The organism is Macrococcus epidermidis, assembly GCF_024205965.1.
GTDB lineage: Bacteria > Bacillota > Bacilli > Staphylococcales > Staphylococcaceae > Macrococcoides > Macrococcoides epidermidis.
Map to the genome: position 1 here is coordinate 922,744 of NZ_CP073819.1, position 115,343 is coordinate 1,038,086.

The following is a 115,343-nucleotide window of genomic DNA, read 5'->3' on the forward strand; positions in this document are numbered from 1 at the left end:
CCTTATCGTCTTTATTGGTGCTACTCGTATTTTCTTTAGAGTATTTAAAAAGAATAATGAGAATACTGAAGAATTTGAACGTGTATTAATATTTGGTGCTGGTCGAGGCGGTACAACACTCGCACGCCAAATGGAAAATGTACCTTCTATGAAAATGAAGCCGGTAGTATTTTTAGATGATGATGTTAACAAATATAAGCAAGTCATTAACGGTGTTAAAGTGATGGGTTCTAGAAATGATTTACGTGCTTCGATCGATAAATATAATATTGATAAAGTAATTCTAGCGATTCCATCGTTGACTCAATATAAATTAAAAGAACTTTATGATATATGTATTGAGTCAGGCGTTAAAGTTCAAATAATGCCTAATATTGATGATGTATTAACAGGAAAAAAAGAAGTTGCCCATCTTAAAAATATTGATTTAGAAGATTTACTCGGTCGAGATCCTGTTAGATTAGATTCAGATGGTATTCGAGATGAAATTAATAATAAAACAATATTAATTACTGGCGCTGGAGGCTCTATTGGTTCTGAAATCGTTAGACAAGCTTCTAGCTTTGGTCCGAAACGTGTGTTATTAGTAGGTCATGGTGAGAATAGTATATATAACATCACAATGGAAATGAAGAATCGTTTTAAGGATGGACACATTAATTTTGTACCTGTTATTGCCGATATTCAGGATCGTGACAGAATGTTTAAAATTGTTGAGAAATATCGTCCAGACATTGTTTTCCATGCTGCAGCACATAAACATGTACCATTAATGGAAGCTAATCCTAAAGAAGCGATTAAAAATAATATTTTTGGCACAAAAAATATTGCTGAAGCGAGTGATGCATTTGGCGTTAAAACATTTGTAATGGTGTCAACTGATAAAGCAGTTAATCCGCCAAATATCATGGGTGCAACGAAACGTTGGGCAGAAATGGTTGTACAAAATTTAGACAAACGATCTGAAACTAAATTTGTTGCTGTTCGTTTTGGTAATGTTTTAGGTAGTCGTGGATCAGTAATTCCATTATTTAAAAAGCAAATTGAAAATGGTGGTCCTGTAACAGTCACACATCCTGATATCACAAGATATTTCATGACGATTCCAGAAGCAAGTAGACTCGTTATACAGGCAGGAGTACTAGCTGATGGTGGGGAAGTGTTTGTACTTGATATGGGAGAACCAGTTAAAATCGTCGATTTAGCAAAAAATGTAATTGAACTTGCAGGCTATTCAATAGAAGACATTGGGATTGAATTTACTGGTTTAAGACCTGGTGAAAAAATGTATGAAGAATTATTGAATGAAAATGAGGTTTCTGAAGATCAAGTTCATGAAAAAATTTATGTTGGTCGTGCAGTACCTAAAGACTATGATGCGTTAATGGCAGATATTGATCGATTAATGTCAATGTCTGATGATGATGTTAAGGCACTTGTGATCGGTGAAGCAAATAAGAAGTTTTAATTATAACCGAACAAAATAAGTGAGTAGGAGTACAAGCAATGGAAAAAAGTCAAATACGAACTGCTGTAATTTTTACAGCGTTTATTACAATAATGTTTTTAATAACCATCGCCTTGTATTATGTGAGCTTAGCTACTGGATACCATGGTCTCGCTATCCCCATTTTAGGTGGTAGTGATGATGGAGTATTCTATTTAGAAAATGCACTTGAAATTAAGAATGGTGGTAATGCCATTCTTACTTCAGTGCATGTTCTTGTATTAGGCTATGTTTTAAAGCTCTTTAATACAGAATATGTATTTTACTTAAAGATGTTTAACTTTTTAGGTGTTATACTGTTTGCGATTGTTTCGTATTTATTAATACGTACATTAGTTGGTAGTCGACATGCAATGAATCTTTATAGTTTGTTTTTAGGGATGATGTTACTATTTATTAGTTTCGTCTATGTTTCAACCATTTCCATTATCCGTGATATTTGGATATTTGATTTCTTCTTGTTAACGGTTTGGTTATTTGCTATTTTTCTAAAATCAAATAGTATTGCAAAAGTTTTATTAATAATACCTATATTGTTATCTATGTTTCTATTATTTAGTTATAGAGATTATGCAGCAGCCTCATTTTTAGGTGCGGCAGGATTATTTATCTTCTTTAATCGCAAAAATAAATCTACAAATACTGGAATTGTAGTGATTACTGTTCTTGTATTACTTGGAATTTACTATACTGTGTTAAAAGACTTTGAAATTCCTTTTGTAGGTTTAAGCTTAGCTGATGCCTTAAATTATCGTAAAAACGGACAAGAACTGTATGCTGGTGCAAGTCAGTTGAATATTTCACTGGATCAACCGAATTACATTTTCTTTTTATTCAGTTATGTTTATAGTCTTATCAGTAATGCATTAGGACCATTACCATTCCAAGTACGTGGTTTTAGTACACTTGTATTATTCTTAACAGAATCAATTCCTATGACAATTATTTTCTTTTATATATATATAAATAGAAAATCATTAGAATATATCGATAAAATGTTATTAACACAAAGTTTAATCTGGTTTTTATTTATTGGAATAACAAATGATAATCTAGGTACAGGTTCACGTCTTAGAATTTCAGGCTACTTATTTATCTTGCTCGTATTTGCAAAAATTTTCTATATGAAAAATTGGGGCAAAAAAATAGATGAAAAACATGAAATTTGGAAAAATAAAAGTCAGTTTGTAAACAGAAGATGAGGTGACCTATGGATTTCTTAAAATTAAGAGAAGAGTTTAAAACGCAAAGTTATGATTCAATTGTTCTAGCGACAACTTCTAATCATCGTTCCGATTTTCTTAGATTACCTGATAAATATATTAATGGTCAGAAATGTATGAGTTTCTCAATCGCTAATCCAGCGATAGCGACAGAAGTAATTCAAATCTTTGATGGTACTGCAAAATATATTTATGTAGATGTTGAAAGAAAACAAGATATAGATTTTATTACGATTGCACAAGAGAATATACAAATAAGTCGTTTACGTGAAATGAAGCCTAACGATTTAGCTATGGAAGCGGCAGATATTTTAATCTACAAAACAATTAAAGATAAGAATTCAAATGTATTAATTGTTGGTACAGGAAATATAGGTATTAAACTTGCTATACGTTTAACAGAACGTAACTATAATGTCTTCTTACACGGACGTAATAAAGAAAAGGTCGATAACTTTGTAACGATGATAAATCAAATGTTACCAAAATATAGTAAAAAAATTAAAGCATGGAACGAAGAATCTATAGATGTATTATGCTCGATGGTTTCTGCAGTTGAAGTAATTGATGATTCATATATTCCATACCTTAAAAATGGTGCGCTTGCAATCGACGGAGGCATCGGCAATTTCTCTAAAGGATTTATTAAAAATGCACATTTAAAAGATATCAATGTATTACGTTTAGACGTACGAATTTCAAATGACCTACTAAATGGCATAGATCAATCTTATAATTCTAATTTCTTTACTGATATTAAAGGTGAAAAGGATTTTAATGGTATCCATATCGTATCTGGTGGTATTATTGGAAAAGAGGGAGATGTAATCGTTGATCGAATCCATATTCCTAAACGCGTTATAGGCATTGCTAATGGCATCGGTGGTGTAAAACCAGTTGATACAATCAGTGATAAAGAAAAAGAACAAATCAATATCATTAATGAAGAAATTCGAAAAGAGGCAGATAGAAAATGAAAAGACTATTTGATATCGCAGTAAGTGGGACAGCACTTGTATTACTTAGCCCTGTTATCGTAACTTCTGCAGTGCTGATTAAGAAAAAGCTTGGTTCACCCGTATTATTTAAGCAAACTCGTCCTGGTAAAAACGGTGAACCATTTGAGATTTATAAATTTCGTACAATGACTGACGAGAGAGATACACAAGGTGAATTATTACCTGATGCAGAGCGTTTAACTGATTTCGGTAAAACATTACGTAAACTCAGTATCGATGAATTACCTCAATTGTTAAATGTGTTAAAAGGTGATATTAGCTTAGTCGGACCTCGTCCATTACTGATGCAATATTTACCATTATATAATGAACATCAAAAACGACGTATGGAAGTTCGACCTGGGATTACTGGGTGGGCACAAGTAAATGGTCGTAATAACATCAGTTGGGAAGAAAAATTTGATTTAGATGTATGGTATGTTGACCATCAAAGTTTTATACTAGATTTATACATCATATACTTAACAGTTGTAAAAGTATTTAAGCAGTCAGATATTAGTCAGGATGGGCATGCTACAGTACCGGCATTTACTGGTACAAAATAAAATCGTAATAAATGAAAGAGGGCATTATAATGAATAAACGTTTACATTTATCAATTGCACATATCGGTGAAAATGAACAAAAATATGTTAAAGAAGCATTTGATCAAAATTGGGTTGCTCCTCTCGGACCTAACGTAGATAAATTTGAAGAAGTAGTATCTAATTATGTAGGAAGACATTCAGGTGCGGCTTTAAATTCTGGAACTTCAGCGATTCACTTAGCAATTAAATTGTTAGATATTAAAGAAGGAGACACAGTCTTCTGTTCTTCACTGACATTTATTGCAAGTGCAAATCCAATTTGCTACGAAAAAGCAACGCCTGTATTTATCGATAGTGAACGCGAAACATGGAATATGTCTCCTGTTGCATTAGAAAAAGCATTAAAAGAAGCGAAAGCTAATGGTAAATTACCGAAAGCAGTTGTGATTGTAAACCTTTATGGTCAACCTGCGAAGTTCGATGAATTACTTGCATTATGTGATGAATACGGTGTACCAGTGATTGAAGATTCAGCTGAAAGTTTAGGTGCTGAATACAAAGGAAAGAAATCAGGATCTTTTGGTAAGTTCTCAATCTTTTCATTCAATGGCAACAAAATCATCACAACAAGTGGTGGTGGTATGTTGATGACAGATGATGATGAATTAACGAAAAAAGCGCGTTTCTTATCTACACAAGCTCGTGATCAGGCTATTCATTATCAACATAGCGTGGTTGGATATAATTACCGTTTAAGTAACGTATGTGCAGGTATTGGTCGTGGACAAATGGAAGTTTTGGATGATCGTGTAAATCGTCGTCGTGAAATCTTTGATATTTATGCGCGTGAAATTGGCGATATCGATGGTATTGAATTAATGCCTGAATTAGCAGAAACGAAATCAAATCGTTGGTTAACAGCTTTAACGATTGATCCAGTTAAATTAGGTATTCAACCTAATGATTTAATTGCTAAATTAGCTGAAGAAAATATTGAATCTCGTCCTGTATGGAAACCATTGCATATGCAACCTGTATTTGAAGGTACAAAGTATTATACACATGATGAAGATGTTGCCAAAGATTTATTCGAAAGAGGATTATGTTTACCATCAGCTTCATTAATGACTGACGAAGATGTTGTATTTGTTTGCGATTCAATTAAGAAAATTATTCAAAAATAAATCCAATTAAAAACTGAAATGAAAGTTTCAGTTTTTTTTGAATAAAGTGAAAAATGAGCTGTTGAAAGTGGGATTTATATGAAAAACTTTTGGCGACTATTATTAATATTTACCATTCTTTTATATATTGGAAGTACATTAGTATTTACATTCTTTCATCATCAATTCAAACATCTAGCGATAAATGATCATATAAAATCAAGTAATTGTGTATTGGTTTATAACCCTGAGCAAGATAAAGAGATATTAAGCACTGCAAAACAATTATTAGTTAAAAATCCAGAAAGTAAACTTATATATACGCCTTTTATTGTCAATGATGATGTTAATAGTTTACAATTACTGAAAGAAGTAGGCATTAATAAGTTGAGCGTTATTCCAGAATATTATAGTGTTTCTATGAAAGATTCAGCGATAAGTGCTGCTGAAATTATGCATAATGAAAATATGGATGATTGTATTCTTGTTGGGCGTGACTATGAAATGAAACGTTTAGTTTCAACATTTGAGAAAACTAATCCATTATTTAACTTTTATCATCAGTCTGTGAAATTAAAAGGTAAAAATTATTTAGAAACAGCTGAAGGTAGAAAATCAGCAGAACATGAGTTATGGCAATATCCAAAACTATGGTTAAATCGATAACAGGAGGAACAAATCAATGAAGAAGAAATTGCTTGGTATTATCGGTGTGTTATTATTATTAGCAATCATTGCAGTGGGAATTGGAATATGGAGTTATAACAATGTTGATCATGGTGATAAACCGAAGAAAAGCGATGTAATCATAATGATTGATGGTGGAGATAGTGGTCGATATACTGAAACAGGTCGTTTCTATGAAGAAAACTATGCACCTAAAGTCATGATTTCACCTGCAATTGAAGATAAAAATGGTTTAAATAATGTTAAAGCAGTAGAAGAAGCGGGTGTACCAAGTAAGGCTATAATAAAAGAGATGAAGGCAACATCAACCTGGACAAATGCTACGGAAACTTTAAAATTAATGAAAGAACATAATTTAAAGTCAGCGTTAGTAGTTACAAGTGATTATCATGCAACGCGTACGAAACTTGCATACGATCGTGCAAATAAAGATTATGGCTATGATATTTCAGTAGTCGGTGTTAAAAGTAAAGATGGACTTAAATGGAATGAATATCAGGCAGGTAAAGATCAAGCATTCCGTGAAGCGTATATTCTTCCGGCATATTGGTTAGGTTTGTATAAATTTATTGACCTATAAACATATTGAAAGCACTAGGAGAAATCCTAGTGCTTTTTATAGTGTAAATGTTTTTTTCGCAAGTATATCTTTTAAAGTATATTGATCAAGCACTTTTAAATATGCAGACAAAGCTTCTCCTAACACACTCATCAAACCGCAATGATCAATAATTGGGCAAGTATTCGTCTCTCTATCAAAGCATTCAACAATATTGAAATGTTCTTCTGTTTTTCTGATAAGTTTGCCAATATTGATTTCATCAGGAGCCATCTTAAGCGTAATACCACCACCACGACCACGGGTAGTTTCGATATAACCTAAAGTACCTAAATTATTTACAACTTTAGTTAAATGATTTTTAGAGATATTATAAAATTTTGCAATTTCATCTATTTGTGTACGTTGCTCAGATCTCGCTAGAAACATGAGTACTCGTAAAGAATAGTCTGAGTATAAAGTAAGCTTCATGTTAATCCTCTCCTCATACCATTATTATAGTCTTTTTTTTATCAAATAAAAAATTAATATTTTACTAATTTATGAATATTATTAAAGGATTATGGTTGAGTTTTTCTCTTTATAGATGTAACATTATAGATGTGTTTTAAAGATATATTTTAAATACTACTTTTAGGGGGAAGAAAAATGTTAACAGAAGAAACAAAAAGTATTATCAAGGCAACGATTCCGGTTTTAGAAGAGCATGGTGACGCAATTACTACAGCATTTTATAAACATATGTTTGAAGAACATCCGGAATTACTGAATATTTTCAATAAAACAAATCAAAAATTAGGCCGACAACAGACTGCATTAGCTCAAACAGTAATTGCAGCAGCAAAACATATTGATCATTTAGAAGCCATTATTCCAAATGTTAATCAAATAGCACATAAACATAGAGCTTTACAAATTAAAGAAGAACATTATCCAATCGTTGGAGAGAATTTAATTTGGGCGATTGGTCATGTATTAGGAGATGCAGCGACACCAGAAATTATTGATGCATGGACGAAAACATATGGCGTTATCGCTGATGTCTTTATTCAAATGGAAAATGCGTTATATGAAGAAGAAGAATGGCATGATTTTAAACCGTTTAAAGTTATTGATATTAAAGAAGAAAGTGCAGAAATTAAATCATATACTGTTATTTCTGATGATATTAAAGTTCAACCGATTAAAGCTGGACAATATATTACAGTTAAAGTACATCCTGAAAATGAAGAAAATGATGCATTACGCCATTATTCAATTTGTTCAGTAGATTCTACTAAAGGGATTAAATTTGCAGTGAAACGTGATGTAGCAGGCAGTGAAAAAGGAATGGTTTCTAATTACTTACATGATAATGTAAAAGTTGGAGATGAATTATTATTATCAGCACCGGCAGGAGAGTTTACTGTAGATGCACCGCAAGAGAAAGATATCGTATTAATCAGTGGTGGTGTAGGTATGACACCAATTATGGCAATGCTAGAAGATGAAGATAAAAAAGGGCGTAATATTAAATTCATACATTCTGCTTATAATAGAGACGCTGTGCCATTTAAAGCAGAAATAAAGAAATTTCATAATAAAGAAAATGTTCAATTTTTCTTCAATTATTCAGAATCTGTTGGTCGTTTAAATAAAGCAAAATTAACGGATATTATAAATGGTAATGAGGAAATTTATATGTGTGGATCTGTTGCTTTCATGGAAGCGATGTTAGAAGTATTCAATGAAATGAATATTGATCGTAGCCAAGTTCACTTTGAACCATTTGGTCCAAAAATGAGTATAACAATATAAAAAACTGGTACATTTGTACCAGTTTTTTTGTCTATATTTACTTCATACTGCGTTTTGCTGCTAATAATGTATTGTTTAATACCATTGTAATTGTTAATGGACCAACACCACCTGGTACTGGTGTAATTGCACTGGCTACTTCACTTACTTCATCATATTTCACGTCGCCTGTTAATTTACCATCTACTACAGTGTTACCAACATCTACTACAACAGCTCCTGGCTTAACATCTTCTTTAGTAACCAATCCAGGCTTACCAACCGCTGAAACAATAACGTCAGAACGTTTTAATACATCTTTCATATTCTTACTACGAGAGTGTAATAATGTTACCGTTGCGTTTGCATCAGTTAATAATTTAGAAACAGGTTGTCCTACAATATGGCTACGTCCAATTACTGCAACGTCTTTGCCTTCTAAATCCATATCAGCATTTTTTAAGATCTCCATGATGCCAAGTGGCGTACATGGAATATATGTTTCAACACCTGCATACAAGCGACCTATATTGATTGGATTAAATCCATCAACGTCTTTTTCTGGTGCAATTTTTTCTAATACTTTTGTTTCATCAATTTGCTTAGGTAGTGGCACTTGTACTAAAATACCATGAACATTTGCATCATTATTCAATTTTTCAATTTCGTTTAATAAAGTTTCTTCTGTTGTCGTTTCATCTAAGTGAATAATTTCAGATGACATTCCAATTTTTTCTGCTGATTTTTTCTTGTTATTTACATAACTTTGACTTGCACCATCATTTCCTACAAGGATTACTGTTAAATTTGGTGTAACGCCTTGTGCTTTTAACGCTTCTACTTCTTTTGCTAATCCTGCGCGATAATCTACCGCAATTTGTTTACCATCTAACACTTTTGCTGTCATGAAAAAATCCCTCCATCTTTTTTTCGAACGATTAAGTTTATTATAGCAAAAAAACAATCAAAAATACGAACAAATATTAATATTTTTATAAAAAAGTTTGTAATTGTTCGTAATTTACATTGAAAAATCAAACCCTAATTGTTATGCTATATAAGTAATATACACTTAATTTAAAGCGTTTATCAAATAATTCATAAAGGGTGATAAAAGGTGAAGGTAGCAGTAATTATGGGATCCTCTTCTGACTGGTCTACAATGAAGGAAGCTTGCGAAATGTTAGAATATTTTGATGTTTCTTATATTAAACAAGTTGTTTCGGCGCATAGAACCCCATTAGAAATGGTTGAATTTGCAAAGAATGCACGTAATAATGAAGTCGATATTATTATCGCTGGTGCTGGAGGTGCTGCTCACTTGCCAGGTATGGTAGCTTCTATGACTACTGTTCCGGTGATTGGTGTGCCAATCGAAACGAAGGCGTTAAAAGGAATGGATTCATTACTTTCTATCGTACAAATGCCGGGTGGAATTCCTGTAGCAACAACAGCTATCGGTAAAGCGGGTGCTAAAAATGCTGGTATACTAGCTGCGCGAATATTGAGCTTAAAAGATGCAAAGCTAATTGAGCAGTTAGATCGATATGAAGCTTCATTAGTAGAGAAAGTTGAGGCGATGCAGCATGACCTTAAATAAGTTTAAAATTGGTCAGTCGATTGGAATCATTGGCGGTGGACAGCTTGGAAAGATGATGGCACAGTCCGCTCAGAGAATGGGATTTAAAGTGAATATTTTAGATCCAGATCCAACATGTCCAGCAAGATTTGTTGCACATAAATTTATTGAATCACCTTACAATGATTTAAAAGGTTTGAAAGCGTTAAGCAACGTTAGTGATGTAATCACATATGAATTTGAAAATATCAATGCAGAAACATTAAAAGAAATCTGTAGTGAAAACAATGTTCCCCAAGGATATGAAACTGTTGGCATTTTGCAAAATCGTCTTTCTGAAAAAGAAGCAATCGCATCAAGCGGTGCTAAAGTTGTACCATACTATAAAGTTGATTCTAAAGCTTCTCTTGATATTGCGATAGCCGATCTTGACTATCCGATTGTATTGAAAACTGTATTTGGTGGATATGATGGTAAAGGTCAGCTTGTATTAAAGAGTGATGCTGAGCTGGATGAAGCATATAAAATGGTAGAAGATGCAGTACTTGTTGCTGAAAAAATGATCGAACTTGATAGAGAGATTTCTATAACGGCATCACGAAACATACAAGGGGAAATTGTTTATTTTCCTGTACAGGAAAATATTCATCGTAATCAAATTCTTTTTAAGACAACAGTTGAAAAGGAACATGCTTATAAAGATGCAGCAGTTGCAGAAGTTGAAAAAATTATCTCTAAAATTCACTTTGTTGGTACATTTACTGTTGAATTCTTTATTGATAAGACTGGTGAATTATACGTTAACGAAATTGCGCCAAGACCTCATAATTCAGGTCATTATTCTATAGAAGCATGTGATTATTCACAGTTTGATACACATATCCTATCAGTAATTGGCTATACATTACCTAAACAAATCAGACTACACGAAAAAGCTGTGATGTATAACTTATTAGGACAAGATTTAGATGCTATGGAGCATTATTTCAATAATCATCCGGAATGGCATGTTCATGTGTATGGCAAAGAAGTGAGAAAAGAAAATCGTAAAATGGGACATATTACCCTTTTGTTAGACGATAAAGAGGATACGTATTATCCTATATATGAGGAGATGATGTCATGACATTAGTTTATGAAGGTAAAGCTAAACGCGTATTCAATACTGATGATAGTAATATTTATCGTATTAAATATAAAGATGAAGTAACAGCTGGTAATGGTGCAAAGAAAGATAAGATGGAAGGAAAAGGGCGCTTAAATAACTTAATTACGAGTTATTTCTTTGAAAGATTAGCAAAAGAAGGCGTTGATAGTCATTTTATTGAACGTACGAGTGACACTGAGCAACTCGTGAAGAAAGTAACGATTATTCCGTTAGAAGTTGTTGTAAGAAATTTTGCTGCAGGATCAATTGTAAAAAGACTGGGCTTTGAAAATGGTCAGGCATTTGAAAAACCGCTCGTTGAATTCTACTACAAAGAAGATGCATTGAATGATCCTTTTATCTCCGATGACCATGTTAAGTTATTAGGTCTAGCAAATGACGCAGATATCGCTGAATTAAAACGTCAGGCATTAATCGTAAATGAAACATTAATTAAGATAATGGATGAAATGAATTTAAAACTTATTGATTTTAAAATTGAATTTGGTAAAGATAGCGATGGCAATATATTGTTAGCTGATGAAATTTCACCGGATACTTGTCGTATTTGGGATAAAGAAACAAATGAGAACTTCGATAAAGATGTTTACCGCAATGATACAGGATCACTAATTGAAACATATACTAAATTTTATAATAAACTGGAGGCATTATAATCATGACTAAAATTGAATTACACATCACTTTACAACCACAGGTATTAGATACTCAAGGCCAAGCTTTAACACGTGCAGTACACGATTTAGGATATAAACAGGTTGATGACATTCGCGTTGGAAAAGTATTATATATGACGGTTGACGAAGCAAGTGAGCAGGCAGTAGCGAATGTTGTAAATACATTAAGTGAAAAATTGTTTGCAAACACAGTTATCGAGGAGTACAGCTACAAAATTATTGAAGATGAGGAGACAAAATAATGAAATTTGCTGTTATTGAATTTCCTGGTTCTAACTGTGATAGAGATATGTTCAATGCAGCTCTTAACACAGGCTTTGAAGCGGAATATGTTGATTATAGAAAAACTTCATTAGAAGGATTTGACGGTGTATTAATTCCTGGTGGATTTTCATTTGGTGATTATTTACGTTGTGGCGCGATGGCTCGCGTTGCTCCGATTGTTCCTGAAGTTAAGCGTTTAGCAGAAGAAGGTCGTCCTGTATTAGGTGTTTGTAATGGATTTCAAATTTTAACGGAGATTGGATTATTACCTGGTGCTTTAATGCATAATACAAGTCATAAGTTTATTTGTCAAAATGAATCATTAACAATTGTTAATAATGAGACGAAATTTACGCATCAATATGATAAAGACGAAACAGTCATCTATCCTATCGCACACGGTGAAGGTAATTATTATTGCTCACCTGAAACGTTAAAAGAATTACAGGACAACAATCAGATTATCTTAACTTATAAAAACAATCCAAATGGTTCTATTGAAGATATTGCTGGCATTGTGAATAAAGAAGGTAACGTATGCGGCATGATGCCTCACCCAGAGCGTGCAATGGAATCATTATTAGGTACAGATGATGGCGTGAAGTTATTCCAATCAATTTTAGAAAGTTGGGGGAAATAAGAATGGTTAAATTTTTAGAGCCAAATGAACAAGAGATTAAAGATAATAAGTTATATGCAGAAATGGGCCTAACAGATACAGAATACGATAAAGTAGTAGAAATATTAGGGCGTAAGCCAAACTACACTGAAATCGGAATTTTTTCTGTAATGTGGAGTGAACATTGTTCATATAAACATTCTAAACCTTTCTTGAAGCAATTCCCTGTAACTGGTGAACGCGTATTAATGGGTCCTGGTGAAGGTGCTGGGGTCGTTGATATCGGTGATAACCAAGCTGTAGTATTTAAAGTAGAATCTCATAACCATCCTTCTGCAATCGAGCCTTACCAAGGTGCAGCAACAGGTGTTGGTGGGATCGTTCGTGATATCGTATCAATCGGAGCACGTCCAATCCAATTATTAAACGCATTACGTTTCGGTGAATTAACCGAAAAACAAAATAAACGATTGTTCTCAGGTGTCGTTGCTGGTATCGGTGGATACGGTAACTGTATCGGAATTCCAACGGTAGCTGGTGAAATTGAATTTGATTCTCGCTATGATGGTAACCCACTTGTTAATGCAATGTGTGTTGGTATTATTGATCACGACAAAATTCAAAAAGGAACTGCTAAAGGTACTGGCAACCCTGTAATTTATGTTGGTTTAAAAACTGGTCGTGACGGTATTCACGGCGCGACATTCGCATCTGAAGAGTTAAGTGAAGAAAGTGAAGCGAAACGTCCATCAGTACAAATTGGTGATCCATTCGTAGGTAAAAAGTTAATGGAAGCAACACTTGAAGCGATTACTTATCCAGAATTAGTCGGTATTCAAGATATGGGTGCTGCAGGTCTTACTTCTTCAAGTTCAGAAATGGCTGCAAAAGGTGAGTCCGGTATTCACTTACATTTAGAGAAAGTACCTACACGTGAAGCGGGTATTTCACCATACGAAATGATGTTATCAGAAACACAAGAACGTATGTTACTAGTAGTAGAAAAAGGTACGGAACAAAAATTCTTAGACTTATTTGAACACCACGAATTAGACGCAGCAGTAATCGGAGAAGTTACAGATACAGATCGCTTCGTTTTAACATATGAAGGTGAAGTCTTTGCAGACATTCCTGTTCAACCGTTAAGCGATGAAGCACCTGTTTACGTATTAGAAGGTAAAGCAGCTGAATTTGCTGATGTTGATTATAACTATGACAACATTGATGCAAAAGATGTATTTACTCGCCTGTTAAATCATCCAACAATTGCATCTAAAACATGGGCATATTCACAGTATGATCAACAAGTTGGTGCAAATACGATTATTAAACCAGGTTTATCAGCTGGTGTAACGCGTGTGGAAGGCACAAATAAAGCAATTGCTTCAACAATTGATGGTGAAGCACGATATGTCTTTAATAATCCATATGAAGGCGGAAAAATGGTAGTAGCGGAAAGCTACCGCAACTTAATTGCAGTTGGTAGTTTACCACTTGCGATGACAGATTGCTTAAACTATGGTAATCCAGAAAAGCCTGAAATTTATCAGCAATTAGCTGATTCTACTAAAGGTATGGCCGAAGCGTGTGCTGCACTTAATACGCCAGTAGTATCAGGTAACGTATCTTTATATAATGAAACAAAAGGTGATGCAATCTTCCCAACACCAGTTGTAGGTATGGTTGGATTAATTGAAGATGTAAATTATTTAAATGATTTCAAACCACAAGCTGGTGAGAAAATTTACTTAGTTGGAGATATTAAACCAGATTTCGGTGGATCACAGATTGAAAAATTATTATTCAATGAAGTATCTCACGTAACGTCAAATATAAATTTAACAGAAGAAGTAGAACGTGGAGAAACAATTCGTAAAGCGATTACTGAAAGTAAATTATCACACGTACAAGCAGTAGGTAAAGGTGGATTAGCGATTAAATTAGCGCAAATCACTGCTTACTTTAATACAGGAATTGATGCTCGAGTGGATGCATCAAACGCAGAAGTATTTGCAGAAACACAAGGCAATTATATTTTAATCGCAAAAGAAGGTTATGTTCCTGAAAATGCAGTTGAAATTGGAACATTTGGTGGAGATACATTTACATTAAAAACAAACCAAGGCGAAATTACTGAAAGTGTTGAAACAATCAGTCAGTCTTGGAAAGGGGCAATCGAAACATGTATGACATCAGAGGCCTAAATGAAGAATGTGGCGTTTTCGGTATTTGGGGTCACCCAAATGCCGCTGACCTCACGTATATGGCACTACATTCATTACAGCACCGTGGGCAGGAAGGTGCTGGTATTGTATGTTCTGACGAGTCGAATATTTACGGTGCACGTGGTATGGGTTTATTACCAGAGGCGATCAGTCAAGTTAAACTAAGTTCATTAAGTGATTTTAATCATGCGATTGGACATGTTCGATATGCAACAACAGGTGCATCTGAACTGTCAAATGTGCAGCCGTTTATTTTTAAACATTCTAAAGGTGATATCGGTTTAGCACACAACGGTAACTTAACAAACGCAGAACAAATTAAATTAGCACTAGAATCTGAAGGTGCAATCTTCCAGACATCTAGCGATTCTGAAGTATTAGGGCATCTACTTTTAAAGGCGAAATCAAATAATAAATTAGCTAATTTTAAAGCTGCACTAAACCAAATTAAAGGTGCATTTGCATTTTTAGTTTTACATCCGGAGCAAATGTTTGTGGCACGTGATAGTAATGGTGTACGTCCGTTAATGTTAGGAAAAGTAGACGGCGCTTATTGTGTTGCAAGTGAAACATGTGCATTTACAGCAATAGGTGCTGATTACATTCGTGATATAGAACCAGGTGAAGTACTTGTATTTTCTCATGACGGTTTAGTAGAAGATACTTATACAACGAACACTGAATCACATATGTGTTCAATGGAATATGTATATTTTGCTCGACCTGATTCTGAATTCAGAAAACACTCGATTTATGAAGTTCGTAAAGCTTTAGGGAAACAACTTGCAAAAGAGATGAATATAGAGGCTGATATCGTTATCGGAGTTCCTGATTCCTCTTTACAAGCAGCAAAAGGATTCTCTATTGAATCTGGTATTCCGAATGAACAAGGATTAATTAAGAATCGTTATGTGGGTCGTACATTTATCGCACCTAACCAAACTCTACGTGAACGTGCGGTACGTATGAAGCACTCACCAGTTAGAGACGTCATTGAGGGGAAGCGTGTCGTTGTCATCGATGATTCTATCGTACGTGGGACAACAAGTAAGTTTATTGTGAAGACTTTAAAAAATGCGGGTGCAAAAGAAGTACATATGGCTATTTCTTCTCCGCCACTTATTCATCCTTGCTATTACGGTATCGATGTTTCAACACATGCCGAACTCATCGCATCCGATAAAAGTGTAGAAGAAATTAAAGACATTTTAGAAGTAGACTCATTAACATATTTATCTGTTGAAGGTATGCACGAAGTGTTTAGTCAATTCGATTCAAAAGGTGAATGTAACGCTTGTTTCACTGGAAATTATCCGATTGAAATTATTGATCACTTATTACCTGAAGACAAAGAGAAAAAGAAGAAGGGAGTCTAACCATGGCTGAGAGTTATAAAGAATCTGGAGTAGATATTCACGCTGGGTATGAAGCGGTAGAAAGAATGAAGAAACACGTTGATAGGACGATGCGTAAAGAGGTACTTGGTGGATTAGGTAGCTTTGGTGCTGCATTTGATCTTTCACAGTTAAACATGAAGCAACCTGTACTTGTTTCAGGTACTGATGGTGTCGGAACGAAATTACGATTAGCAATTGATGCTGACAAACACGATACAATCGGTATTGACGCTGTGGCAATGTGTGTTAATGATATTTTAACGACAGGTGCAATGCCGCTATATTTCTTAGATTATTTAGCATTAAATAAAGTAGACCCAGTCATCGTTGAACAAATTGTTAAAGGTGTAGCTGAAGGGTGTGTACAAAGTGAATGTGCATTAATCGGTGGAGAAACCGCTGAAATGGGCGATATGTATCACACTGGAGATTATGATATTGCTGGATTTGCAGTTGGTGCTGTTGAGAAACCTGAATACATCGATGGTTCAAAAATTGCTGAAGGTGATGTTATTTTAGGATTAGCATCAAGCGGTATTCATTCTAATGGCTATAGTTTAGTTAGAAAAATTATTAAAGATAATCATTTAGATTTAAATGCTGAGTTTGCTGATGGTAAAACCCTACTAGACACAGTATTAGAACCTACGCGAATTTATGTCAAAGCAGCTAAAGCAGTATTAGAAAATGCAAAAGTAAATGGCATGTGTCATGTTACTGGTGGAGGTTTTATCGAAAATATTCCACGTGTATTTCCTGCTGGTGTTTATCCGGAAATCGATGTTACTTCAATACCTAAATTACCGATCTTTGATTTATTACAGGAAAAAGGTCAAATCGATGCTTTAGAAATGTATAATATTTTTAATATGGGTATTGGTTTCATCTTTATCGTGAATGAAAGTGAAGTTGAAAAAATTCAATCAATTATTCAATCTCAATTCAATGAAGAAATTTATACGATTGGTAAAGTTGTTTCAGGTGATAAAGAGATAGAAATCACGGGGGTATAACATGAAGAAAGTTGCAATTTTTGCATCTGGTAATGGTTCTAACTATGAAAAGATTATGGAAAATATTCAGGCAGACTATTTAACAGATATTGAAGTAGTTGGACTATATACTGACAAAAGAGAAGCTTTTGCTATAGAACGCGCAAGAAGATTTAGAACCCCTATTCAAATCTTTGAGCTTGCACAATATGACAATAAAATTGCTTACGAAAAAGCTATATTAGAACAACTTCAAAAAGATAAAGTAGAATGGATAATTCTTGCTGGATATATGAAACTTGTTGGGGAAACTTTGCTGGATGTTTATGAAGGAAAAATACTCAATATTCATCCTTCACTTTTGCCGAGTTTTCCGGGCAAGAATGCAGTTGGACAAGCTTTGCAATACGGTGTTAAAGTGACAGGTGCAACAGTGCATTATGTCGATATGGGAATGGATACTGGAAAGATTATAGATCAGATGAGTTGTCCAATTTACGAAGACGATACCGAAGCTACTTTACAATTGCGTGTACAAAATCTTGAATATGAATTGTACCCTAGAGTAATAAAAAAATTGATTCAATAAGGAGTCGACAATGAAAAAAGCATTATTAAGTGTATCTGACAAAACTGGCATTATTGAATTTGCACAAAATTTAGTAGCAAATGACTATGAAGTATATTCTACTGGTGGAACTAAAAAAACTTTAGAAGAAAATAATATACCCGTAAAATCAGTGAGCGAATTAACTAACTTTCCTGAAATTATGGATGGAAGAGTAAAAACATTACATCCTAAAATTCATGGTGGTATTTTAGCGGATCGTGATAATAGCGAACATGTTGCAGCATTAAAAGCCCATAACATTGCCCCAATAGACCTTGTTGCAGTAAACCTTTATCCGTTCGAAGCCACGGTAGCTAAACCAGATGTTACTGAAGCAGATGCAATTGAAAATATCGATATTGGTGGACCAACAATGTTACGTTCTTCTGCTAAAAACTTTAAACATGTTATTACAGTAGTTGATCCGTCAGATTACAATACAATAATTGAAAAAATTAAAGCAGATGCGGTTGATTACGAATTCCGTAAATCATTAATGGTAAAAGTATTTTCTCACACAAATAAATATGACGAAGCGATAGTAAACTTCTTTAGCAATAATAAAGAATCATTACGTTATGGTGAGAACCCTCATCAAGCGGCTGAATTCATAAAAACGAGTGACGCAAATAATACATTAGCAGGTGCGAAACAATTGCATGGTAAGCCGCTAAGCTTTAACAATATTAAAGATGCAGATGCTACCCTTTTCTTAGCGAAACAGTTTGATATGCCTGCAGCAGTGGCTGTAAAACATATGAATCCTTGTGGTGTTGGAACGGGCAGTACAATTCAGGAGGCTTTCCAAAATGCTTATGATGCGGATGCACAAAGTATCTTTGGGGGTATTGTTGCAGTGAACCGTGAAGTTGATAAAGCAACTGCTGAAATTATGCATTCAATATTCTTAGAAGTTATTATTGCACCAAGCTTTAGCAACGAAGCTTTAGCAGTGCTTACGCAAAAGAAAAATTTACGTTTACTTGAAATTGATATGACGATTGAAGATAAAGAAAAAGAATTTGTTTCTGTTTCTGGCGGATATTTAGTACAAGATAAAGATTTATTAAACGTTAAAAAAGAAGACATGCGTGTTGTAACAAATACACAACCTACAGAAGCACAATGGAAAGCGATCGAATTAGGCTGGAAAGTAGTAAAAAGTGTGAAATCGAATGCCATTGTTTTAGCGAATGAAAAACAAACTGTCGGTATCGGTGCTGGTCAAATGAACCGCGTTGGTTCAGCTAAAATTGCCATTGAACGTGCAATTGAAATAAATGATAATGTAGTCATGGCAAGTGACGGATTCTTCCCGATGAGTGATACTGTTGAAACAGCACATGCTGCCGGTATTAAATGTATCGTTCAGCCAGGAGGATCAATTAAAGATCAGGATTCAATCGATAAAGCAAATGAATTCGGTATCACAATGGTTATGACAGACGTTCGTCATTTTAAACACTAGGAGGCAGTTATGAAAGTATTAGTTATTGGTTCTGGTGGTAGAGAACATGCTTTAGCGCGTAAGGTTGGTCAATCTGAACGCGTAGATGAGGTATATGTAATTCGAGGCAATGAAGCGATGGCAAAAGAAGCTAAAGTCATTGATATCGCAGAAAATGACCATGATGCAATTGTGAAGTTTGCAAAAGACAATCAAATTGATTTAGTCGTTGTAGGTCCGGAACAACCATTAATTGATGGATTAAGTGATCGTTTAACAGAAGCAGGTATCAAGACGTTTGGTCCGAATGCAAATGCAGCCCAAATGGAAGGATCAAAAGATTTTGCAAAAGTATTAATGGAAAAATATAATATTCCGACAGCAAAATATAAAACAATCAACGATAAAACAGAAGCAATCGCCTATGTGAAAGCACAAGGAACACCAATCGTCATTAAATATGACGGATTAGCAGCTGGTAAAGGTGTAGTAGTTGCAATGGATGATGAAACTGCCTTTGACGCTATTAATGATTTTTATACAGAAAAGGATGCTAAAGTTGTCTTTGAAGAGTACCTTGAAGGTGAGGAATTTTCACTGATGGTATTTGTAAACGATGATTTCTGTATTCCGTTTGATACGATAGCTCAGGATCATAAACGTGCATATGATGGTGATAACGGACCAAATACAGGAGGCATGGGTGCATACTGCCCTGTAAGTCATATTAGTGATGAAATAATCGAACGCACAAATAATGAAATTGTTTATCCTATCGTTGAAGCGATGCATAAAGAAGGACTCAATTATTTCGGAATACTTTATGTTGGTGCTATTGTAACTGCAGAAGGTCCGAAAGTCATTGAATTTAATGCAAGGTTTGGTGACCCTGAAGCACAAGTTTTATTACGCCGATTAGAAACAGATTTCATTGATTTGATTGAAGCGGTTGATCAAAAACAACCTCTTGATTTAGTATGGAGAAATAAGACGATATGTGGTGTAGTTCTTGCGTCAAAGGGATACCCGGGTAATTATGATAAGGGAACGGTTGTTAAAGGATATGATTATCAGCAAGATTATATTGTATCGGCTTTAAAACAAGTAGACGGTGAATGGGTCACTACAGGAGGCAGAGTAATGATTGCTCTAGGAGAAGGTCATGATTTAGCAGAGGCTCAGTCAAATAGCTATAAACTTGTTGAAAATATTAAAAGCGATGGATTGTTTTATCGAACAGATATTGGTAATAAAGGTATTTAAAAAAGTCGCCAATTTGGCGACTTTATTTATTATTCAAATGTTTTTTGGATATCTTCTTTTGTTTGCTCGTTGCCACCATTTTCATTCTCTTGCTCTTGCTTATCATTATTTTCTTTTGCTTCTTCAGCAGCTTCTTTAATTTCTTCGTATTTGTCAGTCATACTAACTACCTCCTATACTTGTTATGTTTTATTTATTCCCTGAATTAAATAGGTTAAACATTCTCATACTTAAGGATGATTTTTTATGATTTAAAAGACATTTAATAAGTATTTTCATATAATGGTAGAGAGGTGGAATTATGAACTGGATTAAAACACATTTTGAAATACTAATTGGCTACTTTATAGCTGCCATAAGTATATTTTTGGGTATTTTTATTATTTATCATGGCAATCAGATTGCGCATTTTAAAGATATAGATATCAATAAATTACATATGTATAACTTTTTTGATTTTATTAATATTTATATTTTTGAATTAATTAAACTATTAAGCCATTATATCAAAAATTATCCTGCTATTTACGGCGTTCTATTAATTATTATAGGTTTATCATTTATCTATATTTCAAGAAAGCTTAAAGAAACGACCATTTTTGATAAAACGATCGCATACTATTATCTTTTAGCAGCAAGTATCATTTTGCTTGTAATCATCATCTTTTTATTTGAAGTATATGGTATATTTTCATTGTTTTATTTATTATTTTTTATCTTTCTTGTTTATTATACGATTAATCGTCGTAAACTCAATGAGCATTACCGTAAATTTCATTTTGTGGTATTGATTGGAGTATACGGGATAGCTTATTTTATGTCACAACTTGCTGTCTATGATAATTTAAATAAAGAAAAAGTATCACCGTTAGATGTTATGAGTATTAACTTTTATTTTATAGTACTACTTTTAATTGCAGCATTATGTTTGTTTAATTATGTTTTCCTGAAAAGAACATTACCAACAAAAAATGATGATCATGAAAAATTAAGTCGCCGCAATAAAAAGAAAAGAGATTTACAAATCAATCAGAAGTTACAGGAAGGAACAAATTCAACGATTGAAAAACTATCAACAACGTCGTTAAAGGTTGATGAAAAAATAATATTATGCTTTAAAAGAGCGATTAATTCTATTAAAGATAAAATTAATCTTGAAGAAGAAGACATACCTTCGTGGTTTAAACGTCCAAGATGGATAAGGTCATTTCATATTGAAATTTTACTTAGTGCATTAATGTTCGTCATTACAGTTATTGAACTGAATAATCGTAATATCTTATTTGATGCAAGTAAATTTAATGTCGTAAAAATGCAATATTTCTATGAATGGATTAATCTAGTTGGACTACTGATGATTATCATAGCATATATTTATTTCTCTATTAGAATTCATTTCAAAAGAAAAGGATACTTTGGTCAACTTTTTACAATTTCTTTTTTGACGCTAAAAATTGTGACGAGTATTTATTTAATGGTATTTAAAGGTATAAACTTAGCACTGTTTATCCCACCTATTTTATTGCTGATGTTTATGTTTGTTGTACCGCTATATATTATTCACATACGTAAACGATATTAATACGCGTGATATAACACACCGCTTAATTAATTTGTGAAATTATTGTTGTGTACTACAACAATACGGTATATAATCAAAGAGTAAACATTAACCCATGGGGATGGGAGTTAATTTTTCCGAATATATATCACGGCAGTTGCCTCTGATGGCAACTGCCGTTTTTGTGTTATAGTAAAATTATCAAACTAAAGGAGTACAAACATGAAAAGCGTATTACTCAAAAAAAATAAACAGGAAAAATTTAAACAAGGTTATCTTTTAATAGAAAATGATGATATTTATCAAAAAGATGATATCCATGAGGGAGAATTATTTATTGTTCAAAGTGATACCGGCCAGCATTTAGGTACATTTTATTGTGGATTACAAAATAGAGGATTTGGCTGGAAAGTTAGTGAAGGCTATGTATCAGCTTTAGAGACATCATACTTTATTAATTTATTTGAAACTGCTAAAGAATTTAGAGCGTCTTTATTCAATGCGACTGATACAAATGCATTTCGACTATACAACGGTGAGGGCGATGGATTAGGTGGCTTCACGATAGATAGTTATGATGGACATTTATTAATTCAGTGGTATTCAAAAGGAATCTATCAGTTTAAAACTGTGATTGTAGAAGCAATTCAACAAATCTTTGAATATAAAAGTATATTTGAAAAACTTAGATATGATAAAAATGTGACGACTCACCAAATAACTGATGAAACTATTGAATTTCCAATAATGATCTTAGAGAATAATCTCAGTTACATGATTGATTTAAATGACGGTGCTATGACCGGTCTATTTCTGGATCAACGAGATGTACGTAAGAAATTATTGAAGCTTGAGACGAAAGGAAATGACTTCCTGAATCTATTTGCTTATTCGGGTGGCTTTTCTATTGCTGCAGCAACGAATAGCTATAAAACTACAAATGTGGACATTGCAAAGCGATCTATTGAACTGATGGAACAGAATTTCGCTATTAACGAATTAACTTTAGAATCTCAGAAGTTTTATACTTTAGATGCGTTCGATGCATTGAAATATTTTGCGCGTCATCTTAATACATTTGATGCGATCATCATAGATCCACCTAGTTTTTCACGTAATAAGAAAAAAGTATTCTCTGTAAAAGATAATTATCATGAACTCATAGAGGCTGCTGTTCCGCTCGTGAACTATAATGGTTATTTAATTTTATCGACGAATGCTTCTAATGTACCGTTAAAACAATTTAAAAAAATGATAACAGATACGCTAACGCCATTATGCCAATTTGAAATTGAATCAATTATGGGTCTTCCTAAAGACTTTAAAACAACTGATAAATATAAAGCTTCGAAATATTTAAAAGTAATTACAATTAAAATCTTATCAGAATAAAACTTTTAGATTAAAACTAAATTATTTAGGGAATATACTTTTAAGAAATTTGATTAAATTTTAGAGGTGATAATATGGGTATTTTAAATTCAGCAATTAATATAGCGACCAATGCTATGAATAAAGATCAAAAAGTTAAGAAAGAAATTAATCAGCTTCCTAAAAATGAAAGTGATTTAATTGATCGTCGTGAACGCTCGGAAAAATTAATTCATAATAAATCGTTAATGAGTTCAGCAGCAGCAGTTGTTCCGATTCCTGGCATTGATGTGACTGCAGATATGAAATTAATGTCAGATATTATTGAGGAAATTAATGCAGTATATGGTTTAAGCCATAAACAAGTGAGTGGTTATAGTGATGAAATGAAACAAAAAATAGTTTTTTCGGCTGCTAAAACAGGCAGCGATTTCATCGGTAAAAAAATTACTAAAGGATTAGTAGCTGTTTTATTTAAAACACTGCTTCGAAGAGAAGTACTGAAACAATCGAAATGGGTACCGGTTATCGGACAAGCTGTCTCTGGAACAATAAGCTATTATATGATGCAAAAGTTAGGCAAAGCACATATTGAAAAATGTGAAAAAGTAGCAAGAGAATTAATGTAAATCAAAAATTTAAATTTTACAAGTTTCAGACATTTTGATATTTGTAGTGATAATTGTCTAATATAATACGTTGAATTAATTGAAGTTAAGGGATTTATTTGATATATTATCTATCGTATAGACTAATAAAGTTATATATAAAATAAACTGTTGCAAATGCAACCAAAGGAGACTTTTATTATGGAACAACAATCTTACGTTATTATTGATGAAACAGGTATTCATGCACGTCCAGCAACAATGTTAGTACAAACTGCTAGTAAATTTGAATCAGATATTCAATTAGAGTATAATGCAAAAAAAGTTAACTTAAAATCAATTATGGGTGTTATGAGTTTAGGAGTTGGCAAAGATGCTGAAATCACGATCTATGCTGAAGGTTCAGATGAGAAAGAAGCGATTGAAGCTATCTCTGATGTTTTAGTTAAAGAAGGTTTAAGTAAATAATGGAACACATTAAAGGGATAGGCGCATCTGATGGTGTAGCGATTGCTAAAGCCTACCTTATGATTGAACCTGACTTATCTTTTTCAGATGAAAAAGTTACAGATACAGCTGCTGAAGTTGAAAAATTTAAAGCAGCTGTAAATCAATCAAAAGTAGAGTTAACGCAAATCAGAAATAATGCTGAAGTTGCATTAGGACCTGACAAAGCTGCTATATTTGATGCACATTTGTTAGTATTAGAAGATCCGGAACTTATTAACCCAATTGAAGAAAATATTAAAAATAATCAATCAAACGCTGCAGCTGCTTTATCTGAAGTAGCTAATAATTTTGTTACTATCTTTGAATCGATGGATAATGAATATATGAGAGAGCGTGCAGCAGATATTAAAGACGTATCAAAACGTGTTTTATCTCACATTTTAGGCGTTACATTACCAAATCCGACGTTAATTGATGAGCCAGTAGTAATTATTGCAGAAGACTTAACACCTTCAGATACAGCTCAATTAAATAAAGCTTTTGTTCAGGGATTTGCTACTAATATCGGTGGCCGTACTTCTCACTCTGCAATTATGAGCCGTTCATTAGAAATTCCGGCTGTTGTTGGTACAAAAAATATTTCTTCACTAGTTAAACAAGGTGATTTTGTAATCGTAGACGGTATCGAAGGTGAAGTGATTCTTAATCCTGATGAAGCTACAATTACAGCCTATAAACAGAAGCAATCTCAATTTATTGAGGAGAAAGAACTACTTAAACAACTTGTTAATGATAAAACTGTAACGTCTGAAGGAAAACATGTTGAACTTGCAGCAAATATTGGAACACCTGATGATTTAACTGGTGTTGTAAACAATGGCGCTGAAGGTATTGGTTTATATCGTACTGAGTTTCTATATATGGGACGCGACACTATGCCTTCTGAAGATGAGCAGTATGAAGCGTATGCTAAAGTTTTAAAAGAGATGAATGGTAAACGTGTAGTAGTAAGAACATTAGATATTGGTGGAGATAAAGAGTTACCTTATCTAAACTTACCTAAAGAAATGAATCCTTTCTTAGGGTACAGAGCGATACGTTTATGTCTTGCACAACCTGAAATTTTCAGACCTCAACTTAGAGCTTTATTACGTGCATCTGTTCATGGTAATTTAAGTATCATGTTCCCTATGATCGCAACAATTAACGAATTCCGTGAAGCAAAAGCTATTTTAGAAGATGAAAAAGCTAACTTAACGAAGGAAAACATTAAATTTAGCGATAATATTGAATTAGGCATCATGGTTGAGATTCCATCAACAGCAGCTATGGCTGATATCTTTGCTAAAGAAGTTGATTTCTTTAGTATCGGTACGAATGACTTAATTCAATATACAATGGCTGCAGACCGTATGTCTGAGCGTGTTTCTTATCTATACCAACCATATAACCCTGCAATTTTAAGACTTGTAAAACAAGTCATTGATGCGAGTCACAAAGAAGGTAAGTGGACAGGTATGTGTGGAGAAATGGCTGGAGATACAACAGCTATTCCATTATTATTAGGATTAGGCTTAGATGAGTTTTCAATGAGTGCGACGAGTATTTTACGTGCTCGTCGCCAAATTAAAAACTTAAGCCAAGTTGAAATGTCTAAACTTGCTGAGCAGGCATTAAATAGTTCAACACAAGAAGAAGTAATCTCTTTAGTAGATGCTTATCTATAATTCAACAAAATAAAGAAGAAGCTGAAATCATTTCAGCTTCTTCTTTATTTGATATAGATTTTTGTTATTTGAGGTTTAGCGAAAAACCTGATTGGCAGATGTGTACTACCAAGACCACGGGAAACATGAAGATACATGCTATGTTTTTTATATTTCAAATTAAATAAACCTTTTAAATATTTTCTTCCTAATGATGGTTTAATTGGTGCACCAAGCATAGGAATGAAAATTTGTCCCCCGTGACTATGGCCAGATAATTGGAGGTCAACATTGAATTTCTTTACAAAATCTGCATAATCTGGTTCGTGTACTAAAGTAATAGTGTAGTCATTGGGATGATTTCTGTTTCGTATTGCCTGTTCGATATTTCCGGAAGCATTAAGTATATCATCAGTACCACATATATATATTTCTTCGCCATCATAATTAATATATTTACCAAAGTTATTCAGCACTGTTATATGACTATTAGTCAATACTGTTTCTAAATCATGTGTTAAGTGTGTACGCTGATCATGATTACCATAAGAAAAGTACACGCCTAAAGGGGCTTTAATTGTTTTTAGTAATGGTATATAATCAATAGGATTTTCTTTAAACACTTCTAAATTATCAAATAAATCTCCGGTAATCATGACGATATCAGGTTGTAGTTTATTGATTATTTTAATGTGTTCTATTAAATCATGATAATTATACTGAAAGCCGACGTGTAAATCTGAGATATGTACAATTGATAGCGGTCGAGCATGGTGTAATCTCAAGCCTTTAATAGTTATATTATCTACATCAACATTTTTGGGATTGGAATGGAATAATGGTACTAAACTTTTTCCGAAGCGGTCTATCATGCTATACATTAATAACTTAATCATTTTTAGTCTCCATATACTTTTCAATGGCTTCGATATCTGGTGTATAGAATAATTTTTCATCTATTTTTATAAGTGGGGTACTCAAAGCATCGTAATCAATCATCTCTATTTTATATGCCATATTTTTGATATTTTTTTCTTTAAATTGAAGTGAAGATTGTCTGAAGTAGTTTTTAATAAATTCGCATGGTGGACAATTATCTTGTGTGTATATTTCAATATTCATATCATTACCTCTTTTACTACTTTTTAATAACTATAAATACTATAGCGATTTCAGACAGAATTATCAATATTAATGGTATTATGGTCAAATGTAATTTAAATCGTTCGAAGATGATCACATATTTGTCACAAAACTGTTAGGCGTTTCTCTTTATATTCCTTATAAGGTGTATTAAACTTAAAGAAATGTGAGTACAATCACAAAAGGAGGATATACATGGATGGTGTTGTGTTAAGTCGTTTATTAACAGCGATGACGTTAGGTTTTCATATTATTTTTGCCACAATAGGTGTTGGAATGCCACTGATGATAATGATTGCGGAAGGGTTAGGCATAAAATATAATAATCCGAAATATACGGCAATGGCAAGACGTTTTGCAAAAACATTTACAATCACAGTAGCTGTAGGTGTTGTTACAGGAACGATTATCGGTTTACAGCTGTCATTATTATGGCCATCTTTTATGCAGTTGGGTGGTCAGGTTATAGCATTACCACTCTTTATGGAAACATTTGCATTCTTTTTTGAGGCAATTTTCTTAAGTATATATTTATATACATGGGATCGCTTTAAAAATAAATGGACACATTGGTTACTTAATATACCAATTATTATCGGTTCAACATTAAGCGCATTATTTATCACAAGTGTAAATTCATTTATGAATACACCGGAAGGATTCAAAGTAAAAAATGGAGTGCTAGTAGATATTGATCCAATTCAAGCAATGTTAAATAGCTCATTTTTAGTGCGTTCTTTCCATGTTGTAACAACAGGTGGAATGACAATAGCTTTTTGTATCGCAAGTGTAGCAGCCGTAAAATTATTACGTAATAAATTTCCAGAAGATAAAGATTATCACATGAAATCTTTAAAAATGGCGATGATTGTAGGGTTGATTTTTAGTTTATTGACGATATTAGCGGGTGATTTATCAGCGAAGTTCCTGCACAATGAACAACCGGAAAAATTAGCGGCAATGGAATGGCATTTTGAAAGTGATAAAAATGCTGACTTAGTCTTATTTGGTGTTCTTGATGAAAAAACACAGGAAGTAAAAGGCGCAATAAAAATACCTGGTATGTTAAGTTTTCTTGCTGATAACAGTTTTGATACGACTGTTAAAGGATTAGATGAAATACCTAAAGATGAACAACCCCCTTTGATCATTCATTATTTCTTCGATCTTATGGTGTTCTTCGGTATGTTTAGTTTTGCTGTCAGTGTACTATATGTAATATTAAATAAAGTTAAAAATAAGTTAGCAACGCATAATTTCATGCTATATCTCATTGCTTTAACTGGACCTCTGTGCATGTTAGCTATTGAATTTGGATGGTTCCTAGCTGAGATGGGACGTCAACCATGGTTATTACGAGGTTATATGAAAGTTGCTGAAGGTGCTACGCATGCAGATGGTGTGAGCCTTGTGCTTGTTGCTTTTGGATTACTTTATCTTGTTTTAGGTTTTTCATGTAGCTACGTATTACTCCGTATGTATAAAGATAAGCCGGCACAATTTGATGTAGAGCAATTTGCCAAAGGGGGTGCCAAATAATGGATTATCAACATATTGGTATTTTAGTATTATGGACTTTTCTATTTGGTTACGTTATTTTAGGAGCTATTGATTTCGGTGCCGGTTTCTTTATTTTATATGCGAAACTTACATCACAGGAAAATGAATTAAAAGACGTTATATCAAGATATTTGAATCCTGTATGGGAAGTTACGAATGTATTTTTAGTGTTCTTCTTCGTAGGTATTGTAGGATTTTTCCCTGATACAGCTTATTATTTCGGTTCAACTTTGTTGCTGCCTGTAAGTATAGCGCTAATACTGCTTACAATACGTGGATCATTTTATGCATTTGAAACGTATGGGAAAGACTCTAAACTTGCATGGGTAGCCTTATATGGTATTTCAGGATTACTGATTCCTGCAGCTTTTTCAACAGTATTAACCATATCAGAAGGTGGCTTTATCACAAAGACTGCTCAAGGTGTTGAATTGAAATGGTTTGAATTATTAATGAGTCCATTTGCATGGAGTGTTGTATTTTTATGTATCATCTCAGTGTTATATATTTCTTCAGCATTTTTAACAGTTTATGCACACAAAGCAAAAGATAGACCTGCGTATAAGATACTTCGAACATGGTTTTTAATATGGGCATTACCTATGCTTGTAATTTGTCAGTTTACATTTTTGAGTTTAAGACAGCAAAATAAAGAGCATTTCGATGTTGCAACAGGACAATACTGGTGGTTATTTGGACTAAGTATCGTATTTTTCTTGATTGCTTTTGCGTTATATTATTTTGAGAAAAATCTTGAAATAGGCCTTATCATGGTCATTCTGCAATTTGCTTCTGCATTCTATGGGTATGGGATTTCTAAGTTACCTTATATTTTATATCCTTATGTCAATATGGACAAAGCTGTTGTAAATGAAACGATGGCATTTGGATTAGTTGTGGTGTTTATTTTAGGTTTACTTTTATTACTTCCTTCATTATATTTATTATTGAGACTATTCGTATTTGATACTGAATATGTTAAAGGTAAGAAGAAATAACGGAGGGGTAGTATGGAAAAAGAATTTGTAGTTATCGGTTTAGGACGTTTTGGTGGGAGCATTGTTAAAGAATTAAATGCATTGGATATGGACGTAATGGCTATAGATTCTGATGAAGCGCGTGTCAATGAATATGCAGATATTGCAACGCATGCTGTTATTGCAGATACTACTGATGAGAACGTATTAAAGAGTTTAGGTATACGTAACTTTGATCACGTGATCGTTGCGATAGGAGATAACATACAGGCAAGTATATTAACAACGTTAATCTTAAAAGATATCGGTGTAAAAAAAGTTACAGCAAAAGCGCAAAATGATTATCATGCGAAAGTATTAAATAAGATTGGTGCAGATACAGTTGTTCACCCTGAACGAGACATGGGAAGAAGAATTGCACATAATGTAGCAAGCTCTTCTGTATTGGATTATCTTGAACTTTCAGATCAGCATTCGATCGTTGAGATACGTGCCGGAGAAACACTAGCTGGCAATTCTATACTTGATTTAGATATACGTGCAAATTATGGATTAAATATTATTGCAGTTAAACGTGGTAAAGAAATAATTGTATCACCAGATCCAAGTGTTGTTATTGAAAATGGAGATATATTAATTATGATTGGCCATGATAATGACTTAAATCGTTTTGAGAAAAAGATTATTAATGACTAAATTATCGAAATAAAAATAGACCCTTGCGGGTCTATTTTTATTTTGTCGTTTCTTGTTCAACAAGTTGTTCGTTATTTTTATTAACATCCATAATCATCGGTAAGATCATTGGTTTTCGTTTCGTCTTTTCATATAAATACGGTGATAAATTTTCAGTAATGACATTTTTAATATGATGCCATTCGAGTTCTTCACCAGAATTTAATTTCTCGATTACTTTCTTTTTCAATAGGCGACTTGCATCATAAATTAAATGACCTGATTCTCGCATATAGACGAATCCTCGTGAAATAATATCCGGACCACTAAGCAACTGATTTGTTTTAAAGTCAATACTCACAACGACAATAACAAGTCCTTCTTCAGATAATATTTTACGGTCCTTTATGACAACATTTCCGATGTCACCGATACCACTTCCATCAACGAGTATATTACCCGATGGTACACGACCAGCAAAACGAGCACTGTCTTTAGTCAATGCTAAAATATCTCCGTTCTCATGGATAAATACATTTTCAGGATTTACACCACAATCAATACCGAGTTGACCATGTAAACTTTGCATACGATATTCACCATGAATCGGCATGAAGAATTTAGGTTTCATTAATCTAAGCATTAATTTTTGTTCTTGCTGTGAACCGTGACCTGATGTATGAATATTTGATAGCTTACCATGAATCACATCAGCACCAGCTTTATATAATGCATTGATTGTTCGGTTAACACTTAATGTATTACCTGGAATTGGTGAAGATGAGAATATAACAGTATCATCTGGAATGATTGAGATTTGTCTATGTGTTCCGTTAGCGATACGAGATAATGCAGCCATCGGTTCACCTTGAGAACCCGTACATAAAATCAATAATTTATGTTTTGGGATACTATTAATTTTATTTGCTTCTACAAATGTTTCAGGTGGTACTTTAATATAACCAAGTTCAGTACCGATTTTAATATTATTTTCCATAGAACGGCCGAATATAACGATTTTACGATCGAACTTAACTGCCGCTTCAATAGCTTGCTGAACACGATATATATTTGAAGCAAATGTAGCAAAAATAATTCTGCCTGTACATTTTCTGAAAATCTGTTCTACGTTTTGACCTACTTCACGTTCACTGATTGTAAAGTTAGGAATTTCAGCATTTGTTGAATCTGATAATAGACATAACACACCTTCTTCACCAAGTTGTGCCATCTTTGCAATATTAGCAGGTTCACCAACTGGCGTGAAATCAAATTTAAAGTCACCAGTATGAACTATTTTTCCTTCTGGAGTATCAACGATAACACCATATGCCTCTGGAATAGAATGTGTCGTTAAATAGAAAGACACTTTTAAATGATTAAATTCAAAGACACTGTCTTCTGTAATCGGATTTAACTGCGCAGTACGAAGTAAACCATGTTCTTCAAGTTTGTTTCGTATTAAACCCAGTGCAAGTGGTCCACCGTAAATTGGAACGTTCAACTGTTTTAGTAGAAAAGGGACGCCACCGATATGATCTTCATGTCCATGGGTAATAAATAATCCTTTTATACGTTCTTGGTTTTGTACAAGGTAAGTATAATCAGGAATCACATAATCGATACCAAGTAACTCGTCCTCGGGAAACTTGATACCTGCATCAATAACGATAATTTCGTCTTGATACTCAACGGCGTAGGTATTTTTACCGATTTCACCCATTCCACCAAGGGCGAATACACCAACTTCATTTTTTTGTAAAGGCTTCATTTAGATAGTCTCCACACTGTAATTTTCAGCTTTTTGTTCGTACTCTAAGTGAGCACCTTTTAATTCCTGAACAAATTCAATGTTATAAGGACGATCGAGTAAATATCTTCTAACTTGTTCTTCGCTTACTGCTTCAAAATATTTAACTTGTGTGTTCTCACGAATAATTACTTCACTTTTGTCTTCTTGAAAAAATACTTTAAAAATTGCCATTAATAAATAGCCTCCTTATTATTATATACATAAAGAATGCCCTAGGAGTCTAGGGCTAAACATAAACCGTACAAGACATTTATATTAAATGTATAAGTATTATTATCTTACATGAATTAATACGGTAGTGTAAAGTCTTTGCATGCAACTTCTTCATATATATAATAATACATTTTTGAATTAATGCGTACAAAAAGGTAAACTAAAGGTAAATATACTGTACGGAGGATTACACATGAAGCGACATTTGATATTCTTTGATATTGATGGAACATTGTATAATGACGATAAAGAGATGAGTGAGCATACGAAAGAAACAATTAGAAAATTGCAGGAAAATGGACATATATTAGCGATTGCTACGGGTCGCGCACCTTTTATGTTACAAGAAGTAATTAAAGAAACCGGGATAACAAACTATATTTCTTTTAATGGACAATATGCGGTGATGAATGGAGAAGTAATCTATGAAAATCCATTAGATATGGAAACTTTGAAGCAATTAGAGGAAGATGCAAGTTCAAATAATCATCCACTCGTATTTTTAAATGAACTTGAGATGGTATCTAATATTGAATATCATGAGCATATAAAGAAAAGTATTAGTACATTGAAGTTTGACCATCCAAGACACGAAAAAAATTACTATCTCGATAAACCAATCTATCAGACCTTAATCTTCAATACTGAAGAAGAAGATAAATTTTATGATGATCAATACGAAAAAATAAAGTTTATAAGATGGCATGAAGTTAGCCGTGATGTTGTGCCGGTAAACGGTTCGAAGTTTGAAGGCATAAAAAAGGTTAGTGAAACTCTAAATATCCCGATAGAAGATTGTATAGCAGTCGGAGACGGTTTAAATGATCTGGAAATGATTCAGGGTGTCGGACTAGGCATTGTAATGGGTAATGGAGTAGATGCATTAAAAGAAGTAGCAGATTATGTGACAGAAGATGTACATGAAGAAGGATTAACAAACGCATTTAAACATTTTAAACTGATAGATTAGGAGAAGATTAAATGGATAATATAACAAATATAAAAAAAGTCATTAGTAGAGCTGCCAATCATGAAACTTTAATATTAGATCACCTTGAGTTTAACAGAAGAGATAACGAAGTCATTATGAACTTTGTTTATCAAAAATTTAATCCGGTAGAAGTGCACACAGCACCACATGTTAATGATCCTGTTTTGATGGATGTAGAAACGATGCGAGAAGTAATTTCGTATTTAGAAGAAGTAGGTATTCGCTACGAAAAAAGAAAAGACGAATTTATTTAATGCAAAAAAATCCGTTAAAACATTAAAGTTTTAACAGATTTTTTTTATTGCACTGCGATAGCGTTGTCCTGAACTGCCATCGGATTTTCTTTGTTGATATGATCATAGAACATTATACCATTTAAATGGTCAATTTCATGTTGAGCAACAATCGCAGCAAAATCTTTTAGACGTAATTTTACTTCGCTGCCATCAGGTTTAAATGCTTTAACAGTAATACGAGCATATCTATGAACTAAACCTGGAATGTTTTCGTCGACGCTAAGGCAACCTTCTCCAGTAGGTAAATAAGCTTTTTCAACACTGTGACTGATAATCTTTGGATTAATCAATTGATGTTCAACATATTTTTCAGTTTTTTCATCATAAAAATAAATAACAAGCATACGTTTATTATGATTAAGTTGAGGCGCAGCTATACCAACACCGCTACGCAATTTATATTTTTTTGAGAGTTCTTCATCCTGACTCATTTTAAGAAATTCTAGCATATCATCGATTAATTTTTGGTTCTCATTCGATAATGGTAGTTCAACTTCCTGTGCCTTTTCTCGCAAAGTTGGATGGCCATCTCGAATGATGTCGTTCATTGTTAGCATCGTAACATCTCCTCACTTTATTATTATAAAATATATCAGATAATCAGGGCAAATGCATTATATACATTGAAATAATATGTAAAAAAATATAACATTATAAGCAAATAAGAGGAGGCAATGTTAATGAAGCGTGTAAAAGGTATTATATTAGTATTCTTTGTTGTAATACTAGCAGCATGTACGAACAAAACAGCAAACTTAGAAGCTTTTTATCAAAAAATTGATGAAGCAAATACTAAAGAGCAGCAAATAGTTAGTGTAAGTGAAAAATTAGAGAAGCTAGAAAATAATAAATTGCAGCTATTTAATAAGGTGAATAAAGCGAAATCAGGAGAGATGACTGGTCTTGCAGATCAACTGATAAAAAATACGTCAGAACGTAAAGCAATCGCTAAAAAAGAAACAGAAATTATGTTAAAATCAAAAGAAATTTTTGATAATTCAAAGAAAGATGCAAAAGCAATAGAAGATAAAACGCAAAAGCAACAAGTAGAGAAGTTAGTCTCTGCTCTAGACGAGAAATATGCTAAACACTCAAATTTAATGACTTCATATCAAAATATTCTTAATAAAGAGAATGAATTATTTAATTATCTAAAAGAAGATACATTAGATAAAAACGTAGTTAATGAAAAAATCAATGTTGTTTCTAAATTATATAAACAGTTTCAGACAAAGACAGATGATTATACTAAGATAACACGACTTGTAGAACAAAATAAAAAGCCGATTGTAGAAACATTAAATAAGAACTAAGTATTGTGACAAAATTGTTAAAATGAAAGCGTTTACTGATATATAACAGTAAAAATATTGTAGTAATACAGTGTCGACACCCATTGTTATGACGCTGTTTTTTCTTTTATATCTTTTTCTTTATCTGTAGTACACAAATATGCTATGATATATTATGTAATTAAAACATTTATGAAAGGTTTGGTGAAAAGAATGGCTCTTAAGAAAAAAGCCCCATTCGACGCTGTTTCAAATTTACGTGAAATCGAAGAAAAATTTGAAGTGGTTCAAGTATTAGATTTAGACGGAAATGTAGTTAATGATGCATATATGCCTGAATTAACGGATGAACAATTAGTAGAATTAATGGAAAGAATGGTTTGGACACGTGTGCTAGACCAACGTTCAATTTCATTAAACAGACAAGGTCGTTTAGGTTTCTATGCACCGACAGCTGGTCAGGAAGCATCTCAATTAGCATCTCATTATGCCCTAGAAAAAGATGACTTTATTTTACCGGGATATCGTGATGTTCCACAATTAATCTGGCAAGGTCTGCCATTAACAAAAGCATTTTTATGGTCAAGAGGTCATTATTTAGGTTCTCAAATGCCTGAAGGAATGAATGCATTATCACCTCAAATCATTATCGGTGCGCAATACGTTCAAACAGCTGGAGTTGCGTTAGGACTAAAAAAACGTGGTACTCAAGCCGTTGCGATTACATATACTGGAGACGGTGGTACTTCACAAGGTGATTTCTATGAAGGTATTAACTTTGCATCTGCATACAAAGCACCTGCAATTTTCGTAATCCAAAATAATAACTATGCAATCTCTACACCACGTAGTAAACAGACAGCTGCTAAAACATTAGCTCAAAAAGCGGTTGCAGCTGGTATTCCAGGTATCGTTGTTGATGGTATGGATGCATTAGCTGTTTACTTTGCAACAAAAGAAGCACGTGACAGAGCAATTGCTGGTGAAGGTCCAACTTTGATCGAGACAATCACATATAGATATGGTCCACATACAATGGCCGGGGATGACCCAACACGTTACAGAACTTCAGATGAAGATGCTGAATGGGTTAAGAAAGATCCATTAGTTCGATTCCGTAAATTCCTTGAGAACAAAGGTTTATGGACTGAAGAAAAAGAAAATGAAATTATTGAAAAAGCTAAAGAAGATATTAAAAATGCTATTAAAGAAGCAGATGCAACACCTAAACAAACTGTTTCTCAATTAATCGAATTAATGTATACAGAAGAAATGCCTTTCCATTTAAAAGAGCAATATGAAATTTATAAAGAGAAGGAGTCGAAGTAAGTCATGGCACAATTAACGATGATCCAAGCAATAACAAATGCACTTCAAACTGAACTTAAAAATGACGAAAACGTTTTAGTATTCGGAGAAGACGTTGGTGTCAACGGTGGTGTGTTCCGTGCGACTGAAGGACTTCAAAAAGAATTCGGTGAAGATCGTGTATTCGATACACCACTTGCAGAGTCAGGTATTGGTGGTTTAGCGGTAGGTTTCACATTAACTGGATTCCGTCCGGTAATGGAAATCCAATTCTTCGGATTTGTATTCGAAGTATTTGATTCATTAGCAGCACAATTATCACGTCAAAGTTTCCGTTCTGGTGGAACGAAATCTGCACCAGTTGTTATTCGTTCACCATTCGGTGGAGGTGTCCACACACCTGAATTACACGCAGATAACCTAGAAGGTTTAGTAGCTCAAACGCCAGGTTTAAAAGTAGTAATTCCATCAAGTCCTTATGATGCAAAAGGATTATTAATTTCAGCTATTCGTGACAACGATCCAGTTGTATTCTTAGAGCATATGAAATTATACCGTTCATTCCGAGAAGAAGTACCTGAAGAAGAGTACACAATCGAAATCGGTAAAGCAGCAGTGAAACAAGAAGGTTCTGACCTATCAATCATTACTTATGGTGCAATGGTTCAGGAATCATTGAAAGCTGCTGAAGAATTAGCAAAAGACGGTCACTCTATCGAAGTCATCGACTTACGTACGGTTCAACCATTAGATATCGAAACGATTATTGCATCAGTTGAAAAAACTGGACGAGTTGTAGTGGTTCAGGAAGCTCAAAAACAAGCAGGTGTTGGTGCAGCTGTAGTATCTGAAATTTCTGAACGTGCAATTTTATCTTTAGAAGCTCCAATTGCACGTGTAGCAGCTGTTGATACAGCATATCCATACACGCAAGCTGAGAATGTTTGGTTACCAAATAAAGAAGACATCATTGCAGCAGCTAAAAAAACATTAGAGTTCTAATTTGAGTTTTAAAATTGAGTAAGAAGGTAATATGAAAAGTAACATTGTTTTCACTATGTTACTTTTCATCATTTATTGAAATGAATTTTATGATTATAAAATTAATTCTTAGGAGGAATTTATTGTGGCATTTGAATTTAAATTACCCGCTCTTGGTGAGGGGATTTTTGAAGGTGAAATCGTTAAGTGGTTCGTTAAAGCTGGCGATAACATCGCAGAAGACGATATTTTATGTGAAGTACAAAATGATAAATCAGTAGTAGAAATTCCATCTCCAGTATCAGGAACAATCAATACGATTGTTGCTGAAGAAGGAACAGTAGCTAACTTAGGTGACGTTATCGTTACAATCGATTCTGATGATGCACATGCACAAGAATCAGCTTCTGAATCTAAAGACGAAGCACCAGCAAAAGAAGAAAAAGCTGCAGAAGAAGTTAAAGAAGAAAAACCTTCACAAGCTCCTGCACAAGATGTAGAAGTTGATGAAAATCGTCGTGTTATCGCTATGCCATCAGTACGTAAATTTGCACGTGAACAAGGTGTAAATATTAAAGCGGTTACTGGTACTGGTAAAAATGGCCGTGTAATTAAAGATGATATTACTGCTTACTTAAATGGTGGCGCTAATACTCAAGCTACAGAAGCACCAAAAGCTGATGCGCCAGATGCATCAACTGAAAAAGCTGCACCACAACCAATTGCAGCACCAGAAGGCGAATTCCCTGAAACACGTGAAAAGATTCCTGCAATGCGTAAAGCAATCGCTAAAGCGATGGTTAACTCTAAACACACTGCACCACACGTTACGTTAATGGATGAAGTTGAAGTACAAGCTTTATGGGATCATCGTAAGAAATTTAAAGAAGTTGCAGCAGAACAAGGTACGAAATTAACATTCTTACCATACGTTGTTAAAGCGTTAGTATCTGCACTTAAAGCATATCCAGCATTAAATACTTCTTTAGATGACGCTACAGAAGAAGTTGTTCACAAACATTACTACAATATCGGTATTGCAGCTGATACTGAACGCGGATTATTAGTACCTGTTGTTAAAAATGCAGATCGTAAATCTATGTTCGCTATTTCTGATGAAATTAACGAATTAGCTGTAAAAGCACGTGATGGTAAACTTTCTCCTAGCGAAATGAAGGGTGCATCATGTACAATTAGTAATATAGGTTCAGCTGGTGGACAATGGTTCACTCCAGTAATCAATCACCCTGAAGTTGCTATCTTAGGTATTGGTCGAATTGCTCAAAAAGCAATCGTTAAAGACGGAGAAATCGTTGCAGCACCAGTATTAGCATTATCATTAAGTTTTGACCACCGTCAAATTGATGGTGCAACTGGACAAAATGCTATGAATCATATTAAACGTTTATTAAATAATCCAGAATTATTATTAATGGAGGGGTAAGCACATGGTAGTTGGAGATTTTCCTATCGAAACAGATACTATTGTAATCGGAGCAGGTCCTGGAGGATATGTTGCAGCAATTCGTGCAGCTCAATTAGGACAAAAAGTAACAATCGTAGAAAAAGGTAGTTTAGGTGGCGTTTGTTTAAACGTTGGTTGTATTCCTTCAAAAGCTTTATTATCAGCTTCACATAAATATGAAACAGCTGTACATTCTGAAGATTTCGGAATTAAAGCTGAAAACGTTACTGTTGATTTTTCTAAAGTGCAAGAATTCAAAGGTGGCGTTGTTAAGAAATTAACTGGCGGTGTTGGTGCATTATTAAAAGGTAACAAAGTTGAAATCGTTGAAGGTGAAGCTTATTTCGTTGATCAAAACAACTTAAAAGTTATGACTGAAAAAGCATCTCAAACGTATACTTTTAAACATGCAATTATCGCTACTGGTTCACGTCCAATTGAAATTCCTAATTTCAAATTCAACAAACGTGTAATCGATTCAACAGGTGCATTAGCATTAACTGAAATTCCAAAAAGCTTAGTAGTTGTTGGTGGTGGATATATCGGTTCTGAATTAGGAACTGCTTACGCTAACTTCGGTACTAAAGTTACAATTCTAGAAGGCGCGAAAGATATTTTAGGCGGATTCGAAAAACAAATGACACAAGTAGTTAAAAAAGGTCTTAAAGCTAAAGGTGTAGACATTGTTACTGAAGCGATGGCTAAATCAGCTGAAGAGAGCGAAACTGGTGTTAAAGTAACTTATGAAGCTAAAGGTGAAACTCATACAATTGAAGCAGATTACTGTTTAGTAACTGTTGGTCGTCGTCCTAATACTGAAGAAATCGGTTTAGAGTCATTAGGCGTGAAGATGACTGAACGCGGTTTAGTAGAAGTAAATGAAGAAGGACGTACTTCAGTAGACAATATCTTTGCAATCGGTGATATCGTTGCGGGACCTCCGTTAGCGCATAAAGCATCATACGAAGGAAAAGTTGCAGCTGAAGTTATCTCTGGTGAAAAATCAGAAGTTGACTATCTTGCAATTCCAGCAGTATGTTTCACTGAGCCTGAATTAGCAACAGTTGGTTATACTGAAGCGATGGCGAAAGAAGAAGGATTAGAATATAAAGCTTCTAAATTCCCTTATGCAGCAAATGGTCGTGCATTATCTATCGGCGAAACTGACGGATTCTTAAAATTAATCACATTAAAAGAAGACGGATTATTAATCGGTGCTCAAATCGCTGGTTCTGGTGCATCTGATATGATCGCTGAATTAGGATTAGCAATTGAAACTGGTATGACAGCTGAAGATATCGCATTAACAATTCATGCGCATCCTTCATTAGGTGAAATTACAATGGAAGCTGCAGAAGTAGCTTTAGGTAATCCAATTCATACTATGTAATTTATTTTTACAAAATATTAAGCACTATTCAGAGATGAATAGTGCTTTTTTTAACGGAGGAAGCAAAATGAGCTATAGTTATCCAATTGATCCGGAATGGACACAGGAAGAAATCATTGATGTGGTTAATTTTTTAGCACTTATTGAAGATGCTTATGAATCTAAAGTGAACACTGATGATTATGCTGCAGTATATAAAGCATTTAAAAAGATCGCACCTATGAAATCAGATGAAAACAAAATTTATAAAGCATTTAAAGATGTTTCTAATTATGACGGATATGTTGTAACGAAACGCTTTAAAGAAGCACAAACTGCAAACGAAAAAACTTTCAAAGTGTAATTCTGAATTAAAAATTTAGTATTACTGTTGTTTTATGCCTTTTTTTCTGCTATATTTAAAACGTTATTAAACAAATTGTTTACAATTATTAAACTAAGGTGTGAATACATGGATATAGGGAAAAAAATAAAAGATTTACGACGCCAAAAGAATTTAACGCAGGAAGAACTAGGGGAAAGAACTGATTTATCAAAAGGATATATCTCTCAACTTGAACGTAATTTATGTTCTCCGTCTATGGAGACATTCTTTAATATACTTGAAGTTTTAGGATCAGAACCATCAGACTTCTTTAATGAGAAGATGCATGAGCAGCGCATTTATTATCCTAAATCTGAACAGACAGTATATGATGAATATGATAATGGCTATTTAATTCAGTGGCTAGTTCCAGATTCAAACGAATTTGATATGGAGCCTGTTATAATTACATTAAAACCTGATTCAGAATACAAAAAGTTTGAGCCAAGTCTTTCAGATAGCTTTATTTATGTGTTAGACGGAACAGCAAGTATCAGAATCGGTAGAAAAGAGTATACAGCACGTCGTGGTGAATCATTTTATTTTAAAGCGAATGAATCACATCAGTTATTTAACAGATATAAAAAAGATGCACGTGTATTAATCGTCGCAACTGAATCATATTTATAGGAGTGTGTCATGAAAGATTTTATTCTATTTAACAATGTATCTAAATCATACGGCGTAAACAAAGTTCTGGATAATATTAATTTTGAAATTGAAGAAGGTAAATTCTATACATTACTCGGACCATCAGGTTGTGGAAAAACAACAATTTTACGGTTGATTGCTGGTTTTGAAAAGCCAACGACAGGTGATATATTTTTTGAAGGTAATCGTATTAATGATATTCCTGCGAATAAACGACGTGTTAATACAGTGTTTCAGGATTATGCATTATTCCCTCATTTAAATGTATTTGAAAATGTCGCATATGGATTACGCATCAAAAAAGTAAATAATAATGAAGTGCAAACGCGCGTAATGGATGCTTTAAAGTTAGTAAAACTAGATGGTTTTGAAAATCGTGAAATAAAAGACATGAGTGGTGGGCAACGTCAACGTGTTGCTATTGCACGCGCTATCGTTAATGAGCCAGAAATTATACTACTTGATGAACCATTATCAGCACTTGATTTAAAACTCAGAACAGAGATGCAATATGAATTACGAGAAATACAGCAACGTCTTGGTAAGACATTTATTTTCGTTACACATGATCAGGAAGAAGCACTAGCAATGAGTGATTATATCTTCGTTATGAACAAAGGAAGAATAGAGCAAAGTGGTACACCAACTGATATTTATGACGAACCAATCAATCGATATGTTGCAGATTTTATAGGAGAATCAAACATCGTTTCTGGTGTAATGAAACGCGATTGTGTTGTTGAAATGTATGGCAATGAATATGCTTGTGTTGATAAAGGCTTTCAACCAAATGCTAAAGTAGATGTTGTCATTCGTCCTGAAGATATTGAAATCACTACGCCTGATGCAGGTAAAGTTAAAGCAGTCGTAGATTCACAATTATTTCGTGGTGTGCATTATGAAATTTGTTGTTTTGATGAGGCTGGAAATGAGTGGATTATTCAATCAACAAAAAGTGCAAAACCTGGAGAATATGTGGGTCTAACATTTGATGAGGACGCAATACATATTATGCTACCTGGAGAAACTGAAGAAGAATTTGATGCACGTATCGAATCTTACGAGGTGTAATATGGAAAAAGCAAAAAAATATTTTCTTATTCCTTATTTAATCTGGATTGTTATATTTATTATTGCGCCTCTAGTGATGATTTTCTATACAAGTTTTACAAACAATAGTGGTCATTTTACTTTAGAAAATTATAAAGATTTCTTTACGATGTCGTATTTTAATATGACACTCAGTTCAATCTGGTATGCAGTAATAATTACGCTGTTATGTCTCATCATTTCTTATCCGATTGCAATGGTTTTACGCACAGCAAAAAATAAACAGTTCTGGCTACTTATCATTATTTTGCCGACCTGGATTAATCTTTTATTAAAAACTTATGCCTTTATCGGTATTTTTAGTAAGCAAGGTACCATCAATGATTTATTGAACTGGATGCACCTTCCCGCAACGAGTTTATTATTTACTAACACGGCATTTATCTTTGTGTCGGTATACATTTATATTCCTTTTATGATATTACCAATTTTTAATAGTATGAATGCTATTCCGGAAAACTTATTACAAGCATCACGCGATTTAGGTGCAGATGAGATGACAACGTTTAGAAAAGTAATTATGCCTCTATCATGGGAAGGTGTAAAAACAGGTATTCAAGTGACATTTATTCCTGCATTAAGTCTATTTATGATTACGCGTCTTATTGCCGGAAACAAAGTCGTTAACTTAGGTACAGCGATTGAAGAACAATTTCTTGTCACACAAAACTACGGTATGGGTTCTACAATAGCTGTATTCTTAATTTTAGCTATGGCGTTAGTCATGATTATTACAAAGTCAAAAGAGGGAAGTGGGGATGTCAAATGAAACTAAAATCTAAAATATTTTTAGCATTTGCATTGTTCATTTTATACTTTCCAATATTCTACTTAATGTTTTATTCATTCAATTCCGCTGGAAATATGAATCATTTTAAATCATTTACATTAGATCACTATATAGCTGTATTTCAAAATAAGCGTTTAATGGTCATTATCGTTAATACATTAGCTGTTGCATTAATTGCAGCAAGTATTTCTACAGTTATAGGTATATGTGGTGCTTTAGGTATTCACTACATGAGAAATAAAAAATTAAAAGTTGGTTTACTTACTTTAAATAATATATTGATGGTGAGTAGCGATGTCGTTATCGGGTCATCATTTTTAATTCTATTTACTGTAATCGGTCACTATACAGGTATGGGCTTAGGATTCTGGTCTGTGTTGATATCACATATCGCATTTTGTGTTCCGATTGTCGTACTACTAGTATTACCGAAGTTATACGATATGAATCAATCACTAATCAATGCAAGCTATGATTTAGGTGCAAGTACTTACCAGACGATTACAAAGGTTGTCATTCCGCATATATTACCTGGCGCTATCGCTGGTTTCTTTATGGCATTAACTTATAGTCTTGATGACTTTACAGTAAGCTTCTTTGTTACTGGTAATGGTTTTAGTGTACTATCAGTCGAAATTTATTCAATGGCGAGAAAAGGTATTTCTATGGAGATTAATGCAATCAGTACATTACTATTCTTAATTGTGATGACAATCATTGTAATCTATTACTTAATCTCAAATAACAATGATAAAAGAAGAAAAGTGAAAGCAGGTGTTGTGAAATGAAGCAATTGATGCAGTTAATTCTTATATCACTGGCAGTTGCTGTACTTTTACTTTTCTCAGCAAAGTTTATCGATCCACCACCCAAAAGTGGTAAAGGTAATATACTTTATGTCTATAACTGGGGAGAATATATCGATCCGGCATTACTTAAAAAGTTTGAAAAAAAGTATGGCATTCGTGTAATTTTAGAAACTTTTGATTCTAATGAATCAATGCTTGCAAAAATTAAAAATGGTGGGACACATTATGATATTGCTGTACCAAGTGAATATGCGATTCAGAAGATGAAAGAAGAAAAACTTCTTATTCCGATAGATCATAAGAAACTTCCAAACTTAAAAAATATTAATCCAGATTTTATGAATCTTGATTTTGATAAAGGTAATAAATATTCGATTCCATATTTCTGGGGAACTGTAGGTATATTATATAATCCTGATAAAACAAAAGGGATTGACTTCTCGCGTTGGGATAGTCTCTGGGACCCACGTCTTAAAAATAATGTACTCATCGTTGATGGTGCCCGTGAAGCACTTGGTTTTTCACTTAATAGCATGGGTGAGTCATTAAATGCAACAAATCCACAAAAACTTGAAAAAGCTGAACAAAAGCTTGAAAAATTAGGACCGAATGTAAAAGGTGTTGTTGGTGATGAAATCAATACAATGATGGTTCAAAAAGAAGCAGATGTTGCAGTTGTTTGGAGTGGTATGGGTGCTGATATTATGACTGAAAATGAAAATTTAGATTTTGTTGTACCGAAAGAAGGATCAAATCTATGGTTCGATAATATGGTGATTCCTAAAACTGCACAAAATGTCGATGGTGCACATAAATTTATTAATTTTTTATTAGATGCAAAAATTGGTAAGCAGAATACTGAATGGGTTGGTTATGCTACTCCAAACACAGCAAGTTATAAATTACTTGATAAAGAAACGAGAGAAGATGAACGCTTTTATCCAAGTAAGTCAGTACAGGAAAAACTTGAAGTTTACGAAGATTTAGGATTTGAGAATATTAAGAGATATAATGAACTATTTTTAAAATTTAAGATGAGTTTGAATTAACAAGAAGTAAGGCTGATGTCTTACTTTTTTGTTTTATTTTTAAATTCATGCATATATAGGTTATAGTAGGGTATAGAATATTTAAATAAAGTTATAAGGAGATGAACATATGAGTCGTAGAGAATACACACAAACAGTTAAACCTGTAAGTCGCGTTCCGGAAAAAATCTTTGGGTGGTTAGCTTGGTTACCATTATTAGCACTTTCTATCTTTGGTCTTTATCAATTATTAGTGAACGGTAATAATCCGGAGTTTGTTACACAATTAAAAGAAGCATTAAATAATGAATTGGGTAAAAATCCTGATTTTCAAAATTCGTTAAATGAAGCAAACATGTCAGTAGATGAATTAGTTCCATTAATGATAAAGAGTGTATGGGGGATTGTAGCATACACAATTTTACCATTACTATTTGGTTTAATTGGATTACTTAAAATGAAAAAGCGTATTTTAGCTGGTGTTATGTTATTATTAGCAGGATTACTGACTGCACCATTATTCTTAACAATCATTTTAGGATTTATTCCTTTATTTTTCTTTATCGCAGCAATTTTATTATTTGCACGTAAAGATAAAGTAATTACTAATAATGATTATTATGAAGATCATCGTGAAGTAGAAACAGTTGAGAGAAAACGCAATGTTGCACCTACTTATGTTGAACGTGACGAAACAATCGAACGTGAGCGTAATAATGATTATGTATATGATGCTGATGTTACTAAAGAACGTGAAGTAAACTACAACAATCGTACAGTTGATACTGAGCGTGATACGGTAATAGAGCAGAAAAATCATTCAAATGTTGATCATGATTTCAACGCATCAAATGAACATAATACGTTTGATAACAATCTTGATGGTGATCGTGATCGTGTAACTTATGTTGATAATACAAAAGAAGCAGTTAACGAACGTCGTGATAACTACAATAATCGCAATCAGTAAAAAAACGCCCTCGGGCGTTTTTTTATTGATATAAAGGTAATAATTCAAAGTATGTTTTCTCAATTTCCTGAATAAATGCTTTATCAGATTTTAAAGCAGCATCATTAGGAAAGAACACCTTACCAAACATTAATTCACCTTTTTTGACATTAATAAGACGATCGATATAAGCTTCGATATCTTTCTTTTTTATATCTTTAATGAGATCATAATTTTCTTTCATATGATCGCCTTTAATGATATATTCATCACCTAATGCTTGAATTGTTTTGATTTGTTTCTTCCATTTTTTCGCCATACGTTCTTTATCCTGGGACTCATAAATAATACCGAATAATACAAATGCATGACTGCCGAACAATCCAATTTGAAAATGAGGTAACATTTTATACCCACGTTTATTCGTAGCAAAAGCAACCCATGTATCATTTGGGGGATTAGTTTTTCTGCGTAGATGTTTGGCAACGTGTGGATAGAAAGTTTCATCTGTATGTTCACTTAAATATGCACTAAAGTGTTCTCCTAGAGCTTCTAGCTTAGGACGTGTCGTTTCAATCAATGCTTCCATACGTGGTGCAAGGCCATCAATATTAAAAACATCGAAATCTTTTTTTGTAAAAGTATATTTAACCATAGAAACCTCGCTTATTTTTAATTTTAATTCAAATGAATCATGATAAATACAAGATTACATGAAAAAACATAAAGATAAAACATTTTTGCATATATTTATTCTTGTGTATAATATATGGAACAGGAGGAGTGCTTATGGAACTTTATAATTTTTTAAAAGATATCACATTGCAGGCTGGAGAAAATATCCGCAAACAATTAAATGAACCACTTTTAATAGAAACAAAATCAAACCCAAATGATCTTGTTACAAATATGGATAAAGCAACAGAAAAATTTCTTTTTGATCGTATACAAGATACATATCCGGACCATCGAATTATTGGTGAAGAGGGTAGTGGAAAAGATATCGACAATTTAAACGGCGTCATCTGGATTATAGATCCGATAGATGGTACATTAAATTTTGTCCATCAACAAGAAAATTTTGCGATTTCTATCGGTATATTTATTGATGGTGAAAAATATGCAGGTGTTGTTTATGATGTTATGCGAGATATATTATTTGAAGCGCGTGCTGGACATGGTGCATACAAAAACGGTGTAAAGTTAGAAAATATAACAGAAACACCACTCGCGACGTCTATTATTTCTATGAACCCAAATTGGTTAACGAAAGATTTTACGCGAGATATTTATATCCCGCTTGTCAGAGATTCACGCAGTGCAAGAAGTTATGGTTCTGCTGCATTAGATTTTGCGTATGTAGCATCAAACAAGATAAATGCATATATTACACTTCGCTTACACCCTTGGGATTTTGCAGGTGGATTGATTATTGTTGAAGAAGTTGGTGGTATCGTAACAAATCAGTTAGGAGAACCGGTTAATTTACTAACTGCAAATTCTATAGTTGTAGCGAATAAGTCGCTTCATACTGAAATTATGAATGATTATCTTAGTCCGTTTAAATTAGAATTAGAAAAAATTCATCAAGGAAGATTTTCTAAACGATAATTTGTTTTATTTGTTTCTTTTTGGATTTTGGAAATAGTTTTTGTAATTGATAATTCGTAAAGAAATAATCAGAAAATCTTTGTATTTTTGCCTTTGTAATCGATTGATCTGAGTGAATTTGAATTAATGCATTCAAAGTATAATTAAAAATTTCATCGATAGTATGTATCGTCTGGCATTGGCCGCAATATGCAAGTGATTTGTATTTTGAAATGTGATTTAATGCTTTACATTTTGGACAGACGATCCCTGTACTATAAGCAGATTTTTTGTTGAGGATTGGCTCAATATGTGCACTTTTTAAGTACTCACTGTTCTGAGTGCTTTTTTTTTATTCATTTTGTTGATTTTATTAATATATGGAATGATATCGTGTCTAAAAAGAAATGGATAGTGATCAGAATTGGAATCAAGTTCAAACGTTTCATCCATGCACACACATTTAATATATATTGGTAAATGTTTGTATTTAGTATCTAATATTGAATATATCGAATATTTTACACAGTTTAACTGTAATATATCCAACTGCGGATGTTCAGTAATGTAGTGTGCCAGAATGCCTTCATTATTGACATAATGAGGGCCAGAATAATTATTGAGTTTAAAAAGATAGATAGCAGATTCAGATACTAATATGACATTGATTAATGCATCAACATGATAATCTGAATAATTAAATTGCCATATCATATCAAAACAATCGGTATTTAAATGATTTAGAAAAGTTTCAAATTCAATTTCTAATCTTTCGATATTGCGCAGTAATGCTAATCTCTCTAACTGTTCTTCAGAAAATTCAATTCTTCCTTCTAAAGCTTCTAAATAAGCAAGATGTTTATTCTTTTGTCTTGGCTTTAATATCATGTTATCACCTCTAAATAGAATCAATACAGAGATAATATAATAGACCATTGAATTGTGTGCAAATTGCAGCATTTCAATTTTTAAATAAATAATTGTACAGAAAATTAAATTTGATTCAAAATATAAGAAAAACTGCAAAGATACCTTTGCAGTTTTACAAAATTACTATAACCAATCATTTTTTCGGTATTGACTTTTTAGTGTAAATCCATATCCAAAAGTTGCAATGAATAAAACAATTGAAATAACAATTAGTAAATAATTTAATTCAGCTAAACCAATACTAAAAACGATTAACATAATCACAGCAAAAATCGCGAGCAGTAAAAACGGTAACTTACTTTTTTTCAAAAAAAACACCCCTTATATTTTGAATCTGGAATTTATCGATATATAATTAACCTATAATATGATATAATATCACAGTTACATAATAAACTGTAGTTCGATTAAGGAGAAACAAATTAATGACAAATTTTAGAGAAGATGTTCGTAATATTGCAATTATCGCCCACGTTGACCATGGTAAAACTACCCTTGTTGATGAATTATTAAAACAATCAGGTACATTCCGTTCAAATGAACATGTTGAAGAACGTGCGATGGATTCGAATGATATCGAAAGAGAGCGTGGTATCACGATCTTAGCAAAGAACACAGCGATCGATTATAAAGGAACGCGTATCAACATTCTGGATACTCCAGGGCATGCTGACTTCGGTGGTGAAGTAGAACGTATCATGAAGATGGTAGATGGTGTATGTTTAGTTGTAGATGCATATGAAGGAACTATGCCTCAAACACGTTTCGTATTAAAGAAAGCATTAGAACAAAATTTAAAACCTGTAGTGGTAGTAAATAAAATAGATAAACCTTCAGCGAGACCTGAAGAAGTTTTAGACGAAGTATATGATTTATTTATTGAATTAGAAGCAAATGATGAACAGTTAGATTTCCCTGTAGTATATGCTTCTGCAATTAATGGTACTGCTAGTCTTGATGCGTCGACTCAAGATGAAAACATGCAAAGCTTATACGAAACGATTATCGATTATGTACCAGCACCAGTTGATAACCGTGACGAGCCATTACAATTCCAGGTTGCTTTATTAGATTACAATGATTATGTTGGTCGTATCGGTATTGGCCGAGTATTCCGTGGAACGATGGAAGTAGGACAACAAGTTTCGTTAATAAAGATTGACGGAACAATTAAAAATTTCCGTGTTACTAAAATCTTTGGTTTCTTCGGTTTAAAACGTGTTGAAGTTGAAAAAGCATATGCTGGTGATTTAATTGCCGTATCTGGTATGGAAGACATTAACGTAGGTGAAACGGTTACTCCAGTAGATACTCCGGAAGCTTTACCGATCTTACGTATCGATGAGCCTACATTACAAATGACTTTCTCAGTTAACAATTCTCCGTTTGCAGGTAAAGAAGGTAAATTTGTAACTGCGCGTAATATTCAGGACCGTTTAGAATCACAACTTGAGACAGACGTATCATTACGCGTTGAGTCTGTTGGACCTGATAGCTGGACTGTTTCTGGACGTGGAGAATTACATTTATCTATCTTAATCGAAAACATGCGTCGTGAAGGGTTTGAATTACAAGTTTCAAAACCAGAAGTTATCGTAAAAGAAATCGATGGTAAGAAATATGAGCCATATGAACGCGTTCAAATTGATGTACCGGAAGAAAATACTGGATCTGTAATTGAATCTTTAGGAACACGTAAAGGTGAAATGGTTGATATGGTTAACAGTGGTAATGGTCAAACACGTTTAATCTTCAATGTACCTGCACGTGGATTAATCGGTTACCGTACTGAGTTCATGTCTATGACACGTGGTTATGGTATCTTAAACCACACATTTGATGAATATCGTCCATTATTAAAAGGTCGTATCGGCGGACGTCGTAATGGTGTATTAGTTTCTATGGATAAAGGGGTAGCTTCAACATATGCTATCTTAGCTTTAGAAGACCGTGGTGTAAACTTTATGGAACCGGGAACAGAAGTATATGAGGGTATGATTGTTGGTGAAAATTCACGTGATAATGACTTAACAGTAAATATCACTAAAGTAAAAGCTGCTAATAACATCCGAAGTGCTACTAAAGAACAAACAACAACAATGAAAAAACCAAGAACTTTAACGTTAGAAGAAGCTTTAGAATACTTAAATGAAGATGAATTAGTTGAAGTTACACCTGAATCAATTCGTTTAAGAAAGAAAACTTTAGATAAATCTCAACGTGAAAGAGAGCAAAAGAAAGCAAAAGCAGCGATGCAAGAGGAGGAGTAATCAATGAATTTTATGATCGGAAATGCGCAAGTGAGCGTAGATCCTGAACAAAGAATGTCATTTCTTGCTAAACTTTTTGCAGTTGATAAACATCCAGAGACTGGCATGTGGTATTTGCTGATAGCGATATTTATATTAAGTGCAATCGTTTATAATTTAGGATTTGCGAGAAAGTTAAAACCTTGGCAAAACGTGGTCATATATATTCTATTATTCCTGGGCTGTATTATATTAAACTTCCTGGCAGTATTTTTACCTGTCGGTGAAAGTTTAATCATTGCAGCGATTGTACTTGGATTGTATCGATATCGATTGCATAAAGAGCGACAACAAAAAGAAGCTTAAGACGAAAGTCTTGAGCTTCTTTTTGTGATGATAAATTTCGAATGATTATCTTATAAATTAAATTAACGCAATACCTGTAACGTGTTTCATGATTAATTTAAGTTCGTCGTTATATAAATAAGCATCTACCATGCCATCGTCGTATAAACGTTTACCGTCTTTAGAAAACTGGAAGTATAACACCTTCAATTCATCTAAAGTAATTTGCACTTTAGTATCTTCATTCGATAATTCGACTTTTGTTGCGTCACTATCTGGTTCTGCATTAATAATAAATGAATGCATGTTCATTAAAAATGTTCCCTCAAGTAAAGCTTGTTTCTTAAATTTCTTTTCAGATACAAGCGTCGGAGGTTTTGAACCACCTTCTAGTATTTCACGGTTCCATTCATAATTATCCTGGAAGGTTATTGCTTCTTCTCCTGAGGATTTACCTTGTAATAGTGCTTCCATTTCAACTTTACGATCATCAAAGATAAAAGTAGATGGATCTAATGTAATATTGAATTTTACTTTCCCTTTAATCTGTATAATCATACTATCACCCTTTCATATTTATAATACCATATTCTATTTAAGTAAATGCTTGATTTTTAAGGACTTGTCATATAGAATTTTAAAGTATAAGAATAATGAAATGAAGGTGTATGCTATGCGTGACCATTTAGATTACAAACAAAAGGCATATGACCAACTCAATCAAGATGCAGAAAAAATTTTGCAGTTGATTAAAGTTCAAATGGACAATTTAACAATGCCACAATGTCCTCTTTATGAAGAGGTGTTAGATACACAGATGTTCGGTTTAAGTCGTGAAGTAGATTTTGCAACACGTATCGGATTAATTGAAAAAGATGAAGGCAAAAAGATTTTATCTGCTCTCGAGAAAGAACTATCTAAATTACATGATGCCTTCACAAATGTCTAAAGTCTAGAGCGTTTGCTTTAGACTTAATTTTATTTCAGGAGCGGATTCTTTTGAAACACATAAGAAATTTTATTGATTATATAAAAGAATATACAAAGTATGTAGACTTTCCACTACTTTTAAGTTATGTGGCACTCGTACTCATTGGCCTCGTTATGATATATAGCGCTAGTATGGTCGCCGCAACGCGTGGGACGTTGACAGGTGGTATACCTAAATCACCAAATTATTTTTATATACGCCAATTAGTGACTATTATTTTAAGTTTTGGTATCGTCTTTTTTATGGCTTATTTCATGTCCATTAAAATTATTAAAAATAAACGCGTCCAACAATTCTCGATTATTGCGATTATGATATTACTTTTATTTACACGTTTGTTTGGCCAAGAAGTCAATGGTGCAACGAGTTGGTTAAACTTAGGATTTATGCAGTTTCAAACATCTGAGTTATTAAAAATAGTTGTCATCATTTACTTAGCGTACATTTACGATAAAAAGGATAACTTAGAAAAAATGAGCTGGGATATTATTGCACCACTTGTGTTAGTAGGTATATGCGCAGGACTCGTAATTATCCAAAATGACTTTGGATCAACGATGATAATATTAATGATTATCGGGTGTATCTTTTTATATTCAGGTATCGCTTTTCGAGCCATGATGATTATGATAGGTTTAGTAAGTGGGGCGGTTGTACTTATTATGACAGGGATGTTTTTAATCACTGGTAAACTGTTAGCAACCCATCAACAACAACGCTTTGAAGTGCTTGCAAATCCTTTTAAAGACGAAGAGGGTGCTGGTTACCATTTATCTAACTCGTTAATGGCGATTGGTAATGGAGGTATATTTGGTAAAGGATTAGGAAATGGTGTGATGAAACTTGGTTATCTACCTGAACCCCATACAGACTTTATTTTTGCAGTTATTTCTGAAGAATTAGGGCTCGTTGGTGTCATCATCATTATTTCGTTATTATTCTTTATCGTATATAAAGGATTTATGTATGCAGCACTTGCAGATACTGTTTTTTATAAACTTATATGCGTAGGTGTCGCAAGTTATATCGGAATTCAGGCTTTTATTAATCTTGGTGGTATATCTGGTTTAATTCCATTAACAGGTGTTCCACTTCCATTTTTAAGCTATGGTGGATCAAGTTTGTTAAGCTTATCAATAGCAATTGGATTACTATTAATGGCTGCAAAAGATGTGAAAAAGAAATCATTAGAACAATAAATTTTATTCAAAAAAATGAATACGTTTACAAGAATGCATGTGTCTTTTGACACATGCATTTTTGAATTAATCATTGATGTAAAAACATTGCATGAGTATAACACACTGTAATATTAGTATGACGCAAATGAATATTTTATGTATAATATGACTTAACAATTTTATTTCGGTAAAGGATTGTATATAATATATGTGAAAAGGATAACATAATAAGCCGAGGAGGAATTGTATGAAACACATTAAAAAGTTACTCGTAGCAAATCGTGGGGAAATCGCAATAAGGATTTTCCGCGCAGCAACCGAACTAGATATACCAACTGTAGCAATTTATTCAAAAGAAGATAAAGGTTCTCTTCATAGATACAAAGCGGATGAGTCTTATTTAGTTGGTGAGGATATTGGTCCGACTGAAAGTTATCTTCATATCGAACGAATTATTGAAATAGCAAAAAAATGTGGTGCAAATGCAATTCATCCTGGTTATGGTTTCCTAAGTGAAAATATGACTTTTGCTGAACGTTGTGCTGAAGAAGGTATTATATTTATTGGTCCAGAAACGAAACATTTAGATATGTTTGGAGATAAAGTGAAAGCACGCGCGACAGCAGAAATGGCAGAATTACCGATTATTCCTGGTACGAAGGATGCTGTTACTTCTTTTGAAGAAGTAAAGGAATTTACAGATTCATATGGTTTCCCTATAATTATTAAAGCCATTTCTGGTGGTGGCGGAAAAGGGATGCGCATCGTTAACAATCAGGAAGAATTGGAAGATGCCTATCAACGTGCCCAGTCAGAGGCATTAAAATCATTTGGTAATGCAGAAGTTTACCTAGAGAAGTATATTGAACAACCAAAACATATTGAAGTTCAAATACTTGGAGACATGCATGGTAATCTGGTTCATTTATTTGAACGTGACTGTTCAGTACAGCGTCGTCATCAAAAGGTAGTTGAAGTTGCGCCTTCTGTTGGTTTAAATGATGATTTAAGAATGCGCATTTGTGAAGCAGCTGTTCAGTTGATGAAAAAGATCAATTATATAAATGCAGGTACTGTAGAATTTTTAGTGAGCGGGAATGATTTTTACTTTATAGAAGTGAATCCACGTGTTCAAGTTGAACATACTATAACTGAGATGGTAACGGGTGTTGATATTGTAAAAACACAAATATTGATTGCTGACGGTGAGAACATGCATGATGGGCGCATTGCTATGCCGAAGCAGGAGGATATTATTACATTAGGTTATGCAATTCAGTGTCGTGTTACGACGGAAGATCCATTGAATGATTTTATGCCAGATACAGGAACAATTATGGCATATCGCTCTACCGGAGGCTTTGGTGTGCGTTTAGATGCCGGTGATGGTTTTCAGGGAGCTGAAATTTCTCCTTATTATGATTCTTTACTTGTAAAAATTTCTACCCAAGCGATTACTTTTAAACAAGCAGAAGAAAAAATGATACGTTCATTACGTGAAATGCGTATCCGTGGTATTAAAACGAACTTGCAGTTTTTAATCAATGTCGTGAAACACCCTAAGTTTGTGAGTGGCAATTATACAACGAATTTTATCGATGATACGCCAGAACTATTTGAGATTAAAACACCGCGTGACCGTGGTACGAAGACGTTAGAATATATTGCAAATGTGACTGTGAATGGCTTTCCAGGTGTTGAGAAAAAAGAAAAACCTAATTTCGAGCCACTTTATATTGAAAAAATGGAACCGAGTGCAGAATCAGGAACGAAACAGTTATTAGATTTGCATGGACCTGAATATGTTAAACAATGGTTGCTTGATCAAAAAGATGTTTTAATAACAGATACAACGTTTCGTGATGCACATCAATCATTACTTGCAACACGTGTCCGTACGAAAGATATTTTAGAAGTAGCACCGATGACTAGTCATTATCTAAAGGATAGTTTTTCTCTCGAGATGTGGGGAGGAGCTACATTTGATGTAGCGTATAATTTTCTGAAAGAAGATCCGTGGCAACGTCTTGAGCGATTACGTAAAGCTATACCGAATATTTTATTCCAGATGTTACTCCGTGCTTCCAATGCTGTTGGATATAAAAATTATCCGGACAATGTAGTAACAAAATTCGTAGAAGAAAGTGCGAAAGCTGGAATCGATGTATTCAGAATATTTGATTCATTAAACTGGTTAGATCAAATGAAAGTGGCAAATGAAGCGGTTCTGAAAGCCGGTAAGATTTCTGAAGGCGCAATTTGTTATACTGGTGATATATTAAACCCAGAACGTTCAAGCATTTATACGCTAGATTATTATAAAAAAATGGCAAAAGCAATGGAGCGCGAAGGATTCCATATTTTAGCGATTAAAGATATGGCCGGTCTGCTTAAACCAGAAGCTGCATTTGAGCTTGTAAGTGAATTGAAAGCAACTGTAAATATGCCGATTCATTTGCATACTCATGATACGAGTGGAAATGGTGTCATGCTTTATTCAAGAGCTATAGAAGCTGGTGTTGACGTCGTAGATACAGCACTTGGAGCAATGAGTGGGTTAACAAGTCAACCAAGTTCCAATACATTATTCTATGGATTAAATGGTAAAACGCGTCAAATGAGAGCTGACATTGATGGTATGGAAAAATTATCGCATTACTGGGAAGGCGTACGTCACTACTATAAAGATTTTGAAAGTGATATTAAATCGCCACATACAGAAATATATAAACATGAAATGCCTGGTGGTCAATACTCTAACCTAGGGATGCAGGCAAAGAGTTTAGGTTTAGGAGAACGTTTCAGTGAAGTTAAAGATATGTATAGACGCGTTAACTTAATGTTTGGGGATATCGTTAAAGTTACACCGTCATCTAAAGTAGTAGGAGACATGGCCTTATACATGGTTCAAAATGACTTAGATGAAACCTCAGTTATTGAGCGTGGGGCAACATTAGATTTTCCGGAATCTGTTGTATCGTTCTTTAAAGGTGAGATTGGCCAACCAGTGAATGGTTTCCCGGAAGCACTTAAGAAAGTAGTACTGAAAGATATTGAAAGTATCGATGTTCGTCCTGGTGAATTATTAGCACCGGTTGATTTCGATTTGTTACGCAATGAACTTGAGGAAAAACAGCATAAACAAGTAACAGAACAAGATATTATCAGTTATGCCTTATATCCAAAAGTTTATGAACAATACATTGCAACACATGAAAAGTTTGCAAATGTATCGTTACTAGATACACCAACATTCTTCTATGGAATGCGTAAAAATGAGAAAGTTGAAATAGCTATTGATGAAGGTAAAACATTGATTGTGAATTTAATTAGTGTAGGACATGTTCATGAAGATGGATATAGATGGGTTTACTTCGACTTTAATGGTATGAGTCGTAAAGTATATGTTAAGGATACAAACGTTGAACCTAGTCTAGCAACAATTCCTAAAGCAGATCCGAAAAATAGGAGTCATATCGGTGCACAAATGCCAGGAACAGTCGGTGACGTAAAAGTAAAAGAAGGTGATGTTGTAACGAAAGGTCAACCTATAATTATTACTGAAGCGATGAAGATGGAAACGACAATTCAAGCACCATTCAAAGGTACTATAGACAAAGTTTATGTTAATACAGGGGATAGTATACAAACGACAGATTTATTAGTGGAAATTTCAGAGGCTTAAAAAATTGCACAAAAAAATAACCTGCCGCGGCAGGTTATTTTTGCGTTGCACGAGAAATGAGAAGTAAGAAATAGCACAGTAAACCAAATAATAATGTAATAAATAATGCATGTAATAATGCCACATATAAATTTAGCATCGTAAATATTGACAACGCACCTGTCGTTACTTGTAAACAAATTAATAAAAATGCGATTAAGTAGCCATATTTAATAACACGATACTGACTATAATTTTTTACGGCATGGCAAACAACGTAACTTAACCAGATAAATAAGATAAAAGCTAGTGTACGGTGACTCATCTGTACCCATTCAAAAAATGTTTCGGGCAAACCGATTTGTCCTTGTTTACAAAGTGGCCAGCTCAAACATGCAAGACTAGCTTTTTCATGACGTACAAGGGCACCACTATAAATTACAATATAAATAAAGCTCGTTAAAGCTATTGTATGTCTTCTTAAATGAGAATGTATCACTAATTTTGTAGCGTCGAACTTTTGGTCTACTTCAAATATTAATAATGTGAGTAAAAACACAGAGCTAAAACTGATTAATGAAATTCCGAAATGTAATGCTAATACAAATCCGTTTTGTTGCCATATAACAGCAGCTGCACCGATTAAAGCTTGTGCAAAAATAAATCCGATACTCATCCAGCATAAAAATTTTGTTTCTCTTTTGTGACCAATATATTTAATGCTTAAAACAACAAGCCACGTTACCGAAATCAAAGCAAGACCAGACACCCCACGATGTGCAAGTTCAATTAATGTTTCCATAGGAATATGAGTCGGTACAAACTTACCATGACAAAGTGGCCAGCTATTGCCACATCCGTCTGCAGAACCTGTCTTTGTTACTAGCGCACCACCGATTTGAACAAGGATCATCAGTAAGGTCGTAAACAAAGATAACCATTTTAAATTCTTTTCTTTTAACAAATACCTTCACCTCTAATTATCATTATGTTCGTGAAGTGTAAATGTAAACTTTATTACATCGCGACTTCAGTATATACTTAAGATATAGTATAACAATCTAACCTTAAAGTAAATGTGTCACATTCGTGAATTATTTATGATTGTAGAGAAATAGAAAAATGTCACAATTTAATTTCGAAAATGTATAGAAAATGTGACAGTTTTCATATATTATTGTTATTATATGCGTTAGTATTGTTAAAGGAGGGTGAAAATGCAAAATGAACAAGTCTTAAAGAGCGTCAAATCGGTCGAACAAACGCGATTGACATTTAAAGATGTCAAAGCAATTGTCAAACTTGGTCTCGTTCAAGGAAATTTGATACCGACGTTTGCGGGAGCATTTCTTGCTATCATGATGACACAACGTTCATTTTTAAATAGCATTCCTGAATTATTAACGATGCTTACGGGATCTACATTTATTATGGCAGGAAGTTGTGCATTAAATAATTTTTATGATCAAGATATTGACCGCATTATGCCAAGTAAACAGGAACGGCCAAGTGTTACTGGGAAAATTGCTTCTCAATCACTATTCCAGCTAAGTTTATTATTGATGTTCATCGGAGAAGTTTTACTTTTCATGATAAATATTGAAACAGGAATAATCGGATTCTTAGGGATATTTGGTTATGTGGTGATGTATTCTGTTTGGTCTAAACGTCATTTAGTGTCAAATACTATAATAGGTAGTTTTCCAGGAGCGATTCCACCACTTGTGGGTTGGGCTGCAATTGATCCTAATCTTTCAAAGGTAGCATGGATGTTATTCGTCATTATGTTTATTTGGCAACCGGCACATTTTTATGCGCTGGCTATCAAACGTAAAGAAGAATATGCTATGGCGGGGATACCGATGTTGCCATCTGTTAAAGGTTTTGAAAGAACTAGACTTGGAATGCTTTTCTGGGTTGCTTTACTTCTTCCAACACCATTTTTAATGGATGAACTAGGAACTATTTTTATAGTACTTGCCACAATCTTAAATCTGGGTTGGCTTTTGCTTGCTGTATCAGGGTTTAAGTCAAATGTTAAAGAAAACAGATGGGCAATGACAATGTTTATTTATTCTTTAAACTATTTGATGATCTTTTTTGTTATGATAGTAGTAGTTACATTAATTCAAATGATTTGATTATGAATGGTGAAAGAGGGGTTAGAAATTAATGAAAAACAAATTTAAGAATGTAAAGTTGATGGGCTTAATTTCATTATTATTAATGACTTTAGCTGGTTGTGGTGAACCACATTTATCAGCTTTACGTCCAGCTGGGGAAGTTGCAAAAGATCAATTCAACTTAATGATGTTAGCGGTTTACATCATGCTATTTGTTATTGCAGTTGTTGTCGTTATTTTCGTTTTAGCAGTTGTAAAATTCAGACGTAGTAAAGTTGGAGAGAATTTTGTACCGAAAGATGTGCACGGTAATCATAAGTTAGAGATTATTTGGACTGCAATTCCAATTATTTTATTAATAATTTTAGCGATTCCTACTGTTATGCTTACTTTTAAATTAGCTGATACAAAAGCAATGGATAAAGTAGATGCAAAAGGAAAAAATAAAGAAATCGTAGTCGATGTAACTGCAAATCTTTACTGGTGGGAATTTGAATATCCAAACCAAAAGATTGTGACAAGCCAAGAACTTGTTGTACCGACGGATACAAAAGTTTATTTCAAATTGCATTCAGCAGATGTTAAACACTCATTCTGGATTCCAGCAGTTGGTGGTAAGATGGATACGAATGTTGAGAACATCAATAAATTCTATTTAGTATTTGATGGTGATAAAGCTAAAGATGCTAAAAATATGTTCTATGGTAAATGTGCAGAGTTATGTGGACCATCACATGCATTAATGGACTTTAAAGTTAAAACAATGTCTAAAGATGATTTTAAAACTTGGGTATCTAAAATGCAGGATGTGAAAAAACCTGTAGCAACAACTGATGCTAAACAAGGTGAAGAAGTATTTAAACAATCTTGTCAAGGTTGTCACGCAGTAACGCCAACTGGTAAAGGAGCAAAAGGGCCTAACTTAACAACTTTCGGAGAAAGAACAACAGTTGCTGGCGTTTTAGAACATAACGAAGAAAACTTAAAAAAATGGATTAAAGATCCTGAAAAATACAAACCAGGGAATAAAATGACTGGTGCGTATAAAGTATCTGATTCAGACATCGATGCATTAGCTAAATACTTAATGGAACGAAAAGTTGAAGAGTAATAAATAAAGGGAGGTTACACAATTGGCTACACAAAAAAAACGTGGTTTAATTATGGAATATTTAACAACAGTTGACCATAAAAAAATTGCAATATTATATCTTATCATGGGTGGATTATTCTTTGCCATGGGTGGTATTGAAGCAATGATTATTCGAATTCAACTTGCTGTTCCTGAAAATGATTTTGTTTCAGCAGGTCTATTTAATGAAATAATTACGATGCATGGTACAACAATGATTTTCTTAGCGGCTATGCCGTTGTTATTCGCATTTATGAACGCTGCAGTACCTTTACAAATTGGTGCACGTGACGTAGCATTCCCATTCTTAAATGCATTAGGTTTTTGGTTATTCTTCTTTGGTGGAATATTCTTAAACTTATCTTGGATTCTAGGTGGAGCACCTGACGCAGGTTGGACATCATATGCTTCATTATCTTTAGCATCACCTGGACACGGTATTGATTTCTATGCTTTAGGTTTACAAATTTCTGGTGCCGGTACATTAATTGCAGGGATTAACTTTATCGTTACAATTATGAATATGCGCGCACCTGGTATGACTTATATGCGTATGCCATTATTCACGTGGACAACGTTTGTTGCTTCAGTATTAATCGTATTCGCATTCCCACCACTTACAATCGGATTATTCTTATTAATTTTCGATAGAATGTTCGGTACAGGATTCTTCGTAGTCTCACAAGGTGGTAATACAATTATCTGGGAACATTTATTCTGGATCTTTGGTCATCCAGAAGTATACATCTTAGTATTACCAGCGTTCGGTATTTTCTCAGAGATTTTCTCTACATTCTCTAGAAAACGACTATTTGGTTATTCAGCGATGGTATTCGCTACAGTATTAATCGGTTTCTTAGGATTCATGGTATGGGCTCACCATATGTTCACAGTAGGTATGGGTCCAACAGCAAATGCAATTTTCGCAGTAGCTACTATGGCAATCGCAGTACCAACAGGTGTTAAGATCTTTAACTGGTTATTAACAATCTGGGGCGGTAGTATCGAATTTACAACGCCGATGCTTTATGCATTAGCATTTATCCCATCATTCGTTATGGGTGGTGTTACTGGTGTAATGCAAGCTTCGGCGCCAGCTGACTATCAATATCACGATTCTTACTTTATCGTAGCGCATTTCCATTACGTTATCGTAGGTGGGGTAGTATTCGCATTACTTGCAGGATTCCATTTCTACTTCCCATTAATGTTCGGTAAGATTTTAAGTGAAAAATTAGGTAAAATTTCTTTTGTATTATTCGTTATTGGTTTCCATTTAACATTCTTAGTACAACATTTCTTAGGTTTATGGGGTATGCCAAGACGTGTATTCACATATTTACCTGGTCAAGGTTACGATACATTTAACTTAGTTTCTACTATCGGTGCATTAACAATGGCTGTCGCAGTAATTATCTTATTAATCAACGTAGTAATCACTTTAGCTAAAGCGCCAAAAGTTGGTCGTGACGCTTGGGGCGATGGTCGTACTTTAGAATGGTCACTACCACAACCAGTTCCATTCTATAACTTTGCTCAAACACCACTTGTGCGTGGATTAGATGCATTTGATTTAGAGAAAAAACAAGGTAACGGTGAGATTTTACCTGCAGAATCTTTAGGTGATATTCATATGCCTAACAATTCAATTATTCCTTTCATTCAATCATTAGGATTATTCGTAGCAGCATTTGGTGCTTTATACTTAGCTGATGGACAAAAATGGGCATTAGATGCAGTAAAAGATTTACCAGTTCAGCCATGGGCACCATTTGTTTTAGGATTAGGTTTAGCGATTACAGCAGCTGGTATGATTGCTCGTTCTCTTAAAGATGATTTAGGTTATCATATTACTAAAGATGAATTAATTGAGTACGAAAGAGGTGTTAAATAATGGCACATCACGAAGAGAAAATGACGGTTGAAAGATGGCCAAGTCATCCTGAAACAGCTTCTTTAGAAGGTAAAAATAAGTTATTAGGATTCTGGGTATTCCTTGGTGGAGAGACTGCATTATTCGCATCTTTATTCGCTACTTATTTAGCTTTAAAAGATCATGTACCGAGTGAAGATCATCTATTAGCTAAAGATTTATTCCATTTACCTTTAGCATTTGTAATGACGATGTTATTATTAACATCTTCATTAACGAGTGTATATGCACTTTATCATATGAAAAACTATGATTTCGGTAAAATGATTACATGGTTTATTGTTACAGTAATTTTAGGTTTAGGATTCTTGGGATTAGAAATTTATGAGTTTGCTGAATACATTCATCAAGGACATACATTCAGATCAAGTGCGTTCGGTTCAGCTTTCTACTTCTTAGTAGGAACTCACGGTTTCCACGTAATTATAGGTTTAACATGGATTACACTTTTAATCATCCGTAATATGAAACGTGGATTAAGTGTATACAACGCTGCGAAGTTCAATACTGCTGCTTTATACTGGCATTTCATTGATGTCGTGTGGGTATTTATCTTCACAGTAGTTTACTTGTTAGGGGTGTTAGGATAATGTCAAATGAAACTAACCACAACTTAAAGTTTAATCAGGAACGTTATAATTTCGAAAAAAGAACAAGAACTGAAGAAATGAGAATGCAGGTAACAACATTTGCTGTTATGATATTCTTAACATTAATCGCTTTTGCAATGGTAGCAGCTGGATTAAGTAAAGAATTCGTTATTCCTGCAGTATTATTAATGGCTTTAATTCAAGTCATCTTGCAATTTTATTACTTCATGCATATGAAACATCCAGGACATGGGGCAGCTAAGTTAATGATGCTTTCTGGATTGTTTATTGCCGGGACGTTTGTAGTAATGGCATTATATATCACTTGGTTAGGTGAGCCATTATTAAAGTAAATATTTAAAAACTGAGACACTTTGTCTCAGTTTTTTTCTTATCACGATTTCGTCAAGAATTTGATAAATTTTATCCACTTAACTGACATAATTTACGTTATAATGGTAACAGTATATTTTATGGAGTGATAATATGGGTAGTATTCGATCTATCTCAATTTTTGGATTTTTAGCAAACTGGAGTCTATTTTTCTTAGTTGCAATCATATTTGCAACCATTGTCTTTTTTTTAATTACTGTGAAGTGGTATAAAGATATCCCGGGCGGACGTCCTCTCAAGAAATCAGAAGGGATTTTATTCATTTTCTTAATGATTCTGCTTTATATCATGAAAGGTGCACCAATTGATTTACTGAGTCATATTATTTTTAGCTTTCATATGTTACAGATGGCAGTCTTGTATTTACTTATGATGCCGTTATTCTATTTTGCAATTCCGAATTACTTAATAGAATATGTAATCAATCTTCCGTATGTTAAGCCCGTATTTCAATTTATGACACGACCAATTATTGCCCTGGTTACTTTCAATGCATTCTTTTCATTGTACCATTTACCGATTGTACTAGATTTTTTAAAACAAAATGCAACACCACATTCACTATATACGATTTTATTATCGATTACCGCTTTTACAATGTGGTATCCGATTTTTAATCAAAAAGGTGAAACGAAGAAACAGTTATCTGGTCTAATGAAATTAGGATATATTTTTGCAATCGGTGTATTACTTACACCATCATGTGGATTGATTATATTTGCACAGCATCCAATGTATAAGACTTATACAGATCCGAAAGCCTGGATGAGTGCAATGAGTTTATGTGTGCCGACAGGGACATTAAATGATGTTTTACAAAATTCAGGTATTAGCGGTCCACAATATTTTACTAATATGACACCTAAAGATGATCAGCAAACTGGTGGAGTAATCATGAAAGTATTACAAGAAATATTCTTTGGTTTTATGTTCTATTATATTTTCGTCAACTGGTCTCGTTCTGAAAGATTAGATCCTGACGAAATTACACGTCTGAGCTTAGAAGAAAAAAGAAAGCAAGATGCTTATTTCAGAGAATTTGAATAGGGGGACAATATGAGTTTACCAATCTTACCAACAATCAGTACTACATTTATTGTCATCAGTGCTATACTGGTCGCTATCGGCTGGTATTTGGTGGCTAAAGGACGAATTGAAGCACATAAAAAAGTGATGCTCGCAGCAGGTGTTGCAGCGACAATTTTCTTTATCATATATGCTTCAAGAACAATTTTTATTGGCAATACATCATTTGGTGGGCCAGATAATATTAAAATTTATTATACTGTATTTTTAATTTTTCACATTACTTTAGCAACGATAGGTGCTGTAATGGGAATATTAAATATCTATACAGGCTTGAAAGATAAACTTAATATTCATAGAAAATTTGGACCGGTCACATCAATCATCTGGTTTTTTACAGCAATCACCGGTGTAGCGGTATACCTACTACTTTATGTATTCTACCATGGTGGCGAAACGACTTCTGTAATTAAAGCAATATTAGGATTTTAAAAAAGATCATCTCAATTGAGATGATCTTTTTTGATATAGATGAAGTTAAATTTTTATATTCGTTTTTATAGCACCTGATTCAATAATTGTTAATATAATAATTAACAGAATCGGGCCGATAAAGAATCCTACAAATCCCATTAATTTTAAACCGATATACATTGCAATTAATGTAGGTAAAGGACTAAGTCCAACACCGTTACCCATAATTTTTGGTTCTAATACTTTACGTTGTACGAGTAAAAATGTTGAGAGTACGATTAATTTTAACGCTAATCCAACGTCCCCTGTCACATATGCGTAAATTGCCCATGGTATCGTTATGCCGGTAGCTCCAATAATAGGCAATAGATCGACTAGACAAATAATAAATGACAGGACAAGGGCATTTTTAGGTGTAATAAATAGTAATCCGATAAACGTAAAAAACCAAGTAATTCCTGAAAGAATTACAGCAGCACGCATCATCCCAAAGATGGAAGACGTAACGCGATTCCACACAAAACTTGTCTTGTTGTAGGTTGTATCATACATATGGTTTTTAATAAATAGGTGCATCTTAGGTATTTCTAACATAAATAAAAATAAAGCAACAAGAAATACTAAGCCAGAGATAAAGGTCTCTGGAAGACTGGCAACAAGTGAAGTTATGCGTTCTACATTAAAGTAATTTAAAATAGAATCTTGCATTGAAAATAAGAAATTCTGGATCTCGTCAAATAAAGATGAAGCGATACTTTCTGGAATCATCTTAGAAATTTTTATTTCTACCTTGTCCCATACTGCCATCAAATTGTTCATCTTATTCGGTAAATCTTTAGAGAATTGAATGATGTGTTCAATTAATTTTGTTAAGAAGAAATAAGTAAATAATAGTATTGAAACGAGTATCGTAGAGTAAATGATTGTAACACTCCACTTTCTGCTTCCAACTTTCTTCTCGAGTATTTTAACAAAAGGTTCTATCATCAATGCAATTACTAAAGCTGATATAAGAGGAATAGATATTGGGATAATAAAATATAAAAAAAGTATCGCAATAGCGATTAAAGAAATAATGAGTAATGTGCGTTTATTCAGCCATTTTTTTACCATGACATCACCTCTTCTTTGGTAATAAAAATAGCGTGAGACAAATGAATTTGTTCACGCTTAGTTAACTAGAATTATGCTTGAATCGCTTTAATATCATTATAGATGCTAGTAATCGTACGTTTACAATGTTCAACTAATGCATCACTAAAATATTCATCTTCTCCGTATTCGACACCAGTTGGATAATAGTGTTTACCTAAATATGGATCCATCATTTGCAAAGTAGCATTTCTAGCGCCGACATCACCATCAATAGCGTAACCAGGAATACGTAAATAATAAATACCTTCTGATAATTCATATTTTAAATCATAAGTAGCACGTTCAAAATCCCAATGTCCCCCTAATACTAAACCGTGTTTATTCATTACATGCTGGATTAAAGATTGTTCAGCTACGATTGTTTCAATCCCTGAATTTGTGAATACCATTCTAAGTTCCTCCCTAAATCATTCTATCTTCAATTTTAAGATAAAATCGTTATTGATGCAATCGAATATTCATTTCATTTCAAATAATGTTAGAATAGTGTTAAGAAATAGAAAAAGAAGGTGTGTTTTTGAAAAGTATTTTAATTAAACTTCTGCTAATTTTTTTAATGGGTGTATTTTTATTTTATTTATTTTATTCACCTTCATTAAAATTTGATGTATTAGAAAATCCCGCAAAAGAGAAGATTTCAAATGAAGATATCAAACCTTCATCTAAAAATACAGTGAAAAGACCAAAACTTAGTAAAGGTCTTGGAGTTTACATCGGTAAAAATATAGATCAGTTTACAGAACAATATGGTTATCCAAAACGAATATATGATTCAAATTTTAATTATAAGAATTTTGTTTATGAGTTTAAAGATCAATATTACATACTTGGTGTCATTAATAAAAAAATTGTAATGGCCTATGCAACGGGTAAAAATGCAAAAAGTTATCCGTTTAAAATTGGACAAAGTGCAGATAATATCTTTAATGGAAATGCGATTGTAAGTGAACCCATAATCAAAACAAAACAGTCAGAATATCAGTTTCAGTTAACTGAGGTAGATATTAAAACACAGACTTTAATACAATATGATGATATTTTTGTACAAGTTTATATTGATAGAATTTCAAATAAAGTAATGGCGATGCGTTATATTGAGCCGGATACACTCGTTCAGATGCAACCCTATGCGATGAGTAGTAAAGGTAAGACGATAGAGAAGACTGCAAATAACGAAATTCATACTAAAGATGAAGTTGCAATTAACAGTAATAAAGTACTGACAATGTTTGAAATCACGAATTATATGCGTAAAATAAATGGAAGACAGCCACTGGAAACAAACGAATTAATCAATCATGTAGCACAATTTCAGGTTGCTTCTTTAAATAGGGAAAAGCAAAAGAAAGTAAAGCAGGTTGAAGATGAAATCGGCAGTGAACTAAATAAACTGGATATTAATTATTTGCATTTATCTCAAAATATCGCGTTTAATTTTGATGATGTACCAAGTTTAATCAATAGCTGGTTAAACTCTGATGAGCATAGAGAAAATATGCTTTACAGAAATATCAATGAAATGGGTGGAGGAATTTCTGGTTCATATTATTCATTAATTTTTATTAACAATGAAAACAGAGATACACAAGTAGATTAGGAAGTGGAATTATGATTTATGATATAGATTTTATAGAAGTAATGGATCTTGCAGACGAATTAAATCAAATGATCCTTCAAAGTGAGTCTTATCAAGCATATAAAAAAGCATTTTTAGACTTAAGTATTAATGAAGAAGTACAGCAGCTAAAAAAAGAACTCATCCGTATAAAAGAAAGCTATGATGAAGTAAACCGATTTGGCCGTTATCATCCTGATTATCAGCGTGTGATGCTTGAAACAAGAAGGAAGAAAAAAGAATATGATATGCACCCTGAAGTGGCACAGGTGAAACTTCTTGAAACACAATTACAAACTTTACTGGATGAAGTTCTTATCATAATTGCTACATCAGTTTCAGCAGAAGTAAAGGTAGAAAAAGGTAATCCATTTTTTGAATCCCATACATGCAGCAGCGGATGCGGATGTAGTTAGGAGGTTTATATGGAGATAAATGAGAAGAAACTCATTTCTAAATGGGAAAAGAAAATTAAATTTTTGAACCGCCCTGATGAAAATTTATTTAAAGCTAAAAATAGTGATTTAATTTTTGTTCCGATATTTGAAAAATTTCTTGGTAACTATGTAACTTTAAAATATCATCAAAAAGTATTATGTATTGGATGTCATACCGGTAAATGGGTGAATAGTATTGACCATCAGACAAATATTAAAGGTTATATTCTGGATCAGTCTATTCGAAATTTGCAAACTTCAATGCATATATATCCTCATTTTAATTATGAAATAGCTTCCAGTAACGCATTGCCTTATAAAGATAAGAAGTTTGATTATATATTAATTAATCAACCTTTTGATACTTTTCTTGAAAAAGAAGAACTTATAAAAGAATTTCAAAGAATAATAAAGAAAAAAGGGAAAATTATTTTATACTATAAAATTAATCTCTTTTTTAACAGAAGACAACAGCTTGAATCAATGTTTGAAGCTGTGGGTTTACAAATTGAAAATATTACGCATTACCGAGGTATAGAAATATATGAAATAAAAAATAAAGGAATGGCTTAATCGAGCCATTCCTTTATCTAATTAATTAAACTTATTTTTTGTACTTCTCATTGATTAAATGCATTGCAATATCAGGGCGATCTGTAACGATAGTGTGTACACCTTTTTTTAGTAAAGCATCCATTTCATCGATACTGTTGATGACCCAATATCCTACTGCGATATTTAAATTTTGAAGAAACTGAATGAATTTTTCATTATTTAATGGAATACCACGATAATGTGTCGGTATTTGGAACGTATCCACATTAGGTTGATACATATGTTTCATCCCTGAATTAAAAGCATAATATGCACGAGCAACTTCATTTTGACCTGCACCAACTGCAACACGATCATGTGCATACGCATTAAAACGTAACGTTTGTTCATCTTCAAAGCTTGTTACGCAAACACGGTCAAAGGCCTGTTTAGAATGAATTAAGCGGTACAATAGCACAGGTGCTAGTTTACCAGGCGTTGATTGTTTGCTATCTTTAATATCAATGTTGATGAGCAAATCAGGAAAAGCATCTAATAACTCGTTTAAAGTAACTATTTTAGCATCTTCATGTCCACGATATGGATATTCTCCATTGATATCTTTAAAATGATAGCCAAAGTCAAGCTGCTTCAATTCTTCTAATGTATGATCACATACTTTACCAGAACCATTTGAAACGCGATCAACAAGGGCATCATGAAGTACTACGATTTCATTATCTTTCGTTAATCTAATATCAATCTCAAAACCGTCAATGCCTAATTTATGTGATTGGTTAAATGCGGCCATCGTATGTTCAGGAGCAAGTTTTAATCCTCCGCGATGTGCAAATATGTACGGTGAACGTTTGCTGAAGAAAGGTTTAATATTGCGTGCACTTTGCTTACTCGTCATTTTAGTAGCTGCAACAGCTGCTGAATATGTAAGACCTGTTATAGCGATTGTTTTTAATAAAGTATTTTTTTTCAAAATATGTACCTCCAACTGAAATTTGTTATTTTAATTTTAACAGAACAAATGATACTATAAAAGAAAGCAGAATGAGAGGAAAGAAACATATGACATTAGTTCAAAGAGAACAACTTATTATTTATTTGAAAAGTCATAAACATGAACGTCAAATTCGAAAATATGGTCATATTGTGCATAGCAATCGTAAGGAAAAATGGGTCGCAATGTATATCAATGAAGATAAGTTAGATCATACACTTTCACAATTGGAAAAATTAAAGTTTGTGACAAATGTTCTTATCTCACCATATAAACAATTAAGGACAGACTACAGTTCAAGTGATAATAAACTTAATGCATCGGTTTAATAACACGTTGAAGTCGTAACACACCAATTAAGTACTGATAATAAAGTGCATCTTCATAAAAGAAATGCTTTGCTTTTACATCAAATTCTTTTACTGGAATCTGATATTTTTCAGTCCATGACTTTACGAGTTCAAAGCGTTTGTTACTATCGGGATATGGATAATTTATCCCTTCAAAAATACTATACATCGCCTGGAAGTTACCATCTTCTGTTGGATTCATAATCAGTACAACGGACGTTTTAGGCTGTTCTTCCAAAGTCGTATGTAAAAATAAGACACAATCAGTACGACCATGATTATATTTCATTAATTGCTCGAGTTCGAAAAGATCACTATATCCTTCGCCGAGCGAAATAAAAGCTTGTTTCATTATGGTTCTCCTTTATATATTGATATTATTATTATACATGAAAAGAACCGTGATATTAAATTTAAAAGGAGTAATATATGCGTGTTATTGGTGGTAAATATAAACGATTTCAGTTAACTGCGCCAAAAGGAGTAACTTCAAGACCAACAACAGATAAAATTAAAGAAACGATGTTTAATATTCTCGGTCCGATGGATGGCATAGGACTTGATTTATTTGCTGGAAGTGGTGGATTAGGTGTAGAAGCGATAAGCAGAGGACTTTCTAAAGTGATTTTTGTAGATGGTAGTTTTGATGCAATACAGATGATTAAGAAAAATACTTCTTTTCTTGACGAAGAAGTCGAAATTTATAAGAATGATTACAAGCGAGCATTAAAGGCTCTAAATAAAAGAGATATTCAATTTAATATGATCTTTTTAGATCCCCCGTATCAAAAGAATATCGTAAATGAAGCATTACTATTGATTAAGGCATTTGATTTACTTGCAGAGGATGGACAAATCCTTATAGAATGTGAGAAGAATGAAGCTATAGATACGCTTGACTTTGAAGTGATAAAAAATGAAACATATGGCATTACAAAATTAATCATATTAAGAGGTAATTATGAGTAAAACAATCGCAGTAGTACCAGGAAGTTTTGACCCTATCACAAAAGGACATTTAGATATCATACAACGAAGTAGTGAATTGTTTGATGAAATACATGTCTCTGTATTAAATAATGCTAAAAAGACCGGTTTTTTCACGATAGAAGAACGTCTTGCGCTCATCGAAGAAGCGGTTAAAGATATTCCGAATGTAAAAGTTGATTATTTTTCAGGTTTACTTGTGCATTTTTGTGAAAGCGTAGGTGCTAAACAAATCGTACGTGGATTACGTGCAGTATCTGACTTTGAATATGAGATGCAGCTGACAAGTATGAATAAGAAATTAAACGATGATATAGAAACACTATATATGATGACTAACAACCAATATTCATTTATTTCTTCGAGTATGGTTAAAGAAGTTGCGAAATATGATGGAGATGTCTCGAGTATTGTACCTAAAAATGTTGAGCTTGCACTAAAAGAAAAGTATAAGCAATTAGCAGAAGAAGAAAAGTAAATCATATTGAAAAACCACATCCGGATATGATGTGGTTTTTTGATGGAGTAGTTGAATTTTATATACTTTTCAATAGGTTGAAAGCAAGGGGCAGAGTAAGCGATAGAAATTAGATAATACAACCGCTTTCCTAATGCGTCCCTATCGTTATCTCTTGTAAATAACTGGCGTATTATAGTCTGTCATCGAGCTACCACTTATAAGGTTATATATTTCAGTAGCTTTTATTTCCAAAGCAAAGTAATCACGCGACGCTCTGTTTACATTTGTCACGATTACAACATCTTCAATTGATTTAATTAACTTTCGTCCTGTGTCATTCATCCCTAATACACGTATAGCTGTAATTTCTTTTAATCGAGGAACATCTTTTTCTTTTATATTTAACAATATATAGACAAGTAAACGTTGAATTCTACTTTTTGTATATCGTTTTGATACCATCTTTTCAATTAATTCGTCGAATGTTTCAATTTCACTAATGACTTTCTTTAATCGATTTTCTAATCCTTCATACATCGTATATATTTCTTGAAGTTCAAGTACATTCATGGATAGCATACGATATTTTAATAGTGTAAAATAATCTTCCCAAGAGACTGCATTGACGATTAATTCACTGTGAGGCATTGTCGCTTTAATGTCATTATCATTAAAGTAATTTTTCCGTATTGCAGTTGCACTAGAAATTGTACCTGTCAAAACTTCATCTGCATAATTATTATTGATGCGTGAGATGGGAATTAATGTGAGGGTAGGGTATATTTCTCTCGTAGCTTTTAAATAAGCATGTGCTAATATATCATTTGATTTTAAACCAGCACTCATTAATTTTGGATATGCAGCTCCAGTACGTATATCTTCACGTGTGGGTGACTTTATCTCAATATCAATTTTGTTAAAGTCTCCGCTTTCACTGCCGAAAGACAAACCTTCGAGACCGAGTTTTTTAGCGATCATGATACCACCGCGAGCAAAGTCATCTGCATAACTTACTGCATAGAATTGAGGGAGTTCAACAACTAAGTCCACATGATCAAGTGCCATTTTTGTACGTATAAATTTATTTAGAAATGCTGGTTCACCACGTTGAACGAATTGTCCACTCATGATTGCTACTATTTTTGCTTTAGGGTATAATTTTTTTACTTGTTCTATCTGATATTTATGCCCATTATGAAAAGGATTATATTCACAAATAATTCCGATTGACTTCATTGTATTTCCCCTCCCATCAGTTTATAATGATGATTGTAACAGAAATATCTGTTAAGAAAAAATCTTGACAAACTGTTATTAAAAGAGGTAAAATAAATTTTGTGTTTGTAAGAGGTGAAACCATATGAAATGGTCATTAGCTGAATTAAGAAAACACCGTGATAGTGGTTATCCATTTGAATCAGAAATCAACTTAAATCATTTAATATCTAGCTTACAGTTAGTTGATATATCACCTATTAAGGTGGAAGGTAAATTAACACCTAAGTCAAACGAAGTAGTAGCTGATTTACATGTAACTGGACAATTCGTTATGACTTGTGCAAGAACATTAGAAGATGTTGAAGTTCCATTCGACATCCAATCAGTAGAATATTTTGATGATAACGATTATGTTGAATATGATGAGAATAGACATGCCATTTTGAATGGTGTTATAGACTTAACACCCGTTATTCAAGAGTTAGTTGTAATCAATAAACCTGTACGTGTGGTAAAAGAGGATGTTGATTTAGAGCTAACAAAAGGTAAAGGTTGGGAAGTAATTGATGAAAGTCAATTAGAAGATGAAAAGCCTAAGGTTGATCCAAGGCTTGCAAAACTTCAAGCTTTAAAAGACAGTATGTCTGAAAACTAGATCGATAGGAGGCAAAATACAATGGCAGTTCCTTTTAGAAGAACATCTAAAACAGCGAAAAGAAAACGTCGTACACACTTCAAATTATCAGTACCTGGTATGGTTGAATGTCCATCATGTGGCGAAATGAAATTATCTCACCGTGTATGTCCATCATGTGGTTCATACAATGGTAAAGAAGTAGTTTCTAAATAATTTTTTTATAAGTGTATCGCTTTTGCGATACACTTATTTTTTTGAGTAAGCCGTAAAATTGTATTTGCGCTTGAATATCATTATACTAAATAATGATAAAATGCGAGGTGTAGACAAGTGGAGATAATTAAGCAGTTAGCAGATAACAAAGGGACTTTTATAGAGCGCTACACACATCAGGATGATGTGTTATCACAATATAGATATGATGTAACAAAAGATGAAAGTTATAAATTGCGTATGAACAATAAATCAAATGGTCTTGAATCTGAGCTTTCAAAAGTAATTGAGAAATATATGTCGAAGTTTGAACTAAGTGAAAAACAACGTGAAAATATCAATCTTTTAGCCGAAGGTAATAAAGTTGTCATCGGTGGGCAACAAGCAGGACTGTTTGTCAGTCCAATGTATACAATACATAAAATTATTTCTATAATTATTCTTGCAAAAGAGCAATCAACGAAACTAGGTACTGAGATAATACCTGTATTCTGGATTGCAGGTGAAGATCATGATTTTGATGAAGTGAATCATATTAATGTATTTACAGCGGAAAATAACGTGCATAAAATTAAATATTATCCAACTGAAGAAGTAACAGATAGTGTATCTGTACTTAACTTTGAACAGGAAGCATTAAAATTTACGATTGACCGCTTTATTACGAGTTTAACAGAAACTCATTCAACAAAATCGATTTATAAACTTTTAAATAATCTGCCAGAAAACTGGACGGATCATTTCCAATACATTATTCATACGTTATTTAAAGACTATGGTTTACTGTTAATTGATAGCCAGAACAAAGAAGTTCGTGCGCTGGAAACAGACATACTTGTGTGGATGTTTGATCACCATGAAGCAATCAATCAAGCTTTTAGAAATGGACAAGAGAAGATGGAATCCCTTATCGGAGAACGTCAAATTTTAACTGAAACAAATGTTCATTTATTTATGTCATTTGAAGGCAAACGTCAGTTACTAAAGTTCCAGGATGGTAAATATAAACTTTCTAAATCAGATGCCACTTTTACTAAAGCTGAAATTAGAGCTAAAATACAAGTAGCACCACATTTATTCAGTAATAATGTTGTTACTCGTCCATTGATGGAAGAAATGCTATTTAATACATTAGCATTTGTCGGTGGCCCTTCGGAAATTAAATACTGGGGAGAGTTAAAGCAGGTTTTTGATTTCGCAAAAGTTGAAATGCCTCCAGTGGTCCCACGTATGCGTATCACTTATACAAATGATAAGTTATTAAAGGATATGCGACGTTTTAATATAACGATTGATTCGCTTTACCATAATGGTATTGAGAAGTTTCAGAAAGATTTTTTAGGTTCAAAAGAAAATAGACTTTTGCTCAGTCAAATGCAGGAAACGATTGCAAATCTTGAAGTGGATTATGAAGCGATGCAATTATTAGATGTTCCAATGGAGACAAAGCAATTGTTACAGGATAATTTGAATTATCATAAACGTCAGTTTGAATATTTTAAGAAACGCTATCATCAAGATATTAAACGTCATCATGATATTGATTTTAAAGCGTTGAACGCTATCGGCAACATGATGAACCCTAGTGGAGGATTACAGGAGAGAATGATGCATCCTCTTCAGTTTATCAATACGTATGGTTTTAACATATTGGATGAAGTTATTGATAACATCGATAACTACACGTTCGATCATACGATTTTGAAACCATAGATGATATTCCTTCTTATTACAACTTTATATTTGGGATTTCCCCCCACCACCGTTTTTTAGCGTGGTGGGGGGATTTTTTGCGTATTCATATAAAAAATAAAAAAGTTTTGTATAATTAGTGGAGGAAAGTGGTGGGATGTGGTAAATTTATATTAAGGCTAGGTGATGACTATGTTCATGGGTGAATATCAACATCAATTGGATACCAAAGGTCGCATGATTGTACCTGCTAAGTTCCGAGATGAATTAACAGAACATTTTGTTATTACTCGTGGCCTTGATAAGTGTTTGTTTGGCTATCCTTTAGATGAATGGAAAAGAATTGAAGAAAAATTAAAAACTTTACCAATAACTAAACGAGATGCCAGAAAATTTATGCGTTTATTCTTCTCTGGTGCAGTAGAAGTAGAATTAGATAAACAAGGACGTATTAATATTCCAAAGAATTTAATGGAATATGCTGGTTTATCTAAGGAATGTACAGTGATAGGCGTTTCAACTCGAATTGAGATTTGGGACAGAAATAGCTGGGATAATTTCTACGAAGATACTGAAGAGCACTATGAAGAAATTGCTGAAGAGTTAATTGATTTTGATTTATAGGAGGTAAACATGTTCCATCATATTACTGTGTTATTAGAAGAAACGGTCGATCAACTTAATATTAAACCGGATGGTATATATGTTGATTGTACATTAGGTGGAGCGGGTCATAGTCTTTATTTAGTCAAGCAATTAACGAATGGTAGATTGATTTCAATTGATCAGGACCAGACAGCGATTGACAATGCACACATCATTTTGAAAGATCATTTAGATAAAGTAACTTTCGTTAAAGATAACTTCAGGAATTTAAGAGCTATCTTAAATGAACTTAATATTGATAAAGTAGATGGCATTCTTTATGACTTAGGGGTTTCTAGTCCGCAACTTGATGTTGGAGAAAGAGGATTTAGTTATCACCAGGAGGCGAAGCTCGATATGCGAATGGATCAATCACAAACGCTTTCAGCATATGAAGTAGTCAATGAATGGCCTTATGAAAAGTTAGTTTCAATATTCTTTCGTTATGGTGAAGAAAAATTTTCTAAACAAATCGCTCGAAAAATTGAAAATATGAGAGAAACAACGCCAATTGAAACGACATCTGATTTAGTTGAAATTATTAAAGACGCAATTCCAGCACCAGCCAGAAGAACAGGCGGACATCCTGCTAAAAGAGTTTTTCAGGCCATAAGAATTGCGGTAAATGACGAACTAGGTGCTTTTGAAGAGTCGATCGAACAAGCGATTGATTCTGTTAATGTGGGTGGAAGAATTTCAGTTATTACCTTTCATTCATTAGAAGATAGACTATGTAAACAAGTTTTTCAGGAGTATGAAAAAGGTCCTGATATTCCTAGAGGTTTACCGGTTATCCCGGATGAGTACAAGCCGAAATTAAAACGTATTAATAAGAAACCGATTGTATCGACAGAACAAGAACTAGAAGAGAATAATAGAGCACGCAGCGCAAAACTTAGAGTCGTAGAAATATTAAAATAAGAGGTGACAACATGGCAGTAGAATACATCAATCCAAATTATTATGAACAGACACAAGCACAACCCAAAGTTGAAACAAAAACAGTTACAAAATCCCATGTTGTTTCGTTATCTAAATTAGAGAAATTAGTATATTTATCATTGGTGACATTGATTGCTTTAGTTAGTATTTATATGCTATCTTTAAAATATGACGCGTATCATACAAATAGTAAGATTGCTGCAATTGAACAAAAAATTGTTCATCAAAAATCTGTAAATGGTGAGTTAAATTCAGAAGCGATGAAACAATCTTCTTATGAACGTGTCTATAGTAAAGCGAAGTCGTTCGGACTGAGCTTGAATAATGATAACGTAAAGGTAGTGCAAAAAGATGTCACGAACTAAGTTAAAAATAAGAAAAAATAAAATAGGAGCGGTCCTTTTAGTAATGTTATTCGGACTGCTCTTTTTTTCATTGATTTTGAAATATTCTTTTGTCATGGTTACTGGCCACTCCAGCGGACAAGATTTATCAATGCGAGCAAGTGAAAAATATGTACGCAGTATCGTTAATCAACCTGTAAGAGGGAAAATACTTGATCGTAATGGTGAGGTCCTTGCTGAAGACATAGAATCATATAAACTTGTTGCTATACTCGACAAACGAATCAGTCAGAAAGGTAAGCCATCTCGTCATGTCGTAGATAAAAAGAAAACTGCAAAAGCATTAAGCAAAATAATTGATATGCCTTATAAATCAATCTTGAAAACACTTAGCACAAAAAAAGCGTTTCAAGTCGAGTTTGGAAAAGCAGGTAAAGATTTAACATTTAATCAGAAGAAAGCAATTGAACAATTAAAGTTACCAGGACTAACATTTTTCTCTGAAAAAAAACGATTTTATCCTAATGGCAATTTTGCATCTCATTTAATAGGTTATGCTGAAAAGAATTCAGAGACTAATCAAATCCAGGGTATGATGGGGACCGAGAAGATATTTGATACTTACCTTTCAGGTAAAGCAGGTAAAACGAGTTATAAACAAGATATTTGGCAATATGTTCTACCTAAATCAGGTAATGTAATACCTGCTGTAAATGGTGATAATGTTAAGTTGACAATCGATAAAAATATCCAAATATTTGTTGAAGATTCACTTGATCTGATGGTGAAACGATACCAACCTAAAGATTTATTTGCAGTTGTAACAGATGCTAATACCGGTGAAATTCTTGGCTATAGTCAGCGACCAACTTTTAATCCGCAAACACGAGAAAATTTTGGTGATAAATGGGCGAATGATCTTTATCAAAATACATATGAACCTGGCTCAACATTTAAAACTTATGGTTTAGCAGCTGCAATTGAAGAAGGTAAGTATAAACCAAATGAAAAGTTTAAGTCAGGTGAAAGAGAAGTTGCTGGAAGTGTTATTTCTGACTGGAATGATGTTGGGTGGGGCATGATTTCGATGAATAAAGGTTTCCAGTTATCTTCTAACGTATTAATGATGAAACTTCAGGATGACGTTGGAACGGATAAGATGAAATCCTACTACGAAAAGTTTGGATTCGGCAAATCCACAAACTCACTGTTTGATTCAGAAGTTACCGGACATATTTCCTGGGGTGATGAATTAAGTAAGAAAGTTTCAGCATTTGGACAATCGACAACTGTCAGTCCTGCCCAGATGATACAGGCGGAAACTGCAATTGTTAATGATGGAAATATGCTCAGTCCGTATTTTGTAAAAGATATTATTAGTCCTGATAAAAGCGTTGTCTATAAAGGTAAGAAAAAAGTGATTGGCCGACCAATTTCAAAAACGACAGCGCATAAAACGATGAAAGCTTTATATGATGTAGTTTACGGTTCTGAAATGCATGCCTATAATTACCGTATTGACGATTATAAAATTGCCGGTAAAACGGGTACGGCACAAGTCCCGGATACGAAAAATAGTGGCTATGTAAAAGGTTATCAGCCTTATATGGTAAGTTTTATGGGGTATGCGCCTGCAAAAAAACCTAGAGTAATTATTTATTATGGTATGTCTCTAGCTCAAAAAAATGCTGGTGAAGCTTATAATTTAGGTGTATCTAAAGGTTATAAGCCATTGATGGAAAATACTTTGAAATATTTAGATGTTGGTGCTACAAAAGATAAAGGTAAAAAGTTATCTTCAAAAGTGGAAGATGTAATTGGATCAAATGTCGATAAAGCAAGTGGAGTAATTGAAGGAAGCGGCTTTGTACCCGTTGTGATTGGTGATGGTAATAAAGTTACTGGACAAACGCCGCATCAGACAGAATTGTTAAAAGGTGACAAAGTATTCTTACTTACTGACGGAAAAATAACAATGCCCGATATGACGTCATGGTCAAAACGTGATTTATTGATATTTGAACAATTAACAGAAATCAAGGTTCAGTTTGATGGCAATGGTTATGTCGTAAGACAGTCAATTACACCAGATACTGCTGTTAAAAAAGGAGATAAAGTAATGGTTTCGATGGACTCACTTGATCCTTTAAAACAATCACCTGCCTATGATAATATTATTGATGCAAATAAAAAAGATGAAGAAAAAGCATTAAAAAAACAGCTTGAAACAGAGACGAAAAAGAATAAAAAAACTAGTCAAAGCTCAAATGATAATACAACAGAAGAAAATACGACAGAAGAAATAACAACCGAAACAATTTCTACAGAATCTAATACTACGGAATAGAAAGGAATCAGTTATCAAACTGATATGTGAAAAATATGAATGCATTAATTTTTGGAGTAGCAAGTTTTATATTAACTGCAATTTTAGTCCCTTTGTTCATCCCATTACTCAAACGAATGAAATTCGGACAGTCCATTAGAGAAGAAGGTCCGAAAAGTCATCAACAAAAGAGTGGTACACCAACGATGGGTGGATTAACATTTTTAATCAGTACAATTCTTTTAAGTATTATTGCTACATTTTTTGTTGATGACAAAGGGCCGATTATATTATTGATTTTAGTAACTTTAGGGTTTGGGCTAATTGGATTTATAGATGATTACATCATTGTGGTAAAGAAAAATAATCAAGGTTTAACATCAAAACAAAAATTCTTATTCCAGATATTAATTGCAGTTTTATTTTACGTTGTAAGTAATGGACTCGGTTTACTTTCTTTATCAAATGAAATTAATTTACCATTTACAGATATCGGAATTCCTTTATCAATATTCTATGTTGTGTTTATTATATTTTGGCAAGTTGGTTTTTCAAATGCTGTAAACTTAACAGATGGTTTAGATGGTCTGGCAACAGGATTGTCTATCATTGCATTTAGTTGTTATTTCTATTTAGCACATCACACGATGAGCCAGGGCATGATGTATTACTTAGCGATTCTTATCGGTAGTTTATGTGGATTCTTAATTTATAATAAATATAAAGCGAGATTATTTATGGGAGATACGGGTTCACTTGCTTTAGGAGGCGTAATTGCTACTGTTTCTATCATGTTAAATCAAGAATTAACTTTAATTTTTATCGGGTTGATGTTTGTACTGGAAACCTTATCAGTAATGTTACAAGTTGCCTCATTCAAATTAACTGGTAAACGTATTTTTAGAATGAGTCCATTACATCACCATTATGAATTAGGTGGATGGTCTGAATGGAAAATAGTAATTGTATTCTGGACAGTCGGTATTATTTCTGGATTAATTGGGATTTATTTAGGAGTGAATTAAGTGAAGCATATTACAAGTTATCAGGGAAAAAATATTTTGGTACTTGGTCTCGGGAAAAGTGGTTATGAAACTGCGAAGTTATTACATTTACTTGGAGCGAAAGTAACTGTGAATGATGGCAAGGATATTAGCTTAACGAATGAAGCGAAAGAATTAGAAGCGCTTGAAATTAAAGTAGTAAGTGGACATCATCCAATTGAGTTATTAGACGGTATTGATCTTATCGTAAAGAATCCAGGTATACCTTATCGTATTCCTTTTATTCAAGAAGCACTTGACCGTAATATTCAAATTATTACTGAGGTGGAACTTGCATATGAGATTAATGAAGGCAAAATCATCGGTATAACAGGAACAAATGGAAAGACGACTGTAACGTCATTGATTGGTGATATGTTCAAGCATAGTAATCAAACAGGACTTTTATGTGGAAATATCGGCTTTGTTGCATCTTTAGTTGCACAAAATGCTAAGTCTGAAGATACATTAGTAACAGAACTATCATCATTTCAATTGATGGGCATCAGACATTTTAAACTACATATTGCTTTAATTACTAATATTTATTCAGCGCATCTGGATTATCATGGCTCGCAAAATGAATATGTCAGTGCAAAATTAAATATCGTAAAAAATCAGACTGCAGAAGATTATTTAATTTTTAACTATAAGCAAAAAGAGCTACTTAATAATTTTAAAATTGATAGTCAGATTATTTATTTCAGTACAGAAGAAAAAGTCAACGGAAGTTATATTGTCGATGGGAAAATTTATTTTCAGGATGAATTTATAATTGGGGTAGATGAAGTGGTGTTACCTGGTAAACATAATCTTGAAAATATTTTATCAAGTATTGCGGCTGCTAAAATAAGTGACATTCCAAATGAAAGTATTATTGCTACGCTGAAGTCTTTTGAAGGCATTAAACATCGATTACAATTTGTGATGACACATGAAAATGTTAAATATTTTAATGATTCAAAAGCAACAAACACTTTAGCAACTACTTTTGCACTGGATGCATTTCACGCTCCGATTCACTGGCTATGTGGTGGTTTAGATAGAGGGAATGGTTTTGAAGATTTAGATGAACATGTCAGTAATGTAAAACATATGTATATTTTTGGTCAGACGACTGAAAAATTAAAGGCATTTGCAGAATTACATCATATACCATATTCAGTTTGCGATGATGTAAAAGATGCAGTAGTGCAAACCAAAGGTAAAACTGTGGCAGGCGATACGGTACTGTTAAGCCCAGCTTGTGCCAGCTGGGACCAATATCCGACCTATGAAGTTAGAGGAGAAGACTTCATTCAACAAGTGAAGTTGCTGCAATAGGCTATGGAAGATCAGATTATAGAAACACCTCACTATGTAGAGGAAAAGAAGAAACGTCGCAAACGAAGACAACGTATACAGCTTACAATATTTTTATCAATCGTAGCAGTAGTTACATTAATTTTACTGTACATGTTTACAAATATTAGTTACGTGAACAAAGTGTCTGTCAATAATACGGTACTAAATAGCAATGAAACTATTTTAAAGAAAGCTCAAATTTCAAATCGTGACCGAATATACAGTTTAGATACAGGCGAAATATCAAGTAATATTGAATATTTAGATGGTGTAAAATCAGCGACTGTAAAAAGACATTTTCCGAATAATGTATCAATCTTTGTTGATGAATACAATGTAATCGGAGTGATACCAGACGGAAGCGAATTTCACCCTGTCTTAGAAAATGGTCAGATAATACATCAAATGAATTTTAATAGACCGAGTGACGCACCATTAATCAATAATTTTGGAAAAAAAGAATTAAACCAACTCGTTAAAGTATTAAATCATACAAAACCGGCGATTGTTAATCAAATTTCAGAAATTAACTTTGTTCCAAATGAACAGTCTTCAGCTCGTATTCAAATGTTTATGAAAGATGGTATTGAAGTTATTGGAGATTTAAGGACTATGTCTGATAAACTTGATTACTATCCAAGTATGGCTAAAAACATTGAACGCGATGAATCTGGTAAAATGATAAAACCAGGCATAATTGATTTAGAAGTCGGCGCTGTATTTATTCCATATGAATCAAAGAAAGCTGAAACACGACGACTAGAAATGGAATCAGAAATGAAAGCAAGTGAAGCAAAAGAGAAAGCAAAAGTTGAAAAAGCAGTACAAGATTTACAAAAGCAGTTAAATGACGTAAAACAAAGTAACACATCAAATTAATATGAAAAATATATTGTATTAAACTTTATAAAAAAATTATTTTATTCTGTAAAAAAGCGTTTATAGTTTTCTGAATAAAGTCTATAATGTAATATTGATAGTGTATGTTAAACAAACATAAATAGGAGGTGCCTATCGATGGAAGAACATTACTATGTTTCTATAGATATTGGATCATCGAGCGTTAAGGTAGTTGTAGGCGAAAAGTATCATAATGGCATTAATGTGATAGGTACAGGTCAAACTTTTACTGATGGTATAAAAAAAGGTATGATTGATGATTTTGATGTCGCAAGTCATGCGATTAAAGATACGATTAAAAAAGCACAAATTGCATCAGGCATCGAGTTTGAAGATGTATTTTTAAAAATGCCAATTATTCATTCTGAAATTCATGATATTGAACATGAAATTACATTTAATGGTGAATCAACTGAAATTACTGGAGAGCATATTGAAGAAGTATTAGATGGCATTCGTGCAAAAAACACTTCTAATGAAATTGAAATTATCGGTGTATTCCCGAAAATGTTTAAAGTTGATGACTTACATGAAGTAAGTGATCCGAAAGAAATGATTGCAACGCAAAGTTTATCGGTTGATGCTGGTGTAATCACAACAAATCGTTCAGTTTTAATTAATACATTGAAATGTGTTGAAAGTTGTGGTGTACATGTATTAGATGTTTATTCTGATGCATATAATTATAAACATATCTTGACGCCAACTGAAGTCGAACTTGGTGCAGTAGTCATTGATATTGGTGACCAGTTAACTCAGGTGGCATATTATGAACGTGGCAACTTGTTTGACGCTGATAATATTCCAATGGCAGGAAGTCAGATTACAAATGATATTGCACAAGCGTTAAATACAACTTTTGATCAGGCTGAGAAAGTAAAAGAACAGTATGGACATGCTTTTTATGATTTAGCTTCTGAACAAGATATATTCACTGTAAATCAAGTAGACACTAATGAACCGATGAGCTTTAACCAAAAAGATTTAAGCGATATCGTTGAAGCACGTGTCGAAGAAATATTTCTTGAAGTTTTTGATTTACTACAGGAAATGGGCTTGAATAAAATTAATGGTGGCTTTGTATTAACGGGTGGTACTGCTAACATGTTAGGCATTAAAGAATTATTGTCTGATATGGTGAGTGAAAAAGTGAGAATTCATGTCCCACAACAAATGGGAATTAGAAAGCCAGAATTTTCTTCAAGTATTTCTACAATCAATAGTGGTATTAGCTTTGATGAACTATTAGATTATGTTACAATTAATAATCATGAAACTACTTCTGAAGAGGAGTATGTTGAAGAGTACGTGGAAGAGAAACCAAAATCAAAAGGATTTGACGGATTCTTTAAACGTAAAGCGAACAAAGATGTTGAAACAGAAACTTATACATCTAAAACGATCAGCGCACGCGTTGAACGTGAAGATGGTACTTTTGAACAACCAAAAGATGAAAATGAAAAACCAAGTGTAATGAAAAAAATTATGAAATCATTATTTGAATAATAATTGGCCACAATTATATAGGAGGAAAATTGAATGTTAGAATTTGAACAGGGCTTTAATCACTTAGCAACATTAAAAGTAATCGGTGTAGGGGGCGGCGGTAATAACGCTGTAAACCGAATGATCGATCACGGTATGAACAATGTAGAATTTATTGCAATCAATACTGATGGCCAAGCTTTAAACTTATCTAAAGCAACTTCTAAAATCCAAATCGGTGAAAAATTAACACGTGGTTTAGGGGCTGGAGCAAATCCTGAGATCGGTAAGAAAGCAGCTGAAGAATCACGTGAACAAATTGAAGATGCAATCCAGGGCGCAGATATGGTATTTGTAACTGCCGGTATGGGTGGCGGAACTGGTACAGGTGCTGCACCAGTTGTAGCTAAAATTGCTAAAGAGATGGGTGCTTTAACAGTTGGTGTCGTTACGCGTCCATTCTCTTTTGAAGGCCGTAAACGTCAAACACAAGCTGCTGCGGGTGTTGAAGCAATGAAAGCTGCAGTAGATACATTAATCGTTATTCCAAATGATCGCTTATTAGACATCGTTGACAAATCAACGCCAATGATGGAAGCATTCAAAGAAGCAGATAATGTATTACGTCAAGGTGTACAAGGTATTTCTGATTTAATCGCAGTATCTGGTGAAGTAAACTTAGACTTCGCAGACGTTAAGACAATTATGAGTAACCAAGGTTCTGCTTTAATGGGTATCGGTGTATCTAGTGGTGAGAACCGCGCGATCGAAGCAGCGAAAAAAGCGATTTCTTCTCCATTACTTGAAACATCTATCGTAGGTGCTCAAGGGGTATTAATGAATATTACTGGTGGCGAATCATTAACGTTATTCGAAGCACAAGAAGCAGCTGATATCGTTCAGGACGCAGCTGACGAAGATGTTAATATGATCTTTGGTACAGTGATTAATCCAGAATTACAAGATGAAATCGTTGTAACAGTTATTGCAACTGGTTTCAATGACAAACCGACACGTAGTGTAGCTCCAACTGGTTTTGGAACGCCTCAACCACAACGTGAGACACGCTCAGAATCAGTTTCTCAACCACAACAAGCACAACCTGAAAGAGAATCAAATAGAGATGATTTAGATGTTCCAGGTTTCTTAAAAGACCGTGGTACACGTCGTCGTAGAAGATAATTCACATAAATAATTGATTGACAATACATCCGAACAAACATAAGTCGCTCTTTGATTTCTGTTTGTTCGGTTTTTATATAATATGCCATTTTGGAGGCACTTAATGGAACCATTTCAAAGAATGAAGCATACATATAACGTATCAAATGATTACAATAAAGTGATTGGTATTACGAGTCGACATGGTGGGATTAGTGAGTATCCTGAGGGTAGTTTAAACATGGCGTTATATATCGATGATGCGCCGTTTAATGTCCATCATAATCAGGCATTAGTAGCGAATGAAATTGGATTTAAGACGAGTGACTGGGTCTTTCCGATTCAAAAGCATGGCAATAATATTCAGGAAGTATTTTTAGAAGACAAAGGGACAAATGTTTTAGAGCTTACACCTAAATGGTTAGACGTAGATGGTTTATATACGAATGAAAAAGGTATACTACTAACAATGTGTTTTGCAGATTGTGTACCAGTTTACCTGTATAGTGTTAAAGATGACTTTATAGCATTGGGACATGCAGGTTGGCGAGGTACAGTCGGTTTAATCGTTGACCGACTTATAAAAGCTTATACTGGTAATATAGATGACCTAAAATGTATCATTGGTCCGTCAGTCACTGCACCCTGTTATGAAGTGAATGATGATATTAAACGACAATTTACTGAACTAAATTTAGAACTAGAAGATTGTTTCCAAATCAATGAGAATAATATGTTTGATATTAACCTACAGGAAATTAATGCACGTATTGCGATGAATGCAGGAATTAAACAAGAAAACATAACAATCACAACACGATGTACATCAACTGAGAATGAAGCATTTTTCTCATATCGTTTAGAAAAAGGTAAAACAGGTAGAATGTTAGCATATATTGGAACGAGGGATTAATATGGAAGTTAAGGATAATCTAGAAGTTATCTTAAAAGATATTGAAGAGAGTAAGGCAAATTCACCTTATCATCAAACGCCGACAATTATTGCAGTAACAAAGTATGTTTCAACAGAACGTGCGAAAGAAGCTGTATCTGCTGGAATTAAAGATTTAGGTGAAAATCGAATCGAAGGATTTATTGAAAAAAAAGATAATATCGACAACGTGACGATGCATTTCATAGGGTCTTTACAGACGAGAAAAGTTAAAGAAGTCATCAATCAGGTAGATTATCTACATTCATTAGATAGAATGAGCTTGGCTAAAGAAATTCAAAAACGCGCAGATAAAAAAGTGAAATGTTTTATTCAGGTGAATGTAAGTGGAGAAGATAGCAAGCATGGTATTAAACCGGAAGAATTACAATCATTTACCCAAAGTTTAGCTGAATATGATAACATTGAAGTAGTAGGTTTAATGACAATGGCACCACTTGAGGCCAATGAAACAGAAATTAGAGCTTACTTTAAACATTTAAAGCAATTACAACTTAAAATTCAAGAATTGGCATTACCACATGCACCATGTACTGAAACTTCAATGGGAATGAGTAATGATTACAAAATCGCGATAGAAGAAGGTGCGACGTTTATTCGTATAGGAACGAAACTCGTCGGTTAGGAGGGAATTTATGGCTATTAAAGATGTATTTAAAGGATTCTTCGTTTATGAAGATGAAGAAGAAGTCGTATATGAAGACAACACACCGAAAAAAGCTGTAGAATCAGTTGAAAGAGAAAAAATTCAGGCAAGTAATGACAAAGCAGATAAAAAGATTGTCAAGCAAGAAACGGTGTATCGCACGAAACCTGAACCTGTAAAATCTAAAGTGAAAGTGAATGAGCGCAAAGTGAGTCAAAACAATGTTGTGAATATGCATGAGCAACCGTCATCAAGTATCTCTAAAGTGTGTTTATTTGAACCACGCGTTTTTAGTGATACACAAGATATTGCAGATGAACTTAAAAATCGTCGTGCGACACTTGTTAACTTGCAACGTATCGATAAAATTTCTGCAAAACGTATCATCGATTTTTTAAGTGGAACTGTCTATGCGATTGGTGGAGACATTCAACGTATTGGTGCAGACATCTTTTTATGCACACCTGATAATGTTGAAGTAGCTGGATCAATCACTGAAATGTTAGAAGCACCAGAAGATTATAATGAACACGAGGAGTTTTAATGAGTACTTTAGAAATAGTAATTTTGATTATGAACTTTATTCTTAAAGCAATTGATATTTATACAATCGGGATGATAATATATTTCTTTATGTCTTGGGTTCCAGGATTAAGAGAATCTGTAATTGGTGAATGGATGGGTAAAATTTATGAACCATTTTTAGAACCATTCAGACGTATGATACCACCGATTGGTATGTTTGATATTTCAAGCATTGCAGCGCTTATTTTCCTAAAGTTTTTACAAGTTGGTTTAGCTGCAATTTTTAACGCTATCATACCGTATTTCGCATAATCTTAAAAATCTCATTGCTATGAGATTTTTTTCATGTCAAAGTAAAAGAGGATATTATGAATTTATATCAGCATTTTCGAAATGAAGAAATAGAGATTGTAAAGTATTTAGAAAGTTTAGTAGAACGGGCAGAATCTCAGTATTCACCTGTTCTAACGCATTTTTTAGATCCACGTCAGCAGTTTATTTTAACGACGCTTGTTAATCGAACGGAACTGAATGTATCTTTTAATGGCGGGCGTGGTGAGCGTGAGCGTATGCGCGCATTAATTTATCCTGGTTATCATGAAGTGAGTCCTGAGGATTTTGAATTATCAATCATCGAAATTAAATATGCTGATAAATTTGTAACATTAACACATCGTAATGTGTTAGGTGCACTTATGTCTATCGGCTTCAAACGTGATTTATTAGGTGATATACTCGTTGGGGACAAGATTCAGTTTGTAATTGCTTCACATTTAAAAGACTTTGTATTTCAGAATTTAACGAAATTAAAAGGTTCTCGTATTAAGTTATTTGAAATTGACAGAGAAGCAATGGTAGATACTTCCGAACCATTCACTTCAAATCAGTCAACAGTTTCTAGTTTACGTCTTGATAATATTGTGGCTTTAATGATTAATAAATCACGTAGTATCGCACAAAAACATATTGAAGCTGAGCACGTAAAAGTGAATCATGTTGTTATTGACAAGACAAGTTTCAATGTTGAAACGAATGATTTGATTTCAATAAAAGGATATGGTCGTGGTAGAATAGAAACAATCGGAGATCGTACGAAGAAGGATAAGATTCGCATAACTTATGGTACGATGTTTAAATAAATATGAGGTGACATTATGAAATTTAGTCCGGAAGAAATTCAAAATAAATCATTTAATATAGTGCATAAAGGGTTAAATGAAAATGAAGTAAGAGATTATTTGAAATCTTTAAGTGATGAACTTGAAAGAATGCGTCGAGAAAAAAAGATGTTAGAGCAATTAATTGCTGATAAAGATGAGAATATCACGCGATTTAAAAACGTTGAAAATACCATCTCAGAAGCTTTAATCGTTGCTCAAAAAGCAGGTGACGAAATTAAAGCAAGTGCTGGTATGCAGGCTGATGTAATTATCCAGGATGCAAAGAATCACGCAGAACTCATAAAGAAAGATGCGATGCAGCAAGCGAGAGAAATTGCTTTTCAGACTGAAGATATGAAACGTCAATCAAAAATTTTTAGAGCGCGTTTTAAAATGTTGGTGGAGGCGCAATTAGATCTTCTGAAGAGTGAAGACTGGGATCATTTATTAAATTATGATTTAGAAATGAAACCATTAGAAGAAGAATAATTTAAGAAATTTTATTTATTATTTATTTTCACTTATCAAATGAATAAAAACGTGATAGTATAAAGAATAATCAAAATAATCATATAGAACCGTATCTATTGATGACATGCACAGCGAATTAGGGTGAGTGGGAGCCTAATCATTGATAAATAGATAAGATCAGTCTATATTCAATTAAATATATTAAAGAGAACTCTTAAGTTGAGTTAATTCAGGTGGTACCGCGGATTCGTTCGTCCTGAAGCAATCAGCTTAAGTGTTTTTTATTTTTTCAGGAGGAATATATAATGGATTATAAAGACACACTATTAATGCCAAAAACAGATTTTCCAATGCGTGGTGGATTACCTAACAAGGAACCTCAAATTCAAAGTAGCTGGGATGAAAAAAATCTATATGAAAAATTATTAAAGAAAAATGAAGGTAAAACACCGTATATTCTACACGATGGACCACCGTATGCGAACGGACAAATTCATATGGGACATGCTTTAAATAAAATTATTAAAGATTTTATCACGCGTTATAAAGCGATGAATGGTTTTTACACACCTTATGTTCCTGGATGGGATACGCACGGTTTACCGATTGAACAAGCTTTAACTAAAAAAGGTGTTAATCGTAAAGAAATGTCAACGGCTGAATTCCGTGAATTATGTCGCAAATATGCATTAGAACAAGTTGAATTACAAAAAGCAGACTTCAAACGTCTTGGTGTTAATGGCGACTGGGAAAATCCTTATATTACTTTACAGGAAAAATTTGAAGCAGAACAAATTCGTCTATTTGGAGATATGGCTAAAAAGGGTTATATCTATAAAGGTAAGAAGCCAGTTTACTGGTCTCCATCTAGTGAATCATCTTTAGCAGAAGCGGAGATTGAATATCAAGATAAAAAATCTGCATCTATCTATGTTGCATTTGATACAGTTGATGGGCGTGGCATCGTAGACGCTGGTGTTAAATTTGTAATCTGGACAACTACACCTTGGACAATTCCTGCTAACGTTGCGATCTCTTTAAATCCAGAGTTAACGTATGTACAAGTAACGATTGAAGGTAACTCATATATCGTGGCGCAAGCATTACTTGATAGTGTATGTGAAGCAATTGGCTGGGATAAAGAAAGTGTTGTACTTGAAAAAGAATTTAAAGGTTCAGAATTAGAGTTGATTGAAACACAGCATCCATTAATTGAAGACAGAAAATCAATCATCATCTTAGGTGATCACGTTACTACAGATGCTGGGACTGGCTGTGTTCATACTGCACCTGGTCATGGTGAAGATGACTTTATCGTCGGACAAAAATATGACTTACCGGTTATTTCACCAGTTGATGATAAAGGTGTATTTACAAAAGAAGCTGGAGAATTTGAAGGATTATTCTATGATAAAGCGAATCCAGTGATCACTGAGCGTTTAAAAGAAGTTGGTGCATTATTAAAATTAGATTTCTTCACGCATTCATATCCTCATGACTGGAGAACTAAAAAACCTGTAATCTTCCGTGCAACACCACAATGGTTTGCATCAATCAATAAAGTGCGTCAGGATATCTTAAATGCGATCGATGAAACTGAATTTAAAGTGGAATGGGGTAAAACGCGTATTTATAATATGATTCGTGACCGAGGAGACTGGGTAATTTCACGTCAACGTGTTTGGGGTGTGCCATTACCTGTGTTCTATGCAGAAAATGGTGACATCATTATGGATGAAGCGGTAATTGAACATATTGCAACTTTATTTGAAGCGCACGGCTCTAACGTATGGTACGAAAGAGAAGCGAAAGATTTATTACCTGAAGGATTTACGCATCCTGGTAGTCCTAATGGCGAATTCACAAAAGAAACAGACATTATGGATGTATGGTTCGATTCAGGTTCAAGTCACCGTGGTGTGTTAGAAGCTCGACCTGAATTAACATTCCCTGCCGATATGTATTTTGAAGGTAGTGACCAGTATCGTGGATGGTTCAACTCATCAATCACTACAGCTGTTGCTACACGCGGTATGTCACCATATAAGAAATTATTATCTCATGGTTTCGTCATGGACGGACAAGGCCGTAAGATGAGTAAATCATTAGGAAATACAATTCTACCTGAAAAAGTCGTAAAACAAATGGGTGCTGATATCATTCGTCTATGGGTAATGTCTGTAGACTATTTAGCAGACGTACGTATTTCTGATGATATTTTAAAACAAGTATCAGAAGTATACCGTAAAATCCGTAACACATTTAAATTCTTATTAGGTAACGTAAATGATTTCAATCCTACAACAGATGCAGTTGCTTATGAAGATTTAAAAGAAATCGATCAGTTTATGTTAAATAAATTGTATAATTTTGTAAACAATGCACATAATCATTATGAAAATAACGACTATCTTGATATTTATCAGGAATTACAAAACTTTATCAATGTTGAATTAAGTAACTTCTATTTAGATTACGGTAAAGATATTCTTTACATCGAAGCAGCAGATAGTCACGTTCGTCGTAGCATGCAGACGGTAGTATATGAAGTATTAACTTCTTTAACGAAAGTTTTAGCGCCAATTATTCCACATACAGCAGAAGAAATCTGGAGTCACACACCACACGTTACTGAAGAAAGTGTTCATTTAACGGATATGCCTGCAGTTCATGATGTGGATCAGACATTAATTGAGAAATGGTCTAGATTCTTAGAACTTCGTGATGATGTGCTAAAAGGTATTGAAAACTTACGTAATGAAAAAGTAATCGGAAAACCTTTAGAAGCAAAAGTTGCTGTATTTACTGAAAATGCTGATGATTTAGCATTGCTTCAATCATTTGATAACTTACATCAATTGTTTATCGTTTCACAGGCTAAAGTAAGTGATAGTGCTGTTGGTACGCAATATACAAATTTAAACGTATTAGTAGAACGTGCTGACGGTGAAAAATGTGAAAGATGCTGGAATTACTCAACTGAAATTACAGCAGAAGATCATGAACACCCACATGTATGTCCAAGATGTTTAAGTGTTTTAGAAAGTAAATAATATAGTGATTCCCGAGCGTACTGATGTAAGTGCGTTCGGGATTTTTAATTGTTAAAGTCATTAACTTGTTTCGTAATCATTTATAAAAATTTTTAAATTAAAATAATATAATTATATTATGTAAACTAATATTGAGATTCAAAAACAAAAACAGACTTACTCATAAAAATGTGTTAAAATACTAAAGATTGGAGTGAAATTATGAACAAGCGATATAACCTAACATTGATGTCTATTTTAGCGATATTTTTAATCGCGATGGATCAGATAACGAAATATATTATTGTTAAAACAATGAAAATCGGTGACAGTATTTCTATTATCGGTGATATTTTAGAAATTACATCACATAGAAACCATGGTGCTGCATGGGGTATGTTACAAAATCAAATGACTTTCTTTTATATTATTACAATTGTCGTGTTAGTAGCGATTGCTTTCTTTTATTATAAAGAAGCAATGTTTAATCCGATAATGCAGCTTGGCTTAACTTTAATTTTTGCTGGTGCTATCGGTAATTTTATTGATCGTCTAATACGTGGAAATGTTGTAGATTTTATTGATACGAAAATTATCAATTATGATTTTCCAATTTTTAATGTAGCTGATAGCTGTTTAACAATTGGTGTAATTGTCTTACTCTATGACATGTTATTTAACCAAAAAGAGGAGAAAAGTAATGGAAACATATAATTTTTTAATTGAAGAAGAAGAAGTAGGGACAAGAATTGATCGCTACTTAACAGATATGAATAAAGATTGGTCTCGTAACCAAATTCAGGACTGGATCAAACTAGATTTAGTAATCGTTAATGGACAACCTGTGAAAGCGAACTATAAACTTCGCTTGGACGATGAAATCGTTGTTACTGAAAAACCTGTAGAGGAAATAGATTTGCAAGCTGAAGATTTAGGTATTGAAATTTACTATGAAGATAAAGATGTTGCAATTGTCTATAAACCAAAAGGTATGGTAGTGCATCCGGCGCCTGGTCATCCGAATGGTACTTTAGTAAATGGATTGATGTATGCGATTAAAGATCTATCAGGCATTAACGGCGAGATCCGTCCTGGTATCGTTCATCGTATTGATAAGGATACATCTGGATTACTTATGATTGCTAAAAATGATATCGCACATCGTGGACTTGTAGAACAGTTGGTTGATAAGTCTGTAACGCGTAAATATACTGCGTTAGTGCACGGTGTCATTCCACATGAATTTGGTACAATTGATGCACCGATTGGTCGTAATGTGCGTGATCGTCAAGAGATGGCGATTGTAGATAATGGCAAGCAGGCAGTCACACATTTCAATGTAATCGAAACATTTGATAAATATACTTTAGTAGAATGTGTATTAGAAACTGGACGAACACACCAAATTCGTGTACATATGAAGCACATTGGTTTCCCGTTAGTTGGCGACCCTAAATATGGACCGAAGAAAACGATGGATATTGATGGACAAGCGTTGCATGCAGGTGTAATTGGATTTGAACATCCAGTTACTGGTGAATACATTGAACGTACAGCGCCAATACCTGAATATTTTGAAGAAATCTTAACGAAACTGAGAAAATAAAATGTAATTTTTCTATGATGATTGACATTGAAATTAATAGTGCTATTATTAAATGTAATAAATCACACGTTAATGCTTTTAATTAAGTCCAGAGAGGCTTAAAAGGCGTCGAGGAATCCTCACGTCTATTTGACGTGAGGATTTTTTGAGGAGGGAATTAATGTGGATAAAAGAATCGTACTGGATGATAAAGCGGTTGACCGTACGTTAACACGTATTGCGCATGAAATCCTTGAAAATAATAAAGGCGCAGATAATCTGGTACTACTAGGTATTCGTACGCGTGGCATTTATCTTGCTAACCGTATTCAGTCAAAAATTGAACGTATCGATGGTGTTAAAGTACCTACAGGTATTTTAGATGTAACAAATTATCGTGATGATAAGACTGATCGTATCAGTTCAGATGTTATCGCTTACGAGATTGATACTGATATGAATAATCAACATGTTGTGATTGTTGATGATGTTCTTTTCACAGGTAGAACAGTTCGTGCATCACTTGATGCAATATTAGATCATGTGCGTCCAAAACGTATCAGTCTGGCAACGCTTGTAGATAGAGGACATCGTGAATTGCCAATACGCGCTGATTTTATCGGTAAAAACATTCCAACGGCAACTTCAGAAGAAGTCATAGTCTTATTAGATGAAGTCGATGAACGAACACAAGTTTATATTAAATAACTCTTTTAAGTTGGTGCGAGACGCCTGCAAAGGGTTTAAGTGAGTAATAGACACTTAAGTCTCTTTGCATGTGCAAAGAGACTTTTTTAATGGTAAAAAGGGAGGAAATTATGAATTCTACAAATGAAGAAATTTACGAAAGAACTGTTGAACCAGTACTCGATGTACACGAAAAACCGAAAGCAAGTCAATGGTTCTTACTGAGTTCACAACATTTATTTGCAATGTTTGGTGCCACAGTATTAGTACCTTATTTAACAGGATTACCAGTGTCAGCTGCGTTAATTGCATCTGGTCTAGGTACGTTACTTTATATATTAATTACAAAAGGAAAAATTCCTGCCTATTTAGGCTCAAGTTTCGCATTCATCACACCAATTATCGTGGGTCTTAAAACCCATGAGATGGGTGAAATGTTAATGGCTCTTTTCATGAGTGGTTTAATGTACGTTATTATCGGACTGATAATCAAAATGGTTGGAGTCAATTGGTTACTTAAACTTTTACCACCAGTTGTAGTTGGACCGGTGATTATGGTCATTGGTTTAGGATTAGCACCAGTTGCAGTTAATATGGCAATGTATACAGATAGTGGTGCAATGAAGGGCTATAACCTTACATATTTAAGTATTGCATTGATTACACTGTTAACAGTAATTATTTTTTCTGTTGCAGTAAGAGGTTTCTTATCAATTATCCCGGTACTTATTGGAATAATTGTTGGATATATAACTTCTATCTTTCTAGGCGTAGTAGATTTCACAGGTATAGAAAAAGCACAATGGTTTGAAGCGCCGAAAGTATATTTACCATATGTTAATTATGAACCACAGTTTGATTGGGTATTGATAATGATTATGTTACCAATCGTATTCGTAACGGTTAGTGAACATATTGGTCACCAAATCGTAATTAATAAAATTGTAGGACGTAACTTCTTTAAAAATCCTGGATTACATCGCAGTTTAATGGGTGATGGAATTTCAACCATGGTCGCTTCACTGATCGGTGGACCACCAAGTACAACTTATGGTGAAAACATTGGCGTTCTTGCGATTACAAGAATTTATAGTATCTGGGTGATCGGTGGTGCAGCAGTCCTTGCGCTTATCTTAGGATTTGTAGGTAAATTTACAGCACTTGTATCAAGTATTCCAACTCCAGTAATGGGTGGCGTGTCAATCCTGTTATTCGGTATTATCGCTTCAAGTGGTTTACGTATGCTCGTTGAATCGAAAGTGGATTTTGGCGATAAGCGAAACTTAGTCATTGCTTCTGTCATTTTAGTTTTAGGGATTGGTAAAGCCCACATTGATTTAACAGTGAATCAAATTCATTTAAATATTGAAGGTATGGCGTTAGCAGCACTTGCAGGTATTATATTAAACGCTATCTTGCCTGAATCAAAAACACATGAAGATTACTAAAAAAATACAATAAAATAAAAAGGGGCTATTTACTTTGAGACATTTACACTCGATCACAGATTTATCTAACGAAGCAATCATGACTACGATTCAACGTGCAATCGATATAAAAAATGGTAATGTCGCAAATTTTTCTGAAATTTATGCAGCAAACCTATTTTTTGAAAACTCTACACGTACAAAATGTTCATTCGAAGTGGCAGAACGCAAATTAGGTATGCAAGTGATACCGTTTGAAACTGGTACTTCGTCAGTAACAAAAGGTGAAAGTCTTTATGATACATGCAAAACACTGGAAAGCATCGGATGTAACGTTTTAGTCATCCGTCATCCAGAGAATGATTACTATAAACAGTTAGATGGATTAAATATACCAATTGTTAATGGTGGTGACGGGTCAGGACAGCATCCAACTCAATGTTTATTAGATTTGATGACGATTTATGAAGAGTTCGGGAAGTTCGATGGTTTAAAAGTAGTGATTTGCGGAGATATCTTGAACTCACGTGTTGCACGAAGTAACTACGATGCTTTAACTCGTTTAGGTGCAGATGTTAAATTTGTAGCACCGGATGCCTGGATCGATAAATCAATACCCGCTGATTACGTAAATATTGATGATGTGATAGAAGAAGTGGATGTATGCATGTTACTTCGTGTACAACATGAACGTCATGATAAAGCATCATCGTTTACAAAAGAAGCATATAATAACAGATTTGGTCTTAATCAAGCGCGTTATGACAAATTAAAAGATAATGCAATCATTTTACATCCTGCCCCAGTTAATCGCGATGTTGAAATAGCAAGCGACCTCGTGGAAGCACCGAAAGCGAGAATCTTTAAACAAATGGAGAACGGTGTATATACTCGAATGAGTGTATTATCTCAAGTCATTGAAGGAAATTAGTAATAACGTGTAATAAGAATAAGAAAATTGTAAAATAAACATAAATCATATTTCAAGGAGTGCATATAATGTCAACATTACTTAGAGGTGGCAAAATATTAATCAATGGTGAATTAACAGAGCGAGATATTAGAATTGAAGATGGAAAGATTACTGAAATCGGTGAAAAACTAAATGTCTATAATTCAGAAATTATCGATCTAAACGGACAGTTTGTATCTCAAGGTTTTGTCGATGTGCACGTTCATTTACGTGAACCAGGTGGCGAACATAAAGAAACGATTGAAACAGGTACAAAAGCTGCAGCACGTGGGGGATTCACAACTGTATGCCCGATGCCGAATACGCGTCCAGTACCAGATTCAGTAGAAAACCTGGACGCATTAAACGCTTCAATTGAAAAGAATGCGAAAGTTCGTGTATTACCATATGCTTCTATCTCAGTGCGACAAAAAGGTGAAGAACTTGTTGATTTTAAAGCATTAAAAGAACATGGTGCATTCGCTTTTACAGATGATGGTGTCGGCGTACAAACTGCTTCAGTAATGTATGAAGCGATGCAACAAGCAGCAGCACTTGATATGGCGATTGTTGCACATTGTGAAGATAATTCACTGATTTATGGCGGTGCGATGCATGAGGGTAAAGTGAGTAAAGCATTAAATATTCCTGGAATCCCTTCAATTTGTGAAGCGGTTCAAATTGCTCGTGACGTGTTACTGGCAGAAGCAGCGAATTGTCATTATCATGTATGTCACGTGTCAAGCAAAGAAAGTGTCCGAGTTATACGTGATGCGAAACGTGCAGGTATTAAAGTCACTGCAGAAGTTACGCCACATCACTTATTATTGAATGAAGAAGTAATCACAAAAGATGACGCGATTCTTAAAATGAATCCGCCGTTACGTGCAAAAGAAGATCATGACGCGTTAATTGAAGCGTTATTAGATGGCACGATTGATTTTATCGCAACAGATCACGCCCCACACGCTGCTGATGAAAAAGCACAACCGATGACGAAAGCACCTTTTGGTATCGTTGGTAGTGAAACAGCATTCCCGTTATTATATACAAAATTCGTTAAAAACGGGGACTGGTCATTACAACAATTAGTTGATTATTTAGCAGTAAAACCTGGTAAAGTATTTAACTTACCATATGGCAAACCATTAGAAGTTGGTGGTATTGCAGATATTACAGTAATTGATTTAGAACAAGAATATGAAATCAAAGCTGAGGATTTCTTATCAAAATCAAGTAACACACCATTTATCGGCGAAAAAGTATTCGGTAACGTAACGAAGACATTTGTAGAAGGTCAATTAGCTTATGAGGGGGCACACCATGCGTAATAAAAAATATTTAGTATTAGAAGACGGTACAGTATTTAATGGCTATGCATTTGGTAGCGATAAAGAAGTAGTTGGAGAAATCGTATTTAACACTGCGATGACAGGTTATCAGGAAACATTGTCTGATCCATCTTATACAGGACAGATTATTACATTCACTTATCCGTTAATCGGCAACTATGGTATTAACAGAGATGACTTTGAAACATTAAATCCATCTTTAAAGGCGATGGCTATTCGTGAATTATGTGATTTTCCAAGTAACTTTAGAAATACTGCAAGCCTTGATGAAACATTAAAAAGTTATGATGTGCCTGGTATTGACGGTGTTGATACACGTCAATTAACTCGAATCATTAGACAGCATGGTGTCTTACGTGCTGCACTTATCAATGATGCTTCTAAAGTTGATGCAACGATTGCATCATTAAAAACAACTGAGTTACCTACAGATGAAGTCGCACAAGTCTCTACAAAAACACCATACATCTCAACAGGTAGTGACTTACGTGTTGTACTGATTGACTTTGGTAAAAAAGAAAATATCGTTCGAGAATTAAACTTACGTGGTTGTGATGTGACTGTAATGCCTTACACTACTACTGCTGAAGAAATCTTACGTGTACAACCGGATGGCGTAATGCTTTCAAACGGACCAGGTAATCCAGAAGTTGTGACTGAAGGCATTGAAATGATTAAAGGAATTTTAGGAAAAGTACCATTCTTCGGTATTTGTTTAGGACATCAATTATTCAGCTTAGCGTGTGGCGCAACGACTTTTAAATTAAAATTCGGTCACCGAGGCGCGAACCACCCAGTTAAAAACTTAGCAACAGGTAAGATTGAAATCACGTCACAAAACCATGGCTATGCAGTTGACACAGATTCGATTGCAAACACAGATTTAGAAATTACACACATTGCATTAAATGACGGTACAGTTGAAGGTGTCAAACATAAAAAATTACCAGCATTTTCAGTACAATATCACCCTGAAGCATCTCCAGGGCCACATGATCCGAACTACTTATTTGATGAATTTATTGATTTAATGACTAACTTTAAGGAGCGTGCAAAATAATGCCTAAACGTAATGATATTAAAACAATTCTAGTGATTGGATCAGGTCCAATTATTATCGGCCAAGCAGCAGAATTTGACTACGCCGGCACACAAGCATGTCTTGCCTTAAAAGAAGAAGGATACAAAGTTATTCTTGTGAACTCAAATCCAGCAACCATCATGACAGATACAGAAATTGCAGATAAAGTTTACATCGAACCATTAACATTAGATTTCGTTGCGCGTATTATCCGTAAAGAACAACCCGACGCATTACTGCCGACTTTAGGTGGACAAACAGGTTTAAATATGGCTGTTCAATTAGAAGAAGCGGGTATCTTAAAAGAAAACAACGTTAAACTATTAGGAACAGAATTATCTTCTATCAACCAGGCAGAAGATAGAGACTTATTCAGAAGCTTAATGTACGAATTAGATGTTCCGGTTCCTGAAAGTGATATCGTGAATACGGTTGAACAGGCAGTTGATTTTGCAAATGAAATTGGTTACCCAGTAATTGTACGCCCGGCATTTACGATGGGTGGTACAGGTGGCGGTATTTGTCACGATGAGAGAGAATTAATTGAAATCGTAACGAATGGTTTGAAATATTCACCCGTTACACAATGTTTAATTGAAAAATCAATCGCAGGTTATAAAGAAATTGAGTACGAAGTAATGAGAGACTCAAATGATAATGCAATCGTAGTTTGTAATATGGAAAACATTGATCCAGTCGGTATTCACACAGGGGATTCAATCGTAGTAGCACCTTCACAAACATTAAGCGACAAAGAATATCACATGTTACGTGACGTATCATTAAGAATCATTCGTGCGTTAAAAATTGAAGGTGGATGTAACGTACAGTTAGCATTAGATCCACATTCATTTAATTACTATATTATCGAAGTTAATCCACGTGTATCTCGTTCGTCAGCTTTAGCTTCAAAAGCAACAGGATATCCAATTGCAAAGCTTGCAGCGAAGATAGCGGTAGGTCTAACATTAGATGAAATGTTAAATCCGGTAACAGGTATAAGCTATGCAGCATTTGAACCAGCGCTTGACTATGTTGTATCTAAAATTCCACGTTTCCCGTTTGATAAATTTGAAAAAGGTGAGCGTGTACTCGGAACACAAATGAAAGCAACTGGTGAAGTCATGGCTATCGGACGTACATACGAAGAGTCATTATTAAAGGCAATTCGTTCTTTAGAATATGGTGTACACCATTTAGGATTACCGAACGGTGAAAACTTCGAATTAGATTTTATTGAAAAACGTATTAAAGAGCAAGATGATGAGCGTTTATTCTTTATTGGTGAAGCAATTCGTCGTGGCATTTCTTTAGATGATATTCATGAATGGACGAAGATTGATTACTTCTTCTTAAATAAATTCCAGCATATTATAGATATCGAGCATGACCTAAAAGAACATATTGGCGATATTGATCGTTTAGAATGGGCGAAAAAATATGGCTTTAGCGACCGTGTTATTGCACATCGCTGGAATATGACTGAACGTGAAATCTATGATTTAAGACAAGCTAATAATATCAATCCAGTATTTAAGATGGTTGATACATGTGCATCAGAATTTGAATCGAATACACCATACTTCTATGGTACATATGAAACTGAAAATGAATCTATCGTAAGTGATAAGAAGAAAGTCATCGTATTAGGATCTGGACCTATTCGTATCGGTCAAGGGGTAGAATTTGATTATGCGACAGTGCATGCTGTATGGGCAATTCGAGAAATGGGTTATGAAGCGATTATCATTAACAATAACCCTGAAACTGTGTCAACGGACTTCTCTATCTCAGACAAATTATACTTTGAACCATTAACTGAAGAAGATGTCATGAACATTATTAACCTTGAAAAACCTGAAGGTGTAGTCGTTCAGTTCGGTGGACAAACAGCAATCAACTTAGCAGAAAAATTAACGAAATACGGTGTAAAAGTATTAGGAACTTCTTTAGAAAATTTAGACCGTGCTGAAGACCGTAAAGAATTTGAAGCGTTAATGCAAAGAATTGAAATTCCTCAACCATTAGGTAAAACGGCAACATCTGTAGAAGAAGCGGTAGATAATGCTAACTTTATCGGTTATCCGGTACTCGTTCGTCCATCATATGTATTAGGTGGTCGTGCGATGGAAATCGTATATAATGAGCCTGAACTTGTGGATTATATGAATAGAGCGGTTAAAGCAAGTCCGGAACATCCGGTATTAATTGACCGTTACTTAACAGGTAAAGAAATTGAAGTGGATGCCATCTGTGATGGTAAGACAGTGGTGATTCCAGGTATTATGGAACACATTGAACGTGCTGGGGTTCACTCTGGTGATTCAATCGCAGTTTACCCACCACAAACATTAACTGAAAAACAAATCGATACGTTAGTAGACTACACGACACGCTTAGCGCATGGTTTAGAAATCGTAGGATTATTAAACATACAATTTGTTATTGCGGATGAAGAAGTTTATGTATTAGAAGTAAACCCACGTGCATCTCGTACAGTTCCATTCTTAAGTAAGATTACAGATGTTCCGATGGCAAATATCGCAATGAAAGGTATTTTAGGAGAGTCATTACTGGATAAAGGTTACACAGAAGGTTTAGTACCATTCAAAGATGGCGTATTCGTAAAAGCACCTGTATTTAGTTTCTCAAAACTTAAAAATGTTGATATTACATTAGGACCAGAGATGAAATCAACTGGTGAAGTGATGGGAAAAGATAAAACGCTTGAAAAAGCATTATACAAAGGATTAGTAGCAAGTGGATTACAGGTAAAAGATCATGGTACAGCGTTAATCACTGTAGCGGATAAAGACAAACAGGAAGCGCTAGGTCTTGCAAAACGATTACATGAAATTGGCTACCGTATTATGGCAACAAGTGGCACTGCTAAACTATTAAAAGAGAATAATATTCCGGCGGTAGAAGTAAGTAAGATAGGTACAGAATTTAACTTATTAGATGTTATTCGTGATGGACATGTTCAAATTGTTATTAACACAATGACAAATGGTAAGCAAACTGAACGTGATGGCTTCCAGATTAGACGTGATTCTGTTGATAATGGTGTACCATGCCTAACATCATTAGATACTGCACGTGCATTAATTGAAGTGATTGAGAGTATGACATTTAATATGAATCAAATGTAGGAGGGATCACAATGCAGGAAGAAATGAGAGTCGTTAGTCAACAAAGTATCGCAAAAAATATTTTTGAAATTGTACTTGAAGGTCAAATTACGAAAGAAATGACAACACCTGGACAGTTTGTTCATATTAGAATAGGGAATTCTTCTGAGTTTATGCTACGTCGTCCCATTTCTATTTGCGAAGTTGATCAATCTAAACATACATTAACTTGTTTATATCGTGCAGATGGTAAAGGTACTCAAGCATTATCACAATTAAAACAAGGTGATACTGTTGATATTCTCGCACCACTTGGACATGGTTTCCCTGTTGATGCAGCAGGAAATACTGCATTACTTATCGGCGGAGGTATAGGTGTTCCGCCTTTATATGAATTATCGAAACAATTAAATGCACGTGGTATTAAAACAATTCATGTATTAGGTTTCCAATCAAAAGAAGATATGTTTTACCTGGAGCAGTTTAGTGCTTTAGGTGAAACACATATCGCAACAGTCGATGGTTCTTTCGGTACGCAAGGATTTGTCACTGATGTTATTGAAGCATTACCTCAGACTTATGATACTTTTTATACATGTGGTCCAATTGTGATGATAAAAGCGATAGAAAACGCATTACCTGATACGCCAGGATATGTATCACTTGAAGAGCGAATGGGGTGCGGTATCGGTACATGTTATGCATGTGTATGCAAAGCTGATAATGAAGAAGGTTATGTAAAAATATGTACAGACGGTCCTGTATTTGAGAAAGGAGCGTTAGCCCTATGAGTCGATTAAATGTTAAATTACCAGGATTAGATTTAAAAAATCCGATTATGCCTGCTAGCGGCTGTTTCGCATTCGGAAAAGAATTTGCGAACTTTTATGATTTAAATGAACTAGGTGCCATAATGATAAAAGCTGCAACACCTGAGATGCGCTTTGGGAATCCAACACCACGTGTTGCTGAAACTTCAAGCGGTATGATCAATGCGATTGGGTTACAAAATCCTGGTGTTGACCATATTATTGCACATGAATTGAAATGGCTTGAACAATTTGAAACACCGATTATAGCAAATGTTGCGGGTTCAAAAGAAGAAGACTATGTTGAGGTTGCTGAAAAGATTTCACAATCACCAAATGTTAAAGCTTTAGAGTTGAATATCAGTTGTCCAAATGTAAAAGAGGGTGGTATACAGTTCGGAACAGACCCAAAAACTGCAGCTGAATTAACACGAAAAGTTAAAGCAGTCTCTCATGTACCCGTATATGTTAAATTATCACCGAACGTTACGAATATCGTAGAAATGGCAGTAGCTGTTGCTGAATATGCTGATGGTATTACTATGATAAATACACTTGTTGGTCTTCGTATCAATGAAAAAACAGGTGCTCCGATTATTGCCAATGTTGTCGGAGGACTGAGTGGACCTGCAGTCAAACCGGTAGCAATGCGTATGGTTTATGAGGTGCGTAAAGCCTTACCTGAATTCCCGATTATTGCAATGGGTGGCGTTACTGATGCACAGGATGTAATTGATTTTATTTCTGTAGGTGCTGATGCTGTTGCAGTAGGTACAGCAAACTTCCAGAATCCTAATGTATGTATAGATATCATTAACAATTTACCAGATTATTTAGATAAACTTGGTGTAAACCATATTCATGAATTAAAAAATAGAACGCATCAATTACTGGAGGCAAAATAAATGTTTCATAAACCGATTATTGCATTAGATTTTAAAAATATGGATGAAGTAAATGCATTTTTAAAACCATTTGATGAACCGTTATTTGTGAAAGTCGGTATGGAATTATTTATGCAGAATGGACCGGAAATTGTGAAAGTGATTCGTAGTCAAGGCCATGAAATATTTTTAGACCTAAAACTTTATGATATACCTAATACCGTGCGTCAAGCCATGTTAGGCTTAGGAAAGCTAGATATACAATTGGTGAATGTGCACGCTGCAGGCGGAAGAAAGATGATGCAGGAAGCGATGAATGGATTGCGTGATGCAGGAAGTGAAGCGAAATTAATAGCTGTAACGCAATTGACAAGTACATCGGAAGCAGTAATGCAAAATGAACAAGGTATACCGCTAACAATTGATGAATGCATATTAAATTACGCAACATTAACCCGTGATGCTGGTCTTGATGGTGTTGTATGTTCTGCTAATGAAAGTAAAATGTTAAGAGATGCTTTAGGTGAAGACTTTTTAAAAGTAACTCCAGGGATTAGAACATTAGCTGATGCTGTTGGAGATCAAGTGCGAGTGGCGACACCGGAATTCGCTAAAGAGAATGGTTCAACGCATATTGTAGTTGGTAGATCAATCACTCAAGACGATAATCCTGTAGAAAAATATTATTCAATAAAGAAAGCGTGGGAAAATCATGTTAAGTAAAAATATAGCGAAATCATTATTAGAAATTGGAGCAGTATCTTTACAACCAAATGATCCATTTACATGGTCATCAGGAATTAAAAGTCCGATTTATTGTGATAACCGTTTAACGATGAGTTACCCTGAAGTCAGAGATGAAATTGCTGAAGGTATAAAAACATTGATCGAAGAACACTTCAGCGATGTAGAAGTTTTAGCCGGAACTGCAACAGCTGGTATTCCCCATGCTGCTTTTGTTGCTCAAAAGATGAACTTACCGATGAGCTATGTACGTTCTTCAAGTAAGAAACATGGAAAAGGCAATCAGATTGAAGGACAAGTTGATCGTGGGCAGAAAGTCGTTGTTGTAGAAGATTTAATTTCTACTGGTGGATCAGCAATCGATGCTGCTGATGCTTTAAAAGCGCATGGTGCTGAAGTTTTAGGGATTGTAGCGATATTTAGCTATCAGTTATCTAAAGGTAAAGAACGTTTAGCTGAGAGTGGTTATGAATATTACACATTAAGTGATTTTGATACGTTAATTCAAGTCGCAAAAGAAATGAACAAAATTGAAGCAAGTGATATTGACGGCTTAACAGAATGGCGTGACACTTTATAATGTTAAAAAAAACTGTTTAATGTATACTTACATTAAACAGTTTTTTTATGAGGTGAAGATTTTGGCAGACAAATGGGGACATATTAATAAATTTATAAAGAATCCAACACCTGTGGCTGGGAAAAAAAGAATAGACACTGAAATAAAGGATAATGAAAAATTTTCTAAAAATAAATTGATTGCGCAAGTCAAACGACCTATTAAAGAGTTTGATTACCAAATCGACTCTTTCTTTAACTATGTTTATAGAACAATCGCAATGCCGATTAAAATTATTGATAATCCAAAAAGCAGTAAATATTTTTTCTTTGCAGTACTGAACTTTATCGTCTATTTACTGCTAATATTTGCACTAGGTGCATTTCATTCTACGCAATTTAATTTTGAATCAGGACTAAGAATGACTGTAAGTGGGGCTATTTTCTCGTTAATTTCAATATTTATTACTTTTCTTATTCAAATGGTGGCATTGAATCGTACGAATAATTTCTATAAAGTTTTTGTTGATTCAATCAGTTATTACACAATATATAATCTATTTGTCATATTTGAGCTCATCGCTTTATATTTTTCACCAGAAACAGTGATGCTTTTTTACATTATTCGTTTTTTAATTATCATGACAATTCCATTTAAGCTTTTTGTAACATATCGTGAAATGAATGACCTAAAAATGGATGTCTTTCCTCTACATATTACTTTTATCATTATCATGGTAATCTATATCTTTATATCTAAAGATATAGAGTGGTTAAACTTCTTTAAGTTTGAACCTACGAAATAAAGAGGGTGAGACATAAGTCTTAGCCCTCTTCTGTTTAACAGCTTAAACGGCGGCACAGCAGTTGCCACTACGACAAAAACCGAACAAAAACTATAAATCAAAGAGCGATTTATTAGTTTTGTTCGGTTTTTGCTTGTGGCAGAACACTACTGTCCCAGCCTCTTTATTTTTAAATGTATTACTTATCAAATATTTCATTGTTAATTTTTTCAGCAATGGTATCAATATCGTCTGTAATCATTGATACATATAATTTAATTTTAGGTTCAGTTCCAGATGGGCGTAGTGCAATCCATCCTTCTTCAAAGTAGAACTTTAATACATTTGCTGGCGGTAATTCTAATTTCGTGATACCTTCTGCGGTAGTGCTTGTCTGCGCTAAGAAATCTTCAGTTTTAATCACTTTATATCCAGCAATTTCAGAAGGTATATTTTGTCTGTTTTCACTCATGATTGTATCAATCTTGCCTTTACCTTCTTGGCCTTCAAATGTATGTGAGAATAATTTTTCCTGATAGTTGCCATATTTAGCATATATCTCACTCATTGCATCAACAATTGTTTTACCTTCATTTTTTAGTTCGCTCGCATGTTTAATAATCAATGGAACGATTTGTACTGCATCTTTATCACGTACGAAAGGTCCAGCCATATATCCGTAACTTTCTTCATATCCAAAGATATAATTATAATCTTTATTTGCTTCAAAAGAAGCAATTTTTTCTGCGATAAATTTAAAGCCAGTCAACACATCAAACATTTTCACATTATTTTGTTCTGCAATGACTTTACCTAATTCACTTGTCACAATAGACTTTACTGCTGCACGATTTTTAGTGTCTTGTGTTGATTGAATTCTATAATTTAGAAGTAATGCACCAATTTGATTACCATTAAAATAGTGGAATTCTCCATCAACTTGAGCAACAATACCCATTCTATCAGCATCTGGATCCGTCGCAATCAGTAAATCAGCGTTGCTTTTTTTAGCATACTCAATGGCCATATCAAAAGCATCGTGATCTTCCGGGTTTGCAGATTTTACAGAAGAGAAATCTGCATCTGGTACAGCCTGTTCTTTTACGACTTCATATTGTGTGAAGTTCAGTGCATCTAAAATCTCAGGCACGATCGGAACGCTTGTCCCATGTAAACTCGTAAATACAACCTTTAAGTCTGAAGCTGGGATACTTTCAACTAAATTAAATACTTCCTGTTTATATGATTCAATAACGTTTGTTTCTACGTATTCAATTAAACCTTTATTAATTAATTCGTCTTTAGCTTCAGATTGTAAATTGAATACATCATCAATCTTATCAATAAATTCACTTACTTTTGCAGCACCTTCTAATGCTAACTGACCGCCATCCGGCCCATAAATCTTGATACCGTTGTATTCTGGAGGATTATGACTAGCAGTAATCATCACACCTGCATCTGTTTTAAGGTGTCTTACACAGTAAGAAAGTTCAGGTGTCGTATGATAACGATCAAACATGAATGTTTTCACGCCATAACTACCAAGTACGCATGCAATCACATCACAAAATTCAGGCGAAAAATGACGTGTATCATAAGCGATAACGACAGTAGCATCCTTTTTCACCTCATTTAAATATTTTGCAAGCCCTGTAGCAACTTTTTGAACTGTGTATTTATTTAATCGATTCGGACCTAGACCGATTTTCCCACGGATACCTGCTGTACCGAATGCAAGTGCACCTACATAGCCATCTTCTTTTAATGCTTCAGAAGTGGCCGAATAAACTTCTTGTGTAATTAAACTGTTTTCAATATTTGATTCCCATAAATCACGAACTGACATGTGCTTCCATCTCCTTAATAATCATCATATTTTAATTAAAACAGGTAATGATATCGTTTACAATTAATTTCTATTGGACTTTTCCCTATAATTTCTTTTTTAATACAACATATTCAAAAGGACTGAGGTCGTAAAAGTTTTTAATTGCAATGTCCTCATTATAGTTCGAAAGGATGACCTTAAATTCACCCATTCTTGGTAGGTTGACGATGTGATGTAATGGTGTTGGATTAAAAAGTAAAATGAGTTCGGACTTTGAATCAAATAATAAAATACCGAGCAAAGGATGTTCTAATTCAAAGGGGATAATGCGTTTATTGATTTTATCGATATTTTTAGATCTAAAAATGCGATGTTCATTTCTAATTTGAATGGCTCTTTTTATCAGATTGATATCTTTTTTGTATTTTATGCGTCGATTCCAGTCAATACGGTTGATGAAGTCACTTAAATTATACGTATTTCCATGGCCATATTTAGTTCTGTAAAATTCCTGGCCGGCATGAAGAAACGGAGTACCCAGTGATAAAATTGTAAAGACGGTTGCTAACTGATGGATCATATTTTTTTCTGCTAAAGATTTGTTACTTGTATAGTTGATGCGATCAAATAATGTATGATTATCATGAACTTCTACATAGTTCACAGTTTGGTTCACAGGTAACTCGCCTTTGCGTCCAATAAATATATTGAACATTTTTTCATAATACCTGCCACCACCATTAAAATATCCTCGATCCATCAAATTAAAGTTATTACCTTTTAATGTATCTCTAAAATAATCATTGAAAAAATGTATCTCTGGAAGTTTATATGCGTTTTCGTGTGTTGTTTTAAGTTCTTTCGGAAGTGCTGTAGCGAGATCCCAGCCTTCACCAAGTAAAAATGCATTTGGATTATCCTGCATGACAACAGATTTAATTTCATGCATAGTATCAATATCAATCGTTCCCATTAAATCAAATCGAAACCCATCAATTTTAAATTCATGGATGTAGTATTTAATCGTATCAACAAAGAACTTACGCATCATTATACGTTCTGTCTTTGTGTCATTACCGACGCCTGTTCCGTTACTTAATACACCGTCCTCATGATATCTAAAGTAATATCCTGGCACGAGTTTATCAAAACTTGAATTCGGCATATAGAATACATGGTTAAATACTACGTCTAAAATGACGCCAATACCTTTTTCATGAAATGCATGGACAACATGTTTTAATTCCTGAATTCTTTTTGCGGCATTAGTAGGTTGTACTGAATAACTGCCATCGATTGTCTGAAAATATTCAGGATCATAGCCCCAGTTATATGCTTTTTCAAATTCCACATCGTCAACACGCGCAAAATCATTGATAGGTAATAATTCTACATGCGTAATACCTAATTGAGTCAAGTAATCAAACCCTGTTGATTCACCTGTTGCAGTCGTTGTATGGGGTTCGACTAATCCAAGTAATTTACCTTTTTTCTCTGGAGAAACCCCACTATTAGGATGCATCGTAAAATCTCTTACATGTACTTCATAAATAAGTGCATCTTTCTGCATTGTTTCAGGTCGTGATAGGTCATTGAAACCGTCGATGTTCGTTTTATTAAAATCGATAACGACAGATTCAGTAGCATTCAATGTCAAACCTTTAGAGTATGGATCATTTACCTGAATCCATTGGTGGTTAATATATGCATCATAATGATAACTTTGGAGATGGTAATTTCCATATAAAGTGATACGGTGTGTACCATCTTTTAATTTCTCCATCGTATGACTCTTATCATTAATATTGAGCTTAATCACTTTTGCAACTGGCGACCACACTGTAAATGTTGTTTTATTGTCACGAACAATTGCACCAAACTCATGTTCGTGGGCATCAAACATTTGTTCAAACGTATCCGTTTGGGTAACTTTACCTAAGATTACAGGTATTTTTAACTGTTTGATATGAATAAAAAATTTATCTGAAATATCTATGGGTCTATCTGTTTTAAACTTATAGTAAGAATGATTTTCAAAATGATTCGTTTCAATTAAATCGAGATTATGTACAAATTTATTGCTGACAAGTTGAATCGTCTTAAAATAGTTTTGTGGATTTTCGACTAAATCATAATGTAACGTGATAATCTGAAAATCATCAATATATGCTGTGCTCATAACAACCTCCTGATACGATTATTATATCGAGTTTTTCAGATATTAGTAAATAAAATGATATTATTATTAAAATTATGATGACAGATGTATACTAATAATATATAAGCATTTGTGTTATAAATTTTATTATGGTTAACGCCATACAAGTTAACACGATTGTAATGATTTCTTTGGGTTAATTTACACTAATTGACGTAATATTTACAAAATTATCATATAATAAAAGATAGAGAATAGAAGTGGTAAGGGGTGAGGGCATGATAACAGATTTAGACAAATATTTATTTCACCAGGGAACACACTATCAATCTTATTCGTTTTTAGGTGCACATTATAAACCGGAGACTAAAGAAACGACATTTAGTGTCTGGGCACCAAATGCTTTAGAAGTATCAGTTGCATTAGATGAAAATAATTGGACAGGGAATCATTTTAATCTAACTCGAGTTGAGGATAGTGGTATTTATTCAGGAACGTTCAAAGTACAGGAGAATACCGCATATAAATACAAAATAACACCTCGGAATGGAGAACCGTTTTTAAAAGCGGATCCTTATGCATTTTATGCAGAGAAACGACCACTTACAGCTTCAATCGTTCGTGATATTGATTATAATTGGCAGGATAAGCAATGGATGAATAAACGTAAGCAATATAATCATCTATCTTCTCCGATGAATATTTATGAAGTGCATCTCGGAACATGGAAAAAGCATAATGCTGAGCGAACACCAGAAGATACGATAGATACTTATACCGATAAAACGCACTTTTCATATATTGAAATGGCAGAAAAGCTCGTTCCATATTTAGTTAAAATGGGTTATACACATGTTGAACTGATGCCGATAACTGAACATCCTTTTGATTTAAGCTGGGGCTATCAGGTAACTGGATATTATGCACCGACTTCAAGATTTGGCACACCTCAGGATTTTAAATATTTTATCGATCAATGTCACCAGCATAATATCGGTGTCATTCTTGATTGGGTACCCGCACACTTTTGTAAGGATGAACATGGATTACGCATGTTTGATGGTACACCATTATTTGAATATCAGGATATGTACCGCGCTGAAAAGCGTAGTTGGGGCACATTAACTTTTGATTTTGGTCGTACAGAAGTTCAGAGCTTTTTAATTTCAAATGCTATTTTCTGGTTGACGGAATATCATATTGATGGTTTAAGAGTTGATGCAGTGCATAGTATGACAGACCTCAATTTTGAGAACCATGAAGATTATGAAAAGATTTATAACGATGAAGGAACAAATGAACATAAAGAAGCGGTAGCTTTTATAAAGAAATTAAATGATGAAATCCATAAAGCTGTACCACATGCAATTATGATAGCAGAAGATTCTTCAGATATTACGTCTATTACAACACCAGTTAAAGATGGCGGATTTGGGTTTGATTATAAATGGGATCTCGGATTTATGCATGACACATTAGATTATTTAAAAGTAGCTCCGGAAGACAGACAAAGCCATCATAATCATCTCAATTTTCCGATGATGTATCGATATAATGAACATTATATATTGCCTTTTTCACATGATGAAGTTGTTCATGGTAAATTATCAATGCTTGATAAAATGCCAGGTGATGAATGGAGAAAGTTTGCACAATATAGATTATTGTATGGCTATCAATTGACACAACCAGGAAAGAAACTAAATTTTATGGGTAGTGAAATAGGAATGTATGCTGAATGGAAAGATAAAGAACAAGTTGACTGGTTCCTGCTCGATTATCCAGTACATAGCGGCTTACAACGTTTCATAAAAGATTTTAATAAATTGTATTTAAGAGAAAAAGCATTATTTGAACAGGATTATAGTCACGATGGTTTCCAATGGATTGATGCAGATAATAATGAGCAGCGTTTATTAAGTTATATCCGTCGGGCAAAAGATGGTACTGAACTCATCGTACTATTAAATTTCTCACCTGAAGTGTACTATGATTTCAAAGTTGGTGTGTCACAACCAGGAAAATATCGTGAGTTATTTAATTCAGATGCTAAGCAATATGGCGGATCAAATCAGATAATATCAAAATATTTATTTAGTAATCCAAACCCTATGCATGGTTTAAATTATTCGATACAAGGGAAAATACCACCATTAGGTTTTGTTATTTATAAGAAAGTTAAAGAGCGAAAAAATTTATCTAAGTAAAGGATTTTTTGCAAGAAAACTATAAATAATTTAAGAATAGGGGATTTCAAAATGGCTAAAGAAATTGTTGGTATGTTATTAGCAGGTGGTAAAGGTACAAGGTTAGGTCAATTAACAAAAAATGTGGCAAAACCAGCAGTACCTTTCGGTGGGAAATATAGAATCATTGATTTTACATTAAGTAATTTAACGAACTCAAATATTAATACAGTAGGTGTACTCGTGCAATATGCACCTTTAATGTTAAATCGCCATATTGGTATGGGTAAACCGTGGTCTCTTGATAAACTTGATGGTGGTGTTACAGTTCTTGCACCGTTTGCTAATCAGACTGGTGCTTCATGGTTTGAAGGAACAGCTGATGCAATTACAAAAAATATTCATTTTATCGATCAATATGATCCGGAATATTTATTAATATTATCAGGAGATCATATTTATCAAATGGACTATCAGGCAATGCTTGATCATCATAAAGAAAAGTATGCAGACGCGACGATTTCTGTAATCGAAGTACCTTTTGAAGAAGCAAGTCGATTCGGTATTTTAAACACGGAAGATGATCTTAAAATTTATGAGTTTGATGAGAAACCAGCAGTTCCTAAAAATAATCTAGCTTCTATGGGCATTTATATCTTTAACTGGAAAGTATTACGTGAATATTTAGTTGAAGACGAAAAAGATACACAATCTGAACATGATTTCGGGAATGATATCATTCCAAAAATGTTAGCGGATAATAAATTATTATATGCTTATCGTTTTGATGGATACTGGAAAGATGTAGGGACAATTCAGTCTTATTGGGAAGCTAATATGGATTTATTAAATGAAGATTTATCTGAATTATTAAATAGTAAAACATGGCCAACATTTTCTCATGAAGCTAATTTACCACCTCAATTTATCGGTAGTGAGGCTAATATAACTGATTCATTAATTTGTCCTGGATCTTTTATCTTTGGTCACGTTGAACACTCCGTTTTATTTAGTGAAGTAACGGTTGGTAATGGTACTTTCATTAAAGACTCTATTATTCACCCTAAAACAGTAATCGGTGAAAACTGTAAAATTGATAAGGCGATTATCATGGATAAAATAAATATTCCTGATGGCACTGTAATAGATGGCAATACTAGTGAAGAACCAATTGTAGTTGGACCAGATAATTTAAGCAAGTTCACAGGGGGTACGAAATAATGAGATCATTAATGGGATTAATCAATATCGAAAATGAACATGATTTTTTAGAAGAATTAACTTATTTTAGAAATGGTGCAAGTGTTCCATTTGCAGGACGTTATCGTCTTGTGGATTTTAGTTTATCGAATATGGTAAATAGCGGTGCAAATGAAGTTGCTCTATTTGTTAATCAGAAATATCGTTCATTAATGGATCATCTGGAAAATGGTGATAACTTTGGATTAGATGATAGACAATCTCGTTTATTCGTTTTACCTCCTGATTGGCATGATCCGACAGATATTTCTCGTGGTGACTTGCGTCATTTCCATAATAACCGTGATTTCTTTACAAGATCAAAAGCAACAGATGTTATTATTTCAGGGTCACAATTTATTGCCAATACGGATTATAAAGAAGCTTTTAAACATCATATTGAAAGTGATGCTGATATTACACTGATTACAGAACAAAAAGAGCACTTGGAAGAAATGCATCAACCATTGTTACGCGTCAATACAGATGGCGATCGTGTTACATTTTTAAATCATGATCAGGAAAATCATCATATTTTTACAGGTACTTATATCGTGAAGAAAGATAAATTGTTTGAAATTATGGATTTCTGTATTCAAAATTATAAAGATAGTTTCTTTGTTCAAGGTATTCAGGAGCGTATGCATGAATTAAATATTATGTTTTTTGATATTGAAGAGACAACAATGTATATCAATTCTTTAAAAGCATTTTACAAGTGTAATCTTGATATATTAGATCCTGATAAATATAAGAAAATATTTATGAAAGAAAACCGTATCAAAACTAAGATTTCTAATCAACCACCTACAAAGTATAAAGATGGCTGTATCGTTAAAAATTCAACTGTTGCTAACGGGTGTGTGATTGAAGGCCATGTTGAAAATAGTATCTTATATCGTGGTGTAGAAGTTGAAAAAGGTGCAGTGATTAAAAATTCAATTATAATGACAAATTGCTGTATTCATAAAGATGCTTACATTGAAAATGTAATACTTGATAAGGATGTTACGGTTAATGAACATCAAAAGTTAATTGGATCGACAGATAAACCATTTGTAGTTGCCAAACGACAAACAATTTAACAGAAAGTTGGAAGATAATAATGAAAAAAGTATTGTTTGTGGCCTCAGAATGTACACCATTCTTTAAATCTGGAGGACTTGCCGATGTAATTGGTAGTCTTCCAAAATATTTAAATCAAACGAATCAATGTGAAGTTCGTGTCATTTTACCGATGTATGCAAGCTTGAAAAAAGAGTATCGAGACATGCTAGAAGAAGAAATGGTTTACCAGACACCTGTTGGCTGGCGTTTTCAATATACACGTATCTTATCTTTAGAATTAGAAGGCATTAAGTATTACTTTGTTGATAATTTACAGTATTTCGGTCGTGATGGTATGTATGGATATGAAGATGACTGTGAAAGATTTGTATTCTTTTCAAATGCAGTAATAGAATTTATCTATCGCAGTGATTATAAACCTGATGTATTACACGGACATGACTGGCAAGCAGGTGCAGCTGTAGCAATTTGTAACATTAAACGACCGGTAGAAGGTATTAAGACTGTATTTACCATCCATAATATTAAATATCAAGGTTTACTGATGTACGATGCTTTTGAAGATGTGTTTAACTTAGATAGAACACATTTTGCAGGCTTTGAATGGAACGGTATGTTAAATTTACTTAAAGCTGGTATCTTCCATGCAGATAAGATTACAACGGTTTCTCCAAGCTATGCTGATGAAATAAAGACACCTTATTACGGAGAAGGTTTAGAAGATTTGCTGAATATGCGTCACCATGATTTAATAGG

Annotated in this window: 116 protein-coding genes (2 of these 116 only partly in view); 96 read left to right on the forward strand and 20 right to left on the reverse strand. The window is 33.8% G+C overall.

Features of this window, described 5'->3' with window-relative positions; all coding sequences use genetic code 11:
- The 7 genes from KFV12_RS04900 to KFV12_RS04930 form a co-directional block, all read left to right on the forward strand.
- On the forward strand, window positions 1–1,468 hold the 3' portion of the coding sequence (locus tag KFV12_RS04900) for a polysaccharide biosynthesis protein (RefSeq protein ID WP_254257441.1). It extends 344 nt beyond the left edge of the window; only the last 1,468 of its 1,812 coding nucleotides appear in the window; its start codon lies beyond the left edge, outside the window; its stop codon occupies window positions 1,466–1,468.
- Between the two features lie 38 nt (window positions 1,469–1,506).
- The gene (locus KFV12_RS04905; RefSeq protein WP_254257442.1) at window positions 1,507–2,709 is read left to right on the forward strand and encodes a hypothetical protein; all 1,203 of its coding nucleotides are present in this window, start codon (window positions 1,507–1,509) and stop codon (window positions 2,707–2,709) included.
- An 8-nt stretch (window positions 2,710–2,717) separates the two neighbouring features.
- The gene (locus KFV12_RS04910; RefSeq protein ID WP_111714442.1) at window positions 2,718–3,707 is read left to right on the forward strand and encodes an NAD(P)-binding domain-containing protein; all 990 of its coding nucleotides are present in this window, start codon (window positions 2,718–2,720) and stop codon (window positions 3,705–3,707) included.
- Window positions 3,704–4,294 carry a sugar transferase gene (locus tag KFV12_RS04915; RefSeq protein WP_099580641.1) on the forward strand — a complete coding sequence of 197 codons (591 nt, stop codon included), beginning with the start codon at window positions 3,704–3,706 and terminating at the stop codon, window positions 4,292–4,294. The genes KFV12_RS04910 and KFV12_RS04915 overlap by 4 nt, the downstream gene beginning before the upstream one ends.
- 29 nt (window positions 4,295–4,323) lie before the next feature.
- Window positions 4,324–5,460 carry a DegT/DnrJ/EryC1/StrS family aminotransferase gene (locus tag KFV12_RS04920; RefSeq protein ID WP_133422816.1) on the forward strand — a complete coding sequence of 379 codons (1,137 nt, stop codon included), beginning with the start codon at window positions 4,324–4,326 and terminating at the stop codon, window positions 5,458–5,460.
- 78 nt (window positions 5,461–5,538) lie between these two features.
- The gene (locus KFV12_RS04925) at window positions 5,539–6,105 is read left to right on the forward strand and encodes a YdcF family protein (protein WP_254257443.1); all 567 of its coding nucleotides are present in this window, start codon (window positions 5,539–5,541) and stop codon (window positions 6,103–6,105) included.
- Between the two features lie 16 nt (window positions 6,106–6,121).
- Entirely contained in the window at window positions 6,122–6,706 is a 585-nt protein-coding gene (locus tag KFV12_RS04930) for a YdcF family protein (protein WP_254257444.1), read from the forward strand.
- A gap of 36 nt (window positions 6,707–6,742) precedes the next feature.
- On the opposite strand, the gene KFV12_RS04935 is transcribed toward KFV12_RS04930, so the two are convergent.
- Window positions 6,743–7,156, reverse strand: a complete 414-nt coding sequence (locus KFV12_RS04935) for an RrF2 family transcriptional regulator (protein ID WP_239242864.1) — start codon at window positions 7,154–7,156, stop codon at window positions 6,743–6,745.
- A gap of 177 nt (window positions 7,157–7,333) precedes the next feature.
- Here KFV12_RS04935 and KFV12_RS04940 point away from each other — a divergent pair, with 177 nt between their 5' ends.
- Window positions 7,334–8,482 (forward strand): globin domain-containing protein, encoded by a 1,149-nt coding sequence (locus KFV12_RS04940; protein WP_254257445.1) that lies wholly within the window; start codon window positions 7,334–7,336, stop codon window positions 8,480–8,482.
- A 37-nt stretch (window positions 8,483–8,519) separates the two neighbouring features.
- Here KFV12_RS04940 and folD read toward each other — a convergent pair whose 3' ends face one another.
- A complete protein-coding gene (folD, locus tag KFV12_RS04945; protein WP_111714448.1) occupies window positions 8,520–9,368 on the reverse strand; it encodes a bifunctional methylenetetrahydrofolate dehydrogenase/methenyltetrahydrofolate cyclohydrolase FolD in 849 nt (282 codons plus the stop codon).
- A 210-nt stretch (window positions 9,369–9,578) separates the two neighbouring features.
- On the opposite strand from folD, the gene purE reads away from it, so the two are divergent.
- The 11 genes from purE to purD are packed head-to-tail and all read left to right on the forward strand — an operon-like array spanning window position 9,579 to window position 20,702.
- On the forward strand, window positions 9,579–10,061 hold the full coding sequence (gene purE, locus KFV12_RS04950) for a 5-(carboxyamino)imidazole ribonucleotide mutase (protein ID WP_254257446.1): 483 nt from the start codon (window positions 9,579–9,581) through the stop codon (window positions 10,059–10,061).
- On the forward strand, window positions 10,048–11,166 hold the full coding sequence (gene purK / locus KFV12_RS04955; RefSeq protein ID WP_239242865.1) for a 5-(carboxyamino)imidazole ribonucleotide synthase: 1,119 nt from the start codon (window positions 10,048–10,050) through the stop codon (window positions 11,164–11,166). Before purE ends, purK begins: the two co-directional genes overlap by 14 nt.
- Complete coding sequence (purC, locus tag KFV12_RS04960; RefSeq protein ID WP_239242866.1) at window positions 11,163–11,864, forward strand: phosphoribosylaminoimidazolesuccinocarboxamide synthase; 702 nt, start codon at window positions 11,163–11,165, stop codon at window positions 11,862–11,864. The genes purK and purC overlap by 4 nt, the downstream gene beginning before the upstream one ends.
- 2 nt (window positions 11,865–11,866) lie before the next feature.
- On the forward strand, window positions 11,867–12,127 hold the full coding sequence (gene purS / locus KFV12_RS04965) for a phosphoribosylformylglycinamidine synthase subunit PurS (protein WP_099580658.1): 261 nt from the start codon (window positions 11,867–11,869) through the stop codon (window positions 12,125–12,127).
- Window positions 12,127–12,789, forward strand: coding sequence for a phosphoribosylformylglycinamidine synthase subunit PurQ (gene purQ, locus KFV12_RS04970; protein ID WP_239242867.1), 663 nt, complete (start codon window positions 12,127–12,129; stop codon window positions 12,787–12,789). Before purS ends, purQ begins: the two co-directional genes overlap by 1 nt.
- Window positions 12,790–12,791: 2 nt before the next feature.
- Window positions 12,792–14,972: a phosphoribosylformylglycinamidine synthase subunit PurL gene (gene purL, locus KFV12_RS04975; RefSeq protein ID WP_254257447.1), complete on the forward strand. Its 2,181-nt coding sequence runs from the start codon at window positions 12,792–12,794 to the stop codon at window positions 14,970–14,972.
- Window positions 14,951–16,369, forward strand: a complete 1,419-nt coding sequence (purF, locus tag KFV12_RS04980) for an amidophosphoribosyltransferase (protein ID WP_254257448.1) — start codon at window positions 14,951–14,953, stop codon at window positions 16,367–16,369. Before purL ends, purF begins: the two co-directional genes overlap by 22 nt.
- A gap of 2 nt (window positions 16,370–16,371) precedes the next feature.
- On the forward strand, window positions 16,372–17,403 hold the full coding sequence (gene purM, locus KFV12_RS04985; protein ID WP_239242870.1) for a phosphoribosylformylglycinamidine cyclo-ligase: 1,032 nt from the start codon (window positions 16,372–16,374) through the stop codon (window positions 17,401–17,403).
- 1 nt (window position 17,404) lies between these two features.
- A complete protein-coding gene (gene purN / locus KFV12_RS04990) occupies window positions 17,405–17,971 on the forward strand; it encodes a phosphoribosylglycinamide formyltransferase (protein WP_111714456.1) in 567 nt (188 codons plus the stop codon).
- Between the two features lie 10 nt (window positions 17,972–17,981).
- Entirely contained in the window at window positions 17,982–19,460 is a 1,479-nt protein-coding gene (purH, locus tag KFV12_RS04995; RefSeq protein ID WP_111714457.1) for a bifunctional phosphoribosylaminoimidazolecarboxamide formyltransferase/IMP cyclohydrolase, read from the forward strand.
- Window positions 19,461–19,469: 9 nt separating this feature from the next.
- Entirely contained in the window at window positions 19,470–20,702 is a 1,233-nt protein-coding gene (gene purD / locus KFV12_RS05000) for a phosphoribosylamine--glycine ligase (RefSeq protein WP_254257449.1), read from the forward strand.
- 29 nt (window positions 20,703–20,731) lie between these two features.
- Here purD and KFV12_RS13275 read toward each other — a convergent pair whose 3' ends face one another.
- Window positions 20,732–20,863: a hypothetical protein gene (locus KFV12_RS13275; protein ID WP_255724817.1), complete on the reverse strand. Its 132-nt coding sequence runs from the start codon at window positions 20,861–20,863 to the stop codon at window positions 20,732–20,734.
- Between the two features lie 140 nt (window positions 20,864–21,003).
- Here KFV12_RS13275 and auxA point away from each other — a divergent pair, with 140 nt between their 5' ends.
- The 5 genes from auxA (at window position 21,004) to ptsP (ending at window position 26,419) form a co-directional block, all read left to right on the forward strand.
- Window positions 21,004–22,284: a lipoteichoic acid stability factor AuxA gene (gene auxA, locus KFV12_RS05005; RefSeq protein WP_240838198.1), complete on the forward strand. Its 1,281-nt coding sequence runs from the start codon at window positions 21,004–21,006 to the stop codon at window positions 22,282–22,284.
- Between the two features lie 201 nt (window positions 22,285–22,485).
- On the forward strand, window positions 22,486–23,655 hold the full coding sequence (locus KFV12_RS05010) for a class I SAM-dependent rRNA methyltransferase (RefSeq protein WP_254257450.1): 1,170 nt from the start codon (window positions 22,486–22,488) through the stop codon (window positions 23,653–23,655).
- A 74-nt stretch (window positions 23,656–23,729) separates the two neighbouring features.
- Window positions 23,730–24,263, forward strand: coding sequence for a DUF697 domain-containing protein (locus KFV12_RS05015; protein ID WP_111714461.1), 534 nt, complete (start codon window positions 23,730–23,732; stop codon window positions 24,261–24,263).
- Window positions 24,264–24,443: 180 nt separating this feature from the next.
- Window positions 24,444–24,710, forward strand: coding sequence for a phosphocarrier protein HPr (locus tag KFV12_RS05020; RefSeq protein ID WP_099580678.1), 267 nt, complete (start codon window positions 24,444–24,446; stop codon window positions 24,708–24,710).
- A complete protein-coding gene (gene ptsP / locus KFV12_RS05025; protein WP_254257626.1) occupies window positions 24,707–26,419 on the forward strand; it encodes a phosphoenolpyruvate--protein phosphotransferase in 1,713 nt (570 codons plus the stop codon). The genes KFV12_RS05020 and ptsP overlap by 4 nt, the downstream gene beginning before the upstream one ends.
- A gap of 44 nt (window positions 26,420–26,463) precedes the next feature.
- Here ptsP and KFV12_RS05030 read toward each other — a convergent pair whose 3' ends face one another.
- Window positions 26,464–27,294 carry a metallophosphoesterase gene (locus KFV12_RS05030; RefSeq protein ID WP_254257451.1) on the reverse strand — a complete coding sequence of 277 codons (831 nt, stop codon included), beginning with the start codon at window positions 27,292–27,294 and terminating at the stop codon, window positions 26,464–26,466.
- Window positions 27,287–27,520 (reverse strand): glutaredoxin domain-containing protein, encoded by a 234-nt coding sequence (locus tag KFV12_RS05035; protein ID WP_111714464.1) that lies wholly within the window; start codon window positions 27,518–27,520, stop codon window positions 27,287–27,289. Before KFV12_RS05035 ends, KFV12_RS05030 begins: the two co-directional genes overlap by 8 nt.
- Window positions 27,521–27,736: 216 nt before the next feature.
- On the opposite strand from KFV12_RS05035, the gene KFV12_RS05040 reads away from it, so the two are divergent.
- From KFV12_RS05040 to KFV12_RS05050, 3 genes are read left to right on the forward strand one after another with little or no spacing between them, the layout of a single operon-like run.
- Window positions 27,737–29,080, forward strand: coding sequence for a cytochrome ubiquinol oxidase subunit I (locus KFV12_RS05040; RefSeq protein WP_111714465.1), 1,344 nt, complete (start codon window positions 27,737–27,739; stop codon window positions 29,078–29,080).
- Window positions 29,080–30,099: a cytochrome d ubiquinol oxidase subunit II gene (locus tag KFV12_RS05045; protein ID WP_111714466.1), complete on the forward strand. Its 1,020-nt coding sequence runs from the start codon at window positions 29,080–29,082 to the stop codon at window positions 30,097–30,099. Before KFV12_RS05040 ends, KFV12_RS05045 begins: the two co-directional genes overlap by 1 nt.
- A 12-nt stretch (window positions 30,100–30,111) precedes the next feature.
- On the forward strand, window positions 30,112–30,774 hold the full coding sequence (locus tag KFV12_RS05050) for a potassium channel family protein (RefSeq protein ID WP_099580690.1): 663 nt from the start codon (window positions 30,112–30,114) through the stop codon (window positions 30,772–30,774).
- 37 nt (window positions 30,775–30,811) lie between these two features.
- Here KFV12_RS05050 and rnjA read toward each other — a convergent pair whose 3' ends face one another.
- Entirely contained in the window at window positions 30,812–32,524 is a 1,713-nt protein-coding gene (rnjA, locus tag KFV12_RS05055; RefSeq protein ID WP_254257452.1) for a ribonuclease J1, read from the reverse strand.
- Complete coding sequence (locus KFV12_RS05060) at window positions 32,525–32,737, reverse strand: DNA-dependent RNA polymerase subunit epsilon (RefSeq protein ID WP_099580694.1); 213 nt, start codon at window positions 32,735–32,737, stop codon at window positions 32,525–32,527. It abuts the gene before it with no gap.
- A gap of 235 nt (window positions 32,738–32,972) precedes the next feature.
- Here KFV12_RS05060 and KFV12_RS05065 point away from each other — a divergent pair, with 235 nt between their 5' ends.
- Together KFV12_RS05065 and KFV12_RS05070 are read left to right on the forward strand one after the other, a co-directional pair.
- Complete coding sequence (locus KFV12_RS05065; protein ID WP_111714468.1) at window positions 32,973–33,749, forward strand: Cof-type HAD-IIB family hydrolase; 777 nt, start codon at window positions 32,973–32,975, stop codon at window positions 33,747–33,749.
- Window positions 33,750–33,760: 11 nt separating this feature from the next.
- Complete coding sequence (locus KFV12_RS05070; RefSeq protein ID WP_111714469.1) at window positions 33,761–34,024, forward strand: hypothetical protein; 264 nt, start codon at window positions 33,761–33,763, stop codon at window positions 34,022–34,024.
- Between the two features lie 44 nt (window positions 34,025–34,068).
- Here the strand turns inward: KFV12_RS05070 and def are convergent, their stop codons facing one another.
- Complete coding sequence (def, locus tag KFV12_RS05075) at window positions 34,069–34,623, reverse strand: peptide deformylase (RefSeq protein WP_111714470.1); 555 nt, start codon at window positions 34,621–34,623, stop codon at window positions 34,069–34,071.
- Between the two features lie 123 nt (window positions 34,624–34,746).
- On the opposite strand from def, the gene KFV12_RS05080 reads away from it, so the two are divergent.
- The 12 genes from KFV12_RS05080 (at window position 34,747) to KFV12_RS05135 (ending at window position 46,224) form a co-directional block, all read left to right on the forward strand.
- Window positions 34,747–35,379, forward strand: a complete 633-nt coding sequence (locus KFV12_RS05080; RefSeq protein ID WP_170122436.1) for a YkyA family protein — start codon at window positions 34,747–34,749, stop codon at window positions 35,377–35,379.
- 192 nt (window positions 35,380–35,571) lie between these two features.
- Window positions 35,572–36,687 carry a pyruvate dehydrogenase (acetyl-transferring) E1 component subunit alpha gene (gene pdhA / locus KFV12_RS05085; RefSeq protein WP_254257453.1) on the forward strand — a complete coding sequence of 372 codons (1,116 nt, stop codon included), beginning with the start codon at window positions 35,572–35,574 and terminating at the stop codon, window positions 36,685–36,687.
- A 3-nt stretch (window positions 36,688–36,690) separates the two neighbouring features.
- Window positions 36,691–37,668 carry an alpha-ketoacid dehydrogenase subunit beta gene (locus KFV12_RS05090; RefSeq protein ID WP_111714473.1) on the forward strand — a complete coding sequence of 326 codons (978 nt, stop codon included), beginning with the start codon at window positions 36,691–36,693 and terminating at the stop codon, window positions 37,666–37,668.
- A 124-nt stretch (window positions 37,669–37,792) separates the two neighbouring features.
- Window positions 37,793–39,091: a dihydrolipoamide acetyltransferase family protein gene (locus tag KFV12_RS05095; RefSeq protein WP_254257454.1), complete on the forward strand. Its 1,299-nt coding sequence runs from the start codon at window positions 37,793–37,795 to the stop codon at window positions 39,089–39,091.
- A 4-nt stretch (window positions 39,092–39,095) separates the two neighbouring features.
- Window positions 39,096–40,502, forward strand: coding sequence for a dihydrolipoyl dehydrogenase (gene lpdA / locus KFV12_RS05100; protein ID WP_111714475.1), 1,407 nt, complete (start codon window positions 39,096–39,098; stop codon window positions 40,500–40,502).
- A 67-nt stretch (window positions 40,503–40,569) separates the two neighbouring features.
- Window positions 40,570–40,845, forward strand: a complete 276-nt coding sequence (locus tag KFV12_RS05105; protein ID WP_254257455.1) for a UPF0223 family protein — start codon at window positions 40,570–40,572, stop codon at window positions 40,843–40,845.
- Window positions 40,846–40,953: 108 nt separating this feature from the next.
- On the forward strand, window positions 40,954–41,496 hold the full coding sequence (locus tag KFV12_RS05110; RefSeq protein WP_254257456.1) for a helix-turn-helix domain-containing protein: 543 nt from the start codon (window positions 40,954–40,956) through the stop codon (window positions 41,494–41,496).
- Between the two features lie 9 nt (window positions 41,497–41,505).
- A complete protein-coding gene (locus KFV12_RS05115; RefSeq protein WP_111714477.1) occupies window positions 41,506–42,588 on the forward strand; it encodes an ABC transporter ATP-binding protein in 1,083 nt (360 codons plus the stop codon).
- Between the two features lies 1 nt (window position 42,589).
- Window positions 42,590–43,396, forward strand: coding sequence for an ABC transporter permease (locus tag KFV12_RS05120; protein WP_111714478.1), 807 nt, complete (start codon window positions 42,590–42,592; stop codon window positions 43,394–43,396).
- Entirely contained in the window at window positions 43,393–44,205 is an 813-nt protein-coding gene (locus KFV12_RS05125; RefSeq protein ID WP_111714479.1) for an ABC transporter permease, read from the forward strand. The genes KFV12_RS05120 and KFV12_RS05125 overlap by 4 nt, the downstream gene beginning before the upstream one ends.
- Window positions 44,202–45,275: an ABC transporter substrate-binding protein gene (locus KFV12_RS05130; RefSeq protein ID WP_111714480.1), complete on the forward strand. Its 1,074-nt coding sequence runs from the start codon at window positions 44,202–44,204 to the stop codon at window positions 45,273–45,275. The genes KFV12_RS05125 and KFV12_RS05130 overlap by 4 nt, the downstream gene beginning before the upstream one ends.
- A 109-nt stretch (window positions 45,276–45,384) precedes the next feature.
- Window positions 45,385–46,224, forward strand: a complete 840-nt coding sequence (locus KFV12_RS05135) for a DUF4064 domain-containing protein (protein WP_254257457.1) — start codon at window positions 45,385–45,387, stop codon at window positions 46,222–46,224.
- A 22-nt stretch (window positions 46,225–46,246) separates the two neighbouring features.
- Here the strand turns inward: KFV12_RS05135 and KFV12_RS05140 are convergent, their stop codons facing one another.
- Window positions 46,247–46,858, reverse strand: a complete 612-nt coding sequence (locus tag KFV12_RS05140; RefSeq protein WP_254257458.1) for a YktB family protein — start codon at window positions 46,856–46,858, stop codon at window positions 46,247–46,249.
- A gap of 134 nt (window positions 46,859–46,992) precedes the next feature.
- Here KFV12_RS05140 and KFV12_RS05145 point away from each other — a divergent pair, with 134 nt between their 5' ends.
- Entirely contained in the window at window positions 46,993–47,814 is an 822-nt protein-coding gene (locus KFV12_RS05145) for an inositol monophosphatase family protein (RefSeq protein ID WP_254257459.1), read from the forward strand.
- Window positions 47,815–48,114: 300 nt separating this feature from the next.
- Here the strand turns inward: KFV12_RS05145 and KFV12_RS05150 are convergent, their stop codons facing one another.
- Both KFV12_RS05150 and KFV12_RS05155 read right to left on the reverse strand, forming a co-directional pair.
- Window positions 48,115–48,681 carry a hypothetical protein gene (locus tag KFV12_RS05150; RefSeq protein WP_254257460.1) on the reverse strand — a complete coding sequence of 189 codons (567 nt, stop codon included), beginning with the start codon at window positions 48,679–48,681 and terminating at the stop codon, window positions 48,115–48,117.
- 165 nt (window positions 48,682–48,846) lie between these two features.
- Window positions 48,847–49,032 (reverse strand): DUF5325 family protein, encoded by a 186-nt coding sequence (locus tag KFV12_RS05155; RefSeq protein ID WP_111714485.1) that lies wholly within the window; start codon window positions 49,030–49,032, stop codon window positions 48,847–48,849.
- Window positions 49,033–49,148: 116 nt separating this feature from the next.
- On the opposite strand from KFV12_RS05155, the gene typA reads away from it, so the two are divergent.
- Window positions 49,149–50,993 (forward strand): translational GTPase TypA, encoded by a 1,845-nt coding sequence (gene typA / locus KFV12_RS05160; protein WP_111714486.1) that lies wholly within the window; start codon window positions 49,149–49,151, stop codon window positions 50,991–50,993.
- A gap of 3 nt (window positions 50,994–50,996) precedes the next feature.
- A complete protein-coding gene (locus KFV12_RS05165; protein ID WP_099580732.1) occupies window positions 50,997–51,338 on the forward strand; it encodes a YlaH-like family protein in 342 nt (113 codons plus the stop codon).
- Between the two features lie 57 nt (window positions 51,339–51,395).
- Here KFV12_RS05165 and KFV12_RS05170 read toward each other — a convergent pair whose 3' ends face one another.
- Window positions 51,396–51,872 (reverse strand): hypothetical protein, encoded by a 477-nt coding sequence (locus tag KFV12_RS05170; RefSeq protein WP_170122475.1) that lies wholly within the window; start codon window positions 51,870–51,872, stop codon window positions 51,396–51,398.
- Window positions 51,873–51,990: 118 nt separating this feature from the next.
- Between KFV12_RS05170 and KFV12_RS05175 the strand changes: the two genes are divergently transcribed.
- The 3 genes from KFV12_RS05175 to KFV12_RS05185 all read left to right on the forward strand — a co-directional run bounded on the left by KFV12_RS05175 (window position 51,991) and on the right by KFV12_RS05185 (window position 57,174).
- Window positions 51,991–52,266: an Fpa/YlaN family protein gene (locus tag KFV12_RS05175; RefSeq protein ID WP_096076877.1), complete on the forward strand. Its 276-nt coding sequence runs from the start codon at window positions 51,991–51,993 to the stop codon at window positions 52,264–52,266.
- A 50-nt stretch (window positions 52,267–52,316) separates the two neighbouring features.
- A complete protein-coding gene (locus tag KFV12_RS05180) occupies window positions 52,317–53,507 on the forward strand; it encodes an FtsW/RodA/SpoVE family cell cycle protein (protein ID WP_254257461.1) in 1,191 nt (396 codons plus the stop codon).
- 229 nt (window positions 53,508–53,736) lie between these two features.
- Complete coding sequence (locus KFV12_RS05185; RefSeq protein WP_111714489.1) at window positions 53,737–57,174, forward strand: pyruvate carboxylase; 3,438 nt, start codon at window positions 53,737–53,739, stop codon at window positions 57,172–57,174.
- Between the two features lie 34 nt (window positions 57,175–57,208).
- Here KFV12_RS05185 and KFV12_RS05190 read toward each other — a convergent pair whose 3' ends face one another.
- Complete coding sequence (locus KFV12_RS05190; protein ID WP_254257462.1) at window positions 57,209–58,117, reverse strand: COX15/CtaA family protein; 909 nt, start codon at window positions 58,115–58,117, stop codon at window positions 57,209–57,211.
- 253 nt (window positions 58,118–58,370) lie between these two features.
- Here KFV12_RS05190 and cyoE point away from each other — a divergent pair, with 253 nt between their 5' ends.
- The 7 genes from cyoE to KFV12_RS05225 all read left to right on the forward strand — a co-directional run bounded on the left by cyoE (window position 58,371) and on the right by KFV12_RS05225 (window position 64,842).
- The gene (cyoE, locus tag KFV12_RS05195; RefSeq protein WP_254257463.1) at window positions 58,371–59,294 is read left to right on the forward strand and encodes a heme o synthase; all 924 of its coding nucleotides are present in this window, start codon (window positions 58,371–58,373) and stop codon (window positions 59,292–59,294) included.
- Window positions 59,295–59,325: 31 nt separating this feature from the next.
- Window positions 59,326–60,387, forward strand: a complete 1,062-nt coding sequence (gene coxB, locus KFV12_RS05200; protein ID WP_254257464.1) for a cytochrome c oxidase subunit II — start codon at window positions 59,326–59,328, stop codon at window positions 60,385–60,387.
- 52 nt (window positions 60,388–60,439) lie between these two features.
- Complete coding sequence (ctaD, locus tag KFV12_RS05205; RefSeq protein WP_254257627.1) at window positions 60,440–62,302, forward strand: cytochrome c oxidase subunit I; 1,863 nt, start codon at window positions 60,440–60,442, stop codon at window positions 62,300–62,302.
- Window positions 62,302–62,931 (forward strand): cytochrome (ubi)quinol oxidase subunit III, encoded by a 630-nt coding sequence (locus KFV12_RS05210; RefSeq protein WP_111714493.1) that lies wholly within the window; start codon window positions 62,302–62,304, stop codon window positions 62,929–62,931. The genes ctaD and KFV12_RS05210 overlap by 1 nt, the downstream gene beginning before the upstream one ends.
- A complete protein-coding gene (locus KFV12_RS05215; RefSeq protein ID WP_111714494.1) occupies window positions 62,931–63,284 on the forward strand; it encodes a cytochrome C oxidase subunit IV family protein in 354 nt (117 codons plus the stop codon). The genes KFV12_RS05210 and KFV12_RS05215 overlap by 1 nt, the downstream gene beginning before the upstream one ends.
- A gap of 133 nt (window positions 63,285–63,417) precedes the next feature.
- Entirely contained in the window at window positions 63,418–64,371 is a 954-nt protein-coding gene (gene ctaG, locus KFV12_RS05220; protein ID WP_254257465.1) for a cytochrome c oxidase assembly factor CtaG, read from the forward strand.
- A gap of 9 nt (window positions 64,372–64,380) precedes the next feature.
- On the forward strand, window positions 64,381–64,842 hold the full coding sequence (locus KFV12_RS05225) for a DUF420 domain-containing protein (RefSeq protein ID WP_111714496.1): 462 nt from the start codon (window positions 64,381–64,383) through the stop codon (window positions 64,840–64,842).
- A gap of 45 nt (window positions 64,843–64,887) precedes the next feature.
- On the opposite strand, the gene ytvI is transcribed toward KFV12_RS05225, so the two are convergent.
- The gene (ytvI, locus tag KFV12_RS05230) at window positions 64,888–65,937 is read right to left on the reverse strand and encodes a sporulation integral membrane protein YtvI (protein WP_254257466.1); all 1,050 of its coding nucleotides are present in this window, start codon (window positions 65,935–65,937) and stop codon (window positions 64,888–64,890) included.
- Between the two features lie 71 nt (window positions 65,938–66,008).
- Complete coding sequence (locus tag KFV12_RS05235) at window positions 66,009–66,368, reverse strand: YugN family protein (protein WP_096076864.1); 360 nt, start codon at window positions 66,366–66,368, stop codon at window positions 66,009–66,011.
- Between the two features lie 128 nt (window positions 66,369–66,496).
- On the opposite strand from KFV12_RS05235, the gene KFV12_RS05240 reads away from it, so the two are divergent.
- From KFV12_RS05240 to KFV12_RS05250, 3 genes are read left to right on the forward strand one after another with little or no spacing between them, the layout of a single operon-like run.
- On the forward strand, window positions 66,497–67,576 hold the full coding sequence (locus KFV12_RS05240) for a CAP-associated domain-containing protein (protein ID WP_239242900.1): 1,080 nt from the start codon (window positions 66,497–66,499) through the stop codon (window positions 67,574–67,576).
- A gap of 11 nt (window positions 67,577–67,587) precedes the next feature.
- Window positions 67,588–68,010 (forward strand): YlbF/YmcA family competence regulator, encoded by a 423-nt coding sequence (locus KFV12_RS05245; protein ID WP_239242901.1) that lies wholly within the window; start codon window positions 67,588–67,590, stop codon window positions 68,008–68,010.
- Between the two features lie 9 nt (window positions 68,011–68,019).
- The gene (locus KFV12_RS05250) at window positions 68,020–68,604 is read left to right on the forward strand and encodes a methyltransferase domain-containing protein (protein ID WP_254257467.1); all 585 of its coding nucleotides are present in this window, start codon (window positions 68,020–68,022) and stop codon (window positions 68,602–68,604) included.
- Between the two features lie 31 nt (window positions 68,605–68,635).
- Here KFV12_RS05250 and KFV12_RS05255 read toward each other — a convergent pair whose 3' ends face one another.
- Complete coding sequence (locus tag KFV12_RS05255) at window positions 68,636–69,556, reverse strand: glycerophosphodiester phosphodiesterase family protein (RefSeq protein ID WP_239242902.1); 921 nt, start codon at window positions 69,554–69,556, stop codon at window positions 68,636–68,638.
- Window positions 69,557–69,645: 89 nt separating this feature from the next.
- On the opposite strand from KFV12_RS05255, the gene KFV12_RS05260 reads away from it, so the two are divergent.
- On the forward strand, window positions 69,646–69,906 hold the full coding sequence (locus KFV12_RS05260; RefSeq protein WP_099580757.1) for a DUF2129 domain-containing protein: 261 nt from the start codon (window positions 69,646–69,648) through the stop codon (window positions 69,904–69,906).
- Here KFV12_RS05260 and KFV12_RS05265 read toward each other — a convergent pair.
- Window positions 69,890–70,279, reverse strand: coding sequence for a DUF7147 family protein (locus KFV12_RS05265; protein ID WP_254257468.1), 390 nt, complete (start codon window positions 70,277–70,279; stop codon window positions 69,890–69,892). The genes KFV12_RS05260 and KFV12_RS05265 overlap by 17 nt on opposite strands.
- 77 nt (window positions 70,280–70,356) lie before the next feature.
- Between KFV12_RS05265 and rsmD the strand changes: the two genes are divergently transcribed.
- Together rsmD and coaD are read left to right on the forward strand one after the other, a co-directional pair.
- Complete coding sequence (gene rsmD / locus KFV12_RS05270; protein ID WP_239242904.1) at window positions 70,357–70,896, forward strand: 16S rRNA (guanine(966)-N(2))-methyltransferase RsmD; 540 nt, start codon at window positions 70,357–70,359, stop codon at window positions 70,894–70,896.
- A complete protein-coding gene (gene coaD, locus KFV12_RS05275; protein ID WP_111714501.1) occupies window positions 70,889–71,392 on the forward strand; it encodes a pantetheine-phosphate adenylyltransferase in 504 nt (167 codons plus the stop codon). The genes rsmD and coaD overlap by 8 nt, the downstream gene beginning before the upstream one ends.
- Window positions 71,393–71,539: 147 nt before the next feature.
- On the opposite strand, the gene KFV12_RS05280 is transcribed toward coaD, so the two are convergent.
- Window positions 71,540–72,610, reverse strand: coding sequence for a tRNA(Met) cytidine acetate ligase (locus KFV12_RS05280; protein WP_254257469.1), 1,071 nt, complete (start codon window positions 72,608–72,610; stop codon window positions 71,540–71,542).
- 124 nt (window positions 72,611–72,734) lie between these two features.
- On the opposite strand from KFV12_RS05280, the gene KFV12_RS05285 reads away from it, so the two are divergent.
- The 32 genes from KFV12_RS05285 to KFV12_RS05440 all read left to right on the forward strand — a co-directional run bounded on the left by KFV12_RS05285 (window position 72,735) and on the right by KFV12_RS05440 (window position 106,126).
- On the forward strand, window positions 72,735–73,247 hold the full coding sequence (locus KFV12_RS05285) for a YceD family protein (protein ID WP_099580767.1): 513 nt from the start codon (window positions 72,735–72,737) through the stop codon (window positions 73,245–73,247).
- A gap of 21 nt (window positions 73,248–73,268) precedes the next feature.
- Window positions 73,269–73,442: a 50S ribosomal protein L32 gene (gene rpmF, locus KFV12_RS05290; RefSeq protein WP_041635879.1), complete on the forward strand. Its 174-nt coding sequence runs from the start codon at window positions 73,269–73,271 to the stop codon at window positions 73,440–73,442.
- Between the two features lie 117 nt (window positions 73,443–73,559).
- Window positions 73,560–75,155: a bacillithiol biosynthesis cysteine-adding enzyme BshC gene (gene bshC, locus KFV12_RS05295; protein WP_254257470.1), complete on the forward strand. Its 1,596-nt coding sequence runs from the start codon at window positions 73,560–73,562 to the stop codon at window positions 75,153–75,155.
- 171 nt (window positions 75,156–75,326) lie between these two features.
- Window positions 75,327–75,758 (forward strand): division/cell wall cluster transcriptional repressor MraZ, encoded by a 432-nt coding sequence (mraZ, locus tag KFV12_RS05300; RefSeq protein WP_099580773.1) that lies wholly within the window; start codon window positions 75,327–75,329, stop codon window positions 75,756–75,758.
- A gap of 9 nt (window positions 75,759–75,767) precedes the next feature.
- Window positions 75,768–76,700: a 16S rRNA (cytosine(1402)-N(4))-methyltransferase RsmH gene (rsmH, locus tag KFV12_RS05305; RefSeq protein WP_111714504.1), complete on the forward strand. Its 933-nt coding sequence runs from the start codon at window positions 75,768–75,770 to the stop codon at window positions 76,698–76,700.
- 11 nt (window positions 76,701–76,711) lie between these two features.
- Window positions 76,712–77,086, forward strand: coding sequence for a cell division protein FtsL (gene ftsL / locus KFV12_RS05310; protein ID WP_239242907.1), 375 nt, complete (start codon window positions 76,712–76,714; stop codon window positions 77,084–77,086).
- Window positions 77,073–79,412, forward strand: a complete 2,340-nt coding sequence (locus tag KFV12_RS05315; RefSeq protein WP_254257471.1) for a penicillin-binding protein — start codon at window positions 77,073–77,075, stop codon at window positions 79,410–79,412. Before ftsL ends, KFV12_RS05315 begins: the two co-directional genes overlap by 14 nt.
- A 35-nt stretch (window positions 79,413–79,447) precedes the next feature.
- Window positions 79,448–80,416: a phospho-N-acetylmuramoyl-pentapeptide-transferase gene (gene mraY, locus KFV12_RS05320; protein WP_111714506.1), complete on the forward strand. Its 969-nt coding sequence runs from the start codon at window positions 79,448–79,450 to the stop codon at window positions 80,414–80,416.
- Entirely contained in the window at window positions 80,417–81,757 is a 1,341-nt protein-coding gene (murD, locus tag KFV12_RS05325) for a UDP-N-acetylmuramoyl-L-alanine--D-glutamate ligase (RefSeq protein WP_254257472.1), read from the forward strand. It abuts the gene before it with no gap.
- Window positions 81,758–81,760: 3 nt separating this feature from the next.
- Window positions 81,761–82,657, forward strand: coding sequence for a cell division protein FtsQ/DivIB (locus tag KFV12_RS05330; RefSeq protein ID WP_111714508.1), 897 nt, complete (start codon window positions 81,761–81,763; stop codon window positions 82,655–82,657).
- Between the two features lie 138 nt (window positions 82,658–82,795).
- Window positions 82,796–84,184, forward strand: coding sequence for a cell division protein FtsA (gene ftsA / locus KFV12_RS05335; protein ID WP_254257473.1), 1,389 nt, complete (start codon window positions 82,796–82,798; stop codon window positions 84,182–84,184).
- A 33-nt stretch (window positions 84,185–84,217) separates the two neighbouring features.
- Window positions 84,218–85,345, forward strand: a complete 1,128-nt coding sequence (ftsZ, locus tag KFV12_RS05340; protein WP_111714510.1) for a cell division protein FtsZ — start codon at window positions 84,218–84,220, stop codon at window positions 85,343–85,345.
- Window positions 85,346–85,448: 103 nt separating this feature from the next.
- Window positions 85,449–86,237 (forward strand): peptidoglycan editing factor PgeF, encoded by a 789-nt coding sequence (pgeF, locus tag KFV12_RS05345; protein ID WP_111714511.1) that lies wholly within the window; start codon window positions 85,449–85,451, stop codon window positions 86,235–86,237.
- A 1-nt stretch (window position 86,238) separates the two neighbouring features.
- Window positions 86,239–86,901, forward strand: coding sequence for a YggS family pyridoxal phosphate-dependent enzyme (locus KFV12_RS05350; protein WP_254257474.1), 663 nt, complete (start codon window positions 86,239–86,241; stop codon window positions 86,899–86,901).
- Window positions 86,902–86,911: 10 nt separating this feature from the next.
- Entirely contained in the window at window positions 86,912–87,466 is a 555-nt protein-coding gene (locus tag KFV12_RS05355) for a cell division protein SepF (RefSeq protein ID WP_111714513.1), read from the forward strand.
- Complete coding sequence (locus KFV12_RS05360) at window positions 87,466–87,759, forward strand: YggT family protein (RefSeq protein ID WP_099580796.1); 294 nt, start codon at window positions 87,466–87,468, stop codon at window positions 87,757–87,759. The genes KFV12_RS05355 and KFV12_RS05360 overlap by 1 nt, the downstream gene beginning before the upstream one ends.
- Window positions 87,760–87,815: 56 nt before the next feature.
- Window positions 87,816–88,586: a YlmH family RNA-binding protein gene (locus tag KFV12_RS05365; RefSeq protein ID WP_254257475.1), complete on the forward strand. Its 771-nt coding sequence runs from the start codon at window positions 87,816–87,818 to the stop codon at window positions 88,584–88,586.
- 15 nt (window positions 88,587–88,601) lie between these two features.
- Complete coding sequence (locus KFV12_RS05370; protein ID WP_111714515.1) at window positions 88,602–89,096, forward strand: DivIVA domain-containing protein; 495 nt, start codon at window positions 88,602–88,604, stop codon at window positions 89,094–89,096.
- 287 nt (window positions 89,097–89,383) lie between these two features.
- Window positions 89,384–92,131 carry an isoleucine--tRNA ligase gene (ileS, locus tag KFV12_RS05375; protein ID WP_254257476.1) on the forward strand — a complete coding sequence of 916 codons (2,748 nt, stop codon included), beginning with the start codon at window positions 89,384–89,386 and terminating at the stop codon, window positions 92,129–92,131.
- A 201-nt stretch (window positions 92,132–92,332) separates the two neighbouring features.
- Window positions 92,333–92,824, forward strand: coding sequence for a signal peptidase II (lspA, locus tag KFV12_RS05380; RefSeq protein WP_254257477.1), 492 nt, complete (start codon window positions 92,333–92,335; stop codon window positions 92,822–92,824).
- The gene (locus KFV12_RS05385) at window positions 92,811–93,716 is read left to right on the forward strand and encodes an RluA family pseudouridine synthase (protein WP_254257478.1); all 906 of its coding nucleotides are present in this window, start codon (window positions 92,811–92,813) and stop codon (window positions 93,714–93,716) included. The genes lspA and KFV12_RS05385 overlap by 14 nt, the downstream gene beginning before the upstream one ends.
- A gap of 162 nt (window positions 93,717–93,878) precedes the next feature.
- Window positions 93,879–94,403 (forward strand): bifunctional pyr operon transcriptional regulator/uracil phosphoribosyltransferase PyrR, encoded by a 525-nt coding sequence (gene pyrR, locus KFV12_RS05390; protein WP_096076836.1) that lies wholly within the window; start codon window positions 93,879–93,881, stop codon window positions 94,401–94,403.
- A 110-nt stretch (window positions 94,404–94,513) separates the two neighbouring features.
- Window positions 94,514–95,830, forward strand: a complete 1,317-nt coding sequence (locus KFV12_RS05395; RefSeq protein WP_099580810.1) for a uracil-xanthine permease family protein — start codon at window positions 94,514–94,516, stop codon at window positions 95,828–95,830.
- 34 nt (window positions 95,831–95,864) lie between these two features.
- The gene (locus KFV12_RS05400; RefSeq protein WP_254257479.1) at window positions 95,865–96,740 is read left to right on the forward strand and encodes an aspartate carbamoyltransferase catalytic subunit; all 876 of its coding nucleotides are present in this window, start codon (window positions 95,865–95,867) and stop codon (window positions 96,738–96,740) included.
- Between the two features lie 68 nt (window positions 96,741–96,808).
- The gene (gene pyrC, locus KFV12_RS05405; RefSeq protein WP_254257480.1) at window positions 96,809–98,092 is read left to right on the forward strand and encodes a dihydroorotase; all 1,284 of its coding nucleotides are present in this window, start codon (window positions 96,809–96,811) and stop codon (window positions 98,090–98,092) included.
- Complete coding sequence (gene carA, locus KFV12_RS05410) at window positions 98,085–99,173, forward strand: glutamine-hydrolyzing carbamoyl-phosphate synthase small subunit (protein ID WP_254257481.1); 1,089 nt, start codon at window positions 98,085–98,087, stop codon at window positions 99,171–99,173. Before pyrC ends, carA begins: the two co-directional genes overlap by 8 nt.
- Window positions 99,173–102,346, forward strand: coding sequence for a carbamoyl-phosphate synthase large subunit (carB, locus tag KFV12_RS05415; RefSeq protein ID WP_254257482.1), 3,174 nt, complete (start codon window positions 99,173–99,175; stop codon window positions 102,344–102,346). The genes carA and carB overlap by 1 nt, the downstream gene beginning before the upstream one ends.
- 5 nt (window positions 102,347–102,351) lie before the next feature.
- A complete protein-coding gene (locus tag KFV12_RS05420; RefSeq protein WP_254257628.1) occupies window positions 102,352–103,116 on the forward strand; it encodes a dihydroorotate dehydrogenase electron transfer subunit in 765 nt (254 codons plus the stop codon).
- Window positions 103,113–104,039, forward strand: a complete 927-nt coding sequence (locus KFV12_RS05425; RefSeq protein WP_111714524.1) for a dihydroorotate dehydrogenase — start codon at window positions 103,113–103,115, stop codon at window positions 104,037–104,039. Before KFV12_RS05420 ends, KFV12_RS05425 begins: the two co-directional genes overlap by 4 nt.
- Complete coding sequence (pyrF, locus tag KFV12_RS05430) at window positions 104,040–104,741, forward strand: orotidine-5'-phosphate decarboxylase (protein WP_254257483.1); 702 nt, start codon at window positions 104,040–104,042, stop codon at window positions 104,739–104,741.
- Complete coding sequence (gene pyrE / locus KFV12_RS05435) at window positions 104,731–105,342, forward strand: orotate phosphoribosyltransferase (protein ID WP_111714526.1); 612 nt, start codon at window positions 104,731–104,733, stop codon at window positions 105,340–105,342. Before pyrF ends, pyrE begins: the two co-directional genes overlap by 11 nt.
- A gap of 61 nt (window positions 105,343–105,403) precedes the next feature.
- Window positions 105,404–106,126 (forward strand): hypothetical protein, encoded by a 723-nt coding sequence (locus tag KFV12_RS05440; RefSeq protein ID WP_111714527.1) that lies wholly within the window; start codon window positions 105,404–105,406, stop codon window positions 106,124–106,126.
- Between the two features lie 178 nt (window positions 106,127–106,304).
- Here KFV12_RS05440 and KFV12_RS05445 read toward each other — a convergent pair whose 3' ends face one another.
- Together KFV12_RS05445 and pulA are read right to left on the reverse strand one after the other, a co-directional pair.
- Window positions 106,305–107,954, reverse strand: a complete 1,650-nt coding sequence (locus tag KFV12_RS05445) for a phospho-sugar mutase (RefSeq protein ID WP_254257484.1) — start codon at window positions 107,952–107,954, stop codon at window positions 106,305–106,307.
- An 85-nt stretch (window positions 107,955–108,039) separates the two neighbouring features.
- Window positions 108,040–110,115: a type I pullulanase gene (gene pulA / locus KFV12_RS05450; RefSeq protein WP_254257485.1), complete on the reverse strand. Its 2,076-nt coding sequence runs from the start codon at window positions 110,113–110,115 to the stop codon at window positions 108,040–108,042.
- A gap of 257 nt (window positions 110,116–110,372) precedes the next feature.
- Between pulA and glgB the strand changes: the two genes are divergently transcribed.
- The 4 genes in view from glgB to KFV12_RS05470 are tightly spaced (at most 51 nt apart) and all read left to right on the forward strand, a layout consistent with a single transcriptional unit that may run on beyond the window.
- The gene (gene glgB, locus KFV12_RS05455) at window positions 110,373–112,301 is read left to right on the forward strand and encodes a 1,4-alpha-glucan branching protein GlgB (RefSeq protein ID WP_254257486.1); all 1,929 of its coding nucleotides are present in this window, start codon (window positions 110,373–110,375) and stop codon (window positions 112,299–112,301) included.
- A 51-nt stretch (window positions 112,302–112,352) separates the two neighbouring features.
- The gene (locus KFV12_RS05460; protein WP_254257487.1) at window positions 112,353–113,501 is read left to right on the forward strand and encodes a glucose-1-phosphate adenylyltransferase; all 1,149 of its coding nucleotides are present in this window, start codon (window positions 112,353–112,355) and stop codon (window positions 113,499–113,501) included.
- Window positions 113,501–114,604 (forward strand): glucose-1-phosphate adenylyltransferase subunit GlgD, encoded by a 1,104-nt coding sequence (glgD, locus tag KFV12_RS05465; RefSeq protein ID WP_111714532.1) that lies wholly within the window; start codon window positions 113,501–113,503, stop codon window positions 114,602–114,604. The genes KFV12_RS05460 and glgD overlap by 1 nt, the downstream gene beginning before the upstream one ends.
- A gap of 20 nt (window positions 114,605–114,624) precedes the next feature.
- Window positions 114,625–115,343, forward strand: the 5' portion of a protein-coding gene (locus KFV12_RS05470) for a glycogen synthase (protein WP_254257488.1). 682 nt of this gene lie beyond the right edge of the window; 719 of the gene's 1,401 nt are visible here — the first part of the coding sequence; it begins with the start codon at window positions 114,625–114,627; its stop codon lies off the right edge, out of view.

Bases quoted from the DNA above. Each gene is read 5' to 3' on its own strand.
- KFV12_RS04905 (WP_254257442.1), top strand. From the start codon at position 1,507: ATGGAAAAAAGTCAAATACGAACTGCTGTAATTTTTACAGCGTTTATT.
- KFV12_RS04910 (WP_111714442.1), top strand. From the start codon at position 2,718: ATGGATTTCTTAAAATTAAGAGAAGAGTTTAAAACGCAAAGTTATGAT.
- KFV12_RS04915 (WP_099580641.1), top strand. From the start codon at position 3,704: ATGAAAAGACTATTTGATATCGCAGTAAGTGGGACAGCACTTGTATTA.
- KFV12_RS04920 (WP_133422816.1), top strand. From the start codon at position 4,324: ATGAATAAACGTTTACATTTATCAATTGCACATATCGGTGAAAATGAA.
- KFV12_RS04925 (WP_254257443.1), top strand. From the start codon at position 5,539: ATGAAAAACTTTTGGCGACTATTATTAATATTTACCATTCTTTTATAT.
- KFV12_RS04930 (WP_254257444.1), top strand. From the start codon at position 6,122: ATGAAGAAGAAATTGCTTGGTATTATCGGTGTGTTATTATTATTAGCA.
- KFV12_RS04935 (WP_239242864.1), bottom strand. From the start codon at position 7,156: ATGAAGCTTACTTTATACTCAGACTATTCTTTACGAGTACTCATGTTT.
- KFV12_RS04940 (WP_254257445.1), top strand. From the start codon at position 7,334: ATGTTAACAGAAGAAACAAAAAGTATTATCAAGGCAACGATTCCGGTT.
- folD (WP_111714448.1), bottom strand. From the start codon at position 9,368: ATGACAGCAAAAGTGTTAGATGGTAAACAAATTGCGGTAGATTATCGC.
- purK (WP_239242865.1), top strand. From the start codon at position 10,048: ATGACCTTAAATAAGTTTAAAATTGGTCAGTCGATTGGAATCATTGGC.
- purC (WP_239242866.1), top strand. From the start codon at position 11,163: ATGACATTAGTTTATGAAGGTAAAGCTAAACGCGTATTCAATACTGAT.
- purS (WP_099580658.1), top strand. From the start codon at position 11,867: ATGACTAAAATTGAATTACACATCACTTTACAACCACAGGTATTAGAT.
- purQ (WP_239242867.1), top strand. From the start codon at position 12,127: ATGAAATTTGCTGTTATTGAATTTCCTGGTTCTAACTGTGATAGAGAT.
- purL (WP_254257447.1), top strand. From the start codon at position 12,792: ATGGTTAAATTTTTAGAGCCAAATGAACAAGAGATTAAAGATAATAAG.
- purF (WP_254257448.1), top strand. From the start codon at position 14,951: ATGTATGACATCAGAGGCCTAAATGAAGAATGTGGCGTTTTCGGTATT.
- purM (WP_239242870.1), top strand. From the start codon at position 16,372: ATGGCTGAGAGTTATAAAGAATCTGGAGTAGATATTCACGCTGGGTAT.
- purN (WP_111714456.1), top strand. From the start codon at position 17,405: ATGAAGAAAGTTGCAATTTTTGCATCTGGTAATGGTTCTAACTATGAA.
- purH (WP_111714457.1), top strand. From the start codon at position 17,982: ATGAAAAAAGCATTATTAAGTGTATCTGACAAAACTGGCATTATTGAA.
- purD (WP_254257449.1), top strand. From the start codon at position 19,470: ATGAAAGTATTAGTTATTGGTTCTGGTGGTAGAGAACATGCTTTAGCG.
- KFV12_RS13275 (WP_255724817.1), bottom strand. From the start codon at position 20,863: ATGACTGACAAATACGAAGAAATTAAAGAAGCTGCTGAAGAAGCAAAA.
- auxA (WP_240838198.1), top strand. From the start codon at position 21,004: ATGAACTGGATTAAAACACATTTTGAAATACTAATTGGCTACTTTATA.
- KFV12_RS05010 (WP_254257450.1), top strand. From the start codon at position 22,486: ATGAAAAGCGTATTACTCAAAAAAAATAAACAGGAAAAATTTAAACAA.
- KFV12_RS05015 (WP_111714461.1), top strand. From the start codon at position 23,730: ATGGGTATTTTAAATTCAGCAATTAATATAGCGACCAATGCTATGAAT.
- KFV12_RS05020 (WP_099580678.1), top strand. From the start codon at position 24,444: ATGGAACAACAATCTTACGTTATTATTGATGAAACAGGTATTCATGCA.
- KFV12_RS05030 (WP_254257451.1), bottom strand. From the start codon at position 27,294: ATGATTAAGTTATTAATGTATAGCATGATAGACCGCTTCGGAAAAAGT.
- KFV12_RS05035 (WP_111714464.1), bottom strand. From the start codon at position 27,520: ATGAATATTGAAATATACACACAAGATAATTGTCCACCATGCGAATTT.
- KFV12_RS05040 (WP_111714465.1), top strand. From the start codon at position 27,737: ATGGATGGTGTTGTGTTAAGTCGTTTATTAACAGCGATGACGTTAGGT.
- KFV12_RS05045 (WP_111714466.1), top strand. From the start codon at position 29,080: ATGGATTATCAACATATTGGTATTTTAGTATTATGGACTTTTCTATTT.
- KFV12_RS05050 (WP_099580690.1), top strand. From the start codon at position 30,112: ATGGAAAAAGAATTTGTAGTTATCGGTTTAGGACGTTTTGGTGGGAGC.
- rnjA (WP_254257452.1), bottom strand. From the start codon at position 32,524: ATGAAGCCTTTACAAAAAAATGAAGTTGGTGTATTCGCCCTTGGTGGA.
- KFV12_RS05060 (WP_099580694.1), bottom strand. From the start codon at position 32,737: ATGGCAATTTTTAAAGTATTTTTTCAAGAAGACAAAAGTGAAGTAATT.
- KFV12_RS05065 (WP_111714468.1), top strand. From the start codon at position 32,973: ATGAAGCGACATTTGATATTCTTTGATATTGATGGAACATTGTATAAT.
- KFV12_RS05070 (WP_111714469.1), top strand. From the start codon at position 33,761: ATGGATAATATAACAAATATAAAAAAAGTCATTAGTAGAGCTGCCAAT.
- def (WP_111714470.1), bottom strand. From the start codon at position 34,623: ATGCTAACAATGAACGACATCATTCGAGATGGCCATCCAACTTTGCGA.
- KFV12_RS05080 (WP_170122436.1), top strand. From the start codon at position 34,747: ATGAAGCGTGTAAAAGGTATTATATTAGTATTCTTTGTTGTAATACTA.
- pdhA (WP_254257453.1), top strand. From the start codon at position 35,572: ATGGCTCTTAAGAAAAAAGCCCCATTCGACGCTGTTTCAAATTTACGT.
- KFV12_RS05090 (WP_111714473.1), top strand. From the start codon at position 36,691: ATGGCACAATTAACGATGATCCAAGCAATAACAAATGCACTTCAAACT.
- lpdA (WP_111714475.1), top strand. From the start codon at position 39,096: ATGGTAGTTGGAGATTTTCCTATCGAAACAGATACTATTGTAATCGGA.
- KFV12_RS05105 (WP_254257455.1), top strand. From the start codon at position 40,570: ATGAGCTATAGTTATCCAATTGATCCGGAATGGACACAGGAAGAAATC.
- KFV12_RS05110 (WP_254257456.1), top strand. From the start codon at position 40,954: ATGGATATAGGGAAAAAAATAAAAGATTTACGACGCCAAAAGAATTTA.
- KFV12_RS05115 (WP_111714477.1), top strand. From the start codon at position 41,506: ATGAAAGATTTTATTCTATTTAACAATGTATCTAAATCATACGGCGTA.
- KFV12_RS05120 (WP_111714478.1), top strand. From the start codon at position 42,590: ATGGAAAAAGCAAAAAAATATTTTCTTATTCCTTATTTAATCTGGATT.
- KFV12_RS05125 (WP_111714479.1), top strand. From the start codon at position 43,393: ATGAAACTAAAATCTAAAATATTTTTAGCATTTGCATTGTTCATTTTA.
- KFV12_RS05130 (WP_111714480.1), top strand. From the start codon at position 44,202: ATGAAGCAATTGATGCAGTTAATTCTTATATCACTGGCAGTTGCTGTA.
- KFV12_RS05135 (WP_254257457.1), top strand. From the start codon at position 45,385: ATGAGTCGTAGAGAATACACACAAACAGTTAAACCTGTAAGTCGCGTT.
- KFV12_RS05140 (WP_254257458.1), bottom strand. From the start codon at position 46,858: ATGGTTAAATATACTTTTACAAAAAAAGATTTCGATGTTTTTAATATT.
- KFV12_RS05145 (WP_254257459.1), top strand. From the start codon at position 46,993: ATGGAACTTTATAATTTTTTAAAAGATATCACATTGCAGGCTGGAGAA.
- KFV12_RS05150 (WP_254257460.1), bottom strand. From the start codon at position 48,681: ATGATATTAAAGCCAAGACAAAAGAATAAACATCTTGCTTATTTAGAA.
- typA (WP_111714486.1), top strand. From the start codon at position 49,149: ATGACAAATTTTAGAGAAGATGTTCGTAATATTGCAATTATCGCCCAC.
- KFV12_RS05165 (WP_099580732.1), top strand. From the start codon at position 50,997: ATGAATTTTATGATCGGAAATGCGCAAGTGAGCGTAGATCCTGAACAA.
- KFV12_RS05175 (WP_096076877.1), top strand. From the start codon at position 51,991: ATGCGTGACCATTTAGATTACAAACAAAAGGCATATGACCAACTCAAT.
- KFV12_RS05185 (WP_111714489.1), top strand. From the start codon at position 53,737: ATGAAACACATTAAAAAGTTACTCGTAGCAAATCGTGGGGAAATCGCA.
- cyoE (WP_254257463.1), top strand. From the start codon at position 58,371: ATGCAAAATGAACAAGTCTTAAAGAGCGTCAAATCGGTCGAACAAACG.
- coxB (WP_254257464.1), top strand. From the start codon at position 59,326: ATGAAAAACAAATTTAAGAATGTAAAGTTGATGGGCTTAATTTCATTA.
- ctaD (WP_254257627.1), top strand. From the start codon at position 60,440: ATGGAATATTTAACAACAGTTGACCATAAAAAAATTGCAATATTATAT.
- KFV12_RS05210 (WP_111714493.1), top strand. From the start codon at position 62,302: ATGGCACATCACGAAGAGAAAATGACGGTTGAAAGATGGCCAAGTCAT.
- KFV12_RS05215 (WP_111714494.1), top strand. From the start codon at position 62,931: ATGTCAAATGAAACTAACCACAACTTAAAGTTTAATCAGGAACGTTAT.
- ctaG (WP_254257465.1), top strand. From the start codon at position 63,418: ATGGGTAGTATTCGATCTATCTCAATTTTTGGATTTTTAGCAAACTGG.
- KFV12_RS05225 (WP_111714496.1), top strand. From the start codon at position 64,381: ATGAGTTTACCAATCTTACCAACAATCAGTACTACATTTATTGTCATC.
- ytvI (WP_254257466.1), bottom strand. From the start codon at position 65,937: ATGGTAAAAAAATGGCTGAATAAACGCACATTACTCATTATTTCTTTA.
- KFV12_RS05235 (WP_096076864.1), bottom strand. From the start codon at position 66,368: ATGGTATTCACAAATTCAGGGATTGAAACAATCGTAGCTGAACAATCT.
- KFV12_RS05245 (WP_239242901.1), top strand. From the start codon at position 67,588: ATGATTTATGATATAGATTTTATAGAAGTAATGGATCTTGCAGACGAA.
- KFV12_RS05250 (WP_254257467.1), top strand. From the start codon at position 68,020: ATGGAGATAAATGAGAAGAAACTCATTTCTAAATGGGAAAAGAAAATT.
- KFV12_RS05260 (WP_099580757.1), top strand. From the start codon at position 69,646: ATGACATTAGTTCAAAGAGAACAACTTATTATTTATTTGAAAAGTCAT.
- KFV12_RS05265 (WP_254257468.1), bottom strand. From the start codon at position 70,279: ATGAAACAAGCTTTTATTTCGCTCGGCGAAGGATATAGTGATCTTTTC.
- rsmD (WP_239242904.1), top strand. From the start codon at position 70,357: ATGCGTGTTATTGGTGGTAAATATAAACGATTTCAGTTAACTGCGCCA.
- coaD (WP_111714501.1), top strand. From the start codon at position 70,889: ATGAGTAAAACAATCGCAGTAGTACCAGGAAGTTTTGACCCTATCACA.
- KFV12_RS05280 (WP_254257469.1), bottom strand. From the start codon at position 72,610: ATGAAGTCAATCGGAATTATTTGTGAATATAATCCTTTTCATAATGGG.
- KFV12_RS05285 (WP_099580767.1), top strand. From the start codon at position 72,735: ATGAAATGGTCATTAGCTGAATTAAGAAAACACCGTGATAGTGGTTAT.
- rpmF (WP_041635879.1), top strand. From the start codon at position 73,269: ATGGCAGTTCCTTTTAGAAGAACATCTAAAACAGCGAAAAGAAAACGT.
- mraZ (WP_099580773.1), top strand. From the start codon at position 75,327: ATGTTCATGGGTGAATATCAACATCAATTGGATACCAAAGGTCGCATG.
- rsmH (WP_111714504.1), top strand. From the start codon at position 75,768: ATGTTCCATCATATTACTGTGTTATTAGAAGAAACGGTCGATCAACTT.
- ftsL (WP_239242907.1), top strand. From the start codon at position 76,712: ATGGCAGTAGAATACATCAATCCAAATTATTATGAACAGACACAAGCA.
- KFV12_RS05315 (WP_254257471.1), top strand. From the start codon at position 77,073: ATGTCACGAACTAAGTTAAAAATAAGAAAAAATAAAATAGGAGCGGTC.
- mraY (WP_111714506.1), top strand. From the start codon at position 79,448: ATGAATGCATTAATTTTTGGAGTAGCAAGTTTTATATTAACTGCAATT.
- KFV12_RS05330 (WP_111714508.1), top strand. From the start codon at position 81,761: ATGGAAGATCAGATTATAGAAACACCTCACTATGTAGAGGAAAAGAAG.
- ftsA (WP_254257473.1), top strand. From the start codon at position 82,796: ATGGAAGAACATTACTATGTTTCTATAGATATTGGATCATCGAGCGTT.
- ftsZ (WP_111714510.1), top strand. From the start codon at position 84,218: ATGTTAGAATTTGAACAGGGCTTTAATCACTTAGCAACATTAAAAGTA.
- pgeF (WP_111714511.1), top strand. From the start codon at position 85,449: ATGGAACCATTTCAAAGAATGAAGCATACATATAACGTATCAAATGAT.
- KFV12_RS05350 (WP_254257474.1), top strand. From the start codon at position 86,239: ATGGAAGTTAAGGATAATCTAGAAGTTATCTTAAAAGATATTGAAGAG.
- KFV12_RS05355 (WP_111714513.1), top strand. From the start codon at position 86,912: ATGGCTATTAAAGATGTATTTAAAGGATTCTTCGTTTATGAAGATGAA.
- KFV12_RS05360 (WP_099580796.1), top strand. From the start codon at position 87,466: ATGAGTACTTTAGAAATAGTAATTTTGATTATGAACTTTATTCTTAAA.
- KFV12_RS05365 (WP_254257475.1), top strand. From the start codon at position 87,816: ATGAATTTATATCAGCATTTTCGAAATGAAGAAATAGAGATTGTAAAG.
- KFV12_RS05370 (WP_111714515.1), top strand. From the start codon at position 88,602: ATGAAATTTAGTCCGGAAGAAATTCAAAATAAATCATTTAATATAGTG.
- ileS (WP_254257476.1), top strand. From the start codon at position 89,384: ATGGATTATAAAGACACACTATTAATGCCAAAAACAGATTTTCCAATG.
- lspA (WP_254257477.1), top strand. From the start codon at position 92,333: ATGAACAAGCGATATAACCTAACATTGATGTCTATTTTAGCGATATTT.
- KFV12_RS05385 (WP_254257478.1), top strand. From the start codon at position 92,811: ATGGAAACATATAATTTTTTAATTGAAGAAGAAGAAGTAGGGACAAGA.
- KFV12_RS05395 (WP_099580810.1), top strand. From the start codon at position 94,514: ATGAATTCTACAAATGAAGAAATTTACGAAAGAACTGTTGAACCAGTA.
- pyrC (WP_254257480.1), top strand. From the start codon at position 96,809: ATGTCAACATTACTTAGAGGTGGCAAAATATTAATCAATGGTGAATTA.
- carA (WP_254257481.1), top strand. From the start codon at position 98,085: ATGCGTAATAAAAAATATTTAGTATTAGAAGACGGTACAGTATTTAAT.
- carB (WP_254257482.1), top strand. From the start codon at position 99,173: ATGCCTAAACGTAATGATATTAAAACAATTCTAGTGATTGGATCAGGT.
- KFV12_RS05425 (WP_111714524.1), top strand. From the start codon at position 103,113: ATGAGTCGATTAAATGTTAAATTACCAGGATTAGATTTAAAAAATCCG.
- pyrF (WP_254257483.1), top strand. From the start codon at position 104,040: ATGTTTCATAAACCGATTATTGCATTAGATTTTAAAAATATGGATGAA.
- pyrE (WP_111714526.1), top strand. From the start codon at position 104,731: ATGTTAAGTAAAAATATAGCGAAATCATTATTAGAAATTGGAGCAGTA.
- KFV12_RS05445 (WP_254257484.1), bottom strand. From the start codon at position 107,954: ATGTCAGTTCGTGATTTATGGGAATCAAATATTGAAAACAGTTTAATT.
- pulA (WP_254257485.1), bottom strand. From the start codon at position 110,115: ATGAGCACAGCATATATTGATGATTTTCAGATTATCACGTTACATTAT.
- glgB (WP_254257486.1), top strand. From the start codon at position 110,373: ATGATAACAGATTTAGACAAATATTTATTTCACCAGGGAACACACTAT.
- KFV12_RS05460 (WP_254257487.1), top strand. From the start codon at position 112,353: ATGGCTAAAGAAATTGTTGGTATGTTATTAGCAGGTGGTAAAGGTACA.
- glgD (WP_111714532.1), top strand. From the start codon at position 113,501: ATGAGATCATTAATGGGATTAATCAATATCGAAAATGAACATGATTTT.